The organism is Runella sp. (genome assembly GCF_965279615.1).
Lineage (GTDB): Bacteria > Bacteroidota > Bacteroidia > Cytophagales > Spirosomataceae > Runella.
In genome coordinates this window covers 6,779,357-6,892,736 of record NZ_OZ257252.1, presented here as the reverse complement: position 1 = coordinate 6,892,736, position 113,380 = coordinate 6,779,357, and the positions used below count along the sequence as shown (strand labels likewise).

128 protein-coding genes and 2 tRNA genes (2 of these 130 cut by a window edge) are annotated in these 113,380 nt (G+C 46.2%); 101 read left to right on the top strand and 29 right to left on the bottom strand.

The annotated features are described in order from the left end of the window. From ACQY73_RS29020 to ACQY73_RS29010, 3 genes are all read left to right on the top strand, one after another. Window positions 1-423, top strand: the 3' portion of a protein-coding gene (locus ACQY73_RS29020; RefSeq protein WP_428657680.1) for an Ig-like domain-containing protein. 8,142 nt of this gene lie to the left of the window's left edge; the window shows 423 of its 8,565 coding nt (coding positions 8,143-8,565); its start codon lies off the left edge, out of view; it ends in the stop codon at window positions 421-423. 84 nt (window positions 424-507) lie between these two features. Beyond that, window positions 508-8,046: a DUF7507 domain-containing protein gene (locus tag ACQY73_RS29015; RefSeq protein WP_428657679.1), complete on the top strand. Its 7,539-nt coding sequence runs from the start codon at window positions 508-510 to the stop codon at window positions 8,044-8,046. Between the two features lie 75 nt (window positions 8,047-8,121). After that, window positions 8,122-9,393, top strand: a complete 1,272-nt coding sequence (locus tag ACQY73_RS29010) for a DUF11 domain-containing protein (protein ID WP_428657678.1) — start codon at window positions 8,122-8,124, stop codon at window positions 9,391-9,393. Window positions 9,394-10,128: 735 nt separating this feature from the next. On the opposite strand, the gene ACQY73_RS29005 is transcribed toward ACQY73_RS29010, so the two are convergent. The 13 genes from ACQY73_RS29005 to ACQY73_RS28945 all read right to left on the bottom strand — a co-directional run bounded on the left by ACQY73_RS29005 (window position 10,129) and on the right by ACQY73_RS28945 (window position 16,526). After that, the gene (locus ACQY73_RS29005) at window positions 10,129-10,284 is read right to left on the bottom strand and encodes a hypothetical protein (protein ID WP_428657677.1); all 156 of its coding nucleotides are present in this window, start codon (window positions 10,282-10,284) and stop codon (window positions 10,129-10,131) included. Between the two features lie 56 nt (window positions 10,285-10,340). Continuing rightward, window positions 10,341-10,550, bottom strand: coding sequence for a hypothetical protein (locus ACQY73_RS29000; protein ID WP_428657676.1), 210 nt, complete (start codon window positions 10,548-10,550; stop codon window positions 10,341-10,343). Between the two features lie 5 nt (window positions 10,551-10,555). Then, window positions 10,556-10,999 carry a hypothetical protein gene (locus ACQY73_RS28995; RefSeq protein WP_428657675.1) on the bottom strand — a complete coding sequence of 148 codons (444 nt, stop codon included), beginning with the start codon at window positions 10,997-10,999 and terminating at the stop codon, window positions 10,556-10,558. A 167-nt stretch (window positions 11,000-11,166) separates the two neighbouring features. Beyond that, window positions 11,167-11,700: a hypothetical protein gene (locus ACQY73_RS28990; RefSeq protein ID WP_428657674.1), complete on the bottom strand. Its 534-nt coding sequence runs from the start codon at window positions 11,698-11,700 to the stop codon at window positions 11,167-11,169. Then, the gene (locus tag ACQY73_RS28985; RefSeq protein ID WP_428657673.1) at window positions 11,697-11,984 is read right to left on the bottom strand and encodes a hypothetical protein; all 288 of its coding nucleotides are present in this window, start codon (window positions 11,982-11,984) and stop codon (window positions 11,697-11,699) included. Before ACQY73_RS28985 ends, ACQY73_RS28990 begins: the two co-directional genes overlap by 4 nt. 134 nt (window positions 11,985-12,118) lie before the next feature. Further along, entirely contained in the window at window positions 12,119-12,373 is a 255-nt protein-coding gene (locus ACQY73_RS28980; RefSeq protein ID WP_428657672.1) for a helix-turn-helix domain-containing protein, read from the bottom strand. A 102-nt stretch (window positions 12,374-12,475) separates the two neighbouring features. Continuing rightward, window positions 12,476-13,048 (bottom strand): hypothetical protein, encoded by a 573-nt coding sequence (locus tag ACQY73_RS28975; RefSeq protein ID WP_428657671.1) that lies wholly within the window; start codon window positions 13,046-13,048, stop codon window positions 12,476-12,478. A gap of 481 nt (window positions 13,049-13,529) precedes the next feature. Then, window positions 13,530-14,045 (bottom strand): HipA domain-containing protein, encoded by a 516-nt coding sequence (locus tag ACQY73_RS28970; RefSeq protein WP_428657670.1) that lies wholly within the window; start codon window positions 14,043-14,045, stop codon window positions 13,530-13,532. Then, the gene (locus tag ACQY73_RS28965; RefSeq protein ID WP_428657669.1) at window positions 14,042-14,374 is read right to left on the bottom strand and encodes a HipA N-terminal domain-containing protein; all 333 of its coding nucleotides are present in this window, start codon (window positions 14,372-14,374) and stop codon (window positions 14,042-14,044) included. Before ACQY73_RS28965 ends, ACQY73_RS28970 begins: the two co-directional genes overlap by 4 nt. Beyond that, on the bottom strand, window positions 14,361-14,582 hold the full coding sequence (locus ACQY73_RS28960) for a helix-turn-helix transcriptional regulator (RefSeq protein WP_428657668.1): 222 nt from the start codon (window positions 14,580-14,582) through the stop codon (window positions 14,361-14,363). Before ACQY73_RS28960 ends, ACQY73_RS28965 begins: the two co-directional genes overlap by 14 nt. 170 nt (window positions 14,583-14,752) lie before the next feature. Continuing rightward, a complete protein-coding gene (locus tag ACQY73_RS28955) occupies window positions 14,753-15,529 on the bottom strand; it encodes a hypothetical protein (RefSeq protein WP_428657667.1) in 777 nt (258 codons plus the stop codon). 325 nt (window positions 15,530-15,854) lie between these two features. Next, window positions 15,855-16,307 (bottom strand): hypothetical protein, encoded by a 453-nt coding sequence (locus ACQY73_RS28950; protein WP_428657666.1) that lies wholly within the window; start codon window positions 16,305-16,307, stop codon window positions 15,855-15,857. A gap of 45 nt (window positions 16,308-16,352) precedes the next feature. Then, on the bottom strand, window positions 16,353-16,526 hold the full coding sequence (locus ACQY73_RS28945; protein WP_428657665.1) for a hypothetical protein: 174 nt from the start codon (window positions 16,524-16,526) through the stop codon (window positions 16,353-16,355). 199 nt (window positions 16,527-16,725) lie between these two features. On the opposite strand from ACQY73_RS28945, the gene ACQY73_RS28940 reads away from it, so the two are divergent. The 46 genes from ACQY73_RS28940 (at window position 16,726) to ACQY73_RS28715 (ending at window position 45,481) form a co-directional block, all read left to right on the top strand. Then, entirely contained in the window at window positions 16,726-16,965 is a 240-nt protein-coding gene (locus ACQY73_RS28940; RefSeq protein ID WP_428657664.1) for a hypothetical protein, read from the top strand. Window positions 16,966-17,071: 106 nt separating this feature from the next. Next, window positions 17,072-17,197 carry a hypothetical protein gene (locus ACQY73_RS28935; RefSeq protein WP_428657663.1) on the top strand — a complete coding sequence of 42 codons (126 nt, stop codon included), beginning with the start codon at window positions 17,072-17,074 and terminating at the stop codon, window positions 17,195-17,197. A 24-nt stretch (window positions 17,198-17,221) separates the two neighbouring features. After that, complete coding sequence (locus ACQY73_RS28930) at window positions 17,222-17,533, top strand: hypothetical protein (RefSeq protein WP_428657662.1); 312 nt, start codon at window positions 17,222-17,224, stop codon at window positions 17,531-17,533. Further along, window positions 17,530-17,793, top strand: a complete 264-nt coding sequence (locus tag ACQY73_RS28925) for a hypothetical protein (RefSeq protein ID WP_428657661.1) — start codon at window positions 17,530-17,532, stop codon at window positions 17,791-17,793. The genes ACQY73_RS28930 and ACQY73_RS28925 overlap by 4 nt, the downstream gene beginning before the upstream one ends. 19 nt (window positions 17,794-17,812) lie before the next feature. After that, a tRNA-Ala gene (locus ACQY73_RS28920) sits at window positions 17,813-17,880 on the top strand. Between the two features lie 105 nt (window positions 17,881-17,985). After that, on the top strand, window positions 17,986-19,491 hold the full coding sequence (locus ACQY73_RS28915; protein WP_428657660.1) for a hypothetical protein: 1,506 nt from the start codon (window positions 17,986-17,988) through the stop codon (window positions 19,489-19,491). A 25-nt stretch (window positions 19,492-19,516) separates the two neighbouring features. Next, on the top strand, window positions 19,517-19,909 hold the full coding sequence (locus tag ACQY73_RS28910) for a hypothetical protein (protein WP_428657659.1): 393 nt from the start codon (window positions 19,517-19,519) through the stop codon (window positions 19,907-19,909). Continuing rightward, entirely contained in the window at window positions 19,906-20,238 is a 333-nt protein-coding gene (locus ACQY73_RS28905) for a hypothetical protein (protein WP_428657658.1), read from the top strand. Before ACQY73_RS28910 ends, ACQY73_RS28905 begins: the two co-directional genes overlap by 4 nt. A gap of 82 nt (window positions 20,239-20,320) precedes the next feature. Next, window positions 20,321-20,788: a hypothetical protein gene (locus ACQY73_RS28900; protein ID WP_428657657.1), complete on the top strand. Its 468-nt coding sequence runs from the start codon at window positions 20,321-20,323 to the stop codon at window positions 20,786-20,788. A gap of 136 nt (window positions 20,789-20,924) precedes the next feature. Beyond that, complete coding sequence (locus tag ACQY73_RS28895) at window positions 20,925-21,488, top strand: hypothetical protein (RefSeq protein ID WP_428657656.1); 564 nt, start codon at window positions 20,925-20,927, stop codon at window positions 21,486-21,488. Between the two features lie 5 nt (window positions 21,489-21,493). Then, a complete protein-coding gene (locus ACQY73_RS28890; protein WP_428657655.1) occupies window positions 21,494-22,813 on the top strand; it encodes a hypothetical protein in 1,320 nt (439 codons plus the stop codon). A 1-nt stretch (window position 22,814) separates the two neighbouring features. Beyond that, window positions 22,815-23,258 (top strand): hypothetical protein, encoded by a 444-nt coding sequence (locus tag ACQY73_RS28885; RefSeq protein ID WP_428657654.1) that lies wholly within the window; start codon window positions 22,815-22,817, stop codon window positions 23,256-23,258. 16 nt (window positions 23,259-23,274) lie between these two features. Further along, a complete protein-coding gene (locus ACQY73_RS28880) occupies window positions 23,275-23,463 on the top strand; it encodes a hypothetical protein (RefSeq protein ID WP_428657653.1) in 189 nt (62 codons plus the stop codon). Beyond that, on the top strand, window positions 23,460-23,828 hold the full coding sequence (locus ACQY73_RS28875; protein WP_428657652.1) for a DUF1353 domain-containing protein: 369 nt from the start codon (window positions 23,460-23,462) through the stop codon (window positions 23,826-23,828). Before ACQY73_RS28880 ends, ACQY73_RS28875 begins: the two co-directional genes overlap by 4 nt. Window positions 23,829-23,944: 116 nt before the next feature. After that, entirely contained in the window at window positions 23,945-24,823 is an 879-nt protein-coding gene (locus ACQY73_RS28870; RefSeq protein ID WP_428657651.1) for a S49 family peptidase, read from the top strand. Between the two features lie 14 nt (window positions 24,824-24,837). After that, window positions 24,838-25,233, top strand: coding sequence for a hypothetical protein (locus ACQY73_RS28865; RefSeq protein WP_428657650.1), 396 nt, complete (start codon window positions 24,838-24,840; stop codon window positions 25,231-25,233). Between the two features lie 29 nt (window positions 25,234-25,262). Next, entirely contained in the window at window positions 25,263-26,264 is a 1,002-nt protein-coding gene (locus ACQY73_RS28860) for a hypothetical protein (RefSeq protein WP_428657649.1), read from the top strand. A gap of 62 nt (window positions 26,265-26,326) precedes the next feature. Beyond that, window positions 26,327-26,872 (top strand): hypothetical protein, encoded by a 546-nt coding sequence (locus ACQY73_RS28855; RefSeq protein WP_428657648.1) that lies wholly within the window; start codon window positions 26,327-26,329, stop codon window positions 26,870-26,872. A 61-nt stretch (window positions 26,873-26,933) separates the two neighbouring features. After that, the gene (locus tag ACQY73_RS28850; protein WP_428657647.1) at window positions 26,934-27,212 is read left to right on the top strand and encodes a hypothetical protein; all 279 of its coding nucleotides are present in this window, start codon (window positions 26,934-26,936) and stop codon (window positions 27,210-27,212) included. Window positions 27,213-27,219: 7 nt separating this feature from the next. Further along, window positions 27,220-27,363, top strand: coding sequence for a hypothetical protein (locus tag ACQY73_RS28845; protein ID WP_428657646.1), 144 nt, complete (start codon window positions 27,220-27,222; stop codon window positions 27,361-27,363). 191 nt (window positions 27,364-27,554) lie between these two features. Further along, window positions 27,555-27,800 (top strand): hypothetical protein, encoded by a 246-nt coding sequence (locus tag ACQY73_RS28840; RefSeq protein ID WP_428657645.1) that lies wholly within the window; start codon window positions 27,555-27,557, stop codon window positions 27,798-27,800. Window positions 27,801-27,829: 29 nt separating this feature from the next. Beyond that, entirely contained in the window at window positions 27,830-28,498 is a 669-nt protein-coding gene (locus ACQY73_RS28835) for a hypothetical protein (protein WP_428657644.1), read from the top strand. After that, window positions 28,498-28,800, top strand: a complete 303-nt coding sequence (locus tag ACQY73_RS28830) for a hypothetical protein (RefSeq protein WP_428657643.1) — start codon at window positions 28,498-28,500, stop codon at window positions 28,798-28,800. The genes ACQY73_RS28835 and ACQY73_RS28830 overlap by 1 nt, the downstream gene beginning before the upstream one ends. A gap of 18 nt (window positions 28,801-28,818) precedes the next feature. After that, window positions 28,819-29,433 carry a hypothetical protein gene (locus ACQY73_RS28825; RefSeq protein ID WP_428657642.1) on the top strand — a complete coding sequence of 205 codons (615 nt, stop codon included), beginning with the start codon at window positions 28,819-28,821 and terminating at the stop codon, window positions 29,431-29,433. After that, entirely contained in the window at window positions 29,424-30,206 is a 783-nt protein-coding gene (locus tag ACQY73_RS28820; protein ID WP_428657641.1) for a hypothetical protein, read from the top strand. Before ACQY73_RS28825 ends, ACQY73_RS28820 begins: the two co-directional genes overlap by 10 nt. A gap of 148 nt (window positions 30,207-30,354) precedes the next feature. Next, a complete protein-coding gene (locus ACQY73_RS28815) occupies window positions 30,355-30,534 on the top strand; it encodes a type II toxin-antitoxin system HicA family toxin (RefSeq protein ID WP_428657640.1) in 180 nt (59 codons plus the stop codon). 14 nt (window positions 30,535-30,548) lie between these two features. After that, on the top strand, window positions 30,549-30,974 hold the full coding sequence (locus ACQY73_RS28810) for a type II toxin-antitoxin system HicB family antitoxin (protein ID WP_428657639.1): 426 nt from the start codon (window positions 30,549-30,551) through the stop codon (window positions 30,972-30,974). A 191-nt stretch (window positions 30,975-31,165) separates the two neighbouring features. Beyond that, window positions 31,166-31,849: a hypothetical protein gene (locus ACQY73_RS28805; protein WP_428657638.1), complete on the top strand. Its 684-nt coding sequence runs from the start codon at window positions 31,166-31,168 to the stop codon at window positions 31,847-31,849. 64 nt (window positions 31,850-31,913) lie between these two features. Next, window positions 31,914-32,714 (top strand): N-6 DNA methylase, encoded by an 801-nt coding sequence (locus ACQY73_RS28800; protein WP_428657637.1) that lies wholly within the window; start codon window positions 31,914-31,916, stop codon window positions 32,712-32,714. Between the two features lie 141 nt (window positions 32,715-32,855). After that, window positions 32,856-33,128 (top strand): hypothetical protein, encoded by a 273-nt coding sequence (locus tag ACQY73_RS28795; RefSeq protein WP_428657636.1) that lies wholly within the window; start codon window positions 32,856-32,858, stop codon window positions 33,126-33,128. Then, the gene (locus tag ACQY73_RS28790; protein WP_428657635.1) at window positions 33,115-33,774 is read left to right on the top strand and encodes a hypothetical protein; all 660 of its coding nucleotides are present in this window, start codon (window positions 33,115-33,117) and stop codon (window positions 33,772-33,774) included. Before ACQY73_RS28795 ends, ACQY73_RS28790 begins: the two co-directional genes overlap by 14 nt. Window positions 33,775-34,545: 771 nt before the next feature. After that, on the top strand, window positions 34,546-35,277 hold the full coding sequence (locus ACQY73_RS28785; RefSeq protein ID WP_428657634.1) for a LuxR C-terminal-related transcriptional regulator: 732 nt from the start codon (window positions 34,546-34,548) through the stop codon (window positions 35,275-35,277). Between the two features lie 120 nt (window positions 35,278-35,397). Next, entirely contained in the window at window positions 35,398-36,381 is a 984-nt protein-coding gene (locus ACQY73_RS28780; RefSeq protein WP_428657633.1) for a hypothetical protein, read from the top strand. Window positions 36,382-36,458: 77 nt separating this feature from the next. Next, window positions 36,459-36,986, top strand: coding sequence for a hypothetical protein (locus ACQY73_RS28775; RefSeq protein ID WP_428657632.1), 528 nt, complete (start codon window positions 36,459-36,461; stop codon window positions 36,984-36,986). After that, window positions 36,979-38,583, top strand: coding sequence for a hypothetical protein (locus ACQY73_RS28770; protein WP_428657631.1), 1,605 nt, complete (start codon window positions 36,979-36,981; stop codon window positions 38,581-38,583). The genes ACQY73_RS28775 and ACQY73_RS28770 overlap by 8 nt, the downstream gene beginning before the upstream one ends. Before the next feature lie 225 nt (window positions 38,584-38,808). After that, window positions 38,809-39,075: a hypothetical protein gene (locus ACQY73_RS28765; protein ID WP_428657630.1), complete on the top strand. Its 267-nt coding sequence runs from the start codon at window positions 38,809-38,811 to the stop codon at window positions 39,073-39,075. Continuing rightward, a complete protein-coding gene (locus ACQY73_RS28760; protein WP_428657629.1) occupies window positions 39,075-40,406 on the top strand; it encodes a hypothetical protein in 1,332 nt (443 codons plus the stop codon). Before ACQY73_RS28765 ends, ACQY73_RS28760 begins: the two co-directional genes overlap by 1 nt. Next, the gene (locus tag ACQY73_RS28755; RefSeq protein WP_428657628.1) at window positions 40,403-40,600 is read left to right on the top strand and encodes a hypothetical protein; all 198 of its coding nucleotides are present in this window, start codon (window positions 40,403-40,405) and stop codon (window positions 40,598-40,600) included. Before ACQY73_RS28760 ends, ACQY73_RS28755 begins: the two co-directional genes overlap by 4 nt. Further along, complete coding sequence (locus ACQY73_RS28750) at window positions 40,597-41,574, top strand: DUF6712 family protein (protein ID WP_428657627.1); 978 nt, start codon at window positions 40,597-40,599, stop codon at window positions 41,572-41,574. Before ACQY73_RS28755 ends, ACQY73_RS28750 begins: the two co-directional genes overlap by 4 nt. Window positions 41,575-41,585: 11 nt before the next feature. Further along, complete coding sequence (locus tag ACQY73_RS28745; protein ID WP_428657626.1) at window positions 41,586-42,308, top strand: hypothetical protein; 723 nt, start codon at window positions 41,586-41,588, stop codon at window positions 42,306-42,308. Between the two features lie 56 nt (window positions 42,309-42,364). After that, entirely contained in the window at window positions 42,365-42,790 is a 426-nt protein-coding gene (locus ACQY73_RS28740; RefSeq protein ID WP_428657625.1) for a hypothetical protein, read from the top strand. Between the two features lie 118 nt (window positions 42,791-42,908). Next, window positions 42,909-43,178, top strand: coding sequence for a hypothetical protein (locus ACQY73_RS28735; RefSeq protein WP_428657624.1), 270 nt, complete (start codon window positions 42,909-42,911; stop codon window positions 43,176-43,178). Between the two features lie 5 nt (window positions 43,179-43,183). After that, the gene (locus ACQY73_RS28730) at window positions 43,184-43,561 is read left to right on the top strand and encodes a hypothetical protein (RefSeq protein WP_428657623.1); all 378 of its coding nucleotides are present in this window, start codon (window positions 43,184-43,186) and stop codon (window positions 43,559-43,561) included. Then, on the top strand, window positions 43,476-43,877 hold the full coding sequence (locus ACQY73_RS28725; RefSeq protein WP_428657622.1) for a hypothetical protein: 402 nt from the start codon (window positions 43,476-43,478) through the stop codon (window positions 43,875-43,877). The genes ACQY73_RS28730 and ACQY73_RS28725 overlap by 86 nt, the downstream gene beginning before the upstream one ends. Continuing rightward, a complete protein-coding gene (locus ACQY73_RS28720) occupies window positions 43,871-44,677 on the top strand; it encodes a hypothetical protein (RefSeq protein ID WP_428657621.1) in 807 nt (268 codons plus the stop codon). Before ACQY73_RS28725 ends, ACQY73_RS28720 begins: the two co-directional genes overlap by 7 nt. Before the next feature lie 258 nt (window positions 44,678-44,935). Next, entirely contained in the window at window positions 44,936-45,481 is a 546-nt protein-coding gene (locus tag ACQY73_RS28715) for a hypothetical protein (RefSeq protein WP_428657620.1), read from the top strand. 581 nt (window positions 45,482-46,062) lie between these two features. Here the strand turns inward: ACQY73_RS28715 and ACQY73_RS28710 are convergent. Both ACQY73_RS28710 and tcmP read right to left on the bottom strand, forming a co-directional pair. Beyond that, the gene (locus ACQY73_RS28710; RefSeq protein WP_428657619.1) at window positions 46,063-46,779 is read right to left on the bottom strand and encodes a DUF5131 family protein; all 717 of its coding nucleotides are present in this window, start codon (window positions 46,777-46,779) and stop codon (window positions 46,063-46,065) included. Continuing rightward, window positions 46,779-47,627 carry a three-Cys-motif partner protein TcmP gene (gene tcmP / locus ACQY73_RS28705; RefSeq protein ID WP_428657618.1) on the bottom strand — a complete coding sequence of 283 codons (849 nt, stop codon included), beginning with the start codon at window positions 47,625-47,627 and terminating at the stop codon, window positions 46,779-46,781. The genes ACQY73_RS28710 and tcmP overlap by 1 nt, the downstream gene beginning before the upstream one ends. A gap of 47 nt (window positions 47,628-47,674) precedes the next feature. Here tcmP and ACQY73_RS28700 point away from each other — a divergent pair, with 47 nt between their 5' ends. The 4 genes from ACQY73_RS28700 (at window position 47,675) to ACQY73_RS28685 (ending at window position 51,451) form a co-directional block, all read left to right on the top strand. Further along, window positions 47,675-48,238: a hypothetical protein gene (locus ACQY73_RS28700; protein WP_428657617.1), complete on the top strand. Its 564-nt coding sequence runs from the start codon at window positions 47,675-47,677 to the stop codon at window positions 48,236-48,238. Then, complete coding sequence (locus ACQY73_RS28695) at window positions 48,222-50,222, top strand: DUF5977 domain-containing protein (protein WP_428657616.1); 2,001 nt, start codon at window positions 48,222-48,224, stop codon at window positions 50,220-50,222. The genes ACQY73_RS28700 and ACQY73_RS28695 overlap by 17 nt, the downstream gene beginning before the upstream one ends. Continuing rightward, window positions 50,219-50,761 (top strand): hypothetical protein, encoded by a 543-nt coding sequence (locus tag ACQY73_RS28690; RefSeq protein ID WP_428657615.1) that lies wholly within the window; start codon window positions 50,219-50,221, stop codon window positions 50,759-50,761. The genes ACQY73_RS28695 and ACQY73_RS28690 overlap by 4 nt, the downstream gene beginning before the upstream one ends. 93 nt (window positions 50,762-50,854) lie before the next feature. Then, window positions 50,855-51,451, top strand: a complete 597-nt coding sequence (locus ACQY73_RS28685; RefSeq protein WP_428657614.1) for a sce7726 family protein — start codon at window positions 50,855-50,857, stop codon at window positions 51,449-51,451. Here ACQY73_RS28685 and ACQY73_RS28680 read toward each other — a convergent pair. Beyond that, entirely contained in the window at window positions 51,423-52,442 is a 1,020-nt protein-coding gene (locus tag ACQY73_RS28680; protein WP_428657613.1) for a beta family protein, read from the bottom strand. The two genes, ACQY73_RS28685 and ACQY73_RS28680, sit on opposite strands and share 29 nt — an antisense overlap. A 180-nt stretch (window positions 52,443-52,622) precedes the next feature. On the opposite strand from ACQY73_RS28680, the gene ACQY73_RS28675 reads away from it, so the two are divergent. The 3 genes from ACQY73_RS28675 to ACQY73_RS28665 are packed head-to-tail and all read left to right on the top strand — an operon-like array spanning window position 52,623 to window position 59,000. Then, window positions 52,623-56,447 (top strand): hypothetical protein, encoded by a 3,825-nt coding sequence (locus ACQY73_RS28675; RefSeq protein WP_428657612.1) that lies wholly within the window; start codon window positions 52,623-52,625, stop codon window positions 56,445-56,447. Between the two features lie 2 nt (window positions 56,448-56,449). Continuing rightward, window positions 56,450-57,865 (top strand): hypothetical protein, encoded by a 1,416-nt coding sequence (locus ACQY73_RS28670; RefSeq protein WP_428657611.1) that lies wholly within the window; start codon window positions 56,450-56,452, stop codon window positions 57,863-57,865. A 52-nt stretch (window positions 57,866-57,917) separates the two neighbouring features. Beyond that, window positions 57,918-59,000: a hypothetical protein gene (locus ACQY73_RS28665; RefSeq protein ID WP_428657610.1), complete on the top strand. Its 1,083-nt coding sequence runs from the start codon at window positions 57,918-57,920 to the stop codon at window positions 58,998-59,000. A gap of 98 nt (window positions 59,001-59,098) precedes the next feature. On the opposite strand, the gene ACQY73_RS28660 is transcribed toward ACQY73_RS28665, so the two are convergent. Together ACQY73_RS28660 and ACQY73_RS28655 are read right to left on the bottom strand one after the other, a co-directional pair. Continuing rightward, window positions 59,099-60,358 (bottom strand): hypothetical protein, encoded by a 1,260-nt coding sequence (locus ACQY73_RS28660; RefSeq protein WP_428657609.1) that lies wholly within the window; start codon window positions 60,356-60,358, stop codon window positions 59,099-59,101. A gap of 325 nt (window positions 60,359-60,683) precedes the next feature. Next, window positions 60,684-61,157, bottom strand: a complete 474-nt coding sequence (locus ACQY73_RS28655) for a helix-turn-helix domain-containing protein (protein ID WP_428657608.1) — start codon at window positions 61,155-61,157, stop codon at window positions 60,684-60,686. Between the two features lie 341 nt (window positions 61,158-61,498). On the opposite strand from ACQY73_RS28655, the gene ACQY73_RS28650 reads away from it, so the two are divergent. The 22 genes from ACQY73_RS28650 to ACQY73_RS28545 all read left to right on the top strand — a co-directional run bounded on the left by ACQY73_RS28650 (window position 61,499) and on the right by ACQY73_RS28545 (window position 76,138). Beyond that, window positions 61,499-61,753, top strand: coding sequence for a hypothetical protein (locus tag ACQY73_RS28650; protein ID WP_428657607.1), 255 nt, complete (start codon window positions 61,499-61,501; stop codon window positions 61,751-61,753). 165 nt (window positions 61,754-61,918) lie between these two features. Then, window positions 61,919-62,185 carry a hypothetical protein gene (locus ACQY73_RS28645; RefSeq protein ID WP_428657606.1) on the top strand — a complete coding sequence of 89 codons (267 nt, stop codon included), beginning with the start codon at window positions 61,919-61,921 and terminating at the stop codon, window positions 62,183-62,185. 13 nt (window positions 62,186-62,198) lie between these two features. After that, window positions 62,199-62,465, top strand: coding sequence for a hypothetical protein (locus tag ACQY73_RS28640; RefSeq protein ID WP_428657605.1), 267 nt, complete (start codon window positions 62,199-62,201; stop codon window positions 62,463-62,465). A 193-nt stretch (window positions 62,466-62,658) separates the two neighbouring features. Next, window positions 62,659-64,017: a hypothetical protein gene (locus ACQY73_RS28635; RefSeq protein ID WP_428657604.1), complete on the top strand. Its 1,359-nt coding sequence runs from the start codon at window positions 62,659-62,661 to the stop codon at window positions 64,015-64,017. A 20-nt stretch (window positions 64,018-64,037) separates the two neighbouring features. Continuing rightward, window positions 64,038-64,361: a hypothetical protein gene (locus ACQY73_RS28630; RefSeq protein WP_428657603.1), complete on the top strand. Its 324-nt coding sequence runs from the start codon at window positions 64,038-64,040 to the stop codon at window positions 64,359-64,361. Between the two features lie 5 nt (window positions 64,362-64,366). Next, complete coding sequence (locus ACQY73_RS28625; protein ID WP_428657602.1) at window positions 64,367-65,224, top strand: hypothetical protein; 858 nt, start codon at window positions 64,367-64,369, stop codon at window positions 65,222-65,224. A 120-nt stretch (window positions 65,225-65,344) separates the two neighbouring features. Beyond that, window positions 65,345-65,689, top strand: coding sequence for a hypothetical protein (locus tag ACQY73_RS28620; RefSeq protein WP_428657601.1), 345 nt, complete (start codon window positions 65,345-65,347; stop codon window positions 65,687-65,689). Between the two features lie 2 nt (window positions 65,690-65,691). After that, complete coding sequence (locus tag ACQY73_RS28615) at window positions 65,692-66,048, top strand: hypothetical protein (RefSeq protein ID WP_428657600.1); 357 nt, start codon at window positions 65,692-65,694, stop codon at window positions 66,046-66,048. A 4-nt stretch (window positions 66,049-66,052) separates the two neighbouring features. Next, window positions 66,053-66,307, top strand: a complete 255-nt coding sequence (locus tag ACQY73_RS28610; protein ID WP_428657599.1) for a hypothetical protein — start codon at window positions 66,053-66,055, stop codon at window positions 66,305-66,307. Between the two features lie 4 nt (window positions 66,308-66,311). Beyond that, window positions 66,312-66,647: a hypothetical protein gene (locus tag ACQY73_RS28605; RefSeq protein ID WP_428657598.1), complete on the top strand. Its 336-nt coding sequence runs from the start codon at window positions 66,312-66,314 to the stop codon at window positions 66,645-66,647. Next, window positions 66,644-67,150, top strand: coding sequence for an ASCH domain-containing protein (locus ACQY73_RS28600; protein ID WP_428657597.1), 507 nt, complete (start codon window positions 66,644-66,646; stop codon window positions 67,148-67,150). Before ACQY73_RS28605 ends, ACQY73_RS28600 begins: the two co-directional genes overlap by 4 nt. Next, complete coding sequence (locus tag ACQY73_RS28595; RefSeq protein ID WP_428657596.1) at window positions 67,143-67,427, top strand: hypothetical protein; 285 nt, start codon at window positions 67,143-67,145, stop codon at window positions 67,425-67,427. The genes ACQY73_RS28600 and ACQY73_RS28595 overlap by 8 nt, the downstream gene beginning before the upstream one ends. Beyond that, window positions 67,424-67,744: an HU family DNA-binding protein gene (locus tag ACQY73_RS28590; protein ID WP_428657595.1), complete on the top strand. Its 321-nt coding sequence runs from the start codon at window positions 67,424-67,426 to the stop codon at window positions 67,742-67,744. Before ACQY73_RS28595 ends, ACQY73_RS28590 begins: the two co-directional genes overlap by 4 nt. A gap of 511 nt (window positions 67,745-68,255) precedes the next feature. Further along, complete coding sequence (locus tag ACQY73_RS28585; protein ID WP_428657594.1) at window positions 68,256-68,663, top strand: hypothetical protein; 408 nt, start codon at window positions 68,256-68,258, stop codon at window positions 68,661-68,663. Next, a complete protein-coding gene (locus tag ACQY73_RS28580; protein ID WP_428657593.1) occupies window positions 68,657-69,436 on the top strand; it encodes a DNA cytosine methyltransferase in 780 nt (259 codons plus the stop codon). Before ACQY73_RS28585 ends, ACQY73_RS28580 begins: the two co-directional genes overlap by 7 nt. Before the next feature lie 173 nt (window positions 69,437-69,609). Beyond that, a complete protein-coding gene (locus ACQY73_RS28575; protein WP_428657592.1) occupies window positions 69,610-69,933 on the top strand; it encodes a hypothetical protein in 324 nt (107 codons plus the stop codon). 37 nt (window positions 69,934-69,970) lie between these two features. Then, window positions 69,971-70,792, top strand: a complete 822-nt coding sequence (locus ACQY73_RS28570; RefSeq protein ID WP_428657591.1) for a DUF1353 domain-containing protein — start codon at window positions 69,971-69,973, stop codon at window positions 70,790-70,792. 1 nt (window position 70,793) lies between these two features. Beyond that, the gene (locus ACQY73_RS28565) at window positions 70,794-71,096 is read left to right on the top strand and encodes a hypothetical protein (RefSeq protein ID WP_428657590.1); all 303 of its coding nucleotides are present in this window, start codon (window positions 70,794-70,796) and stop codon (window positions 71,094-71,096) included. After that, window positions 71,093-71,623, top strand: coding sequence for a hypothetical protein (locus tag ACQY73_RS28560; protein ID WP_428657589.1), 531 nt, complete (start codon window positions 71,093-71,095; stop codon window positions 71,621-71,623). Before ACQY73_RS28565 ends, ACQY73_RS28560 begins: the two co-directional genes overlap by 4 nt. Then, window positions 71,583-73,073, top strand: a complete 1,491-nt coding sequence (locus tag ACQY73_RS28555) for a hypothetical protein (protein ID WP_428657588.1) — start codon at window positions 71,583-71,585, stop codon at window positions 73,071-73,073. Before ACQY73_RS28560 ends, ACQY73_RS28555 begins: the two co-directional genes overlap by 41 nt. A gap of 68 nt (window positions 73,074-73,141) precedes the next feature. After that, the gene (locus ACQY73_RS28550; RefSeq protein WP_428657587.1) at window positions 73,142-75,274 is read left to right on the top strand and encodes a sialate O-acetylesterase; all 2,133 of its coding nucleotides are present in this window, start codon (window positions 73,142-73,144) and stop codon (window positions 75,272-75,274) included. 27 nt (window positions 75,275-75,301) lie between these two features. After that, window positions 75,302-76,138: a hypothetical protein gene (locus tag ACQY73_RS28545; RefSeq protein ID WP_428657586.1), complete on the top strand. Its 837-nt coding sequence runs from the start codon at window positions 75,302-75,304 to the stop codon at window positions 76,136-76,138. Window positions 76,139-76,364: 226 nt separating this feature from the next. Here the strand turns inward: ACQY73_RS28545 and ACQY73_RS28540 are convergent, their stop codons facing one another. Further along, complete coding sequence (locus ACQY73_RS28540; RefSeq protein WP_428657585.1) at window positions 76,365-76,712, bottom strand: hypothetical protein; 348 nt, start codon at window positions 76,710-76,712, stop codon at window positions 76,365-76,367. A gap of 89 nt (window positions 76,713-76,801) precedes the next feature. Between ACQY73_RS28540 and ACQY73_RS28535 the strand changes: the two genes are divergently transcribed. The 11 genes from ACQY73_RS28535 (at window position 76,802) to ACQY73_RS28485 (ending at window position 86,178) form a co-directional block, all read left to right on the top strand. Continuing rightward, complete coding sequence (locus ACQY73_RS28535) at window positions 76,802-77,194, top strand: hypothetical protein (RefSeq protein WP_428657584.1); 393 nt, start codon at window positions 76,802-76,804, stop codon at window positions 77,192-77,194. A 2-nt stretch (window positions 77,195-77,196) separates the two neighbouring features. Beyond that, window positions 77,197-78,489 carry a hypothetical protein gene (locus ACQY73_RS28530; RefSeq protein ID WP_428657583.1) on the top strand — a complete coding sequence of 431 codons (1,293 nt, stop codon included), beginning with the start codon at window positions 77,197-77,199 and terminating at the stop codon, window positions 78,487-78,489. Continuing rightward, window positions 78,489-79,454: a DUF6712 family protein gene (locus tag ACQY73_RS28525; RefSeq protein ID WP_428657582.1), complete on the top strand. Its 966-nt coding sequence runs from the start codon at window positions 78,489-78,491 to the stop codon at window positions 79,452-79,454. Before ACQY73_RS28530 ends, ACQY73_RS28525 begins: the two co-directional genes overlap by 1 nt. A 22-nt stretch (window positions 79,455-79,476) precedes the next feature. Beyond that, complete coding sequence (locus tag ACQY73_RS28520; protein WP_428657581.1) at window positions 79,477-80,286, top strand: hypothetical protein; 810 nt, start codon at window positions 79,477-79,479, stop codon at window positions 80,284-80,286. Beyond that, a complete protein-coding gene (locus tag ACQY73_RS28515; RefSeq protein ID WP_428657580.1) occupies window positions 80,205-80,843 on the top strand; it encodes a hypothetical protein in 639 nt (212 codons plus the stop codon). Before ACQY73_RS28520 ends, ACQY73_RS28515 begins: the two co-directional genes overlap by 82 nt. After that, window positions 80,821-81,018: a hypothetical protein gene (locus ACQY73_RS28510; protein WP_428657579.1), complete on the top strand. Its 198-nt coding sequence runs from the start codon at window positions 80,821-80,823 to the stop codon at window positions 81,016-81,018. Before ACQY73_RS28515 ends, ACQY73_RS28510 begins: the two co-directional genes overlap by 23 nt. After that, window positions 81,015-81,248, top strand: coding sequence for a hypothetical protein (locus ACQY73_RS28505; protein ID WP_428657578.1), 234 nt, complete (start codon window positions 81,015-81,017; stop codon window positions 81,246-81,248). The genes ACQY73_RS28510 and ACQY73_RS28505 overlap by 4 nt, the downstream gene beginning before the upstream one ends. A gap of 7 nt (window positions 81,249-81,255) precedes the next feature. Further along, window positions 81,256-82,110, top strand: a complete 855-nt coding sequence (locus tag ACQY73_RS28500) for a hypothetical protein (RefSeq protein ID WP_428657577.1) — start codon at window positions 81,256-81,258, stop codon at window positions 82,108-82,110. After that, window positions 82,097-82,582: a hypothetical protein gene (locus ACQY73_RS28495; protein WP_428657576.1), complete on the top strand. Its 486-nt coding sequence runs from the start codon at window positions 82,097-82,099 to the stop codon at window positions 82,580-82,582. Before ACQY73_RS28500 ends, ACQY73_RS28495 begins: the two co-directional genes overlap by 14 nt. Before the next feature lie 123 nt (window positions 82,583-82,705). Beyond that, window positions 82,706-84,760, top strand: coding sequence for a DUF5977 domain-containing protein (locus ACQY73_RS28490; protein ID WP_428657575.1), 2,055 nt, complete (start codon window positions 82,706-82,708; stop codon window positions 84,758-84,760). After that, window positions 84,757-86,178, top strand: a complete 1,422-nt coding sequence (locus ACQY73_RS28485) for a hypothetical protein (RefSeq protein WP_428657574.1) — start codon at window positions 84,757-84,759, stop codon at window positions 86,176-86,178. The genes ACQY73_RS28490 and ACQY73_RS28485 overlap by 4 nt, the downstream gene beginning before the upstream one ends. 247 nt (window positions 86,179-86,425) lie before the next feature. On the opposite strand, the gene ACQY73_RS28480 is transcribed toward ACQY73_RS28485, so the two are convergent. Then, window positions 86,426-87,379, bottom strand: a complete 954-nt coding sequence (locus ACQY73_RS28480; protein ID WP_428657573.1) for a hypothetical protein — start codon at window positions 87,377-87,379, stop codon at window positions 86,426-86,428. 185 nt (window positions 87,380-87,564) lie between these two features. Between ACQY73_RS28480 and ACQY73_RS28475 the strand changes: the two genes are divergently transcribed. The 10 genes from ACQY73_RS28475 (at window position 87,565) to ACQY73_RS28430 (ending at window position 97,045) form a co-directional block, all read left to right on the top strand. Then, a complete protein-coding gene (locus ACQY73_RS28475; protein WP_428657572.1) occupies window positions 87,565-88,077 on the top strand; it encodes a hypothetical protein in 513 nt (170 codons plus the stop codon). A gap of 6 nt (window positions 88,078-88,083) precedes the next feature. Continuing rightward, window positions 88,084-91,716 (top strand): hypothetical protein, encoded by a 3,633-nt coding sequence (locus ACQY73_RS28470; RefSeq protein ID WP_428657571.1) that lies wholly within the window; start codon window positions 88,084-88,086, stop codon window positions 91,714-91,716. A gap of 33 nt (window positions 91,717-91,749) precedes the next feature. After that, complete coding sequence (locus ACQY73_RS28465; RefSeq protein WP_428657570.1) at window positions 91,750-92,241, top strand: hypothetical protein; 492 nt, start codon at window positions 91,750-91,752, stop codon at window positions 92,239-92,241. A 148-nt stretch (window positions 92,242-92,389) separates the two neighbouring features. Further along, on the top strand, window positions 92,390-92,935 hold the full coding sequence (locus ACQY73_RS28460) for a hypothetical protein (RefSeq protein ID WP_428657569.1): 546 nt from the start codon (window positions 92,390-92,392) through the stop codon (window positions 92,933-92,935). 58 nt (window positions 92,936-92,993) lie between these two features. Next, a complete protein-coding gene (locus ACQY73_RS28455; RefSeq protein WP_428657568.1) occupies window positions 92,994-93,764 on the top strand; it encodes a S49 family peptidase in 771 nt (256 codons plus the stop codon). 9 nt (window positions 93,765-93,773) lie between these two features. Continuing rightward, a complete protein-coding gene (locus ACQY73_RS28450) occupies window positions 93,774-94,172 on the top strand; it encodes a hypothetical protein (protein ID WP_428657567.1) in 399 nt (132 codons plus the stop codon). A gap of 67 nt (window positions 94,173-94,239) precedes the next feature. After that, window positions 94,240-95,205 (top strand): hypothetical protein, encoded by a 966-nt coding sequence (locus ACQY73_RS28445; RefSeq protein ID WP_428657566.1) that lies wholly within the window; start codon window positions 94,240-94,242, stop codon window positions 95,203-95,205. A gap of 107 nt (window positions 95,206-95,312) precedes the next feature. Continuing rightward, window positions 95,313-96,176 (top strand): hypothetical protein, encoded by an 864-nt coding sequence (locus ACQY73_RS28440; protein ID WP_428657565.1) that lies wholly within the window; start codon window positions 95,313-95,315, stop codon window positions 96,174-96,176. Between the two features lie 72 nt (window positions 96,177-96,248). After that, entirely contained in the window at window positions 96,249-96,452 is a 204-nt protein-coding gene (locus ACQY73_RS28435; protein ID WP_428657564.1) for a hypothetical protein, read from the top strand. Between the two features lie 74 nt (window positions 96,453-96,526). Then, on the top strand, window positions 96,527-97,045 hold the full coding sequence (locus ACQY73_RS28430; protein ID WP_428657563.1) for a hypothetical protein: 519 nt from the start codon (window positions 96,527-96,529) through the stop codon (window positions 97,043-97,045). 324 nt (window positions 97,046-97,369) lie between these two features. On the opposite strand, the gene ACQY73_RS28425 is transcribed toward ACQY73_RS28430, so the two are convergent. After that, the gene (locus tag ACQY73_RS28425) at window positions 97,370-97,648 is read right to left on the bottom strand and encodes a hypothetical protein (RefSeq protein ID WP_428657562.1); all 279 of its coding nucleotides are present in this window, start codon (window positions 97,646-97,648) and stop codon (window positions 97,370-97,372) included. 385 nt (window positions 97,649-98,033) lie between these two features. Between ACQY73_RS28425 and ACQY73_RS28420 the strand changes: the two genes are divergently transcribed. Next, on the top strand, window positions 98,034-98,828 hold the full coding sequence (locus ACQY73_RS28420; protein ID WP_428657561.1) for a DNA adenine methylase: 795 nt from the start codon (window positions 98,034-98,036) through the stop codon (window positions 98,826-98,828). A gap of 149 nt (window positions 98,829-98,977) precedes the next feature. Here ACQY73_RS28420 and ACQY73_RS28415 read toward each other — a convergent pair whose 3' ends face one another. Together ACQY73_RS28415 and ACQY73_RS28410 are read right to left on the bottom strand one after the other, a co-directional pair. Next, entirely contained in the window at window positions 98,978-99,223 is a 246-nt protein-coding gene (locus ACQY73_RS28415; RefSeq protein WP_428657560.1) for a hypothetical protein, read from the bottom strand. Continuing rightward, a complete protein-coding gene (locus ACQY73_RS28410) occupies window positions 99,220-100,140 on the bottom strand; it encodes an amidoligase family protein (protein ID WP_428657559.1) in 921 nt (306 codons plus the stop codon). The genes ACQY73_RS28415 and ACQY73_RS28410 overlap by 4 nt, the downstream gene beginning before the upstream one ends. A gap of 142 nt (window positions 100,141-100,282) precedes the next feature. Here ACQY73_RS28410 and ACQY73_RS28405 point away from each other — a divergent pair, with 142 nt between their 5' ends. Continuing rightward, on the top strand, window positions 100,283-100,723 hold the full coding sequence (locus ACQY73_RS28405; RefSeq protein ID WP_428657558.1) for a hypothetical protein: 441 nt from the start codon (window positions 100,283-100,285) through the stop codon (window positions 100,721-100,723). 222 nt (window positions 100,724-100,945) lie between these two features. Here ACQY73_RS28405 and ACQY73_RS28400 read toward each other — a convergent pair whose 3' ends face one another. The 6 genes from ACQY73_RS28400 to ACQY73_RS28375 all read right to left on the bottom strand — a co-directional run. Continuing rightward, complete coding sequence (locus tag ACQY73_RS28400; protein WP_428657557.1) at window positions 100,946-102,208, bottom strand: hypothetical protein; 1,263 nt, start codon at window positions 102,206-102,208, stop codon at window positions 100,946-100,948. A gap of 237 nt (window positions 102,209-102,445) precedes the next feature. After that, window positions 102,446-102,532 (bottom strand) — tRNA-Ser (locus ACQY73_RS28395). 92 nt (window positions 102,533-102,624) lie between these two features. Then, entirely contained in the window at window positions 102,625-105,303 is a 2,679-nt protein-coding gene (locus ACQY73_RS28390; protein ID WP_428657556.1) for an ABC transporter permease, read from the bottom strand. A gap of 68 nt (window positions 105,304-105,371) precedes the next feature. Beyond that, window positions 105,372-108,035 carry an ABC transporter permease gene (locus ACQY73_RS28385; protein WP_428657555.1) on the bottom strand — a complete coding sequence of 888 codons (2,664 nt, stop codon included), beginning with the start codon at window positions 108,033-108,035 and terminating at the stop codon, window positions 105,372-105,374. 2 nt (window positions 108,036-108,037) lie between these two features. Continuing rightward, window positions 108,038-110,737, bottom strand: coding sequence for an ABC transporter permease (locus ACQY73_RS28380; RefSeq protein ID WP_428657554.1), 2,700 nt, complete (start codon window positions 110,735-110,737; stop codon window positions 108,038-108,040). A gap of 76 nt (window positions 110,738-110,813) precedes the next feature. Continuing rightward, window positions 110,814-113,380, bottom strand: partial view of an ABC transporter permease gene (locus tag ACQY73_RS28375; RefSeq protein WP_428657553.1) — the 3' portion only. Its footprint extends 52 nt past the window's final position; the window shows 2,567 of its 2,619 coding nt (coding positions 53-2,619); the start codon falls outside the window, past its right edge; its stop codon occupies window positions 110,814-110,816.

Below are 113,380 nucleotides of genomic sequence, written 5' to 3'. Positions count from 1 at the left end.
GTCATGACAAAAAATGCACTTCCATTAACCCTCATCGGTACAGTTGTCGATTTTAGATTAACAACGACGCCAACCTATGTTTTCTCCAACTCTCTGATTTTTCAGTCGCAGGTAAATGTTGTACAGGGGAAAGCCCTCTGGGCGGGCAATGCACTTTATGATGATCAGGTAATTAATCAGGGAACGGGCAACGATGTCAATGTCGTCTATCAGCAAGTCATTGGAGCGATGGGGAATGTGATTGGGCTGCCTTTCTTTATTCTCCAGGGCTATTATACAGGAGATATCAACATGGATGGTGAAGTAATTTTACAGGGAACGAACAATGACGTTGAGTACATCTATCAAAACGTCATCAACAACCATCCCGGTAACATCCTCAAACAAAACTTCTTTATCATACAGCAGCAATTGCCTAAGTAAAATGCAAAATCATCGTGGAGGAGACCTTAATCTCCTCCACATAACAACTAAATGAAAAATTAACCACCTGACAGGTAACTCACGATGAAAAACAAATTACTCACTTTTACTTGGATTTGGCTTGCATGGCTCATTGCAATACTTCCGGCAATTGCACAACAACTTTCGACAAATCAAGTCAATTATCAATTGACGTATAATTCCGCAACCCAAACTTACACCGTATGGGTGGTGCCCCAATACGCAACGCCCAACGCTAACAATCCGAATGCCAATGAATTTGGGGCCACAGCACAGGTATCTCTGAAAGTACCTAAAGACTTTGTCATTCAAAATATTACCGATATCAAGGGTACTTGGGACAAAAACCCGGTAAAGTTAGGGAATCAGTCGATATTTACCCCTGCCGGTTTAGACCCGAATTATCTCTATTATGTGATTGGAAAAACTTCAACAGAAGCTAATTATGGCGCTTTTAGCAGCGGCACTCCTGTTTCACTTTTCACGTTCCAAAGCAATGCCTGTTTTGGCGCAGTTGGAATTTTAGCAAAAACTGACCCCTTTGTGGCGGTGGCTAAAAACTTAGCTTCTCTCAATACGGCCGGTAGTTTTTATTCACGCTCCGGACAGTCTACAAGTGGAAACGTAATCCCCTTAGAGCAGTTTGTAGATAAACTAGGTCCTGATGTAGACTGTAGTGCCCCTTCGATTAAACTGATCAAGAGCATCGCCTCTATCACCGACAACGGACCGACAGGTCGCGGCGTAGGCGATGTCATCAACTATACTTTTACCGTCACCAACACCGGGAATGTCACCCTGACGGGCGTAACATTGACCGATGCCAAACTCAGTTTGAGCAACGCAGCTGTCAGCCCGGCCACCTTAGCTCCGGGTGCCACGGGTACCGCCACCGCTACTTATACCATCACCCAGACGGATGTCAACGCCGGCGGCGTTGAAAACACAGCCACCGTCACAGCCACGCCTTCAAGCGGCCCTGTTTCAACTGTTACCGACGTTTCGGACGCAGGGACCAACAACAATGCCGTGGCCATCGCCAACCCCGATGCGACCGAATCGCCCAGGTTGAACGGCACCACCGATGCCGATCCGACCAACGACCCGACTGTCTTGCTGATTACTCCCGCCCCTTCGATTAAACTGATCAAAAGCATCGCTTCCATCACCGACAACGGACCGACAGGTCGCGGCGTAGGCGATGTCATCAACTATACTTTCACCGTCACCAACACCGGTAATGTCACCCTGACGGGCGTAGCATTGACCGATGCCAAACTCAGTTTGAGCAACGCAGCCGTCAGCCCGGCCACCTTAGCCCCGGGTGCTACGGGTACCGCCACCGCCACGTACACCATCACCCAGGCGGATGTCAATGCAGGCGGGGTTGAAAACACCGCTACGGTGACGGGTACTCCGCCAAACTTACCCAACGGCAATCCCGCTACTCCCGTGACGGATATTTCGGATGCAGGGACCAACAACAATGCCGTGGCCATCGCCAACCCCGACGCGACCGAATCACCCAGGTTGAACGGCACCACCGATGCCGATCCCACCAACGACCCGACTGTCTTGCTGATTACTCCGGCACCGTCGATTAAGTTAATCAAAAGCATCGCTTCCATCACCGACAACGGACCGACAGGTCGCGGCGTAGGCGATGTCATCAACTATACTTTCACCGTCACCAACACCGGTAATGTCACCCTGACGGGCGTAGCATTGACCGATGCCAAACTCAGTTTGAGCAACGCAGCTGTCAGCCCGGCCACTTTAGCCCCGGGTGCCACGGGTACCGCCACCGCCACGTACACCATCACCCAGGCGGATGTCAATGCAGGCGGGGTTGAAAACACCGCTACGGTGACGGGTACTCCGCCAAACTTACCCAACGGCAATCCCGCTACTCCCGTGACGGACGTTTCGGATGCAGGGACGGACAACAACGCCGTGGCCATCGCTAACCCCGACGCGACCGAATCGCCCAGGTTGAACGGCACCACCGATGCCGACCCGACCAACGACCCGACTGTCTTGCTGATTACTCCCGCGCCATCCATTAAACTGATCAAAAGCATCGCCTCTATCACCGACAACGGACCGACAGGTCGCGGCGTAGGCGATGTCATCAACTATACTTTCACCGTCACCAACACCGGGAATGTCACCCTGACGGGCGTAGCATTAACCGATGCCAAACTCAGTTTGAGCAACGCAGCCGTCAGCCCGGCCACCTTAGCTCCGGGCGCTACGGGTACCGCCACCGCTACTTATACCATCACCCAGGCGGATGTCAACGCGGGTGGAATTGAAAACACCGCTACGGTGACGGGTACTCCGCCGAACTTACCCAACGGCAATCCCGCTACTCCCGTGACGGATATTTCGGATGCAGGGACGGACAACAACGCCGTGGCCATCGCTAACCCCGACGCGACCGAATCGCCCAGGTTGAACGGTACCACCGATGCCGATCCGACCAACGACCCGACTGTCTTGCTGATTACTCCCGCCCCTTCGATTAAACTGATCAAAAGCATCGCTTCCATCACCGACAACGGACCGACAGGTCGCGGCGTAGGCGATGTCATCAACTATACTTTCACCGTCACCAACACCGGTAATGTCACCCTGACGGGCGTAGCATTGACCGATGCCAAACTCAGTTTGAGCAACGCAGCCGTCAGCCCGGCCACTTTAGCTCCGGGTGCTACGGGTACCGCCACCGCTACTTACACCATCACCCAGGCGGATGTCAATGCAGGCGGGGTTGAAAACACCGCTACGGTGACGGGTACTCCGCCGAACTTACCTAACGGTAATCCCGCTACTCCCGTGACGGACGTTTCGGACGCAGGGACCAACAACAACGCCGTGGCCATCGCCAACCCCGACGCGACCGAATCACCCAGGTTGAACGGTACAACCGATGCCAATCCCACCAACGACCCGACCGTCTTGCTGATTACTCCCGCGCCATCTATTAAACTGATCAAAAGCATCGCCTCCATCACCGACAACGGACCGACAGGTCGCGGCGTAGGCGATGTCATCAACTATACTTTCACCGTCACCAACACCGGGAATGTCACCCTGACGGGCGTAGCATTGATCGATGTCAAACTCAGTTTGAACATGAGCAACGCAGCCGTCAGCCCGGCCACCTTAGCTCCGGGTGCCACAGGTACCGCCACCGCCACGTACACCATCACCCAGGCGGATGTCAATGCAGGCGGGGTTGAAAACACCGCTACGGTGACGGGTACTCCGCCAAACTTACCTAACGGCAATCCCGCTACTCCCGTGACGGACGTTTCGGATGCAGGGACCAACAACAACGCCGTGGCCATCGCCAACCCCGACGCGACCGAATCACCCAGGTTGAACGGCACCACCGATGCCGACCCGACCAATGACCCGACTGTCTTGCTGATTACTCCCGCGCCATCCATTAAACTGATCAAAAGCATCGCTTCCATCACCGACAACGGACCGACAGGTCGCGGCGTAGGCGATGTCATCAACTATACTTTTACCGTCACCAACACCGGGAATGTCACCCTGACGGGCGTAGCATTAACCGATGCCAAACTCAGTTTGAGCAACGCAGCCGTCAGCCCGGCCACCTTAGCCCCGGGTGCCACGGGTACCGCCACCGCCACGTACACCATCACCCAGGCGGATGTCAACGCGGGTGGAATTGAAAACACCGCTACGGTGACGGGTACTCCACCAAACTTACCCAACGGCAATCCCGCTACTCCCGTGACGGACATTTCGGACGCAGGGACCAACAACAACGCCGTGGCCATTGCCAACCCCGACGCGACCGAATCGCCCAGGTTGAACGGCACCACCGATGCCGACCCGACCAACGACCCGACTGTCTTGCTGATTACTCCCGCGCCATCCATTAAACTGATCAAAAGCATCGCTTCCATCACCGACAACGGACCGACAGGTCGCGGCGTAGGCGATGTCATCAACTATACTTTCACCGTCACCAACACCGGTAATGTGACCCTGACGGGCGTAGCATTGACCGATGCCAAACTCAGTTTGAGCAACGCAGCCGTCAGCCCGGCCACCTTAGCTCCGGGTACCACAGGTACCGCCACCGCTACTTATACCATCACCCAAGCGGATGTCAATGCAGGCGGGGTTGAAAACACCGCTACGGTGACGGGTACTCCGCCGAACTTACCCAACGGCAATCCGGCCACTGCGGTGACGGATATTTCGGATGCAGGAACGGACAACAACGCTGTAGTGATCGCTAACCCCGACGCGACCGAATCACCCAGGTTGAACGGAACCACCGATGCCAATCCCACCAACGACCCGACCGTCTTGCTGATTACTCCTGCACCGCAAGTACGATTAGTGAAACTTGCCGCGTTGGGTGGTACAGGTGCCGTCGGTGATGTGATCACTTACACCTTCACCGTCACCAACACGGGCAACGTCACGCTGACAAATCTCTCCGTTGATGATGTGAAATTAAGCCTGACCGACTTAGCCGTTTCACCGAGTACCCTTGCTCCTAACGCCTCAGGTACCGCCACGGCCACGTACACCATTACTCAGGCAGACCTCAACGCCGGCGAAGTTAAAAACACCGCCACCGTGACCGGTACGCCACCAACGGGCCCTGATGTAACGGACGTTTCCGACAGCGGCAATGAGCTGGTAGATACCCCCGCCGACCCTGATTCTGACCCCACCAACGACCCAACCGTCGTGCCGCTGACTCCTGCACCGCAAGTACGATTAGTGAAACTTGCCGCGTTGGGTGGTACAGGTGCCGTCGGTGATGTGATCACTTACACCTTCACCGTCACCAACACGGGCAACGTCACGCTGACAAATCTCTCCGTTGACGATGTGAAACTAAGCCTGACCGACTTGGCCGTTTCACCGAGTACCCTTGCTCCTAACGCCTCAGGTACTGCCACGGCCACGTACACCATTACTCAGGCAGACCTCAACGCCGGCGAAGTTAAAAACACCGCCACCGTGACCGGTACGCCACCAACGGGCCCTGATGTAACGGACGTTTCCGACAGCGGCAATGAGCTGGTAGATACCCCCGCCGACCCTGATTCTGACCCCACCAACGACCCAACCGTCGTGCCGCTGACTCCTGCACCGCAAGTACGATTAGTGAAACTTGCCGCGTTGGGTGGTACAGGTGCCGTCGGTGATGTGATCACTTACACCTTCACCGTCACCAACACGGGCAACGTCACGCTGACAAATCTCTCCGTTGACGATGTGAAACTAAGCCTGACCGACTTGGCCGTTTCACCGAGTACCCTTGCTCCTAACGCCTCAGGTACTGCCACGGCCACGTACACCATTACTCAGGCAGACCTCAACGCCGGCGAAGTTAAAAACACCGCCACCGTGACCGGTACGCCACCAACGGGCCCTGATGTAACGGACGTTTCCGACAGCGGCAATGAGCTGGTAGATACCCCCGCCGATCCTGATTCTGACCCCACCAACGACCCAACCGTCGTGCCGCTGACTCCTGCACCGCAAGTACGATTAGTGAAACTTGCCGCGTTGGGTGGTACAGGTGCCGTCGGTGATGTGATCACTTACACCTTCACCGTCACCAACACGGGCAACGTCACGCTGACAAATCTCTCCGTTGACGATGTGAAACTAAGCCTGACCGACTTGGCCGTTTCACCGAGTACCCTTGCTCCTAACGCCTCAGGTACTGCCACGGCCACGTACACCATTACTCAGGCAGACCTCAACGCCGGCGAAGTTAAAAACACCGCCACCGTGACCGGTACGCCACCAACGGGCCCTGATGTAACGGACGTTTCCGACAGCGGCAATGAGCTGGTAGATACCCCCGCCGACCCTGATTCTGACCCCACCAACGACCCAACCGTCGTGCCGCTGACTCCTGCACCGCAAGTACGATTAGTGAAACTTGCCGCGTTGGGTGGTACAGGTGCCGTCGGTGATGTGATCACTTACACCTTCACCGTCACCAACACGGGCAACGTCACGCTGACAAATCTCTCCGTTGACGATGTGAAACTAAGCCTGACCGACTTGGCCGTCACACCGAGTACCCTTGCTCCTAACGCCTCAGGTACTGCCACGGCCACGTACACCATTACTCAGGCAGACCTCAACGCCGGCGAAGTTAAAAACACCGCCACCGTGACCGGTACGCCACCAACGGGCCCTGATGTAACGGACGTTTCCGACAGCGGCAATGAGCTGGTAGATACCCCCGCCGACCCTGATTCTGACCCCACCAACGACCCAACCGTCGTGCCATTGACCCAGGGTCCCAAAATCGGTATCGCTAAAGAAGTCAGCTCCTTTGTGGATAACCTCAACTATACCTACGACATTACATTCAGTCTCAAAGTGAAAAACGCAGGTAATGTGCCTCTCAGTAACGTACAGGTATTTGATACACTGTCCAAAACCTTCCCAAGTCCCGCTACTGTTAATGTTCTTGGGATCAGCAGCGCTAAGTTCACCGTTAATCCCACCTACACGGGCACAACAAGCCAGACTCAACTGCTTTTGCCTGGCAATGCCTTGGCCATCGGTGACAGCGGAAGCATCAGTTTGACGGTGCGCGTCACTCCGAATGTATTCGTAGGGGGTACATACATCAATATTGCTTACACTACCGGTCAGAGTCCCTTGGGAGAAACCGTCAAAGATCAATCGCAGTTGGGAAATAACCCCGATCCGGACTTTGATGGAGATCCGCAAAACAACTTTGTTCCTACTCCCATAACAATTCAGACTCCCGGTAAACTCACGCTGTTACCTAAAGTCTATTTGCAGGGTTCATTGTTTGGGGTATTCTCAGGTAATTTGATGCGCGATGATTTGCGGGTGAAAAACCTGATTCCGAGAAAATCGCCTTACGTGGCATGGAATCCAATTACTCCTGCCGATACCATTACCTCAAACACGGTGTTGACTGTCGCCGGGCAAGATGCGATTGTAGATTGGGTTTTTGTTGAATTGCGTGATGCCAATGATTCAACTGTCGTGGTAAACAGCCGCTCGGCCTTGGTTCAGCGCGACGGTGACATTGTAGAAGTAGACGGCACTTCACCCATCACCTTTAACACGGTTGTTGCAGCCAACTATTTTGTATCGGTTCGTCACCGCAACCATTTGGGAGTCATGTCGCAAACGGCCCTGCCGTTAACGCAGGTCGTTTCCACGATTGATTTTCGTTCGGCAGCCACCCCAACGTATGTTTTGGCCAATTCACCGATTCATCAATCACAGGTGGATGTAGTTCAGGGCAAAGCCCTTTGGGCAGGCAATGCACTTGTTGATGATCAAGTGATTTATCAGGGTACGGACAACGACGTCAATGTCATCTATCAGCAAGTAATTGCAGCCACGGGCAATCCTTTTTTACTGCCTTTTTACATTCTTTCAGGCTATTACAAAGGAGATGTTAATATGGACGGAGAAGTGGTTTTTCAGGGAACGGCCAATGACGTTGAGTACATCTACCAAAACGTCATCAACAACCATCCCGGTAACGCCCTCAAACAAAACTTCTTTATCATTCAGGAACAATTACCTAAATAAACACAGACAGACTCAGGGGGGCGCAATGCCCCCCCTGTAAAAACCTGAAAATTAACGAAATAAACATACACTACAATGAAAAAGGGAATATCTACAATCGGTTGGATTGGGCTAATCTGGTTTCTTGGTTTTGTTACTGTAGCAGCGCAGCAACTCTCGACAAATCAAGTCAATTACCAATTGACCTACCAAGCCAATACGGGGCTTTACACGGTTTGGGTGGTACCCAAATATGCTACGCCAAACGCTAAAAATTCGAATGCCAATGAATTTGGAGCCACCGCTCAGGTATCGCTGAAAGTTCCCAAAGATTTTGTGATTCAGAATATCACCGATATAAGAGGCACTTGGGAGAAAACCCCCCTCAAATTGGGGAGCCAGTCCGTATTTGCCTCGGCGGGTTTAGATGCTGCTTACAACTATTACGTCATTGGAAAAACAGCCACCGAAACCGATTATGGCACATTTACAAACGGTACACCTGTTTCTCTTTTTACCTTCCAAGGCAATGCCTGCTACAGCCCCATCGGAATCTTAGCCAAAGCAGACCCTTTTGTGGCGGCGGCCAAAAGTGTGGCTTCACTCAATACGGCCTGTAGTTTTTATTCACGCTCCGGACAAACGCCCAGCGGGAATGTAATTCCTTTGGAGCAATTTGTCGAGAAACTAGGCCCTGATGCCACTTGTAATCCTCTGAATCCTCCGATTGACTTATCCCTTAACGTAGCTGTCAGCAATCAGCAGCCCGGCTTAAATGCAAACGTCACTTTGACTGTCAGCGTCAAAAATGAAGGGCAAAATCCGGCATCCGGCGTGGAAGTAAAGGATATTTTACCTGCCGGAATGGATTTCCAAACTTATGCCACTGCTACCGGTACTTATAACTCAGCTACCGGTGTATGGACCATAGGGAATGTCGCTGTTGGTCAAACCGTCACCTTGTCTATAGCTGTCCAAGTAACACAGGCCGGAGTACAGTATTTTACGGCCCAAATTTCTAAGGCAGATCAGACCGATACAGACTCTACTCCAAACAACAACATCGAAAGCGAAGACGATTTTGACCGAACTTGTATCACGGTTCCGGCACCGATTTGTGCAGGGCAGGTTTTTGAGCTTTCTATTCCGTCGGGATATACCAATATTCAATGGTTTAGAAATGACCAGCCCATCTCCGCTGCAACAACGTCCGTTCTCCAAATTACTGAAGCCGGTACCTACCGATTTACCGCTACCAATGTCGCCTGCCCAACAGCAGGTTGTTGTTCCTATATTTTCTACGAAGGCGACTGCTGCCCTACCAAAGCCATATGTGTGCCTTTTACGGTCAAAAAACTAAAGAAATAGCTTTTTGCCAGTCAATTTCAATTCACCATAACGAATATAGAAATGCACAACGACTTTTAATATAGATAGGATACAGAGTAGTACATCATAACAGGGCACGAATGATGCCCTGTTATATCTTAATCCCTACTGAAAATAAAATAAATTTTTACCCCTTATAAATTTTACTGATGTGGTTATTCCTTACTCTACACCGTTTTGGGGGCGGGGGTATCGGTCGCTTATGGCAAAATAAGTCTTCTGTATGCTCCCTCCCAAACGCCGGGCGTTTATCGACCGGCCTTCACTTCTTTTTTTGAGATCTTCGCCCTTTTTATTCACGCCTCACAGGTACCCACCCAACAAAGTACCTGTTGGATCAGCCCCACCAAACCCGACCATGTAAGTGAGAAGACGGAATGGGTTAACCAAGCAGCAGGTGTCGTCCGTCACCATTCGCACTACTTTTGCCAAAACGTTTGTGGATACTACCTACGGAACCAATGTCGTTGGGTGAGGAAGCAAAGGTCATAAATTTAAGGATTTGACAGGGCCGGATAAACTTCAACTTTCCTTAAAAGGCCACCCCGTTGAGCCTAAAGCAATTAAGACAGGGGGCCGAATCCGTGCATAGAGCAACCACTCTGCGGCCCATAGGAAACCCGCCCTGTTTACTTGTTGGCAAGCTATCTTTACCACATTACAAATCTAAAGGGCAGCCCCATCTATTTATCGGACAAATGGCTTTGTGTGTTTTCATAATGCTTTGCCGGTAGGGGCGCTTTGATTGAGAAAATCTGTCGCATCGTCGTGGCTAATGCTATTGTCCAATAGCCGCAAAAGACCCGTGGTACTGGTTTGGCCAAAAGAGCTCAATAAATAGTCAGTATATACGTCAAGACCTGTTTTCATGCACCAAAGATAATTTTGTATTTAACACTCTAACATAAAACAAGCGTAACATCGGTTCATAACTCATTTAGCTCTTTCTCCACCACCACCCCTGCTAAACCAATTAGCATTATAATCAGTAGAATCCACGAAAACCAACCGGAATCAGACTCCGGTTGATGTATGGGATTGTCTAAAGCAGGCGAAATACCTGAAATCAACGTGGGGGAAGAAATGGGAAAGGTGCTTACTTCCCCGCTAAATGGATAATAAGTTTGCTGAATCATGGCGATTAAAGTTTAAAACTGTGAATTAATACGGTAAATACATCAGCCGGTTGTGTAATCTCAATCAACTGCTTTCGGCCCTGTGCATCTGCATAGGGAATACTTTGGCCTTCATAAACCAAAAAAAGATGGTTGAGGATGGGATTGATTTCATAGAAATCCAACCGTTTTTGCAGAACCTCTGCCAGTTTTCGTGCGTTGCTGAGTTTACTCTCCCACTCACTGAACGTATACCGGCTTTTAGTACCGGGAGCGGAAGCTGCTTTTTGATGGCGTAATGAAATGACCGTTTCCACGTACTCACTCAAGGTCATTCCATTTTGATTGGCTTCGTGGGCCAATTGGATTTTTGTTCCCCCGTCATACTTGAATCCCAGGGTGACTTTGTTACGGGCGTTTTCCAGCCCTTCCAACTGTAATGCCCTGCCGTTGTTTTGATACTCAATCATCGTTTTTGTAGTTATATAGTTTACTTGAACGGCTCAAAAATAATTAACCCTGATTAGCCGCTTTGGGGTTAATCAGGGTTAATGCAGGTTAATCGGCGTTAATGATTATTAATCACGGTTCCCCCAAGTGCTCAATGATAGCTTCTACCTGTTTAGGGGTAAGTACCCTATCGGTAGAACTTAATGACAAATCGGGAATTTTCTCCAGCCATTTTTTCATTGTCAATAAGGCTAACAACATCGAAATTGGACGGCATGGCTGTTTTACCAAAACCCGCTTTTTCCTTAATGCGTTGAACAGCATAAGGAAATTGATCTTTTTGATTACGTTCAGAATCAATATAGGCCAAATGAAAGCGCATAAGCGGGGTAATCGTGAAGCCAAGGAATTTAAGCTGAGGATTCATACAAAGAAAAGCCGCTCCGACATTTTCCGTCAGACGTGATTTGTGGGAACCCTCTTGCCCCTGAATCACAGTGATGGTATTAGGATAGATAATGCCGGACTCACCCAAAGACAGTAAAGGACGGGCAAACTTAATATCCTGGCAGGCTCGAACTTCAATCATCTTTTGCACTTCCCGAAGGCGTGGGAGATAAGATAATTTAGCCGCTTTTGCAGGTGCGGTTAAAGGGAATTCAACTACCTGTTCTTCTTTATATCGCCCTAATTTTTTGAATTTATCCAATAGCTCTGTCATGAGAGGTAAACGCCTCCTGCCGCCATTAAATCCATGAGTTCTTTGGGATAATAATCCCGTTGCACAGTAAGTCGAATAAGTTGATCAGCTACTGAACCGGTAAATTCCAGATAAGTATTTCTCAGTTTTTCCAACGTGGCTACTAAACCCACAAATGCGGAAAGTTCGCTTTCCAAGAATTTAATGGTTCGGTAGTTGCTTTCAGACTGTTCTTCGAAGGGCAGACTTCGATGCGCAGATAAACGGCGTTGTTTCTTTTCAAGTAGAATTACGACTGCGTTCAATTCTTTATCAAGAACTGCTTCTCAAAACAGCATGATGCTGTTTTGAGAAGGGGTGAGAGATGGGCTCATTTTCTGCTCCTTTTCATTGGATAGATTGTTGCTTCTGCCTCGATTTCCTGACGGGTTTTCTTCTTTTAGGAAATTATCCATTCATCCAGTTGCTGAGCAAGAAAAACCAGCCCTTTACCCAGTTTTTGGTGAGGAATCTCACGGGTGGAGGTTAACTGATAAAGCGTATTTTTGGGTATACCCAAATACTTGGCAGCTTCATCAATGCTGAGTGGTTTGGAAGTGGAAGCTGAAGGGCGGTTTTGCTCGGCAAGCGCTTCACGGACATTGACTTTAATAATCTCGGCCAATTCGAGCGGTGAAATAACGATGATTTGCATTTGTTTTCAGGAGCCTTTTTTTGTTGATTTGGCGAGCTCGGTTACAAATGAACAGCAGTTATTTATGGTTGTTTATTTATTGGCAGGGGGCTGTAAATATTATTAGCCTCCCCAATTTTTTTCTAAGCACTTGATAATTAGGTTTTTAATATTTTCAACTATTTTCCTTGCCTCTTTTAAGTTTTTTGGTTTGATACCTTCATACAATAATGAATCTTCTATTTGTTTAGCCGAGAACCCTGTTAATCCCTGTATTGATTTTGACATATTATCTTTACTGGTTGCGTCATCGGTTAATATAAACCTTAGTTGCGCTAGATAACAGAATAACTTTCCGGCATCCTCTTTTTCACTTATGGTTTTTTTATCACCTTTACCTCTTTCTTTTGGCTTAACTATTTCAATTTTCTCTAACAGGGGCCGACCGGCCTTCTTAAATCGTACGGCTTGACTTACGGATAACTCGGTGTTTATATTCTGAGTGGTACTTATAAAATCGTTTGACAATTTTATAATATGCTCGCTGTTGATAATTTTCTCATACTTCATTATAAGCAAACTCACAAATTCTTTAAAACTATATGCATTGCCTCCAAACGTATTTCTCAAATGTTCTTCGCTGTTTAGTTTTTCCCGGTCACCTTTTTCCATCACTGCGATTTCTTCGTCACTCATTCCGAATAGTTTGGCAAATGGATTGGGGGAGATTACACGTTTGGGAACGACAATTTGAATTTTTTCATCATCGGTAAGTGATTCAAAAGATATTTCCCCGGTGAAACGGCTGTCCTGAAGGAAAAAAGCATGGTAAAAACAGTATTGTATTTTGCATCCCGCCAATCAACACCTTGTTCCTCTCGAAAGCGATCTCGAAAATGGCGCCATCTGATAGGGTGAAATTTTTCAGTTACCGCACGTTTGGAGAATAAAAATGATTCTAATCGCTGCCTGAATTCGATGACTGAATCACGATTTAATTTCGCTTCCTGATCTCTTACCTCAAAATAAATATCATTCGTCACAATTTCATTTTTATCATACGTTTCAAAAAGAACCGGCTCTTGTGCAGCTTAATTATTTAAGTTATCATTCTGTTTCTCGGGGGAGCTATTCATCGTTTTAAAAGCTTGTTTTGGTTCATTTACAGTCAGAGATCTTAAGCCAATCGGGAAAACCTTTCCTGAATCAGTTGTTTAATGGCTTCTTTAAAATATTGACACATATCTTCCATGGGCAATTTGTTTTTCTTTACCCGGTCTATTCGTTTGGTAATGTAGGCTAAGCTACCCGATTGCAGACGAATTAAGCTATGAGGGATGGTCCTAATTCCGGCAATTTTAGCCAAGTGCATGGTCAGATCTTCTACCTCAGGTAATTGCGGATAATGAGGTGTTGGGGGTTTAAGAATATACCCTCCCCAAAGCCCTACAATTGTAAATCGTTGAGCTTCCTTTTTCTTTTCTCCGGAAACAATCTCTAAAGACAGTTTTGGCTGGACTCCCGTGACGGTCATTTGGCTTCGGATGACCTGAGTGGCCAGTTCTTCCATTTGATTTTCGGTGTAGGGCAGTTCAGGGGGGGTAGATCGTCCGAAGATTTTTTTACTGCACGAAGCATGGAAATCGGTTTCATCGGCACCCAAAAATTGATAACAGTATAAACACCTTTTCATAACATTTCCTCCTCATCCACAGGGTAGATACTTACGGCTCCGATACAGTCTTTACAACAGGCCAGTAATAATCCCATGCGGTCACGGGGATTGAGTTTCCAGTTTCTTTGGGCAATGTCCAGCAACCATCCTTCGGGAATCAGGCCATCGAAGAAGGGCAACAGTACTTTATCAGTGAAAGGTGTCTGTTGTAAAGGCAGGGTAAGACTGATTGGCTCAGGTTTTTCTCTCTGCAAATATGTTTTATCATATTCAAAATTATAGCCGTTTTCATCCTGTATCAGCCACCCTGCGGTCAAAGTGTGCATTTTGACTTCAGCTTTTCTCATCGGTCAGTAGTTTACGGTTAATGGGCACGGCTCCTGTTTCATACCCAAATAGTTGTAATACTTGGTTTACCTTGTCCATACGTAAAGTTTGTTTGCCCTGTTCAAGTTCACGCACAAAGCGGAGTCCCACCCCGGCTTTCTCGGCTAATTCAGGCTGAGTTAGTTTGGCAGTATTGCGCTTTTCTTTCACGAATTCACTTAATGACATATTTATACCCTTTTGGGTGTAAATATAAGAAAGAATGCTTTACTTATACCCAATGGGGTATAGACTTTAATTTTTTTTCTTCAGCGCTTAGATATATTTCAGTTGAGAAGGATTCATTTTGTTATCTGCCCACTTTTCGAGAAAGGGAAGTTTTATAAATTGTCTGAAGTTTAGGGACACTTACATCCGCGTTTTGCCAGGTCAGAAAAATCAAAGCATGCCAACTTCGAGAGCTGCTCCACCGTCAGGTGGGTGGTATCAGGTTTTGTGTTATCAGTGCCTATTTCGCACCCTTCCAAAGGATTGAATTTGAGGCGTTTTTTCTTTAATGAATGTTTAAATAGAGTTTTTAACCAAACAATATGTTTATGTGTATGCGGCATCCCAAAACCCTCGGTTTCGTAAAGATATTTCCTGAATCCGGAAATGATCTTTTCATCGAAGGTGCGCGGTTGCCGCGATGTGAGTTTTTCTGATTCTAAATAGTTGGTAAAGTTTTTGGCATAATTTTTCTCAATATCAACCGTCGCTTTGACGATGATCTTTTCTGATACCTCCAACTCTCTGTCCTTGATATACTCCGTAATCAAATGGAGGGTAGAGAAGCGAAACAGGCGTTTTTCGGTCACAAATTCTTTGACCAGCATAGCCGTGACGTGTTCAAACTCGATCTGAAGCAGATCAAACGTTCGTTCAATTTTTACCTTAAACTCGTTCAGCCACTTATTATGCTTTTTATTATTATCGCCATTGCCCTTGAGTCGTTGGTTTTCAGCATCCCAAGCCGACTTTCGGCAGTCAATATGGACATAGCCTATCTCTGCATATTCTCCCTCAATTGTTACTCGGCAGCAGATACTGCCAAGCGTATCATGGCCAGGGTCTTGCTTTCTGAGCATTGCTTCCTTCTTGGCTTCCGATTTACAAAACCAAAATAAAACGTACATCTGTTTAATGTTGTACATAAGTAGTGAGCTTGCGCCACACTACCCATTGGTGAGAAGACTAACAAAAAGTATGCTAAATAATTTTCCGTCACGATTACGTCACTTTTTGACGTAATCGCAAACGTAATCGTAGCGCAAAGGATTGGACGTCATAGGCTAAAAAACAGAAAGCCACCGCTTTATACAAGCAGTGGCCTCACCATCAACAGGTCTCAGCAGAGAGGAAGAGATTCGAACTTCCTCTCGTAAATTCTTGTAAATGAGGTCTTTTCGCATAGCGAAAATGACGACGTAACTGCAAACGTAACCGTGAGTTGGCAAAAAATTAGGCAATCAGCCCAATTTCTTCTTTTTGCTCCCACATCGGTTTTACCTTTGCCTCTCCAGCTACGCCACTAGGCTTTCCCAGTTGCCCTTTCAGCATTTCTATCATAAACCTTTGATCGGCTATTACGCTGTTTTTTTGCTCAAGTATCTGGTCATACTTATTTGCAAAAAAATGTTCTATTTTCTCTATTAACTCTAAACTTGAAGAGGCTTTCTCAATATCCTTCTTTTTCTTAAACATTTCTCCCTCACCCGTCATTAACCAAGTTGGGTTAATATCAGGATATTTTGAAAAAATGGCATCGAATACATCATAGCTTGGTTTGCTCTTACCATCTACAATATATAAGATAGTGCTTGAATTTTTTGCAATTGAAATTGCGAAAGAATTGTTAGTTTTTCCGAGCTCTTTTATAAGAATTCGGAAACGTTCAGCTATTGTAGTTTCCATATGTCCGTTTGTTTGATTTCATTTTAGTTAACTCAACTTTAATTTTTACTGCCCTGCTTGCTGTTTTCGCTTAGCAAGAATGTCTATGAGCTTCTCTATTTGTTCGTCTTTCACTTTCATTTGCTCATTCATCATATTTATTTGTTGATCCTTCATATCAAGTGCTTGCTCAAGTATTCGTATTTGCAGCTTTAAAGCATTTTCATTTAACTCATTCATGATTTCTTTTAATACGTTAAAATTTTGGCTATCAGAGTTTTGTATAAAAATATTGTAAATTTTATCACATTTATTGTGAATTATTTGATATATATATTAAAAATTATCATATATTTGAGCATAATTCAACAACAAATAAACAACTTTTTAGAAAATAGTTGTAAAAGTTGTAATAATAATTTACTAAACGGTACAGGTCATGTTATTAGAAGATTTGCGTAAGCTCTACCATGACGGGGTGATTAAGAAGAAAGCCCGCTCAGAAATCAAAACTGATTTCGTCAAAACTTTTGGCTATTCAACCGATCAACAGTTCACAATGATGATGTCTGTCGGGAGTCTGGAAATTCCGACTCCAAATGAAATGGATTGGCTGTTGGAAAGAGTACAACGCTACCACCTACACTACACTGAAAATCAATTGGCACTCCAGTCATGACGGGGGCTTGGTTTTGGATTGAAGGTCTGATAATATGTGTCTTAGTTTTTGGATTCCCTATGCTGCTTTTTTGGCAGCTGTTACGACTTATCAAATTTATAATCAAATGACGATTTCTCTCGAAATGGTGGGTTTGGCTGTAACCGGGTTTCTCACTATCGTAGCCTTTTGGCTCGTGCGTGACATCCATAAAGACGCAAAGGACTTCTATAAGGCCAACCGAAAAAAGTAATTATCAAGACTAATTTCTAAGCATATGACACAACGGCAACAACGCATCGGAGCAATGGAGGCAGCATTGGCACGATGGCAACCCAACTCCCTCAGTGAGCAGGAGGAAAGGGAAATTATTGACAAAATAGTAAGGCATTGTGCCTGTATTGGTGAAGGACCGCTTACATGGCTGATGGGCCAATCTCGGCCCAACACAAGCACTGCTCTTCTTATTAAGACAGAAGAGAATAAGGAACTTTTAGCTTGCCCACGGTGTGGGGAACGGCGATTTAAAACGCCTAAAGCGGTAGATGGTCACATGAGAGTCTGCAAGAAAGGAGGTACGGAGAAATGAGAACATGGTATGAGTCATTGCTTGAGAAAAATACCCGTCTTTTCGTAGAGATCAGGCAAGTGCCCAGAGTTGACGGAATCCCTAAAAAAGAGATCATGATCTTGGGTTTTGTGCATAAAAATACGCTTGGATCGTGGGATGCATTCATGAATACGCAGGATGATATGTCGGAACTGGGCAGTAAACGTGAATTGTGGGAAGCCCAACGGCTCCTTCAGCTGACCATTAAACGAGCTGAGGAAAAGGACACAATTTCTTAGGTCATCAAGATTTTTGGAAGGTCGTGTGGTGTAATGGTAACACGCGGAAGTGCGCGCCGATTATGGGTTCGAACCCCATCACGATCTCAGGGTAGGGACAGAGTTTCTACAACTCCCAACCGCGCCGGGGTAACGCCCGGCGCGGGGAAGGGGAAGCTTTATCTAAAATTCAACGTATACACCTTATGGTTCATGCCGATTTTACAAAGAATTGACAGCAGTGAGGCATTTGGGCGCTTCCTGGCATTGTATCGAAAACACAATGACGGATGCCCGGCGCCATCTCACACCCGAAAGAAAAAGTGTTTGGACGGAACTGTAGTAGAAGTCACGATTCATCGTCGTACGGGTCTTATACCGGAGCAGGTCAAAACGACCTTTTATATGATGCTTCAAAAGTACGTTGATAATTACAACTATGTAGCGGAGAAACTTCCGGGCTTTATTTATGCAGAGAATGGCCGTTATCCTTCTCTCCTTACCAATAATGCGCGCATGGGAGAATGGTGCGATTGCACCGATAAAACCATCTATAATCACCGCAAACATTTAGAAGCTTTGGGCGTCATTTCCACCAAATTTCGCGGGCGCAGGAACGATTATGAACTGTGGATAACCCCCGAGATACTCTTCGGAAACGGCGAAGAAGAAAAACCCGAAAATGCTCTTAAAACGCCCAAAATCGACTTTTTAAACATCAACGAGAAAACTTTTCCGCCTAGTAATACTAACGGAGAGAGTATAGTAAAAGTAAATATCAATGCGGAATCGTTGAAAAGTGGATACAGAGAGAACAGTTACGGAGGGAGGGGTGGAACAGAGACCCTCGGGAGCCAAAAAGACGCGCTTTCGAAGTCCATAGCACAGAGTGAGGAGGCCGGGCCGGCGCGGCGGCCAAATCAGGAAATAATGGCTCAGTCTCAAGAGGAACGCGACAGGCAGGCTGATGCGCTGAAAAACAGAGTACTGCCGAAATTGCCGCCAAGGTTGGAAAAGCATTTTGGCGAGTTGCTGGTTAAGTTTTGGATGTATGCCTGGAAGGTATTATACCCAAACCGGGAATTCAGCAAAGAACAGCAGGAATTGGCGATAACGGCCATTTATTACGGTGTTTATAACCGATTTGATGACGCTCGCGATGGGAAAGGTTGGGCGGATTTTCAGGCACGGCAACTCGAAAAACTGGATAAAGCGGCAAAGTACTACGATAATCATCCTGATGCCTATTTGCCTGACCCTTATGCAGTTCAAATTCGTGGGAAGGGCTACTTTGACCAAGAAAATGAACGTGGGTTTGCCGGATTGGAGGCTTGGATGAAGCGGGATGAGGTACGTGCTGAAAACCGCCGCAACAAAAATGACGAAGAACGGGAACGCCGCCGAAAACGCGCCGAACAGCTGCTTCGTCAGGCGCGCCGAGACTTTGAACGCTTGGCTACCGGTAGTGACCAACGGCAGGAAGTACGCGGAAAAACGCAACTGCAGCTCTGGAATTATTACCGTATTATTTTCTCAGGCCTTGGCAAACAGTACGAACGCAAGTTTGCACAACAGTATCTTGACCAACAGGCGCGGGATTTTCAACCGCCAAAATACTACCAATCCAAACGGCAGCGCAAAATCTACTCTTCAGATACCACCGTAGTGGAAGTAGATGAGTGGATGACTGACGGCGATTGGTATTACTCTGAATTATAACTTTTAATCAATCAATTCTAAGCATATGTACACTAAAACAAAAGTGCTGAAGGCAAAAAAGGCACCGAAAAGACAAGCCGAGCGCAAGCCGCTCACCGATGAACAGCGCGCCGATCAACGGGCAAAGGCCAGTTGCTGTATTCTGGTCGAGTTTTATAATCCTATCGTCATGGGTGATGGTACCACTACGCTCAACATGAAAAAGTGGAGCAACGAATGGCAACAACCCCACAAAGGTAACCTCAACGATTGGGTCAATGAGTTGATGCGTATTTTTGATGTGTACTGGAAAGGCAAAGCCAAATCGGCCGCGATTTTTGATACCCGTTTTCAAAAAACGTGCATCGGTTCGGAACGGAACCCGGATTGTAATAAGTTGTACCAATTTGAGAACAGGGTCTGGAGGGCTGTCAAATGATACTTCACATAACCCTTCGACTGTATGAATCTGAGGCTGTTTCACTGAGAGGCTATCTTATTGGAAAACTTCAAGACATTGAAAAACTCAATGGGTATGCTCATGACGGTGATTTCGTACTTTGTGAATGGCTTACCGAGAAATATGGAGCTAAAGTGGCCGGTATAGAGAGACGTAAACCCAAGACTCCGCAAAAGGTGACAATGCCCGTTTCGGTGGCTCGAATCCTTTGGAAAAGTTGGCAGCAGGAAGTGATTCCGACAACACTCAATAATGTACTTGGCGGTATTGACGGACAATTGAAAAATGTAAACCTTTATCCCAGATAAATAAAAAGCCCCGTGTTGGAAGCACGGGGTTGCTTTAAAAGCTAAGCAATAAGACGCATGTAAATATAACGCTTAGCACTATATGTCTGCTCAAAAATCTGACAAAATTATTGCCATCCCGGTAAAGGCTCATGTAAAGACTTTTCTGGAACATAAGGACAACCTTGGTAAAGGACCTTATGAGATCAGGAAAGACCATTGGCTTGGTGAACTCATTACAGCTATCTTCTCATTTCATCCGCTCTCTGAAGTGGAAATTCCTGCGGAGTACTTTCCTGAAAAAACGGTTAAGCTGCCAACCATCGAAGTGATCCCGAAGTTTAAGGTGAACCGAGAGCTGCTTACCGATGAACATCTCAATAAAGTAGGCATGACATTGGAGGTGATGTTTAAACACGCATTGATCTTTTATTCCCGCGGGCGCATGACATTGCTCAGGAGTGAGCAGGGCGCAGTGAACCGATTTTATGAGGATTACCAAATCGACACAAGCCATTACGACACTGATGCAGCATTTAAAGTGGTGAACCGATCCAAGGCCGCAAAATAGTCGCAGCGGCGAACCGTTTTGTGTCCTGTTTCGGTGATTTTGTGTCCTATTTCGGCAAAAACGTGTCCCGAGTCGATTGGTAGACTATAAAACGTGTCCTTCCATTTTTGAATGGGCTTTTTGACCTTTGTTTGTTATGGTAACAGCAATTAAGATCGGCACTTTTGATCAGGGCAGCAATGCTGCCTATGTGCGTAGGTTGTACCTTCTGGACAGTGCAACATTGGATGGACTGCTTGACCCGATACGTTTTCCCAATGCTATCAATTCATTGACTATACCGGTCGATGGTCTTGCGGTATCGATTGGTACAGAATTGACGTATCTTGATTTTCAACCTAAGACCTGCGTCTTTAATGAAAACCGAAACTTGGACAGTAATGGCTATTTGTATGAAGTCGGGTTCAGTTTCGATTTCCCCCGCGATCGATTTGAGATCGTGAGTTGGGCGCAGTCCACTCGCTACAAAGAATACGTTGCCCTTTGGGAAGATTACACCGGAACTGCATACATCACCGGCACAAACGAGATCGGTCTGGAAGTAAACATCACGCGCTCGATCACGGCACTCAATAAGATGGCCGTTCAGGTTTCCGGTAAAATGGTCACCCCTACTTATTATTTAGAGTCGGTGGATCTCTCGTTATTTTTTCCTGCTGCCGACTTCAGTTTCAATTTCTCACTTGATTTCAATTCTTAACTGCCATGCCAACTTTCGCCAACCTTGCTCAGTATACAGCTACCGTCACCGCCCGATTTAACAAGCCTCGGCGCGGCGTTTTGGGTTCAGATGGGATTTTGGCCTCGGATGTGTTGGCGGCTCTGATCGATGCCGGCACCTACACCACCGAAAAGGTTGAATCAACTTTGAGTGCTACCGCGATCAAATCCCCGAAAACACCCTACGATACTGCCAAAGGGCTTGAAATTTGGGGCACTAACGGGGCTGTGTTTGGTCTTACCAATGATTATTTGGAAGCCTCCATAAAAAGTCAATACGGCGGCGGCGCTCCGGAAATGGAGTTCTGGGATGTATTCGCCAATACAAAATTCAGTTTTAAGGACGGTGCCGGCAAAACCGAACGGCTGCGACTGATGGGCGGCAGTGCGTGGCTCCCTGCCAATTTGCATGTGGGAGTAGGAACCGACCGAACGCAAAAAAACGCTTCGCTGTACGTTGGCAGTGAGATCCTGTTTGCCAATACCATTACCAACAAAAAAGTAATATTGTGGGATGCCGGCACCGGTAACCATGAATTTTATGGTTTTGGTGTAAATGCCGGTATGGTTCGCTATCAGGTACCATCAACTTCAGCAGATCATGTATTTTATGCCGGCAATTCAGGAGGAACCACTTCGGTAGAAGTATTCAGGGTGCGCGGCAATGGCAACGTTATTCTCGGAATGGCCGATAACGGTCTGGCTAAACTGCAAACCCCTACTATTTCATTAGGCACTGACATCTGGCAATACAGCGCTGAGGGTGAAGCAAGACTGAACTTTACTTCTCCGGGCTTTTCGTATTACCGAGTGCCTGATGCCGGTGGCCACTATTTCCGCCACGGCACCAAGGATACTCACCGCATGAGCAAAGATACTTTTGGACAATTTCAGGATGCTATCAGCGATTTCATACAAACGTCATTCTCAACACCTTACTCCGTGGCCACTCGCTCGTGGGTGCATCGAAAAGAGGCTTCCGGCACCGATTACCGATTCTTTGATTACGATGGTGCTACCGCCCGGGATTGGTGGAATGTGGCAGCTGCGGCAGGTACCTTGAGAATGACGTTGGCGCAGGTGATGTACCTGAATTACGGTTCTAATGTCGGGATCGGCACCAATACTCCCGATGGATGTGCCGTTCTGGATATTTCTTCCACCACAAAGGGCTTGTTGCTGCCGCGTATGACCACTACGCAGAGAGATGCCATTGCGAATCCTCAAAATGGGCTTGTTATCTATAATTCAACGCTTAACAAATTTCAGGGTCGCGAAAACGGCGCTTGGGTAAATCTTACATAGTATGAATATTTTTAAGATCCTGCCCTTTTCGGGCAAAGACACTTCGGGCGAGTACACGCTCACGGCGTTGTCGATCCGCTTCATTGGTTCGGTTACCATTGAGCCTTCGAGTGAGGGCATGTTTCAGGTGGATTATTACACCGACCGAAAGGTCATTCGGGAAGCCAATCGCGACATCATTACAAGCGCCACCATTCAGAGCCAGTTGGTTACGATGGGTTTGGATGAGACATCGGCATCGGTAAAAGCCCAAGAAATGATGAGCGCAGCCATTTTGCACCTGCTCGGTGGCGCAAGCAAAGAAGAACGTTATGCTACCTTGAGCCAGATCATCGGCAGTTTCGGCATGGAGCTGTTGCCCATTGGGGAGCAGGACGGCGCACTGTTTGACGAAGTAATGTATTCCGTTCCGGCCGAAACGCCGATGCAGGAAATTGTAAACTGATCTTATCTATTCGACTATGGAAACAATTGCTAAAAATGTAGAGAAAAATGCGCCGGAGCTTGTGCATCTGGTATTTACGCAGGAAGAAAAATCGCTCATCGGGGCGATCATGCAGGAAATGCCGGTAAGCCAGCAATACGCCCTGAGTACACTTTTGAAAACCGGAGAAAACCGCGCCGTAACGATCTCGACCGAGCAAAAATGACCTTATACCCTGACATACGGGTACGAAAGTACCAAGGCGGCAAGCCTGACTGGTGGGAGGTGACGGATCGGGTGAAGGTGCGGTGTGCGCTGCATCCCTACGGGCGTTTTTTTATCCCATACGGCTATACAAGTGACTTTGCGAGTGTGCCACAGGTTTTTTGGTGGTTGGTGCCACCGCACGGGCGAACGGCTCCGGCGTGTGTGGTCCATGACTATTTGTATGAGCATAACCCGGTGAAGGCTACGCGCAAAGAGGTAGACCGGTTTTGGCTGGAGTTACTGAAGCAATCCGGGGTACCGACGTGGCAGGTATGGACGATGTATCTATATGTAAGAGCCTTGGGATGGTACACATGGAAATGATATTATTTTAGTGGGTTATTTAGGTTTTAAAGCCCGGTTGCGATGCAGCCGGGCTTTTTTCGTCCTGTTTTCTGCCCTCTGATTCAGATAGGTTCGTATCGTGATTTTGTGTACCGATGACTACAACTATTGAATCTTTATTGGGAAGAACCTGGGCATTGGAGCCTCGCTTCCATAATGCGCAATCACTTGCGCTTGCGCGTCGAATGGCAAAAAGCGGCGACTCAACGATAGGTATTCCCGAACGGGCAGATCCTTCGGCAGTAGAACCAAAAGCATCGTGGGTAGATAGTCGCGGCCAAAAACACTACGGTTGGGATGTAGCCGGTACCAGAAGCGGAAAAGTGGCCCTCATTCCGATCATGGGAACAATGAGCCGTTATGGTGACTTATGCGCCTTCGGTACCGAGGATATTTCCAATTGGATATTGGAAGCCAATGCCTTGGATGAGATCACTTCGATCGTGCTGCAGATAGACAGTCCCGGTGGTGACGTAAACGGCACCGAACTGTTGGGCGATATCGTACGCACAAGTCAAAAGCCTGTGGTAGCCTACGTGCAGGGCATGGCGGCAAGCGCAGCTTATTGGGTAGCAAGTCAGGCTCGCGAGATCATCATGGAGTCGGAAACATCGACCGAGGTGGGCAGTATCGGCGTGTTGGCCGTGCATGTGGATGCTTCTGAGTATTACGCCAAAGAAGGCTTGAAGGTCACGATCATTCGCTCGGAAGGCAGTGATGATAAAGCGCTTTTCAACGATGTAGAGGGTCTGAGTGAAGAACTCAAGGCTGAGGTGAAAGCACAGTTGGCTCCCATCAAAGCCCAATTTATCAAAACGGTCAAGTCGGGTCGGCCCGGTATCGGTGATGTTTTTACCGGCAAGATGTACAATGGTAAAGACGCCTTGAAATTGAACATGGCCGATCGTATCGGATACCTGGGCGACGCCGTGTACAGAGCTGACCTGTTGGCTCGTAAGCAAACAAACAACTAATTTTTAATACAATTATGGTGAAGAACCTATCAAGTTTTTTTAAAAAGGATTCGGCGGGTCCTGTAGTGATCATGACTCAACCGGAGGCCGGATCAACTGCTGAAACTACCGCTCCCGAAGCTCCTGCCGAAACACCTGACGCATCTGCTGAAACCGCTACGACCGAGGTACCTGAGCCAACTGCCTCAGCCGCTACAGCTCCCGGCACTCAGGTGAGCATCAGTTCCGAGCGCCTTGCAGCTTTGGAAGGATTTGAACGCGAACTCACTGAGCTGAAGCCCAAATACGAGATCCTGAATACGTGGTACAACAACGTAAAAGGACAAGGCGCATCGGTGGGAAAAGATGCTTCGGAAACTTCCGGCAAGACCGAAGCCAAAAGTTGGGAAAAAGCTCCCTGGAACAATTGATTTTTTAATTCTTTAATACCTATACAGCCATGGCAGATGCTTTAGATTTGAGTTTATTGGCCACAACGGCAACGGATTATGCGCGGGAAAACAAAGCCCCCATATTTTCGAAGCTGATCGGGGCGGGCTTGGGTGGTACGCCAAATACCCCTATTAAGCCCATTGATGAGTTTATGATGATGATTCCCGGCAACGACGAGGTCGTATTGACGGAATTGTACCTGGAAAGTGTGTTGCAGTCCGGTGCCACCGGCACTTTTGCCCCTACCAATAACGTGTTCAAGATCAAACCGAAAAAGGCGAAAGTGAAGCCTTGTAAGGTGGATCTGCTCTTTACCGAGCAAAAGATTCTGTCGCTTTATAAATCCTGGTACGGTCAGATTCGGGGTGGCAAAATTGACCGAACAACGTACCCTTTTGAGCAATGGGTGATCGAGCACGTATTGAAACGGGTTAGTACCGACCTGCGCCAAAAAGCCTTGGTCAATGGCACCCGTAACGATGCCGGTACCACACCGGAGCAGGTTATGGACGGTTTGTTTGTGAAGTTGGCGGCGGCTCGGGCGAGTGGCGCTATTGGTGCTTCGCAGATCGCGACCATCAATGCCATCACAACTCTCAACGCAGTGGCCGAGTTTGAGAAAATGGTCGACAAGATCCCGACAGAGTATTTTTATTCTGATTTGGTGTGTATCAGTCCGCTCAGTTTCAAGAAAGCCTACGAGCGCAACTACCGTAAAGAATGGGGAACGCTTCCTTACAATGCCGGCTACAACAAGCAGGAAATTGAAGGGACGACGATCGAGTTTTTGGTTGAGCCGGGTATGCTTACCACAGGGCTGACCGCGTTTGAATCGCCGATCATTACCACTCGTGAAAATTTGGCGTGGCTTTACGATGACGAAAGCGCACAAACCCGTCTGGAGTTTGACTACGGAAAACGTGACCGTTCACTGGCATACGTGATGGACTTTCAGGTAGGTTTCGATTGGGCTTTGGATAGTTTGTTTTGGTTGGGCGACGTGGCCTAACCCTCCCCACTCAGGGAAGGGTGTTTATTTACTTCTTTAACAGCCTTAAAACTTTTTTACTAATGGCACTAGTCAATTTTGCGAATTTAAACGCTTCAAGCGAGCAAAAAGGAAACCCCGGAGGGATTCGGACATTGCTTGTTTGTCAGAAAAGCTTCATCGACGGTGTATGGCCTAAGGAGGCCGATACCCTGACCGGTGAAATTACGACCTTGCCGACCATGAAAGCGACGGCAAAGTTTGCCGCCTATGATTGTCCGGACGGAACGGTGGAAGTCAGCAGTGAAAAGCAGGGCGATCCCGGCTTCCAAAGTTTCAAACATGGAATTGAATTGATGCTTGCCGGTTTCTCCAAAACCATTCAGGCCGAATTGGCTAAAAACATGAATGCCGGCTCGGTCTATATTCTGGAAATGAACGGCGGTGAGTATGTGGTGGTAGGTTCCAGTGATAACCCGATCTTCTCAAAACAATCCTTTAAAGGAGGCAAGAAAGGAAGTGACAAGCGGGGCTTCACGCTCAAAGGCGAACAGGACGGATTCATGTGGGATATTTTGCCGCTGCAGCCGTCGTTGGTGGCGACCATCCCGATTCAGGCAGTTATTTAAACCTCCCCCCCCTGCCCCCCTCTCCTTGAATAAGGAGAGGGGGGGGTAATCCATTCTAATTATGGCTGAAAAATACACCGTAACCGTGCCTGAAGGTGGGGCACGTCATGCGTTGCCCGGCATGGGCCTCATTTCGATTCGTGAGGATATGCCCGATCACCTTATTGAGGTTTTTATCGAAAATGGGGTCACTCAGTATTTCGAGGAAAAAGCCGATACTGTTGAACCTGAAACCAATAAAGCCGATGAACAAATCCAAGACAGTGCCGCTGCCGTTGACACCAAAGAAGCAGGTGCCACAGCCACCCCTAACGGACAACCTCGACGCCGAAACTCCTGAAGAGGAAGTGGAGGAGTCTGAAGATGATCGCTTGAAACGTAAAGCACAAATGCAGCTGGATGCTTTGCTTGAGGCAAGAGCTGATAAGGCCGACGAAGAAACAGAGGAGACCGATGCCGTTGATACCGGTTTCCCGGTACGCGAGAGATAAAAGTCGAAACTTTTAAAGGCCCCAATCGTAATAGATTGGGGCTTTTTTGTTTCTTTGCGATGCGAACATTTGAATGATAAAGTACAGTAGTAAGGCAAGCTCAAGGGCTTGCCGGTTGGCGTGTGGTTGAAAGTACCATAATGCCTGCTGCTGTATAGCTCAGATGTTCGCAGCGACCAATCGGCTTCATTATGTACATACGTCCTGCAGAACTTCCACCCCTGTATCATTTCCTGCGCCGTCACGGCATAGAGATCAATTTGCTCATTGAAACATTGGCAGCTTATCAGGAAAAGCACCGCATCGGTGGACCGTCTGCCTCTTTGTTTGACCCCTACGAGAATCCTGAAAAGTACATTGATGCCACCACGTACATGGATAAAATTGGTGATTTTTTGGAAATGTTAAGCGTAGAAAGTGTCCCGTCGAGATCGTAGGCTAAGGGTTACCTTGGTAAGAAAAAAAGATGACCGAGGAACAGATCAAAGCCGAGCGGGTCAAACTTAAAAACAACCTCTCTTACCTGCGACTTCAACAACGTGCCGGCAAGGCTACCGCTGCCGAAGTGGAGCGTGCAGAGTTGGCGTGGAATACTTTCGCAGATGCGCCGTCTGAAACGCTCAAGCAAACGAACGTTCCTGCACCCGCTCCCCAAGGCCAAGCCTGGCAATCGGAAACCGTTGCCAATACATTGGCTCCGGAAGTGGCGCTGATCGTGGATGAGTTGCGCAGGCAACAGGGCGAATTGGACTTTCAAAAACGCTCGCTCTCGATGCAGCTGCAGGCGGTACCGAAAGACGTACCCTGCTCCGATATCACTAAGCAGATCCTGGAACTGCGCGAACAGTGGATGGCGCTGGGAGATGAAATACGATTTGTGATCGCAAATGGGCAACGCCCATCAGAGGAGCGTCCGAAGGAATTTGACGCTGAGGCTTACGAAAGTCAATTGCCCAACGATCGGTACCAACTCAGCAAATTGATCGAAAACACCAATATCAATGTAACATATCGTTGGCCACAGCGCATGGCTCAGGCCAAAACCGAAGCTAAGAAGGCCGAATATCGACTGAAAATAGCGAAGGGAGAACGGGAGCTTGAGATACTGCGTCAATACTTTAAGTCAATCCAATAATGAATGTAAAGCATTTGATCACCAAAAAAGTAAAGAGTGGCCAACGCCGCCTGTTTTTTGAGATCCATAATTCGCACGATGTGGCGAGAAGCGGGCCATTGAAAATTGAACTCAGGAACAGCGTTTTAAAAATTCATACGACAGAGGTGATGGTGAAGCCCATTGACCCCAAAAAATATGGGGTATTTTATGTGGATGTGTCGAGTGTGATCGATAGCGCCTGGAGAAAGTTTGATTGGTATTTTCAGAGCCGAAGCGGTCGGAATCCTAAATCAGAGAAGTTTGAAGATTTAACAGAATAAACACGTTTAAGTTAAGCCATGATTACTGAATTATTTAAAACCGAACGGGTCAGAGTATCCGCGTTGGTACCGCACGTAAAAAATCCGCGTAAGATCAAAGTTGAGGAGAAACGAAAGCTTTGGGAACGCCTCCAAAAATTCGGGATGATCGGTATCCCGGTCAGAGATGCTGACGGCACGCTGCTCAGTGGCCATCAGCGTTGTGAGCTGTTGGCTCAGAACAGCTTGGGTGACTATGAGATCGATGTACGCACGGCCGTACGAAAACTGACGGAAGAGGAACTTCATGAGGTGATGATCATCGAAAATCGCCATGCGGGTGAGTTTGATCTGGAAATGCTCAAGTCGGAATTTGAGCAATACATGGACCTCGGAGACTTTGGTTTTGACATGGCTGAGCTGGATAAGCAGCTTGCTGAGGTAACCAATGAGCAGGCTCCTGAAGCTGAGATGCCGATCGTAGCCACGATGAGCGAAAAGTATACGACGTTTGTGATCGTCTGCAGGAATGAGATCGACGAAAACCATATAGCTGAAAAACTCGGTATTGAGAGAGGGAGGTGCTATAAAAGTACGAAGGTTGGATTGATGCACGTGGTGGAATCTAAACAGGTGATAGAGCGATGGAAGTAAAAACCCCCAACCCTAGCCCTTCCCCCAGTGAGGGGAAGGGAATAGAAGTGAAAGTGGTGATACCGTCTCATAAACGTTGGGATCGGGTTTTGACCACGATGGCCGTGGACAATGCGATCTTGTGCGTGGCTGAAAGCCAACGTGAACTGTATGCCAAATGCAACAAAGGCGTTGAGATCGTGACGCATCCTGACAGTATTGTTGGACTGGCCCGAAAGCGCGATTGGATAGTGCAGCACTTCAAAAATGTAATGATGCTCGACGATGATATTGACCACCTGAAGCGAATCTATACCGGTAAGGGTGAAGTGATCGTGGTGGAACCGGATGAGGCCTATGATATCATTCAAATGACCGCTAACGCCGCTAAAGCGGCCGGTGCGTATGTGTTTGGGTTCAGCTCCTCGCCAACTCCCATCAGCTACGACAGCTTTAATCCTATCAAGCTAACCGGCTACGTGACAGGATGCGCGCATGGGGTATTGGAAGGGTCGAAACTTTGGTACAATCCTGATATTATTTGCAATGAGGATTATTGGATAAGTCTTTTGAATGCCTACCATCATCGTTTTATATGGAAAGATACCCGATACTATTGGTCGCAGAAAGATACGTTCGTGAACCGTGGAGGATTGGCAGAATTTCGTAATTTGGAGGCGGAAGAAAAGGATTTCAACTTACTGCGCCGCGTATTTGGTGAAGTGGTAGAACTCCGAAAGTCTCAACAAAATGCAAAACACCCTTTTCAGAAAACCCTTAAACTGCCTTTTTAAAGTTGTTATTCATATGATTGCCTCTCAGCCCCCGGCAGTTTGCTAAGGGGCTTTTTTTCTACTCAAATTGAAAAAATAGTAGTTGTGTCATTTGTATAATAGTAGTAAAAATACTACCTTTACAAAGTCAATTAAACAAAATAGTTCTATGAAATCCAGTGAATTTCACCGTCTGGTTCAAAAAAATGGATGGCAATTGTTAAGAGTATCAGGAAGCCATTACATCTATGAAAAAGACGGAAGAACGGAGCCGGTCCCTTACCATGGTTCGAAAGAAATGGGGGAAGGATTACGGAAATCGTTGACAAAGAAGATGGGGCTGAAATAGCCTCATCTTTTCCTATGAAAAACCTGTCGCACACATATATGTCGAAAATCACAATTGTTATCGAACGTGCCGGTGATGGCACTTACTCAGCCTATGCCGAAGATGGCATAAGTGCATGGGGTATGGGTGATACCCCCGAAGCTGCAAAAGCTGAAGCCTTAGAAGGGCTACGTCTCTTTGTTGAGAACAACAGTCCTGCAACTATCCCGACTGTACTGAAGGGAGAATATGAAATTGAGTACAAATTTGATACGGCGAGTTTGTTGGCCTATTATAAGGGCATTTTTACAAATGCCGGGCTTGAACGGATCACGGGTATCAATCAAAGACAAATTCAGCACTATTTTTCAGGTGCAAAAAAACCACGCCCTCAACAACGCGAAAAAATTGAAGCGGGTTTACATAGACTCGCAAAGGAATTGTTGGCAATAGAACTTTAGTTTAATTGACACTTTTCTTTAGTTCGTCAGCATGGGCCTCCTGAGCAATCAGGGGGCTTTTTTATGCAAAAAACTTCAAAAATAATTGGGAAAACGCTTTTAATATCCGTTCTGTCGGGAGATTTTTACATAAGCAGTAGGGCAAACTACTCGCTGAAAATCAACCAATTAACGATAATATTCTAAGCAAAATGGAACCCCAAATCATCCCCGCAGTACCTCCAAAACGTAACCTTGAGCGTTACATCGCTGCTACCGGCAAAACTGAAATTGAATACAATGCCTGGGCAACGGAGGTAGGCAAGAAAATGCACATCAACAACCTGGATAAAGTTGTTTGTGCAAAATTAGACATCTACACCGTAGCCCATCTATCCAACCTTTTGACAGAATTGCCGCTCGGCATCGCTGAAAATGACGTCAATGATTACCTGATCGAATTCAGCGTTAATCCGCTAGAGCTGGCCAAACTCTGGAACGAAATGCAGGCTGAAGCACAAAGTTGGATATGCAAAGAGAGCATTATCGCCAATAGCCTGGCATTTTTTCCGAAAACTGATTTTGAGCAATTTGGTGACAAAAACCACCTCCCTGATGTGAGTCGTGTATGGTTCAAAAAAGATGGATTGAACCTCGACACCCAAGGGCAGGAAATGAGTGAGAACTCAGGATTTGAAATCACGGTTCAGGACCTGATCGACTTCGTGATGAAATGGCGCCCCCGCACTTACAAAAATCCGGCTGAGTTGACCGTAAAGCGCATTGAAGAGCGATTTAAGGAGGTAACAACCTTTGGCATCAAAGACTATTATGCGCAGCACCTGATGAAAATGTGCCATTTTGAGAAGCCGGGTATAGACATTCTTCCTTTCTAATCTCCATTGTTTCACCGCAAAAAATTAACTGAGGGGCGTCAATGTCCCTCAGTATGCTACCACTATGCCTAAAACGACCGACGTACCTCACGAGCTTCGTGAGTTCAATAAAGTATTTGAAGATATAGCCTACCGCCACGGATGGGGAGATGTGTTTGTGGATTTTGTTGATTATAGCATTGCCTGCTTCCTGAATACAGGCGACCCAAAAACGGCCGACTATCTTGAGAAAAAATATGCAGATCGCTATTCACGTTTTCGACAGTTGTTTGCCGAATGGATCAAGGCGCAGGAGCGAATGATTTTCGGGGATAAAGCCTGGTACGATACCTTAGGAATTTTCTATGAACTTATCGCTTCTTCGAGCAAAGCAAGTCACCTTGGCCAATTCTTTACACCTCCTGCTTTGGTGGACATGTTGACGCTGATTACCGGCGGTGAGGAAGGCGCGGGCCGTCATATTTCTGACCCTTGCTCAGGCTCTGGCCGTATGCTGATATCCTTTCATGCACACTATCCCGGCAACTACTGTTTTGCGGGTGATATCGACCCCATCTGCACGAAAATGACTGCCCTGAACATGATGTTACATGACTGCGAAGGGCAGGCGGTCTGCATGAACAGCTTAGACCCCGACGATTGGCGGTTTGGCTACGCCATTAACCCATGGATAAGGCAAACGCGTGGCTTACCTCACATAGCACGCATTGAAAAGGAACAGTGCCGCCAATGGCGGGGATTTCAGCAGGATAAGGAAAAATATGCACAGCGGAAAGCTGAAGTGGCGGCCGCTCAAAAAGAAGCGTTGACAGCCGTAAAACCTGAGCCGGTGATGGGTAAGTTTGGGCAACTTTCTTTCCTGTAACTGCCTGAAAATTAGGCGTTTTTTCGATAAATATTTTCGGAAAAACGCTTTTTATATCTGTTCTGTCGGGAGATATTTACATAAGCAGTAGGGCAAACTACTCCTTGAAAATCAAACAATTAACTAAAAATTCTAAGCAAAATGAAAAATTTCGCAATCATCTATGGAATCGGTGATATGGTGCAAACCTATTACGTCAGAGCTATTAATCGTGGTGTAGCCAGGGCAAAGCTCAAGGCAGACTATCCGGAGTCAAAAGTAATGACTATCAGGGAAAATTTGACCGAAGAAAAAAAGGCAATAAAAGAAGCAGTCGCGCAAGGTGTTGTGAAAGTCGGAGTACAAAGAAGTATGCAATTGGGCTTCTCTGACTTGCCACTTTTTGCCAAAGACGACCAACTTGACCTCTTCTAAAAATGAAAAGCCCGGAGGCAAATCCGGGCTTTCTGAACATCAATCAATAAAGACTAACATTCTAAGCGTTGCAAAGATGGGTAAATACGAAATAACGACCAAGAAAGGATATGATTTTTTTGAATGCAGTTCCGCCCTGCAGAAGTGTATCCGGCGAGGAATGGAGGATGAAGCGCTTTATTGGGCAGTGGAGCTTTATGACAGCAATTTTAGTGAATACGTTTGGAAACGATTACGTATAATGAGTAGCGAAGATGTGGGGTTGGCAGAGCCGAATATCTCTTCTGAGATATGGGCGCTGTACTGTATGTTTAAGGAACAGGCCAAAAAGAAGGAGGATAGTAACGAGCCCCAACGCCTATTTTTGACTCACGCGGTTCTGCTCCTGTGCAGGTCTAAGAAAAGCCGCCTCATTGATTGGGCATTGCTCTTTGCCTGGCTAACACATCCCTTCAAAAAAATCCCCGTGCCTGACTTTGCTCTTGACAAACACAATGACCGAGGCAAACGGCTGAAACGCGGTTGGGCGCATTTCTTTAATGAAGGTACTATTCTAGCCAATCGTGCGGAAGTAGCTAGGGAAGAGGAATTTCGAGAGGCGGCCAAGCGGGCTATTGGCGACCCTACGGGGACGAGTCTGTTTTAAAATGTAGAAAAACCAAGGCACATTAAAAATGATATGATTGAATATATATGCCTATATTATCATCAATCTAATAACAACACAATTTTTTTGCACAAAAAATATACATTTTGTTTTTTTTATGCAAAAAAAATTGTAACTATGCAAAAGCATAGTTACAAAAGGCAGCATCTATTTAAATTTAGTTACCTAAAATTAAATTAAAGATGAATGCTGAAAGTCCAAAAAATGAGCCGCAAGGGGGAGGGAGTTCCCCTTCAAAGTTCAAAAACTTCACAAGAAAGTTTTGGCACTTCTGTGAAGCTGTCATAATTGATGTTATTGCTATTTGGATTGCTACCGAAATGCTCCAAATACATCACTAAAAATTGTTGCCTAAGTATGCCAAGTATTATTTAAATTCCTCGCTTTTTAAGCGAGGTTTTTTTTTCTCTGATTTCACTCAGAAAAACAAGTTTATGTAAATCAAAAGAGAAAGTTATGATACCACTTTAGTTTCACTTCTTTTTAACTCTTTTAATAACATTTACAAATTTCTACTTTATATCTGATAAAAACAACGGGAGAAAGCCCGTTTTTTCTATCAAATATAATATTTTTTTCTATTATTTATATGGGAAAACATGTTATAAATAACAATTTTTCCCATATATTTGCTAAATATGTACATGAATGATACCAAATATTCAGAATAAGGAAGATAGGGTTACATAGGTTATATCAGATTTAAGACTTAGGAAACTCATCCAAGTCCTACTAAATTTAGAAGAAGGAATGAGAATATTTATTATTGAGAGCGTGCCTATTTTAGCAAGCGCTTTGCCATCATTGTTAAGTAATATAGCTGACTTTGAAGTAATAGGTGTCTGTGATAATGTTTCAAATGCTGTTTTGGCTCTTCAAAATGACGAACCTGATATACTACTTTTAGACTTGTTAATTAAGGAGTTTCCAAACTCGGAAGCTTCTGATTTGAAAGAAAATGAAGAAATAATCTCTGATCTATTCCATGGGCCATTAAGCATAATTCTAAAACTACTATCTCGTAATACAAAGATAGTAGTTCTTACTAAATATAAAGAACATAGTATAATAGCTGCATGTATGCAATTAGGAGTCTTGGGATATGTAAATAAGGATGCTTCACTTGATGAGCTAGTATTTGCATTTAAAAAAGTGTTTAGAGGCAGAAAATATATTAGTACAGATTTTTTTTTCAACGAAAATGGCGAATACTTAGTTGGCATGCTAGATACTTTAGTAGAAGCAAAAAAACTAAAAAGAATGGGGAGATATAAAGAAAATAAAGCTTTGGAAACAATCTCTCCTCGTGATAAAGAAATTCTCAAATTATTATCTCAAGGTTATACTTCAAATGAGATTGGTGATACTCTTGCAATGAGCAAAAGCTCTGTTGAAGAGCGTAGACAAGATCTTTTGAGAAAATTTAATGTTAAGAATACCACTCATCTAATTAAATTTATGGTTGATTGTGGAATAATATAAGGATCTTGAAGTATATAGGACAAGCCCCTCATTAAAGGAGGGAATTACTTCAAAATATTAAATAGTCTATTGTTTTATAGGGATATTTGGTATGTTTGATAATTATAAACCTATACCCCAATGTCTGCTAAAAATAATGAAGCTAAAAAAGCTGATGAACCTGCAAAGGAAGAGATTGCAGAAGCTCCCAAACCTATACGATGTTTTGTAATCATGCCCTTTAGCTCTCCTGAAGGATACGAAAGCGGGCATTTTGACCGGGTTTACCGTCATATTATAAAACCTGCCTGTGAGTTGGCAGGAGTACTACCTGAACGAACTGATGATGGCTTGGAATCAGGGTATATTTTGGCTAAAATGCTCAAAATGTTAACTGAATATGAGTTGGCTATTTGCGATATGAGCGCTGTCAATGCCAATGTATTCTACGAATTGGGGGTAAGGCAATCTTTCGGCAAACCCGTTACTCTGATAAAGGATGAAAAAAGTAGAAGGATATTTGATGTTCAGGGATTTTCAAGTATTGAATATGATTCGAATTTGAGGATTGATAAAGTACAGGATGCAGTAACAAATATAGCTCAAGCCTTGAAAGAAACTCTTGAAAAAAATGATAATAGTGTAAACTCTATTTTACCATTTTTAGAAATGAAAGTTGCTAAAAAGCCCGATCAAATAGAGATATCAAATGAGACCGCGATTATTCTTAATAAAATTACAGAGATGGAGAAGTACGTCTTATATCAAGATAAAAATATTAACAATAGTATTGCATCATATAATGACGCCCTTTTCAGAGATATCTATGCTATTAAAAAACGAGCTGATAAAATAATGAAAAACTTTGTTGATGCTAACGGGCGTATAGTGTCGAATATTGACTTTTTTATCGTCAGTAATCTTATAAAAAATGTGCTAAATTATAGAAATAAATACAACTTATTATTTAACAATATGCCTAAAAACGATTTTGAACAATTTTATTATATTATAGACACTTTGGATAAGAATGATTTAATCGTGGATAATATTACTGACGTCTCCTTTTTAGATATACTTGAATTACTAAGTTATATAAGGAATAATTATATTCATAAAGTTTAGAAGCTTCTTAGCTTTAAATATTTGTCCTATTCTATCTAAAAATCACTCTTCAACTTGAGGCGTGATTTTTATTTGATATGGCTAAAAAGTTAGGAATTGGCAAGTTGAAGCGGGTTTTGCGGATAGACGAAGATACGCTGGACGTCTACCTGCGCTACTACGCTCAGGAAATTGAATACGAGCAGCTCACCGAAACCCAGTGTGATATGCTGGAGCGATACCGCAAAGCCTGGGCGCTCTACTGCATGGGCCGGACCGATGAAATGGTGAGGAGCCAGCTGATGCGGGATTATGGCATTCAGGAACGGCAGGCCCGGTACATCTTCGAAGAATCAAAGTTCATTCATGGTAAATTGGATCAGGTTGATAAAGACGGTCGCCGGGCGGCGTCGATGGCCTTCTATGATCTCATGGCTAACTTGGCTATGAAAGATAAACAATACGAAACGGCTGTCATTGCTCGTGATAAAGCCGATAAACTCGCCAAACTTCACGACTCGGAAGAAATGGGCTTTGACCCTGAGGACTTCATGAAGGCTTCCAAATTTGTATTTATCAATAATATAAACGTGCTGAAAAAACAGCAGATGGACTTGGATGAGTGAGAAAACCGTTCAGATACACGCCAACGAAAAACAGATAAAAGTGCTCAGTTCAAGAGCCAATCGCAAGTCGTTTATAGGTGGACGTGCTTCCGGCAAGTCTACTGTTTTGGGTTTTGTGGTTGGGTACCTGTTTGAGCATTTTGCCAGGGCCAAATGGGTATTAGCAGGCTTAACATATGTGCAACTTGATCTAGTGGTGCTGCCGGCCATTCGTGAAGCTTTGGCGTTCATGAAATACAGTGAATACCATCCCAAGGAAAACCCGCTTGGAGTGTATGTCGTTGGTATTCGTCCTCCCGATCACTGGGTTGCTCCGTATAAAAAAGTAGGGCGGCTAGGGTATCAATATTGTGTTACATTCATTAACGGTTTTACAATTCACTTTGTCAGTCAAGACCGGAAAGAAAGTCACCGGGGTCTTAGCATAGATGGGATTTTAATTGATGAGTCGGCCACTATCAGCAGTGATTTTGTACGTAAAGTGCTGTTGCCCGCACGGCGCGGTAACAAATATGCCAAATGGCGTGACCATCCCTGGAACAAAGGCTTTTTCGATTTTTCATCGGCAAGTTGGACGCAGGAGGGAATGTGGATCTATGAAACCGAGGAACATTACAATGAAATGATGGAGCAGCGGGCTAAGCTGACTCAGGATGAATTGAAAGCTATTCCGCCAAAATTTCTTTTTCTGGAATCTACCTTCCGTGATAATCAGGATGTACTACCTGATGATTATGAACAACAGTTGCGTGACCAACTTGATCCACTTGAATTTGCGGTTGAAGTGGACAACGAACGCATGGGCAAACTACCCAATGGATTTTACTATGGCTTCAATCCTGACAGGCATTGCTACACCAAGGCCCATGACTACATACCCGATGAAAAAACGGGTATCCTGTTATATCGATCTAACGATTATGAAAATGACAAACCCCTTGATTACAGCCTTGATTTTAACACCGATATCGTATGGGGCGTAGTAGGTCAGGATACCGGCAAAACAATGAAGGTCATTAATTCACACTATGAAAAGGTCTTACCTTCAGAAAAGAAAAATGTAACCAATCAAAAAAACAGCCTTATTGAAAAACAGGCCAATTGGTTCTGTGATACCTACGAAAACCACACCAAAAAAGAGGTCTTTATCTACGGTGATCCCGGTGGTAACAGTACCACCGCCGCCACTAAAATAGATAATCGTCCCTTCTTTGACCAGGTCTCTGAGATACTCATTAAACGTGGGTGGACAGTATACCGCAGGGAATTAACCAGCTACCCCACTCATAAGGACAAATACCACCTTATCAATATGCTCTTTGAAGAGAGCAACCCACGTGCCCCTCATATACTCATCAATAAGCTTAATAATAAGGTACTCATCATCAACATCACCCAGACCCCCGTCACTACGGACAAGACCTATAAGAAGGCAAGGCGCATCGGCAAGGACAAGAGTTCAGAGCTAAGTACTAAAAACCGAGAGTATGCAACCGACGGTACTGACGCTTTGGATTATTGGCTCTGGGCTAAATGTAAAATGTATTTATCGAACCACGCTCCACGCAAAAATCATATTTACGTTTACGGTGGCTAGGGTATATTCCTTAAATGCGTAACCGGCAATTGCCGCTCCCGATAAAGTGCGGGCCACCTTAGAGTGTGTAACACACCTTTTAAAAGGGCTTTTTTTGCGTAACGCTTTCAAAATCAGGAAGCACCGAAAAAAACGAGTGCAAAACCCATGCAAAAGCGATAAAAAAAACGTGTCCTGCCCGAAGCGAAATAGGAATAGTAGTATTGCCGGTCAAAGAAAATGCACATGACCAAGATCAATTTGAGCGCAGTACTCTCTGAAGTCAACCGACCGAATGCCGTTTTTCATATCACTTACCGAAAAGAAGATGGGCAGTGGGGTGAGAAAAAGAATTGCCTGTTGAGGCGACTTGGTGATAATGCGCTCAACGAACGAAAGAAAATGAATCGAAGCGGCAAGCTGAAATTGGCTCTGCGTGACGGATATCAGTTTGAAGTTTTCATTGATTTTTTGCTCACGTTCAACGGTCAATCCATCAATCATTTCAATTAATGGCCCCCATCAAAAAAATAGCGAGTAACGTCTATTTGGTTTCCTACAAACCACAGTCGGCCGTTACCGTCACATTTGGCAAGGATGCTTCGCAGACGGTGGATGCGGCCTACGGTGAAAAACCCGGCAGCGGCAAAAGCTCCGGCTCGAAAGGCGGCTACGTATCGCGCGGCAAAGACGATGACAAGTTGGTGCAGCTGCATAAGTTGCTGACTGAATCGCCCAACAAGTGGCAATTTGTCAATACCCGCCGCAATTTCATCGGCGGCGTAGGTATCGGGCCACACAAAGAAGAAGTGGTCAAAGGCGAGCTGAAGTATACACCCATTCCCCGAACACCGCAGTACCGCGAGTGGCACGAACGCCTTGACTTAGACACGTATTTGGGTGAGGCAAGCTACCAAGTAGCCTTCGGTGGCGACCTGTTTGTAAAACTCACGTTAGGAATTGGTGCCAAAACCGAATCCCTGCAGGTGGTGGATACCTTCGAAATACGTGCGCGAAAGCCAAAAGAGAAGGAAACCAAGATCCTGGAATATTGGCTCAGTTCCAAGTTTGGTTATATCAAAGGAGTAAAAGAAGAGGATGTTGTCAAAATTCCTGCCTTCGACCCATTGGAACCAACCAAATACCCCGTCAGTATCATTCACATCAGGCCCGCAATTCCCGGTCAGAAGATATACGGCTTCGAGCCTTGGTGGGGTACTGAGCGTGTGACCAAGATCACCAACCGCGTTCCCGATTACTACGAAGCGGCTTTTGACAACGGCTTTTTTGTCACCCACCACGTGGACATTCCCGACAATTATTTCAAAAAGGAAGGCTTGAATGACGAGGAAGAAGAGGCGTTGAAAAAGCAGGTATTGGATCAAATTGCCGACACCCTGATGGGACTGGAGAAAGCCAACAAGATCCTGTTCACATTCTCTAAACTGTCAGTCGATGGAAAAACCATTGAAGGTGTCAAGATCACACCGTTGAAAAATCCCATCAACGATGAAGCTTTCCTGAAGATGTTTGAAAGCATCAACCTCATCCAAGCGAGTGGCCACGGTGTGCGCGCTGACCTCGCCAGTGTAGCGTTTAATAATGGATTGGGTACCTCCGGAAAAGAACTGGCCACGTCGGCCAACTACATGCAGGACTTCATGACCCACTTTGATAAGATGACGATTTTGAAACCTGTGCGCATTGCGCAGAAGATTGATGGGATAGAGCCGGAAAACTATTTGTGTATCTACCGGATAAGCAGCTATACCTATGACGTGACTCCGGAAGCTTCGTCACAAAATCCAAATAATAATTCATCTCCAACCACCCCGGAACCATGATGCAGTTTGCTCCTCATTTAATTGTACTTGCCTTCACGATCGTACGCATTACAATTGCCTGTATAACGATCCGGTACGACCGGCAAAAGGATACCTCGGAAAAGGTCGGCCATATGATCGGTACATTCCTGTACTACTTCGTCGCCCATTTCATCCTTTGGGCAGGTGGATTTTATACCGTTTTCGGGCAATGATCATCAGCACTATTGCACAGCTAAAGGCTGCTTTGGGCGGTATTCAGCAGGAAATGAATTGGTCCGCTTTTGAGCCGTTCATTCGTCAGGCCGAAAAGGTCTACATCATCCCTGCCATTGGCGAGGAATTCTACGACGAGTTGGCCGAACTGACCACGCCTAACGCCAAACAGACCAAACTGTTGGAATGGCTCCGCATCGCCGTAGCTGAATACGCCGACCTGCTCGGTGGGATGCGCCTTTTTATGCATACCTCCAATGCCGGTAAGCAGGTGCCGCAAATGCCCAACATGGGTCCACCCGCGAAGTGGATGACCGTAACGGCCATCAAGCAGGCCATTGCCAAAGCGGACTTGGCGCTTGAGAGCGCCCTGCAGTATTTGGAGAAACACAAAGCCGATTTCCCCACATGGAGCGAGTCAGAAGCGTATACCATTGACCATTCCCTATTTCTGGCCTCGGCCACCGAACTCACCAAGTACTTCCCGGCCGCCAAGGATTCACGTCGGTTGTATCTGTCACTCCGAAATTACATTGCCACCGCGCAGGAATTCTTTTTGGCTCCCTTGGTCGGTGATGCGCAGTTTGCGGTTTGGATCAATCGAATGGCCGATGACAACATCACACCAACAGCTCAGGAAGCGCAGGCGTGGAAACTGGCCCGCTACGCGCTGGCGCATCAGGCCTTTGCCGAAAGCATCCCGTACCTCAACATCAATGAGGACTGGCGGTTGGTCAGTGAAACCGACGGTATTGTCAACGAAGGGATTTTGGATGCTGCGCGTCGGCAGGAAATGCTGACCAACTGCCAAGCCAAAGCTGAGGAATACAAAAATCGTCTGCTCAATTACATCAACAGCGTCGCCTCCGCCACGGTGTTTCCCGAATATTTCACCAACATATACGTTGCCCCGAAAGCACCGCGGGCTACGTCCATTCCAAACGATCCTTCGAATCCTTATTTCGCTTTTTAACCATGACAGTCATGAATCCAACCCCCAACATCGAAACTGCCGATGACCTTGAAAAGAAGATAGAGCAGTTAAAACAACAGGCCGCCCTCCAACGGAAGAACGAAGAAACCGACCGTAAAAACCGCTTGGAAGTCGAGCGCGGCCAAGACATGGAAACGCTCAAAAACCTCAAAACTGAGATCAAAAAACTAGATTCGGCAGCAGCGTTATCCTCCAAGTTATCGCTGAATGATGCACTGGCCCTTTCTGAAAAGAAAGCCAAGTATCAGTCTGACATCGACGAGATCGAAGAAAAATACAGCATTGGCGCTTATGATCCCGTGGTTGATTCTCCCAAGCCTGAGCCGCGTCCGGCAATGAGTATCAGCACGTCCCGCGCCATTTATGTGCTGATCGCCTTGTTCGTCGGCTGTTGTGCGCTCACCTCGTGGGTAGGCATGAATGCCATCAACGACCCCTACAACCCCGTTGGACAAAGCATGATGAAGAACGCCCCGCTCCGCGCACTCGTGGCCTTCGATATGACCTTCCTTACCTTTTTGGTAGGAGTATTTTTTGTATGGTTATTTTTTAACGATCTCTTTCAATTATGGCACAATCGAATCAATTCCGAACGAAATTTGTCCACCCTTCTCAGCGAAGCACCTTCCTGGGCCGTATTGTTTTTCTTGTTGGGTGTCTTTGCCTTGGTCATGTGGGTGTTTGCCAATTACTACCTGACCGCCTACGCTTAGACAGCCTCAATCGATTACGGGATTGCGTCCTGAAAACCGCCGAAAGTCAATCCTTTGTGAAGGAAAAGAACAATCGAAACGAGCACCCGCAGATCAATGAGTACATGAAGGCCTGCGGTTTTAAGACTCCCGAAAAAATGCTGCCACAGCACAAAGCCTGGTGCGCCGCTTTTGTTACGTGGGTATACAAACAGTGCAACATTTCGGTACCTGTCAAATCCGGAGCCGCCGCCGTCATGACCTGGAACGCGATGAGCGCCCAGCGCATTCGCCCCGGAGAGGCCGTATTACCAGGCGATGCCGTGACGTACAAGCAATGGTCACACATTGAGTTGGTCAGGCATTGGCCGCTCGACCCGCGCATCACGTACTTTTTTTCGACCGGTGGCAACACCACCGCCGGAGCCAAACAACACGGTGTGTACGTCAACATTCAGCGATCAAAGAGTTTTGTCCGTAATACCATCCGTCTTATCCGATGAAAAAAGTACTTGATTTTCTCGAAGAATGGGCGTGGCTCATCATCGGGTCCATCCTGATGATCCTGTTTTTCGGATCCGTTTTACTGGAAGCATTTCAAACCTTACATCCATAACAGCCATGGAAATTTTCAAAACCCTCTTGGATCGTTGGCAAAGCCCAATGCCCAAGTTTTTCAAAGTCCTCTTCTTTCTTGCCGCCACCATCGTGGCGTTGAGTGCCGGTGCCAATATGTTCATTGACCGGCTCACTGCTTTTGGCTTGGTGCCGCCCCCATTCCTGACCGATGTAGCCGGTTGGGCTGCCGGAGCCGCCGCCGTCGTGACCAAGTTCACGGTCGATTGGAACGAAAAGCGTCGCCTCGAACGCCTTAAAAGTTTCAAACCGTGATAGGATTGACAAAACTTTTGAACTTGATTCGGAGCGTTGGGCAGAAGTTCAACGCTCCGATCAACCAAAGGCCCTTGCGCCTGTGGCAATTTTGGCTTCTCCTGTTTATAGGTTTTTCGATAGGTATGCCTTTGGGGTGTATTTTAAATCCATCCCGCTCATTCTCCACGTCTCGGAGTACCCTTAAAGATTCCACACAATTCTACAAAACGCTGTACTTGGCCGAGAAAAGCAATGTAGCGTTACGTTCCCGAATCTCAACGCTGGAACGCCGACAGGAACGCCTTAAAAATGACTATGAAAAAGCGATTGATCGGATTGATTCTTTGCGCGGAATTGCTCTTCAGCGTGAGATCGACCGCGTGTTCGGACACGCTAAGTAAACTCGAAGCTAAGCCCATACGCCTGAGCGAAGCAGGAGCGCGGATGGCCCTCAAAGCCATTGAAGAGGCCAAAATGCTGAACGGCGTAGTGGCGCTCAAAGATTCCATCATCCGTAATTATCAACTGGATGGCGAGCGAAAAACCAAAACCATTTTGAATAGCGCCCACGAATTACAGGCTGCTCAAAACAAAACAGCGACCTTGGCCACCTCTCTCGAATCTGCCAAACGCAAGCTGCTTTGGTCCCGTCTCGAAAATTGGGCATGGCGTGGCGCAGTGCTCCTGATTGCTGCTAAGAAAATCGGTTTATGGTAAAAATTCCCTCTTCCTGGAAAGACTGTTCCACCGCTCAGATCATCGAAGGGCTAGAGCTGCAAATGCTGCTACAATCCTATGGCAGCTATCCTGAGGTAGTGTTGGAGTTGCTGGGTGATTTGGTCTGCCTGCTCACACAACTCGACCGCAACAGCTACGAGCTGCTGTCCAACGATGAAAAGTTTGAATTAATTGAGCAACTTCGCTGGGCCACCGTCGATAAAGTCACCGAGTTGCCATTTACTTCCTTTCATCACCGAGGTCGCCGGTATTTCCTACCCAAACCGCACTACGCCGATACCTCAAGCATTGAGTTGGCAATGGCCAATATGCACTACCTCGCCTTTGTCAATGGTACTAAGGCTGCCTCTCCGCGATTGTTTGATTTACTGGCCACGATTTGCCGACCCCGAAAATGGAATTGGAGGCTAAGGCGTTTATTGCCTGGTTACGACGGCGAAGACCGCCAAATCTACAACTCGCTGCGAGCAGAACAACGAGCTGTCAATTTCCAAAACCTGCGCCTTGGCGTATGCATAGCTATTCTCCAGTATTGGGAAGCCCAAAACAACGAGTTTTACGAAATTCACAAAGCTCTCTATGACGGTGCCGGTGGTCGGAGCCTTTTTCAGAATGGTGAAGGATGGCTGGCCACATTGGAAGATGTAGCCTCAGCGGGCGTCCATGGTAATTTCGATAAAGTGTGCGACACTAACGCTCATACGATCTGGATGTACCTTAAGCATCGGAAGATTCAGATCGCTGAGCAGCAAAGTTTAGCTGAAGAAGAGAAGAAATAATGTACTATATAATGATATTAAATATGTTGAGCTAAAAATAATTATGTAATTGGCTGACATACAATATGATAAAGGGTTTTTCGTTTGGCTTAGGCCAGTATGGGGATTAGTAGTATTATTAATCCTTTATTAAAAATATTATTAACCATATATTAAAAATATTCTAAATTTTATAGCAATATTTGGCCGAAATTTTGTTGTAAGCTTATATACTAATATACTTTAACAGATTAATCAGAACTCTAATACTACTAAAAAATGATAGCTGTACATCGGTTAGATATTGACAATGACAGCCAAAATGCTATAAAAATTGCTTCGGCGGTCTACTATGGTTACTTAAGGCTTCAGGCCTTTGTGAGCAAGTTAAGTAAAGCGTTTATTCTTATGATAATAGGCATACCTATTCTTATATTACTCATATCGCTTTCTGTTCCGTTTTTATTTATTTCCCTATTATTACTGAAATTCCTTAACAATCGGATTAAGAAAAGTTTGAGATGTGACGATATTGTCCTTACAAAGGACAATATTGATGAAGTAAGGGAGTTACGTGATATGGTTAAACAGAAAATCGAAAAACTTGATAAAGTGCTTAATTCAATAGACAACAGCTTAATGTTTTCATTAATAATTACAAATGAATTTAAGGTAACTCGGGATATATTTCATAATTTATACTGCCAAGCTGATGCTAAGTTGTCTCAATTGGATAATGTAAATCAAAAAGGCCAGTTTTTTAAACTGTCTACTCATGATGAATTGTGGAAAAATAGAGCTCAAGTATATAATTATTTGATTTGATGTTTGAGAGCTCCTACAAATTCAGATATGTAAATCACAATTTAAAAGAAGTAGAAGGTCAGCTTGTTAAAGAACACAAGTTGACTTTTTGTTGTAAAAATAAGCAGAGGTACATAGTAAATGTAGAGCAATATAATCATTACGTATACTCAATAAAATTCTTCTCTAAGGCTCATAGATTTTCAGAAAATAAATATCGGCTGCTTACAAAGTATTATGACGCACCTGCAGTTATAATGACTTGCATTAGGATAATGATCTTTTTTTATAAGGCCAACCCTTACTCCTCCTTCATTTTTGTTGGCGAAAATGGCTTAAATGAAAAAGATAAAAATAATACTAAGCGCTTCAAAGTTTATAAAAGGATAATGGAAACTTTCTTTGCACCAGTAACATTCGCTCATTATACATATGTGGAGAAAAGTGCATATTTAATGCTAAATAAGGATAATACTGAAAGTAATTTGCTGACCAAGATAGAAAGTGTAATGCACGATTTGCTCTAAGATTTAGCACGATTTACTACGTAAAAAAAGGCTTGTTAAACAACAAGCCTTTTTTTACGTAGTAAATTATAAAGATCAAATTGAGAAATGAAAATTTGGCATCTCATCGTAAGTACGACCATCCAACATTCTTCCAGCCATTTTTTTGTTTTTTCCTCCCCATTGTTTAAAGAAGAAGGGAACATTAGAATTTTGGCATTGATTTCTAATATCTAACACCCATTCTGGCTTCATAGGCCTTGGTTTAAAACCGGATTCGCCACCAACTATTACCCAATCAATAGAATTAAGATTGAGATTTGGAAGATTTTGCAAAAGTGGTTCGCAAGAGAGAAACTTTATAAATGCCCCCGTTTTCTGTAAATGCCCAATCCGAAACATAGTTTCTTGGTTTTCAACAGAAACTCCGGCCCAAATATTTTCTGTCCAATTTAATAAAGAAGAAAGTTCTTCTAATCGTTCGGCACGCTTCGTTAATACCTGAAATTGGTGTTGTGGACACTCGTTCATAACCTTGAATACTTCTTGAATGTATTTCAAAGGCACATCTTCATGAAAGAGATCACTCATTGAGTTCACAAAAATAATAGAGGCTTTCCACTTACGTGGCTCATTGAGTACGGTTGGGTGCAGTGTTAATTTAAAGCCATTTCTATATTTATCGACACCCATTGAGTGTAGTCGCTTAGCGAACGAATCAGCATAGCAAAACTTACAGCCCTGTGAAATCTTGGTACAGCCGGTAGTCGGATTCCAAGTTTTTTCAGTCCATTCTATGCTTGAATTTGCCATTATTCAAAAAGGTTAAGTTGTTGATTTTGACCATATTTCTGCACTTTTTTCCAAAATTCATTTCCAAGCTTATGCTTGGAATAAAATGCTAGATGGTATAGTGGCAAGTTTTTATTATCAGACCGTATTTGATGTTTATCAGTCGGTTTTACATATCCCAAATCTACCATATTTTTATCGTAATTCAAAGATAAAAATTGCATAACATTCTGTTTGTCAGGATTTTTCTCAAGTTCTTTTCTCCAATCTTTATTGTCTAAAAACTTTACTATTTTTTCATTTTCGTCATCAAGATACAGGTTAAGGTTTCGATTGAAATCCATACCAATTGCTAACAAAATCAGAAAATCCATCCTGAATTTACTCAACGCTCTTATAGTTGAGAAATGCAAATTTAAGGAGAATGGATCTACAAAGGCAAAGCATAAGGTTGACCCTGTCATTGATATACTGTGAATAATTGCTTGAATTTCGCTTACATTCTGATTAGTATCTCCCTCAATAAATGATATATCTAACTCTGGAAAATGTTGAAGTGCCCGAAATTTTAAGGCATCCATCTTTTTTTTATCCATCTCACAAAGAATGTATTTATTAAACTTAAAAGGTGTTGACATTGCTATTAACGCAGATGTCATAATAATTTTATTTGTATCTTTTATTTTGGCATAGCCAGCACCTGAGAATAGGTCTATGTATACCAGATTCTTCCAATTATTCTTCATACTATTTGTAAATATATCACAGTAAGTCCCGACTAGCTTATACTTACGTTCTGCCCAGGAACCAATTTCTGGTAGTGCTAAGCCATCATTATTGGCCCTGATAATTGGAGAGAATTTGCTCATAGTTAGTTGTTTTCGTTAAAAAGCATAATTTAATTCAATATAAGCAGTTGTCATCAAAAAGTTATCAAACGGCTTATGCACATTTAATTGCAAAAATCCTGTCCTGTTGGGTTACGGCAGTTTTTTTCTGTTTTGGCAAAAAACCAACAATGCTTATCACCGCTGATTTTCAAAACTATCTTGATTACTTCAAAGCCTGGGCAGAAGCTCAGGAACTCTTCTTCCTCTACGGAGGGGTAGAGCTGGGCATACAGTATGCCACCTCCAAGCCCGATTTCTCTTATCCCTTCATCTGGCTGGAGCAGCCCGAAATTATCTCGGAAGACAACGGTGCCGGGCAACTCATCGAAGCCTATTACGGTGGTATCAGCGTGATCAACTCCGCACCCCTCGATGATCGCGCCGCTCAGGTGCAAGCAGAGGTCGATGCTATGCGGCTCCTGCAGGGCCTCCAAAAAAAGATGCGATTGGACAACCGCCACAAAGGTACGCTCGATTGCACCATCAGCGGCATGAAAAAAACGGCCGTAGATCGAGGTTGGGCCGGCAGTCATTGGGGTTGGAGATTGGAATTTGAACTTAGATTTACCGCCAATGGATTACTTAGCTAATATCACCCATCAGGATCTGCAGTTGTCCAAACTGCCCATCGTCGTCAACATCGATGCCGCCAGTCCCGTCACCTATCCCGCACGTCACGACCTTCGGTACTATCTGGAGGTCTTTGTCCCTGAGTTTTACCAGGGCGGTTTTATTTCATTGACAACGTTAGAGGGAAGCGAAGAACCGTCCCAAACGTTGGCCGGCATTACGGCCTATCCCGGTGCCAACTTCGAAATTCAGGACCTGTTGCACGGCTTGGTAGAGAGCTGTGTACCCGCGTTTGGGTTGAGTCAAATAACTATCTGCGAAACTATGGTTAGGCCTTACTACACCAAAGCCATTCGTAAAAACGGCACAGTATTGATCGATCAAACCTTACTACCATCCTCCTACGTATTCCGGGGAGGGTTTTCCGAAAACGACTACGCTTCCTACAAAAGTCGCTTCTTTACGAGCTACATCGGAGCCAATCGGCGCTTTCTGACGTGGAAACCTGACTTTGCCACCGTTCGTCCCAACCAACCCGAATACCTTTCGTTCCTGACCAATTTCAGTCCCACGCCTGCCGAACTGCGCCTGCGCGTAGAGATCACCTACGAAGACTGGAGTGTCGAAACCATCACCGCCAAGACCCTCACCAACGTTTCATCAATGGCGGTATATGTGGTACCCGTCGGCCCGACGGTTCTCAATCTCCAAGCTCGCATGAATGCCAACGGGAAGTTTGTGAGCCGTTACAAAGTGTGGCTTTCCAACGAAAACAACGAGCGCCTTTCCGAAGAACGCACCTACCTCATCGACAATCAACCCTACCGCAAGGTGCGTTTTATTCTGTTTCAAAACTCATTGGGCTGCTTCGATACGCTTGATTGTTACGGCGACGGTACCGCCAATCTGAAAGTACAGCGCGAAACCGCCGAACAGTTTCGTGGTTATGAGTACCTGCCCGGTGTTTCAGAGCGGGTCATTAACCGGATCACCGGCGAACGTGAGCTGACCGTATCGGTAGGTTACGGCCGGTATAACATCAAAGACCTGCGCGACTATTGGCAGGAACTGTTCTTTGCCGAACAAGTATATTTGATCACCGATCGCGAACATATCCCCCTCACACTCGTCACCGACAGTTATTTGACCGACGATGATCGGGAAAAACTAGTAGGCCGCACACTCACTTTTCGATACACTAACCCCGAAACTTCCTATAGTCGTTTACCCGTCATGGCGGCGGCTCCTGTCCGCCCTACCGGTTGGCGCGGCGACGCGCAGGCCTGTGAACTCAACCAATCTACCGGGCTGCGAAACGGTAAAAAGCGTTATGGCCTGTTGGTAAAGTATTTCATCGACAGCGGCGAAGACGTAAAACCCCGCACTCAAAAATCAAATATTGTAGGTACCGAAGGCTATATTCCGTCGTGGGACAGTGCCGATTGCGCCGCCGCAACCACGCCTTTTAAAAACCTGCTCCTTACCCAAACCTCTATCTACAAACGCAACAACTGTAACATCGGCCAAGTGGGCGGTAATTGGTCCATTTCCATTCCTGCCAATACCTACGGCTCAGAAATAAGTCAGGGCGACGCCGATGGCAAAGCACAGGCGGCGGCAAACGCTCAGGATACGCAGGAAAATGCCAACCTCAACGGCACCTGTATCATCCCAACTCCCATTCCGATCGGCATCACCAATGCTTGCCCAACTGCATCGACCCAGCCCATTTTTGCCGTCATTGTGGGCAGTGATGAGATCGTCACCAACACAAGCTACAACACCCCAACAGTACGTTACGCAGCTGCAGGCCTCAATGCCGGCACCTATAATATTGATATCCGGGTCGCGTATGCCGCCTCACCGTTTGTCAACTTTCGTTTGCGGATTCCTTCTAAGGGATTTGACAGTGGCGTGTTATCCGGCAACCAAACCTATCGGATCGCCAACATTACCGTCAATTGGGGAGATAGCGACTTAATCATCATCGGCGAACCGGCATGATCCTGAGCGAAGAACTACAACGTGAAGCCACGGAGCTGGCCGAAGAAATCACCCGCGATGCCGTAAATTATTTCGAAAAAGCCATTGAGCGGGCGGGTATTGTACTAACGGGAGAGTTGAAAAATACCATTGAATATCAGATCATTCAGCAAGCCGCTAAGCTATCAGTGGCGGGAGTGATATCGTTCAAGGGGTATGGGCGTATGAAAGATATGCGGACTTTAACTTACTCAATGATGCCGCCCATTGAGGCAATGGAATATTTTGCAGAAAAAGTCAACATCGAAAACTTTGCTTACGTTCCCGGCTATAAGACATACGGCAGCGGAATGTGGTACGCTACAGACCGCATCGCCTTTAAACGTATTGCCTGGGCAGTAGCCATGTCCCGTAAAAAAGTCCCTACCGTGCGACACAATGCAAAGAACAGATGGTACAACAAAACCAAAGCTGATTTTATGAACGTGATGCGCCGACGAATGCTCGACCGCGCACAGGGCATTGTGCTCAAGGCTATGAAAGATGCTGTTGACTTGTAAGTAATTACACAAAAATTAGGTAGAAAGTATAATAATAATACTTATAATTAGTATAACAACCTCTACTTTTGCGGCAGTAAAACATGAGAAAAAATGCGCGATATTGACATCAGGTCTGCCCTCCACAATCAATTTTTAATGGACTATCGCTTAGATGGTATCTCCAGAATTGTGGATGAACTTCACATTTGTGGTGGAAATACAATTGCTGACCTTGCTGTAATAAATGGTAGTTTACACGCATTTGAAATCAAAAGTTCTGTTGATACTCTGCAACGATTACGCTTACAATCGGATTCTTACATTAAAGTTTTTGACTACATTACTATTGTGGTTAACGGGAATCACCTTAATAAGGTAATGGATACAATGCCTGACTGGTTTGGGATTTGGCTTATAGAGGATGAAGGGGATGAAGTTCGAAGAACTATAATTCGTCCTGCTCGAAAAAATGGTTCAATTGATGCTTTTTCAGTTGCGCAACTTTTGTGGAAGGACGAAGCTATTGAAATATTACTTCAGGAAGGGCATTCGAAAAAGATAAAAACAATGAGAAAATGGCTGCTGTGGGAATATATGGCTCAAAATATTCCCACAGACAGGTTGTCTGAATTAGTAAGACTAAAACTGAAACAACGTCAGAACTGGAAAGAATCTGGTTTTAGTAAGGGAATTGAGCCATCAAAGTGATGTGATGGTTTACGGTATAAGTTACCCATTTTTGAGCATTTCCCGGCCCAATCGCAACGGAAGCGCAATCAGATATACATTTATCACCATAACTGAACGCCGGGCCTTTGTAATAACTCTCTTTCATCAACTCCTTGCATTTTTGAACATACTGCTGATTGCCCTGAGGATGTTTACTAGCCTGTTTACCTCTAAAAACAATGAATGCATTATCAGTTGTATATTTGACAGAACAAGTACCTTCAAACTTTTCAGTTGAATTGTCATAAATAGGATGCAAGTTGCAATAATCGGCAAAAGCTAAATCCGGTATATTGGCAGTGGATTTTATACGATTAAAAAGTGCTAAATCTGTCCTTTCAATCGCTCCTATGTCACCATCTTTAAACTTGGAAAGATCTTGTGGAAAACTGCCTGCTCCAACAAGAATCCGACTAATATCCTGTATATTTTCAATACCTTGATATAGGGTTAAGAAAGAGTTTATGAGATGAATAAGGCTGACAGCGATGTATTCAAAGTCAATTAACAGTAGTGTCTGTTCTTTAGTAAGATTGTAATGGTTAAAAAGCAAACCATAAAAGCGATTAATTACATCCGATGTCGCATAATCAGATGTAATTCTCAGGCAGACATTGTCATCTAAAAAGTTTTCCTCTTTCAAAAAATCCAACAGGTCTTTAGGAGCTAATGTTTGAATGGTCGGTCTAACATTAATCCCATTCTTTTTAAGTTCTAAAAAAATCAGCTGACACAGAGCCTGATCTTTCCAGATATCTTTTGGATCAATATACACAATTGGAAACTCTTTTAGTTTGTCCGATAAATCCTTAATGAGTTTGACTATCGGGTCTTTTTTTCTGCCAACTGCCGGAGGAAGAATTTGAATAATTGGGGCAATAGAGGATTTGATATCGGGCGCTAAAAGTTTAAGTGCTTCTAACTCTCCGGCTTTTGAGCGCATAAGTGGATAATACCGAATATTCGTCATAAAATAATGTAAAGGTTTAGTGAATTATTGCAAGTTTTAAAAAAGAAAACACAATTAAAAGAAAAGTTATCAAGCGGTTAGCAGAGTTAATTAAGCATAAAAACTAACCTCATTTCCTGTCCTGTGCTACCCAAAAGGTACGGTGCAAATTGGCACTGTACCTTTTTTGCGTATACAGCCATGACATTAGAAGAAGTAGCCCGGCTCAGGCTCGAAATCCTGGGTGATGAGTCGGCCGATACCATTGACGGCCTCCAAAAGGGGTTGAAAGAGATCAACTCCGAAATGCGCCTCTTGGAGCTGAACGGGGAGAAAGGAAGTGAGACGTGGAAGGAAATGAAACGCCTTCAGAAAGACGTCAACGAGGAGATCAAAGAGATGACGCGCAACATCGACCTCAATGATGCGTCGATGAATGAACTCACTGCCCGCAGCCGTCAACTCAACCGCGAACTCGGCAACCTCACCGTTGGCAGTGAAGAATGGATCGACAAACTGAAGCAGATCAGTGAGGTCGATGAAAAAATCGACGGTACCCGCGAAGCCATGAAGCGCATCAAGGGCGAAGGCGAAGAACAGACCGACTTTTGGACGAGTTTCAAAGCCAACTTTTCCGCCGCCTTCACCGTTGATGCCATCACCGGTGCCATTGGGAGCGTCATTGATTTCGGCAGAGAGATCTTCGAAACAGCCGGTAAATTTGAACGTTACGAAGCTGTTCTGAAAAATGCTCTGGGCACGCAGGAAGCCGCCACCAAGGTGATGGATAACATAAAACAATTGGCCGCCTCCACGCCCTTTACCGTTGATGAACTGACAGAGTCTTACGTCAAATACGTCAATCGCGGCCTGCAGCCCACGATGGCCGAAATGACAAAGATGGGTGATATTGCCGCCTCACAAGGCAAATCCTTTGACCAACTCACCGAAGCCATTCTTGATGCCACCACCGGTGAATTTGAACGTCTCAAAGAATTCGGTATACAGGCCTCCAAGAACGGTGAAGAAGTAGAACTCTCGTTCAAAGGTGTGCAGAAAACCATTGCCAATACCCCCGAAGCCATCAAAGAAACCCTGCTCAGTTTTGGCGAATTGGAGGGGGTAATGGGAGGGATGGTTGCTATCTCCGGCACGCTGGAAGGAAAGGCCTCCAATCTCGGCGATAATTTTGATGCCCTTAAGATCATTTTGGGCGATGTACTCAAACCCGTATTCCTGGGCGTGATGGATGCCATGAACGCCGGCATTGAGATCGTCAAACAGGTAGTCGAAAATTCCGAACCGGTCGTTACGGTCTTTGACAACATCAGTAAAATAGCCGGCTCCTTGTGGCAAAGCATCAGATCATTGATCGGTCAATTTATCGACCTCAATTCAACCTCCTTTACCGTACGCGATGTCATGTCAGCGATCGGTTTGGCCTTTAATGGCCTTACTACCCCCATGCGCGCGGCCATCGCCACGGTCCAAATGATCATCGACGCCTATGGGGCATTAATGACCAAAGGCAAAGAGCTGCTCAACTTCTTCGGGGCAGATTTCAAGATAGATCCCAAGGCGACCTTCGACAACATGCTTTCGAATGCCGATAAGAACTTCAAAGCGATCGGTACCAGTTGGACCAAAAATGTCGCTGACGTCCAGATCAATAAGATAAAGGATGTTCAGGACAAAGCCATTGCCTCGGAAAATGCCAAATACGCCGCCGAAAAAGCCCGCATTGATAAGACCTTCAAAGATGCCTCAGCCAAAGCCGCCGAGTTTGCCAAGCTCGAAACCAATCATACCGCTGCCGTCAACAAAGCCAAAGCCGATGCCCTTAAAGCGGAGGCCTTAGCCCGTCAGAATTACATCAAAGAAACGGTCAAAGATGAAACTGAGCGCGATAAACAACTGAAAGCAAATGCCCTGCAGTTACGTACCGAATTGCGTGACCTGGATAAGAAATCAAACGATGAGGTAGTAAAACATAAGTCCACTAACCAAACTAAAGTATCGGCAGAAGCACAAAAAGCCGCCAAAAAAGATGCTGAAGAGCGCGAGAAATCAGAAGCTGCTGCCAATAAAGCCATTGAGGACGGGCGTGTTTCCCTTATCAAAAATGACCTGGAGCGGGCGTTGGCCGCCGAGGAGCTGAAGTACAAACGCGAGGTACAGCGCATCAACGAGACCAAGATCGCCGAAACCCTTAAGAAACAACAGCTTGAAGTATTGGAAGAAACCCATCAGGCCAAAATTGACAAACTGAAGGACGATGCCGCCAAAAAAGAAGAGGCGGCAGCCAGGAAAAAAGAAACCGACGAAGCCGCTGCCCGTGACAAAAAGCGTAAAGAAGATCAACTGCTGTTGGATGCCGGTTTTAAAGCCGAAATTGAAAATGCCAAACTTACGCTTTCACTCACCACCAACAACGCACAGGCACAATACGACGCCAAACTGAAGCTGTTGGAGGCAGAAGCGCGGTACAGAGAGCAAAAGTTGAAAAACGAGGCCGAAGCCGAAAAGAAACGCATTGCCGAAAGCATCAAAGATACCGACGACCGAGCCACGGCCATCAAAGCCATTGATGCCACCCTGACCGCACAGCTCCAACAAAACGAAACCAAACTGCAGGCCGACAAAGTAAAGCTGCAGGAAGAAGCCACGGCCAAGCGCAAAAAAGACAATGAAGAATTCTTGAGCTGGATGAAAAAAGCACAGGACGGCGATTTTGCGGGCTTTCAAAAATACCTGAGCGAAAAGGTCAAAGAAGAGCAGACCGCCAACAAAGATCGTGAAAAAGACAGTGTTCGACTTTCTGATGCGGTGCGAGCCATCATGAAAGGTGATTTCACGCTTTTTACGCAATACTTGGCGCAAAAGACCAAAAATGATACAGTCTTCAATTCGGAACGTTTTCAGGATTTTTCAAAAACCACCCAATCCATCGGGCAGGTCGCTCAGGCGGGTGTAGCCGCATTGCAAAAGCTGAATCAGGCCTATCTTGAGAAGCAGCAAAGCAATATCAAAAAGGAAAAGGATACACAACTGGCAGCGTGGGAAGAGAAATACAAAAAAGGGCTGATCTCAAAAGATGAATACGAAAAAGGCGTCACCAACATCAATAAGAATGCCGACGATAAGCTGAAGGCGGCGCAGAAAGAGGCTTTCGAACGGGATAAAAAATTGCAGATCGCCATGGCGCTCATTGCGGGTGGGATGGCTTTCGTCAAAGCCTTGGCCTCGGGTTTCTTTCCGGTCAACCTTGTCTTTGCCGCCGCAACGGCTGTGGCCACCGGGCTACAGGTAGCCGCCATCAAACGGCAACAGTTCTCCGGCGAAAACGGTGGGGTATTTCAGGCAGCTAACGGCTACGTACGCAATGCCGGTGTACCTCAAGGCCCGAGACACGGATTGAAATACGGCGATTCCGGTATTTCGCTGATCGACCGAAGTTCCGGCAATGAGATCGGGGAAATGGAAGGCGGGGAGCCGTTCATGATCCTCTCGCGCAACACCTACAAAAACAACCGCCCGGTCATTGACCGACTGCTGCACAGTTCACTGCACAAAAACGGCGCTCCCATCACCCTACGCGATGGAGGTATTATTTCCGTGGCTCAAACCCCGTTCATGTTTCGCAACGGCGGTCGCATGTTTATGGATGGCGGCATGGATGATGGAAGCGGAGGTAGCGGCGAGTATCAGGAAAGCAATTCCGACTCCGGGAGCGGAGGGTATGACAGCGGCAGCAGTGGCGACGTGGAAGGAGTGCCGGATCAGAATGATACCAAGGCCATGATCGCCGAAAATACCCAAATGCAAAAGGACATGCTGGAAGAATTACGAAAAACCAACGGTAAGTTATCTATGCTTTTGGTAGCCACCGGCCAAAACGGCAGCGAACTCCGTAATCATTCCGGCTTATTAAATGACATCAAAAACAAACCAACCGGGCCAAGCCTGCACGAGATCCAAGGCGCGTTTTCGTCGGCAGCAGCGGCCATTGCCAAATCCAACTTATAACTATGGGAAGTTTTCAAATCCGTCTTGAAGGACAGGCCATTGACCTGCTGCCCGGTAAAACCGTCACCCTCAATCGCTTCAATCCACTCCTTGATTTTGATGTGGTGCAGGGAGCCAGGGTGCTGGATTTTGTAGTGCCGTTTTCACCCAAAAACAACAAATTTTTTAACTGGTATTACAAGCCGCAGGCCTCCTTTCCGACCGAGGATCTCTACTGTGAACAGTACGCCGACGGTGAGCTCATTGAGCGCGGTTACATTACCCTGCGGGAAGTGGCCGCCGATGGCTATAAAGTAATGTATACCCAAAACTTGGGTGAGATCTTCGGGGACTTTCAAAAAGTGCTTTTATCCGACATCGATTTCGGCAGCGAAGCCAAACCGATTGCTTTTACGGCAGCCTCCAACTACCTGACCGATGCCTACTGCTTACCAAAAATTCAGAACGCCGCCTTTTACGGTACCGCTTCGCCCATAGGTTTTGGCGGTTACATGAATGATTATGACGCAGGAGCATATACGGCAGCCTCGCCACTCGTGCCGATGATGTACCTGCGTTGGTTATTCGGCAAGATCGAACAGCTGTGCAATTTTACTATCAAAGGGGAATTTGTCGATGACGTTATCATGCAGCGGCTGATCATCTACAACACCTTTGCCGTAGAGCCTGCCGATACAGTCATCCACTACCGCAACCACCTGCCCAATATCACCATTCCGGAACTGTTAAAAGAACTGCGAAAACTCTTTAACTTAGGCTTGTTCTTCGATGTGCGTTCACGTACGCTCACCATGCGTTACGCCGATGAATTACTGCAGCAACCGACCGTATTGAATTGGTCTAAAAAATTCGGGGTTATTGCGGCTCGCTCCCCGGAAATGGCCACGCGGTTGGAGTTGGATTGGGAAGTGGATACGACCGATGGCCGTATGAAGGTTCGGCCCAACGATTATGAAAAATACAATACACCCGGTAATGAACTGCTTTTCCCGGTCAAAACCCGTTTCAGCACCACCGATGTTACGGAAACAGGCCTGCCCATTGTAGAGCAACCCGGTATCACTACCGTCAATAACCAACGTAACAATACATTTGCTCCCCGCCTCCTGCTGTGGCACGGCATGGTGGGAGGTATTCCGTTTGCTTCCAACTATTACTCCACCACACGTCTCGCTTGGCACGGAACCAACAATTTAGCAGATGCCCGATGGAAACAGTTTGAAACCTTCAGAGGCCGAACCTCAAGGCGCGTATTGCCCGGCAATCTAACAGCCACGGATATCGCCCTGATCGATATGCATCAACGCGCCGGTGAAACCATGACCATCCACGTGCAGGGCCGTGATTACCTCATCGGCAATCAGCGCATCAATTTACCACTGCAGGGACCAACGGAGTTGGAAATGTGGATGAGGTAGAGTTATAAAAGATATGTCGTTTTTGTATCTTTGAATAATAAATAACTGTACGATGAAATTCATTCCAGACTTTGTTTTAACTTCTAAAAAGTATTTCAACCTTATCTCTCAAAAGCTTAAACAAGGACTTAAAACTACATGGAAATACCTAAAAAACAGGAAGTGGAATTGGGAAGCTTTGATAGCCTTGGCGGCCTTTCTTTATAGTATTTCAGACAACAATAGTAAAGATGCCGACAATAAGAAAGAAACAAAAAGAATCAGTGAGCGTGATTCAACGCAGATTGCCCTACTGACTCAAACTTTTTTAGATTCAAGAGTTAAAGATTCTCTAAATAGACTAGAATTAAAACGTATAAGGACCCATGATTCCATTCAGCTGGCTATTCAAATTGAAAGAAATAATTTCGATAGACAAGAATTCTATAGGGTTAGACAAAGGGACTCGGCACAATTAGCTGCCATAAATAATCAGATAAAGGCAACTAAATTAACCGGTGGCCCGGAACTCCGAGCATCATTTCCAAGTGTTTTTCCTTTCTATCTAACCAGACCAAGACCTGCAAAAGATACTTTAGATTTCGGTTATCGTTTTATTATAATAAATGCCGGCAAGACCGATCTGAAAAATTTAAGAGTAAGGTCTTTTATGACTTTTGGCATATCTCAAAAACCTATAATTTTTAAGGCTTTCTCCCTGGTTTCAAAGCATTCTTCAGGAGAGATAAACGATTTGCTTCCCAGTAATGAAACGGCAGAGTTCGTTTTAGGGCTTGAGAAAAATACTAAAATAGTTGTTGACAGGCTTCGAGATATATTGACTATTCACCAAACTAAGCAAACCTATCTTGTACCCAAAAAAGATGTATTTATATTATTAGAGTTCATTTATGACGATATATATGGAGATGAGCGCAAATACTATAGGATTATATCTTATAATCAGAATTTTAGGTATAGTAGTGATGAAAAAGGAGCAGTCCAAATCTTTGAGTTTATAAGCCCAAAGAGAAAGTTAACGGATGAAATTAAAGGTTTAAAGGACATTATTCAGGAGCATGGATTTGATTATAAAATTTTTGAACAAATCATTCGACGAGAAAATACAATCTATGATTCTTTTTTTAAGGTATAGTATAAGTCAAAATACTAAATCATAATTTTCAAAGTGTGGTAACGTATACAATAACGGGTAGTGTGGCAGATGATTAATTGTTTTTTGTTAGTGTTAGTTTAAGCGGATTTCAGAATGTCATTCCATGACATCATTTTAGCCGCGATCCGCTTTTCTCTGATTCGGCCATAATGTTTTAAGTATCGGTCATTTTTCAATCCCAAACAGGACGCTACGTCACTGACCTCCATCATCAATTCATTCAGGGCGATATCGGTAAAGGTCTTTCGGGCGATCTTCGTAGAAAGCACCACCGGGATACCTACTAAAACAGCTATCTGTTTCAGCGTATCGTTTCGCTTCTGATTCGATTTGCTGGGCAGGTTTTGAATGCTGCCTCCATACTTACTTAAAATAGCCAAGGCCGGCTCCAGTAATTTAACCATAAAATCTTCCTCTGTTTTCTGGCGTGAACCTTTCAAAAATACCCCTTCTTTGCAATGTTCGATTCGAAACAATTTGTTAGTGTACTCAATGTGGTGCATACCGCTAAAACAATTAAAGACAAAGGCATCCCGCTCCAACTCACATTTGTGAGCGGTTTGGGGGGCAATAAATCCGCGTTTTGCCAAGTCAGAAAAATCAAATTTCGCCAATTTGGAAAGTTGCTCGACAGTCAGGTGGGTGGTATCAGGTTTTGTGTTATCAGTGCCTATTTCGCACCCTTCCAAAGGATTGAATTTGAGGCGTTTTTTCTTTAATGAATGTTTAAATAGAGTTTTTAACCAAACAATATGTTTATGTGTATGCGGCATCCCAAAACCCTCGGTTTCGTAAAGATATTTCCTGAATCCGGAAATGATCTTTTCATCGAAGGTGCGCGGTTGCCGCGATGTGAGTTTTTCTGATTCTAAATAGTTGGTAAAGTTTTTGGCATAATTTTTCTCAATATCAACCGTCGCTTTGACGATGATCTTTTCTGATACCTCCAACTCTCTGTCCTTGATATACTCCGTAATCAAATGGAGGGTAGAGAAGCGAAACAGGCGTTTTTCGGTCACAAATTCTTTGACCAGCATAGCCGTGACGTGTTCAAACTCGATCTGAAGCAGATCAAACGTTCGTTCAATTTTTACCTTAAACTCGTTCAGCCACTTATTATGCTTTTTATTATTATCGCCATTGCCCTTGAGTCGTTGGTTTTCAGCATCCCAAGCCGACTTTCGGCAGTCAATATGGACATAGCCTATCTCTGCATATTCTCCCTCAATTGTTACTCGGCAGCAGATACTGCCAAGCGTATCATGGCCAGGGTCTTGCTTTCTGAGCATTGCTTCCTTCTTGGCTTCCGATTTACAAAACCAAAATAAAACGTACATCTGTTTAATGTTGTACATAAGTAGTGAGCTTGCGCCACACTACCCATTGGTGAGAAGACTAACAAAAAGTATGCTAAATAATTTTCCGTCACGATTACGTCACTTTTTGACGTAATCGCAAACGTAATCGTAGCGCAAAGGATTGGACGTCATAGGCTAAAAAACAGAAAGCCACCGCTTTATACAAGCAGTGGCCTCACCATCAACAGGTCTCAGCAGAGAGGAAGAGATTCGAACTATCTTTTATAAGTAATTGTAAGTGAGGACTTTTCGCATAGCGAAAATGACGACGTAACCGCAAACGTAACCGCGAATAGGCAAAAAATTAGGCAATCAGCCCAATTTCTTCTTTTTTCACCCATAACGCCATCACCTTCGCCTCACCAGTTACGCCACTAGGCTTTCCCAGTAAATCCATTAGTTTCTCAATCTGTCGATTTTTAAATTCAAGTTCAGATTGGAATACTAACCGCATTTCCTTAAGCTCTTTTCTGAATTCGCTTTCCAATTCATTTAGATGTTTTTGCAAATATCCATCTCCCCTTTCAGATTGAACTGGTGTGTTTGAAAACATTTCCCCCTTTCCTTCTAAAAGCCAATCACGATTTACTTGTGGATAAACCTGTAGTATTGATTCAAGGAGCGTGTACCGTGGGGTCTTAGTCACGCCTGTTATAGTGTTAAAAATAGCATTTTGCGATACTCCAACTGCCTTGGCAAAAGAACTCTGATTTAATTCCAATTTAAAGATCAGTTCTCTTATCCTTGAGCCTATTTCTTTACTAGCGGTCTCTTTCATGTTTATTTATATGTTGGTGTAAATAAAGTGACTTCCTTCAATTTAGTTGCTTTTTGTCTTAGCAACTGCTGTTCAAGCAGCAATTTCTTATCTGCCATTTTTTTGTTTTCCATGATATTTATAGTTTACAGTGTAATAGTGGTGATTATTTATGGGCAAAATAACATGCAATCCGATAATTTTTATTTTTTATTAACTATCTAATTATTAAGTATTTATATAAATAAATAAAATTATTCTATATGAAATCATATAATTTATATGATTTCATATTATCATTGCACATCGTTTGATACAAAGATTGTTACAAAAGTTGTAAAAATCAATACCGTTAACTCAAAATGGCAACACTCAAGGAACACGTAAAACAGCTTGCTCAAACTGACCCTGATCAGTTTGCAGCCTTTGAAGCTGAATTAGGACGTGCGGGATTGTACAGTCACTTCTACCGAAGCGTCCTTGCTCACGACAATTACAACCTCAAAAAGATGCGCGCCCAGCTCGTGCCCATTCTGAAGAAATTCTTCCCTTTTGAGGATCATCATTTTGCCACAAATACCATCCCGGCAATTGCTCAACCCTCCCTCCAATCATGAATCCCGAAACAAAATTTTGGCTGCAAGCCATCGTCATTTTCGTGCTCCTTTTTGACGGCCCCATTTTGGGAGTATGGTACTTACTCCGTCGTAAAAAACCGTAACCATAAACACTGACGGTTCGCCGTTGCGATAGACATGATGCTCATTTACCGAATTCAAAAAATGGACGCCGCCCTTCAACGCGGCCTCCAAGCACCGGGCGACGATTTCATTCAACGTCAGGCCTTGGAAGAAATCATCAAAGACGCCTACTATGCCGGCAAGCCCGTACTTGACTACCTCCTCGAAAAACTGCAACCTGCTCCCGCAGTTACTCAAGCTCAAGTCGAAGCTTTCAAATGCACTCACCCCGACTGCAAAGACAAACCTGCCTTCAGTACTCAAATGGCCTTGAATGGCCACATGAAAAAACACGCTTCCAACCCCTAAACCTGCTATACTTATGGAATGGCTTCATTGCAATAATCCCGAACGCGGATTCCTGATCACCGAAATTGAAGAACCACGTGTAGATGGTGTCCCAAAATTGACAGCCCGAATAGTGGGTAGTTACCGAGTTGTCGACGAAACCACCGTTCATGCCCGATTATTCGATTCCTCCGAAAAATCCATTATGCACGATGTCTTTCCTGATGTTGTCGCCGCCCAATACTTCATCCTAAAATTCGTCCTTTCGTTGGCAAAGACTCCGGCACAAATTGCCACGTAATTAATTCAACTGCTCTCGCTAAGCGGTAGAACCATAGCTGATGCTATGGTGAGGTTCGACCCCTCTTGGAGCAGCCACCGACATTGCATAAGCCGCCTTGTCATCCCACAGACTTCGACCCCCTGTGGGTAAAAAATTCAACCTCATGTAACTCCTCTTGCAGGGGTCAGGGGTGAATTATAACCAAAACTTTATGAAATACCCGCGTACCATTGACCAAAGTGCTGCCCTTCGTCGGTTGCACCAAAACGTTAACAAGCTCAACGAGGCCATGCCTGTCAAAACCTTTCAGCGTACTCAAAAAAGCGGTAGCGTCAAAACCATCGTCTACCGCCCCAAAAGAATCAACGCCAGTACCAAGGCTACGGCCGAGCATCTCGTCAAAGCCTACGTCCGTCAATTCTACAAAACCATCAATGCCATTGGCGACGCTGCTTTTACCGATGGCCTTCCGTCACTCGAAACCAACGGCGTCCAAATTGCCGCGTGGCGTTCGTTTTCCGACCGCACAAGCCGCAATCATCTCGCCACCTTACGTGATGCCAATATTGTCTCAGAATACAAATTTCACGGCTCAGAAGCCGATTTTGAGGTGTGGATAAACCCCGAAATCCTGTTCGATTTCGCCCAATTGGAGGTCGAAAAATCGCAAATTTCCGCCATCACAGGCACGGTTTTAGACCATCTGGACAAAAATTTTCCGCATAAAGTCACCGTGACTCATAGCAACTTAGATATAGAAATAGATAAGGCCAGTAAACAGCACGGCGACATTCAAAAAACGGAAGGTCTGTTAGTTGAACAGGGAAACAATCATGGCAACACCGAACAGCAACAGCCGGATGAAGGCAAAACCGACACTTTAGGAGCCCTCCCTTGTCACAGTGACAATCAGCCGGGGGGTGCGCCGGCTGGCCGAAAACGACAGCGCTACGAACGCACGGATGCCCAAAAACAGGCCATTTTCGACGGTTTCCTAAACAGCTTTTGGCTCTATGCCAAACAAATCCTCTACCCGTCGCGCAACTACCAACCGTGGCAGGACGAACAGGCCCTTCGCACCATTCGCCGCTCAGTGTATAACCATTTTGAGACCGAATTGACTGAAAAAGAATGGGATAACTACCAAAAGGAGCTGTATCAACGCCTCGAAATGGTCTCCCGGTATTACGCCAAGCATCCCGATAAGTACATTCCAGAGCCCTATGCGTGGGGAAAAGAAGGAGCAGGGTATTTTGATTGGGAAAACGAGCGTGGTTTTCGAGCCACCGAGCAATGGTTGCGCAACAGTCAGCAAATGTACCGCATCCATTACACCCGCCAAGTTGTAAGCCGAGCTATACGATCCCTGCAAAAACACCGAGCCGGTACCGCTCCCGTCAAACTCCAAAAACTCAGCTACCTCGAAGCCTACCGTACCATTGAGCGCAGCCTCGAACGCTATGGCGAAACCGTCCTCGACCGCTTCAAAACCCTTGCCATCACCGTTGGACAAGACAAACCGGTCGTATTTCAACGCGGCTTCACCAAGGTCATCAAAAGAACGAATTAAACGTAAACACTGATAGATAAATGACAACTCAAAACAACGCCCAACCACGTCAGCAAAACAACGCTGATCCGCTCAAACTGGAAGCCTCAGTTCAGGCCATCGTCCGCTTCGTCGACGGAAACACTCGCGTATTTTATTCCGGAGATATCCGATATCGCGGCAAATGGCAATACGGTCACCTTGGTTATTGGGTCCAGTACTGGAAGCATCGTATCGAACATGAAACCCCTGATGGTTGGACCGGCAGAGTGGCAGAAGGAGCCATCTACCGAAATTTCGATGGCTTACGTGGCGATAAAATCGCCCAATTCGTAAAAGGAACCGGTTGGACTTCACAAGCCTGATTTGCATGAATAATCATTACTTCGGTGGTAAGTCCGCAGATGGGCATTTCCACCAAATCATCAATTTTATTACGCCTCACATCACCTACGTTGAACCTTTTGGAGGAAAATTGGGGATTTTCAGGCAAAAAAGAGAGGCAAAAAGAACCTTCGTTATTGAGCGAAATCATGACCTGATACCATTTTATAAGCAGCATGGTTTTACCGTTTACGACGGAAGTATACCATTCCAAGGAGACTACGACAATGACACCGAATGCTTCTACCGTCATATTATGAAAAACTCTCTCGGTCGTTTTTGCCTGATCGGAGATGCCCTGAGAGTTCTTGAGGACATGCGTGAAGAATTCGACAGTTACGGTGTATTTCTGTACGTTGACCCACCATACCCATTAGATAGTCGGCGGGATTCCAGACCAAATTATAAGTTTGAAATGAGTGATCATGAGCACGATTTGCTTCTTGAAACCCTGTATTCATTCGATAAGGCTCACATTGCAATAAGTACTTATGAAAATGAAATATACAATGATTGGTTAGCAGGGAAAGGGATAGAATGGAATATGGAAGAAATCTCCGCTCAAACCCGACACGGCCGTGTCACCGAGCAACTCTGGATGAACTACCCCGCACCCGCGGAGCTCCACGATTACCGCTACCTCGGTGCCGACTTTCGCGAGCGTGAAGATATCATCCGCAAGCAAAAGCGATGGGCGGCCAACTTTGCCGAGCTCTCGATCCTTGAGCAAAAAGCCATGCTCGAAATCCTCACCAGTCGCCTCGCTATATCTGCCGAGTCTGGCCAAGGAAAAAAAAGAAAAAAAGCCAAAGATGTTTCACTTATCCAAATCTTATCCCAATGAAACTTTTCTCCATTATCGCCGCCGTCGTTTTTGCAATCATCGCCGCCGCTTCCTATATCCTTGCTTACCTTTTTCTGATTTTGATCATCATTTTCCTGCCATCCAAATCTAATTAAGCCAATGCCAACCGATAAGGTCATTATCAAACTCTATTCGGTAGAGTATGCTGCTCTTTTTGGTCATCTCCATAAAATCAGCACCCATACCGGTCAATTGGGTCTGAACAGTACCGTCAGTCACATGGTGCTTTATGATTTGTTTTGGCGCAAGGGTCATACTATAGAATGCAATGCAAAGAGTAAAAAGTCGAAACCTCGAAGCATCACCCTGAAGCCCGTCGAAGCCAAAGCGCTCTATGATGAATTACGCCCCCACAGTTACACCGATGTGCTCCTGTGCCAAATCTTCGGTCACCTCGACCGAGCCTTATTAAACCTCGGATTCAATAACACTTTAATGTATTAGCTATGGTAAAACTATCATTCATAACGGAAGATAATTGCGCCTCTCTGGGCCTCAATGGAGTGCAATCTTTTATAAAGGCCACTGGCACTACGGAATGGGAACCGGTCCAACACATAGATCCTGAATTCCTCTCAACCATCGGAAAGATGCAGACCTTTCCCTTTGGCTTTACGCAGGAATTTAAAGCCAAGGTTCTTGAAATGATGCAAAGCAACCGCGGTCGAAAATGCCTCATTTCCACTCAATGGATCGCCGGGCTTCAATCCCCCAACGCCAAGTACTTAATGGGAGTCGTCAAAACCCTCAATGAAGGCCTCACCATTACCGAAACCGTAACAACTAAATTTAAACTTAAATAAGAACATGGCACAGATTACTGAAGCACAACTCATGCGCGCTCAAGAAGCTTTTCATGCAAAAATGAAGGCAGAACACGCCCAAAAAGGCACTATGACATGTAGTTGCCACGTCTGCAATTGCCCCCAACGTAAGGAACTTTTAGTCAACAAAATGCACGTTTTTTTTCATCCTGACGGAAGTAAAATAGATGCCGTTTGTGACGAAGGCCTTCGTACACTTTGCATAGTTTATAATATTGATTTAAACCAAAAACGTTGATCCAATGACCTACGCTACTAAAATCGTTTTAGTAACAATTTTCACCGGGCATACCCTAGACCTCACCAATATTGAGGTCATTAGCCCGATCCAAACTGCTTCTGGGCCGTTTGGCACCGATGGGAGTTACCGCTCCCTTTTCATCGAAATTCACCTCAAAAGCGGCAATTGTCTCAAGTACAATTTCTTTACAAAAAAGTACCCCAGCAAACCTAACGAGAACGATTTGAAAGAATACCGCGAAGCCATTGCCAATTTCAAAACGCAACGTTTCGCACTACTGGAACAATGGGCCATTGCCGTAGCCGGCACATTAGCCAAGGAAGGAGTCGAATCATGAAAGCCATTTCATTACTCCAACCGTGGGCTTCGCTTGTTGTTGAAGGTGTAAAAGGATATGAGACCAGAGGTTTCAATACGAACCACCGAGGTAAAATTCTGATCCATGCCTCCCTTGGTCAAGAATTAAAGACAAAGGGAATGCCTAAAATAAAGACAAAGGAAATGGTCCTAAACTGGCCATTCAATATCTTCATTACCGATTTCAGTGCTTTGCCATTCGGTGCCATCATTGGCTGTGTTGATTTGATAGAAACCTATAAAACGGAAGAGGTCATCGAAAAAAATCTGCTTTCTGAATTTTGCCCCGCTAAGGATTCTATCGAATATCACCTCGGTGACTATTCAGCCAACCGTTTTGCTTGGAAGCTGGAAAACCCCATCATTTTCAAGCACCAAATTCCGATCAAAGGCAACTTGTCCATTTGGAACGTACCGCCCGAAGAATCATGGATCGCAGAATTAATGATCGAATCTTCAAGAGAGGAGGTCAAGAATGATTAGACAAAAGAAATCAACCGCCCTTTGGGTGATCATTCCAATTGTTATTTTAATACTTCTCATTTTTAACAGTTGCCGACTCAGTACTCAAGTCGGCAGCCCTACCGATGCTTCAGTTGATTGTCAGCTGAAGCAATTCGGCGGCATGACCTATCTGATCGTTTACAGTTCGTCAGGTATTCAAATCGCCAACATCACCCGCGATAGCCTCGAAGTAACGACCCGCCGCCGTGCTGAGCTTTACATTCAACTTGCCAACCGTCAACTCCAAAAAAAATGACAAAAGCCGACATAGTTACCCAAATCTATTATAAGTCCAAAGACCTTCCAAAACCCGAAATTGCAACTATTGTTGACGCACTTTTTGAGGTGATCAAAGAAAAGGTAGCTGCTCGCCAAACTATCTATTTGCGCGGCTTTGGAAACTTTTTTTCCAAATATCGTTCCTTACGCAAAGCTCGAAATGTCAAAAAAAATGTAGAGATCATCGTCGATCCCTACCATAGTCCTGCCTTCAAACCATCACAGGAAATGATAAAAAAAGTAAAAAATGAAACTGCAAAAATCAGCCAAAAATCAACTCGCAAAGCACGATAGATTTATCAGGTTCATTGATAACCATGGCCAAGCCTACATTTACATATCTGATATTGATCTACTGACCGCTGAGTATAAACGCCGTACGGGAAATATACTCCGGTGGTCTCCCGCTCCTGTGTTGTATTTCTACAATGTTTGGGTAGAAAAGGAAGCAATCCAATTAAACTGACACAACTATGATCCAAATAGAAATACTTATTGAACCCATAAGTCATCGGGATGCCAAGATATTAAGGCAGGTTTTTGATAGTGACCTTTCTACTGTCGGTAGTATTACCTTCGAGTTTCAATCAATGTACCCATTCAAAATCCTTTGGTATAAACTGCGGGAGAAAACCCAACTATCAAAAGACGCTTCATTACTTCTTTTGATTGAGTTCAGGCATGAAATTGACAAACATCTGTGATCATGCGCGACTGAATCACGGGCGCCACGTCACGAATGTGAAGTGCCTGACTTTAATTGCCCAGGAATAATCACACCGAAAACTTAACCGCAAAATTCACTATGCTACAAGAAATCATAGACGCTTTTAAACAAGAATCTTTAGGCAAGGTTCACAAAGAAGCAATCACCGAAATCACAAAGGATGACTTTTGCCGAGCCATTGCATTAGCAATCATCGGCGGCACTTCTCATAGTTCCCAATATGCTGAATCAGGAAGTACAATCTTCATTCACGGCACAAGTCGTGTTGAACAGGTATCAATTCGTAACTACAATGGAGACCCAGAATTGCTGATCACCGATACGCAAGGCAAGTTTCTTTTTTATGGCCGCTTTGCCCGTTCCATCGGGATAGAATTACTTACCGAGCAATATTTCAACATATTTCTATTGCTTCGAGACCAAATCAAAGACTCTTCTGATGTGACAGATCACCCACTTTCAAGTATCGAGAAATCACAATGTTAATTCTAAGCACCTTTCCCGGTATAGATTTACTCGGCGAAGGCTTCAGGGAAAACGGCTTTTGCGTTGTTCAATCGGGCGATATCATTTTAGGAAAAGACATCAGAAACTTCAAAAGCATAAAAGGTAAATTCGATGGCATCATCGGCGGCTCTCCGTGTCAGGACTTCTCATTGGCTCGGCGAACTCCTCCCAGCGGCTACGGAATCCAAATGCTCAAGGAGTTCAAACGCATTGTCATCGAATCCGACGTCGATTGGTTCCTGCTCGAAAACGTCCCCAACGTTCCAAGGATCAGCATCGACGGTTATCAGATGCAACGTTTTTTCCTGAATGCCAACGAATGCGGAAGCACTCAAAACCGCCACCGCTATTTTCAATTTGGCTCAAAAGCCGGTATCGTGTTAGATATCCCACGGCTCCCTAAACCTACCCGCTCCGAAAAGTGTGTCATGGCTACTGAAGGTAACAAAACCGACCGTCGCACTTGGGAAGAATTTTGCGCCCTTCAGGGAATCACCGAACCATTCGACCTTCCCGACCTCACCAAAGCCGGAGCCTACAAAGTCGTAGGCAATGCCGTGAATCTCCACGTGAGTCGTACCATTGCCGCCGCGATCAGACGCGCACTCGCCTCCCCCACCTACCTTTCCGACGTCCGAACCTGTGCCTGTGGGTGCGGTCGAATCATACCCGAAAACAGAATCACTGCCACCGATGCCTGTCGAAAACGAGTCAGTGTGAGCCGACGTATAATACCATGCGTCATTCAGTAACACTAACAGGGCTAAAATTTTTTGTATCTTTACGGCTCAATAGATGTTCACATCTATCAGTGTAATTGATCACCAATCCCGACTTCCCTGACGTCGGGATTTTTGCTTTCAGAAAATCCCGTCCTTTCGTCAATTCTTACAGGCTTCTACTTTCGTTCAAAAAAACGAAAGTCATGCCAACTCGTTCTCAACTCCTTAATTACATTACCGGAATTCGTAATGCGACCCCGCAAGACCCTGTTCAAACTACCGAAATTGCCGATTTTCTTGAAGGTATTTTAAATTTTATTACTGCCGATAGCGCTATTGAAATAAATACAGCTTCAGCAATAATGGAATTAAATTCAACAAATAAGGCATTGCGGCTTACAAGAGTAAATGCTGAACAAATGGATAATTATCCTAATCCTGTTTCCGGACTCCTTTTGTTCAATACAACCACATCTGAATTATATGTTTATACAGGTACGGCATGGGAATCATTATTGTCAGTTTAATTCTATTCCATATCACCAATACTTATTGTAAATCGCTATGAACTACCTCACCATCTATCCGAAAATTTCTGTGGAGAAGTGCTTAGATGGAAAACCCGATTGGTGGAAAGTGACCACCCGCGTCAAGGTACGGTGTAATTTGCACCCCTACGGGCGCATTTTCATCCCTGCGGGTTTTATCAGTGATTTCGCCAGTGTACCGCGCCTGTTTTGGGGCATCATCCCCCCGCATGGCCGCACTTCTTCCGCCTGTGTCGTGCACGATTATCTGTACGAAGCCAAACCGCTCAAAGCCACCCGTACCGAGGTCGACCGCTTTTGGTTAACCCTGCTGAAGCAATCCAAGATTCCTCGGTGGCAGGTCAATATGATGTATTACTATGTTAAATTATTAGGTTGGTATAATTGGTACAACGTCAACTCCAAGATCATGAATTTCTTCCTACCCATCATCACATTTTTTAAATCGCTTTTCAGCGGTCTAACCAAGGTTCAGAATGCCGAAAAATCGCTGAACAGTATCTTAGAAGTCAAGGCCGAAATTCAATCCAAAAAATGGATTCTGCCCGCGTTCACTTACTTTCTCACCCTCTGTACCGGTTTGATGCTCGGTGCCTTGATTTCAAAAATGCAGATACGGAAAGCCCAACAACTCGCCGTAGCCGCCGCCCTGCGGGAGCAAAGCCTTCTCGATTCCCTCAATTACAGTATCCAATTAGCCCAACATGCCAACACCATTTCCCAAAAAGATGAAACCATTCTCACTCTTCGTCAGCAGATTCGTTCTGACAGCATTGCTCATCTTAGTGAGCTTCAGGCCGTTCGCGCAATCAACTCCTACCTCAAATCCAAGCGATAGTTTGAGTGAGGTCAAATTGTTCGTCCAAAATTCACGCGCCATTTATGATAGTTTGATGCGGTTTCAGGACGCAAAAATTAACCTATCGCTTAAAAATAATCAGATATCCAACTATCAAACGCAGGTCACCGGCTGTCAGATTCAGAACTCAAAGCTCCGCTCCGACGCCAACGACATGGCCGTTCGATTGTTCGATGCCAACGAAGCCAATCAGATCCTGCATCGCCGTTTTCGCCGTGCCGATATCGAGCGGTGGGCATGGCGAATAGGAGCCGCCGCCATTCTCTACCTAAAATTCAAATGACCAACATCATACGCCTCAAGCCCGACGAAGATAAGCTTCAAAAGTACCGCGACTACTACGCCGGAGCCGCTGAGCTCGACGCAGAAGAGAAAACCTACCTCGACCGATACGAGCGCGTCATGCTGCTTTTCGAGCAAAACGAAGCCGACGAGGAACAGCCCGTCTGGACCCGTGCCGCCATCGTTAAGTTCGTTAGGGAGAAATACAAGGTCAGCGTTCAAATGTCCAACCGAATCGTGAACGAGTCGCTGGAGTTATTTGGCGATATGCAACAGCTTTCACTACGTGCCCGTAAAGCCTTCCGTCTTCAGCACTTGGAGCGCCGCGAAAAAGACGCCGTCCGCGAAGGTGACCACATGGCCGCTGCAAAAATCAACGACCAAATCAATAAAATTCTCGGCACTTACTCCGAAGAGCCACAGGAAAAAGACGACACCGATTATTCTGTTCCACTCTCCGTCGTTTTCCAACCTATAGACGTCCCCTATGAACTCGTCACCGATACTCCTAAACCCGTGGCAGATTAGTTTTCTGGAAGCCAACCAGCGCATCAAAGGTGCCGTCTGCGGTCGTGGAGCGGCCAAGACCAACACCCTCAACCACGTCATCGGTCTCTCTGCCCGAAGCCTTCCCCGTGCCAAGGCATCCCTCAATTGCAATACTTTTACCCAAGGCTTGGAAATCATACTGGAGCAAAGTGAGGATGTTTGGAAGCAGTACGGCTGGCATCCCTACGACCCCAAAACAGGTCGTGGAAACTACGTCCTGTTTCGCCGTCCACCCGATGATTGGGTCAAGCCCATCTATGCTCCCAAAAAGTGGGAAAATGTCGTTTCTTTTAAATCAGGCTATGCTTTGCAAATGCGTAGCTACGACCGCCCAAACTCCAACCGTGGCGGGAACGATTCTCAAAATTTCATTGACGAAGCGGGATGGTTCAAAGAAGACTGGATCAATAAAATCGTTCTTCCTCGGAACCGCGCCCCGCTTGACATTGATTCTCACCTTAATCTCGCCTTCTATTTTTTTACGTCCGTACCCACCCATGCCGAAGGTCAATGGATATGGAAGTACGAACAATTGGCCAAGGATCAGCCCAAGAAGTACCGCTTCAACGAAGCCACCGCCAAAGACAATTATGCTTTGTTGGCCAAGGTTCCAGACTACATCGAAACCCAACGCGAGATTCTAGACCCCATCACCTTCGCCATCGAAATGATGAACGAACGGATGACTGCCCTCGCCAATGGCTTCTATCCGAGCTTTAACCAGGAGCGTCACGTGCATCATGGCTACAACTATGATTTTGATGATGAGTTGGGCATTTGGCACAAGGAACATAAGGATTATGACCCTGAAGCAGCGCTTGAAATTTCGATGGATGCCAACGCCGCTTTTACCTGCGCGTCGGTCTGGCAGGAAAGCAAAGACCACACCACCGAGCATTGCATCAATGCCCTTTTTGTCAAACCCAATGCCGAAAAAAGCAACCTTGTTCAGCGCCTCGCCTTCAAGTTTCACGAAACCTACGCTCAGCACCGTAAAAAAGTAGTGTACTTGTGGGGAGATCGCAACCTGACGTCAAAAGTTGCCCAATCAAAACTCACACAGCAGGATGTATTCACCGAAACCCTCCGTGCCCTTGGCTGGACAGTCGTTTCTCGCGTCAATGGTTTCAACTGGCTCCATAAAGACAAACACTTCTTTATTGATGAAATTCTAAACGAGAAAAACCCACGTTTACCCAAAGTGCGGATCAACGCCAAATTAGGTACACCCTTAATCCACTCTATTCAACAAGCACCCATCAATGATGATTTTACCAAGGATAAAAAGTCTGAAACTCGTTCTATGCCCCAAGAATTAGCCACCCACCTTTCCGACACCTTAGACTATTACGTCTGTGGTAAATACGGAAGCCGTACCGGGCGTTTCGGAGCTTCTACATCCGTTATTCCTGCGGTTGGTTGGATGTAAAAATCCGTCCTTTCTGCGATTAAATATTGATTTTAGTTTTGTATGAAATTGTAAAAATTATAAATAAAATGAGCAATCTAGATGAAAAAATACGGCTAAAAACTGGCGGACTTGGTCTTTCTGAAGAAAACTATACAATAGTTGAGAAGAATAGTATTTTGTCAGCAAAGGAAGATACCCTTGCCTACAAAAACGCAGTAATTGAGGCGTATAATAACCTTACGACGCAGGGCAACTTTCGAGGAGGTTGGAACGCGTCTACCAACAGCCCGGCACTTACTGCAACTCCAAGCGCCGCAAACGATTACTACGAAGTTACTGTGGCAGGAACGCAAAGCATTACAGGAAGCAGCACCGCTTTCGTATTGGGAGACCGGGTAAAAAGCAACGGCACCGCATGGGTAAAAGTGGCTTTTTCGTTGGGTGATGGCAGTGTTGCACAAACAAAACTGGAAACGTTGTTGAATGTTTTTCTAAACTACCTGAAGGACTCTTTTGACTGGAGCACAACAGATAATAGGATTGTTATTCAGGATGCCTCCGGCAATATCTCGTTTGATCTTGGCGAAGATGGAATTTTAAAGCTATTTGCCCTTACAGCAGGTGCAATCAGTGCAAAAACTGTCAACGGCATCGAACTTACCCCTGAGGATGATTATTATCAAATTCTGACTGATAGTTTAGGTAACGTAGCTAGCTTGGAAACGTGGGATGGCAAATTAAAAAATGCAGAGGTAGACACAAAAATTCTTAAAGTTGCTTCTAAGATTGGGCTGGAGGCTGATGTAGATGGGGGATTGATTATTAGGAATTTGCTGACCAACAGCATAATTTTTTCAATTTCGGCAACCGGTGAAATTGCATTAAGCAATCTTACCATTAATGTTGATTCACAGGAGCAATACCCGCTTTCACTTCAGGACGCAGATGGCAATATTAATTTTGCGCTCGACAGAAATAGCAATGTTATCACGAAAAAATCCATTGCTACAAATGCAAAAAAGGGTTTTCGTAGAAACCTGAATCACATTATTGGTTATGGGCAGTCGCTTAGTGTGTTAAGTGCCACCGGTGCAATTACCACATCACAGCGTTCAGGGTACAATTCTCTTATGTTTTCCGGAGGTGTCGGCCCGGTTACCTGGGCGGGAAACCAATCGGCCAATGAAGTCGATGTCTATGCAGCCCTTACTTCCCTTCAGGAGGTGACTGCTGAATCCCCTTATTCGGGAGTATCGGAGATGATTCAGGAACGAATCCAAAGCGAAAATGGATTTGCGCCTGATACGGGTTATCGTCTGCTTTTGAGCGCTCCGGGCAATGGGGGCATGTCTTTAGCGCAACTCAGTAAAGGCACAATGCACTACAATCACCTTTTGAAAGATGTCAGCTATGGATTGCTACGGGCAAACGCTTCAGGTTTGACGTACGGTGTTGATGGCATTATTTGGATTCAGGGAGAATCAAATCTTTCCGATGCAAATTACAAAGCTCCCTTAATCCAGCTTTGGAAAGATTTGGATGCAGACATTAAGGCCATTACCGGACAAACAACCCCGGTGAAATTAATCATGTATCAGACAAACGGCTTCAACGCTGTTTCGGTAACTGCCGGTACGATCACCGTAGCAGCTCAACAGTTGGAACTCGCCATAGACGACAATTACCCTCATATCATAATGGCCGGGCCTACGTATCCATATCCATGTCAATCGGATAACACCCACTTAACCCCAATGTCCAGTAAGCGGATGGGGGCAATGCTTGGGCTTGTCTGGAAACGCATTTTTGTAGATGGCGTAGACTGGAAGCCTATTTATGTGGTTGATAGCCTTCGCCAAGGCAATATCGTAGAGTTGGAGTTTTATGCCTATACCATGCCACTTCAGTTTGACACAACAAACGTCAGCAATCCGGGCAACTTTGGTTTTAGATTATTTGCTGCCAACGGTACAGAAATTACGATTACTTCTGTAACACTTACCAGAAAAGGAACAGCCGTAAAGATCGTGGCGGCTTCTACGGTTTATGCCGGTAGTTATATGACTTATGGTTATGATACAGGAACCTATCCGGGATCAGGGCCAACTACCGGAACGCGAGGCAATTTGCGTGATTCTCAGGCTATCACTTTCGACGCGTCCGGAATTAATACAGTTGTTTACAATTGGTGCCCTTTGTTCAAATATACTTTACAATAATTTTTTCAACTTAAAAAACTTAAAACTATGGCCGGCATTAGAATAATCAACAAAGACGCCAACTATTCGGCATTGGGTCTTGGAAATGTCAACAAGTCTGAAATATATATTTCGACAATCAACCTGACAAATACGACGCAAAGAACTGCAATCAGGGCTTTGTACAATTCCCTTAAAACAACAGGACTGGACAAGAAATTTAAGGTTTTCAGGCTATTCTATGCAGGTACTTCACTTGCGGATTCAATAAATTTAATGAATCCGGTAACGGGTGTAGCAGCAAATCAGGCAACGTATGTAAGTGACAATGCCTCTTACCACACTGCCTCGGGATGGACACCAAATGGCGCGGCGGGCCACTACGCAATCAGCAATTATTTACTCAATGAGGATATTAATAAGGTACACTTCCATGCGTGGAATTCGACTACTCCAAGTAATTCGAATAGTTTTCTCCTCGCTCAACAGGCTAACGCAACCGGAAACGCTTTTTATATTGCTTTGCAAAGAAAGGGTTCAGGTCCTTTTGCAAAAGGGGCGATAACGCCTTACAGCAGTGTTTTTAATCTAAATGCGCCCTCCGGCTATGACACACACACCGGCCTTCTTTCGGTAGCTCGTCAGGCGGGCGGAATTATGAAGCTCTATGACGATGCGGTTGAGGTTATTTCCGCAACCCGGGCCGATACATGGAGTATGAATAATACTTCAATGCTGCTTGAAGGAACGATAGGGTCGAGCGCAACCACCAATTATGCAGACTGTACACTTCGCTTTTTGGGTTGGGGCAGCTCAGAATGGACGACTACTGATGAGGTAAATTTGAACACGATTTTAAAGGCCTTCTATTTGGCGATAGCATAACTCATTGTTGTGTTCAAAGGTATACGGCGCGTGTATAGATGTCAAGAAAGAGTACATAAAAAGGGATTTTGTGTTTAGTTACTAACAATGAAGCCCGCTCCGTCACCGGAGCGGGCTTTTCCGCTTTTACACCTCAGACGTCATCAAGGCCGTGGGTCAGTTGCCTCTCTATCTATTTTCCGTTCGCCAATTTGGTTGAAAAACTGACCTAAAAATTGGTAAAAAGTTATTTTTTCGTTGGCCTAAGAGCCTCAATTTGCTTGATCGTTGCGCCAAATGCCCTACCGTTAGCATTCCAAATCTCAGCCGCTTCCTGAATTGACACCGGATATTGTTGCGATAACCAAACCAATGAATCAAGATCTTCCTCAGAAATATCCCGAAGTTCACGGTTAAGCCGTGGCCTGATCACAAATTTTTTATAGACCGAATCATACACCAATTTAGTGCGTATCCAAGCGCCCTGAATCCCACCGGTCCGGATGGCGCTCATTATACCGGCAATAGGCGATAATAGAACCCATACAATATGAAATAATACCGTTCGCCAAATGTACCCCCATTCCAATTTCATGCTTTTGTTTTTTGAGATTTCGCGTCCTTTCGTCTCTCCGTTTCACCCGCCAATTTAGCAAAAAAAACGCGGTTCGCAGCAAAACGAAAATGCAATCCCTCAAGCGAGAATCAGTACTATTCGATTTTTTCAACGGACTGGAAGCCGATGGCTCTCCACGGGTGGCTGATTTTCGATACTACAAAACAGATGGCACCTGTGGAGAAAAACTCAAATGCACCCGCTCCTTTGAGGACGTAACGCAGATTATTGCTCAACCCATACCAGAATTCCCAAAAGGAGGAACGGAAAAGGCAGAAGCCAAAAAGCGTGACACCGTGCGACGGCCCGGACCCAACCTCAAGTCCAACTTCATGATCAGGATTCGATTTACCGCTGAAGGGGGGGAGACCGATTTCCGCAACCTCAAAATCAAGCTACTTACTCACTACCGACCCAAAGGTTCATCCGATTGGTTCGCCATTATCCATCCCTCACGATAGTCATGCTTCAAACCATTTCCAATAATCTGTCAGTGGCCACCAACGGCAAAACGGGTGCTTTCCTGAGCTTCGTTGGCCATGACCAAGCCCATACCCCCGTCGTGGGTTGGTACGATACTTCTGAGGCATTGTACCCCGACCACTACCCGTGGGGCCTTCGCGATGATAAGCCTAATCAGATGCACAAGCTCATGTCGGCCAATGACAAAGCCTTGCAGCTGCTTCGCACCCAGACCAAGTACATCGTCGGTGGTGGCGTAGGTGCCTTTCGTAAAATCGTGGAAAACCGTAAAACCATCTATGAGCCGTACGAAACCCACGAACTTCAGGATTGGATGGAAGCCGCCGAGGTGCAGGATTTTTTCAAGGCGCTGGCATGGCAGTGGTCATTTTCGTGGAATAGTTTTGCCAATATCAGCCTGAGCTATCAAGCCGGGCGTTTCTTCGCGCGGCCAACCGTACGCGATTTATTCACGATCCGTGCGGGTAGAATTTTAGCGGGAGAAAGCCGCATTCAACGGTTTTTTCTCTCCGATAAATTTGCCACGCCCTACTACAATGCCGCTCCCAAAATAGCCGTTCCTGCCTTCGATCCTGCCTTTCCGACTGCATTTGCCGAGAGCATCATGCACGTCAAAGAGCCTATCCCCGGTCAACCTTTCTACGCGTTTGCGGGGTGGTGGGGTGGAGAAAAGTGGCTTGAAGTATCCAATCTCATCCCTCAGTTCCACATTTCAGGATTAAAGAACGGCTACAATATCAAGTACATGATCAAGATTCCCGTGGATTATTTCATTCAGCAGGGAATCATTGAGGAAGATGCCCAACGCGCTGCTTTTGCCACACTTCAGTCCAATTTCGACAAATGGCTGTCGGGTGTCAATAATGTTAACAAAGCGTTGATTACACGCTACTTCATGGACAGCACCGGCAAGCAGGTATCGGGTATCATCATTGAGCCGTTGAACAATCCGCTCTCCGATGAAGCCTACACCCGAGTGAGCACCACCGCCGACGTCGCTCATGCATCGTCGCACGGTATCCTTCCGAGTTTGGCAGGAATCGACACCGGCAGTAAACTCGGCGGTTCAGGATCAGAGTTACGGCTTGCTTACGATTACGCCAAAATGATGACCGCCACTGACCGCCAAGCCCAGATAAAACCAATTTTAGCTGCGGCCCGCATCTCCGGTGTTCTTCCACGTGACGTCACATTTCAAGTCATCGACGCACAAATGACCACCTTAGACGCAAACCCCACCGGCACTCAAAACGTCATTACCCCCAACCAATAATGCCTACCCTCATCACCTCCACCGCCCAACTCAAGACCCATTTGGGCGGCATACAGAAATCATTGGATTTCAACACCATTGAGCCATTCATTCCGGTGGCCGAGCGTCGCTTTATTGCCACGGCCATCGGCAAAGACTTTCACGCATTTTTGTGCGGGACCGACGATGCCGCTTTTGCCACCGTCAAAGCCCTTGCCACCAAAGCTGCTGCTTGGTATGGTTACTTTTTGGCTTTGCCACACCTGCGGGTAGTAAGCGGAGACTTGGGCACCATGATGAATCAGCCCTCCCGCACCACGATGGCTCCCAAGTGGGCACACGTTGATTTAGTCTCGAGCACCTCCGAAAATGCCGATGCCGCTTTGGAAGATTTGCTCGAGGAACTCGAAACCTGTGAAGCTCCCGAATGGACAGCATCCCAAGGTTTCAAAACCAACCGTACCCTTATCGTACGCAATGCCGCCAAGCTCACCGAGCATTTGCCCTTGGTGCAAAACCGCCGCCGGACCTTCATGGCCCTGCGTTTTTACCTCAAGCGTGCCGAGGATACTATCGCCGCCGAGGTCTGCACTGATGAGGTTTTTGATGCGCTGAAGGTGAAATACATCAATGCACCCGATACCCTCACGGCCTTGGAAAAGAAGCTGCTGTACCTTATCGGTGAGGTCATTTCGCCTTATGCTCTGTATCGAGCCATTCCCGGTATGCGTCTGCGGGTTGATGGAGATGGTCTGTATGTGCAGACCATCGACGATGCCATGAAGAACCAAACGCCCTCCACGTACCCCGCCATCGACGCCCTTTCCAAAGACCTGATGAATACCTACAAAGAGGCCGAAACCGCCTTGGCCGAGTGGCTGGATGCCAACGCCACCGACACCGTATTTCCCGCTTATTATACCAAAAAACAGGGACGCACCCGCGAAATCGTAACCCTTTCAGACAGTTCACTCGGATTTTTTTAACAATCAAATACTCCCCAAAAAAATGTCTACCAATCAACGCTCATTAAGAAACAACATCATTCCTACCCCGGCTGTAACAGTGCCGCTAAACGGCTCCATCATCACGCCCGAGCAGCTGGAAGAGCTCAAAGCCCAAGCTATCAAAGCCAACGAAATAGCCCAAAAAGCTGCTTCGGAGCTGGAGGAAGCCGAAAAAGCCAAGCAGGAAAGCAAAAAAGCCCAGTTGCGTCGAGAGTATGACGGCTTCATGGGCGATGCCGAAAACTACCGTCAGGCGTCCCGCAATGCCGACCTTGTTGATGGTGAAAAAGAAAAATACCTCCGCTGGGCTGCTGCTGCTGAGGCCAACGCCCGCGAACTCGGTCTACAGTTAGGAATTGTTCTCCCCGATCCTGACGAAGACGAAAAAGCCGCTACCGCCCGCCGCAATCGGCTCCACCGCATTCTTACCATCGCCCAGGTAGTTGGATTGCTCGGCTTACTGTGGATGACCCTCGACGCCTTCTTCTTCGTCGGTGAGCTCATCAATATGCACAATGTGAATGTCCCTGAAGGAGGACAATCCATCCGACCCGCCTACGACCTGACCAGTATTCAGAAGTACATCTTTGAGTCCTTCACGATGTTCGCTGACCTGCCGCGTGCCGCTATTATCTGTCTGTTGGTATTCCCAACCATCGTGCTGTATGTAGTCCCCATCATCAAATCCAAAAAGGACTTTTGGACCGAATTTTTCCACGAACTCACCCCATGGCAAAGAGCAATTATTTCCGTCATCACTGTACTTGGATTCTTATTGTTGTCAGTATTGGCGCACATGGCCAAGCCCTAAAAAAGCAGCCGTTCCCCGGCTTTCCCGAAAAGCCCGTTACCAACAATGAATCCCAACTGCGTCGTGCCATTTTGGACACCGCCCAAACCCAACTCAAGCTGCGTGAAAAACCCGGAGCCGCCAACAACAACCGTGACCCACAGATCACTGTCTACAACCGAGCCTCGGGCGTGCCCGACAACGCCTTCTACTGTGCAAGTGCAGGATTCTGGTGTCATCTTAAAAATGGTGTGCGTCTCGCCATTCCCTCACCTGCTGCCGTGCGCTCGTGGTTTGCCGACCCCAAAAAGCACGTCAAATGGCAACAAGGGCAAAAGGTGCAGGTGATGGATGCCGTCAGTCTTTTTCGCAGCCATGTGGAGTTTGTGGCCGATCCTGCGGGCTTCAATGATGAAGACGAAGAGTTGGTGCAGCTTATCGGTTTCAACACCACCGGCGGTGGCAAAACGCTTCAGGGATGCCACCTGAACTGGCGCTCCAAATCGTGGGTCAAAGCCGTCACCAATCACATCACCCCATTTCTCAAAAACCAAAATGGAACAGCCGCCAAAAATTGACCAAGCCCGCATTGACTACCTCTTTGCGGCCCTGCTCCAAAACGTGCACGGTCAGGAAACGCCCGACCCCACCGTGTTTTTTGAGGGTGTTCCGATGACCGCCCACGAAGCCTTTCTTTTAGGGGCCATGTTTACAGAATCTATTTATGAAGACCTTTTAAGCCTACAAAAATGAAATTCGGAATCACCCAATTATGGGCCAAAACGCCCGCCATACTTCTTCAGGGCATTCAATTCATGGTCGCTTTGGGAGCCGCATTGGTAGCCTTCTTTGCCAAGGCAGAGTATCCCGCCGAGCTCGAAAATATCATCCTGAAGATATACCTTGATTTGGCGGCAGGAATTGCCATCCTCGCTCAATTTTTCGGTGTAGAAACCACCGATACCTATCCTGTCAAAAAGTAGTGATTTTATGAAAATCTGGGCTGACGAAAAAGAATATACCCTTGCCGATGACTGGTCAGCCGTACCCTCTGACCGGGTCATGGGCTTACTCAGGATCGCTCACGAGCAGCCCGCCAACGAGCGCTCCAAGCTGGATGCCCTCCAACTCATCAATCCCATCCCGCCCAAGATATTCCGAAAGCTCGTGTCATGGCAGGTCAATGAACTGGCCCAGACGCTGGAGTGGGTATGGGAAAAGAAACTCGAAGGCCGTCCGTTCGAAAGTTTTGAGCACGGTGGCATTATCTACCATACCCCGCCGCCCAAGCTAAGAGCCACCAACTTTGCCGAATATTTGACCGGTGTGGTGTACCTTTTCCAAGCCTACTACGATACCGATACCCCGCGTGAAGTATCCGGTGCGCACCTGGTTGCATCGCTGTGTCGACCGATGCAATCAGGAACGGATCCACTCAGTCCCAATTGGTCAGGCGATTACCGTGAACCGTTCAATGAGTACGTCGTGGAAGCCCGCGCCAAGCTGTTTCTCGACCTGCCCGTGGGCATCCTTGTCGCCATCGTACAGTATTTTGTGGAGGAACTGAAGTGGTTATATGACCATTACGACGTATTTGATGACCCCACCCCCGCCGCCAAAGCCAAGGCTAAAGAGGAGGAATTCGACTGGCAGGCACGATTGATGGATATGAAAAACCTGCGCTATGTCGTAGCCGAAGAGCGCATTTTCGGTACCGTGGCCGAGGTCATGAAAGCCCCCGTCAACGATGTGTTTGATGCGCTGGAGCGTCTAAAAAACAAAGAGTCCGGCGGTCGACCGGTCACACCAACCACCCCAACCCCCGAACCCGATGAAACTGATTGATGAACATTTCGAGACCTACAAAGCGTATTTTGAGCAATTCGTTACGCCCGAAATCGGCCTGAAAGCCTACTACTGCGATTTCATTGAGACCGTCATGGCGGCTTCCCGTTCCGAGGAAAGTTTCGGATATCCGTTACTTCACCTCGAATATCCACAAATACGTTTTGAGGAAAAGTCCGAGATGCTGATGGTACATTTTGACAGCGTTGGTGTGGTGTTGGTTCATGCCGATGAAGATTCGCCAACCGCCAAAGCCGCCGCCATCAAAATTGCCCGTCAAATTTGGGATAAGATATTCTCGGAGATGAAAAAGGCCAGCGTGTTCAAAGACATCCTAATTGAATTCAGCCTCAACAACGTTCGTGGCGAAGTGGTACTTCCCACCTTCGTCGACCGTACGTATGGATACGAGTTTCGCTTTGTGCTCACCTTCTGGGCGCAGGGTCATTTGTGCGATGACGACGAAGATTGAGACTGTACAAAAAAAATGTACGGTTACATCGCGTTTTTTGTGAACCGTACTTCTCAAAATCAACGCGTTAGTTTCCGAAATACAAAAAAAATGTACGATTACATCACGTTTTTGTGAACTCCTATGTTAGACTTTCTTGCCGATTACCTCGTTTTTCAGGCGCTGTACCTGACCCGAAACCGCCTTTCACACAATATCGTTGCCGCCGATCCTGACGACTACCCCGACCGTGATAAGCTGAAATACCTGCTCACGCTCAAGGTGCCCGACTTCCCCGGCAGTACAGATTTCGTGGACCTGCTCACCATACCCAACCGCGAAAAACCGCCCGTAGTGGAAGGTTTGGTGAGTCGTTACGACGGTGCCAACTTCACCTTTGAGGGCATTTTGGACGGTCTTCTTCAGCGGCAAAAGCCCACGTTTCGTCAGTCGGGCATCACCACATTGACCGAGCTCACCACGCCCTACTGCCTCGTCGAAACCATTCAGTACGAAGGCGTCGATGTCGTTACCAATGCCCTCGCTCCGCGTTGGGCAGTAAAGGCAGGGTTGACCGAGTCAGACTTCGACCAGTGGGGAAGCCGCTTCTTTTCCACCTATCAGTCGGGCGAGCGCAAGTTCCTCACGTGGCAAAATGATCACAAACGCGTTGCTCCCAATCAGGAAGAATACCTGTACTTCATGCTCAATTTCACACCGCTCCCGAGCATCATCAAGCTGCGTGTCACCGCCATATTCACCGATGGCAGTCGTGAGTATTACACCCCGCTCCAAATCCGCGCCGCTCAATTCGGGCAGGTGGTGTGTGTGCCGGTCGGTGCTCACATCATCGGTACCAATCCCGCCAAAACGCTTCAGTCCTATCAGGTGCATATTTCCAATGAGTTCAACGAGCGGCTTTCGGAGTACAGAACCTACCATCTTGACCACCGCCATCACGCCCAGGAGCGTGCCATTCTTTTCAGCAACTCCTTTCATACCTACGATACGCTGAGGCTGACCGGCACCTCGTTGGAAACCCTCAAGGTGCAGCGCTACACCGCCGACCGCGAACGTCCGCTCAATGCGCCCGCTGATTTCAGTGAGTTTTACATCATCGACCGCATTGGTGACCGTGAGCTCGCAATCAGTACCGGTTTTTTTGAGCGAAACGTTGCCGCCAATCTGCGTTATTTGGATGAGTTGCTGTTATCTGAAGAGTGGTTTTTGATCACGGATCGCAATCATGAGCCGCTGGAACTCGTCACTTCGCAGTTGACGGATCATGACGATATTCCAGACCTTGTGTCACGCACCTTTCAGTTTCGTTTCGTTCGTCAGCAGAATTCCTTCAGTCGGCTCCCCATTGCACCACTTGCTCCCGAGCGCCCTACGTACTGGAAGCCTGAAGGCCTTCGCTATTTGCTGGATGCGTTCGGCAAGCGTACGGGTATGATCCGCCCTCTAAAACTTGTCAAATACTATGTCGACGAAGATATCGCCGTCAGTCCGCTGACCCAAAAGCCCAATGCTGCCGGTGATCCTGACTACGTAGCCGAATACATCGACGATGCCATTGAGATAGGCTCCACGCCCTATCCTTCAGCCGCCATCACCCGCCAAACCACCTACATTCGTGATTCGGCCACCTGCGCTTCAGGATTAGAGGGAGGCGCAGCCACCATCGTGATTGCCGCCGCCAAATACGGTGGCGAACAGCCCGGTGATGCCAATGCCTTGGCTGAAGCAGAGTACAATTCATTAAACACTCAAGCCTACTCTAACGCCAATGGTACCTGTACGCTCAATGCCGACTATACCGCCACAGTACCCGCAGGTCATTTCCAGTATCGTTCCAATGCTCCCGCTAAAATTGGCCTCTACCGATTAACGGTTCCGTTCCCCGGTGACCAAGGCAACACGCCCGAACTTCAGTCGGTAGTTGGGTCATATATCTTTCTCGTGGGCAGCAATGCGCTCAACTTCCCTGTGAGCTCTGCCTTTTACTTCAGAGTCTATGGCACTCCCGGAGCCGCTTACAACGTGAAGGTGTATCAAAATGGTGTTTTGAAGAAAAACGTATCCGGCAACTTCAACGGAAGCGGGTACGATAACCATTATATGTTTGATGATGCGGGCGTTGGTGGAGGTTTATATTCGCCCGTCAGCCTCGACAAATTTTACATTCAAATCGTATGATAGCCACTTTTGAGACCCGGATCAACGGCTACGTAGTTGACCAAAGCCGCTCACAGAAAGGAACCTTTGAGCGGCTCAATCCTTACCTTACGTACGAAGCCAAGGATTTCCTGACCGATACCGCCAAGATTCCCGCCCTGCCGTTCACCCCCACCAATCGGCGTATTTTCGGCTACATTGATATTCCGAGCCTCGGCTCCGATGTTCCTCGCTTTTTGTTCGAGCAATACATCAACGGGAGTTTAGTGCAGGAAGGCATTGCTTTACTGACTGATTTTTCGGAAGAAAAAGGCTATCAGCTTACGGTCGTGCAGCCCGTGGGTGAGTTTTTCGGCGATATCCAAAACATGCTTTTGTCGGAGATTGATTTCGGCAGCGTACCGCTGATCCTGCCGATACCTGCGGTCATTCAGGAAAGCGGCAAGGATGCCATTTGTTTCCCTTCAGTCGTAAACACTGACTACTATGGCACCAACGGCGCATCCGTAAGCTATTCAGGCCGTGTCAACGATTATGTGGCGGGAGCGTATACCGCCACCGGACCCAAAGTGCCGATGGTTTTTGTTCGTTATCTGCTTCAACGGATCGCGGCCATTGCGGGCGTGACCATCGACGGTGATTTCATGATCGATGCCGACCTTGGCAAACTGGTGCTCTACAATATCCGTGCCTTGGATGGTGCCACCGAGGTCACCTTCAGCAAGCATTTGCCTGATATGACCGTCGTGGATTTCATTGTGGAGCTCCGCAAATACCTCAACTTGAGTCTGAAGTTCAACACCGTCCAAAAACGCCTCACCATTGGCTTCACGGATGATATTTTCAGTATTCCATGCACCAAAGATTGGACTTCAAAACTCGTAAAAAATCCAAGTAAAATTCTCGAAAGATCGCGGCGTCTGCAACTGACGATGGACTTGGACTCCAACGATACCTTGCAAAAAGACCGCCCTGCAGCAATAGTCGATTACCTCACGCCCGCTTTCAGCAATGACCTCGCTATTGCCAAAGTGCCCACCAAATTCAGCACCCTGCTCGTGGATGGCACGGGACTTCCCACCGCCAAGCAACAGGGAGCCACCACGGAATTCGCCCAGCTGGAGAAGAAATCAACCCCGCGTTTGCTCTTTTGGAACGGCATTGTGGGAGGCTATCCCCAAGCCCTGCCCACCCGTGCGGGCAAAAGTCTGTACTGGAACGGACCCGATGGCCTTGTCAATTGGGCATGGGCAAAAACCGAAGCCTTCCGCCGCCAAATCCACTACCTCAACTGCGAAATGTTGCTCACTGAAGCTGACCTTGCCTTGTTGGATTTCAAAGAAAAAGTCCACATCAACGGCGTCAATTACCTGCCCGTTCGCCTCACCAACAGCTACCCGCTCACTCAGCCGACTTCGGTGTTGCTCGTTTCAGCATAAAGCTGGATCCTATCGGCCGATTTGCCGTGGCGGTCCGTGATTTATCGATCGTTAGTGCTCAAAGCTTTTTCACGATGCCAGAATTTTACACATCATGCGTAAAATTCTGGCATCGTGATTATTCCTGGCACATTGCTTAGTGATCCTTCACAAAGTGCTGTGACACCGCAGCCGTGAACATGCTGCGCACAATCACGGTCGACACTTCACATTTGTGAAGTGCCTGGCTATAGCAATTGAGGGCCCGTCACGAGTTATTGACCGTCGTATACTTTTCAATAGCTTTTCGAATATCCTCTATTATGTCGGTTCTTATTCTAATTGTAGGGGTTTCAATTATGTACCTCCCGTTTACATGTTTAACAACTTGGGGATTACCAATAAAAACACTGTTCCCTAAATTACTGCATTCATTATATAGCCTCATTAAGATATTGGAGCTTTCTATTAAATCATTTTTAATAATGTTAAATAAAAACTGATTCAATTTTTCAAGAACTGGAATTATATCAATCAGATATGGTTCTACGTCAAATAAATCTTTGAGATTTTGAAGGTCAGCACCAAGCTTTTCTCGAATGTCCTTGTCTTCCAAAAGCTTATTTTTATCAAAGTAAATGGGTATTTCTCCTACATAATCATCGCTCTTCTCATCAAAATAAACTGATGGATTGATATAATTTATTGGATAGTGGAAATGAGCTGTATAATTCCTTAACTCCCCAAAAAAACGGTATACAAAGTGCTTTTCTTTAGAGGTAGCTATAAAATTTATAAATTTTTGATACTCTGAAGATTTCTTTGTGTATCTATTTATGACTCTTTTTTTAAATATATCGTGGAAGTTTGCAAAGGATAGTATAAAGTTGGTGAACTTTCTATTTACTTCAATAAAGGCGTCCTCAATTTCATCTTCAGGCATTACTAAAGGGTTATTCTTGATAGCCCAGAAATTTTTCAACTGAAATATTTTTGTTAAAGCTTCATTATGGTTTCTATCAAGCTCCTTAATTTTTCTGAATAAAAATAAAAATTCAAACAAATCTTCATTAGCCTTTCTGACTTTTTTAACCTCCTCTGTTGATACCTTTCTAATCGTAAAGGAATCTGGATTTCCTTGAATTTCTTCAAAAAGGTAGTAATCTTCGCCAGATTCGTCAATAATAAGCTTTGGATGATTTCTCCAGTGTTTATTTTTCATTGCTATACATGTTTTTCTGTACAAAGATAAATGTCTACTGTGCAGTCTTTTTGCGCAGTTAAATCTTTTTATGACTTCTTATTCTGAGGTCACTTAAGTAGGTCTTTCCCGTCCTTTCAGCTTCCCAAGTGGACGATTTCTTTGCATCATCCCTCACTCTCAGAGGGGATAATGCCATCTACACCATGTTTTCCACCGAACAGCAACGAGTTCTTCTCGAAAAATACGTCCAAGAGGCCGTCGACGAAATGCAGCGCCGTATTCGCTCGGCGGGCCTCATCATGACGGGCGAAATGCTCGACTCATTTAAGGTTTCAGCCACCGAAAGCGGAAGCGATTTTGTGTCCAAAAAGGTCAGCATGGCTGATTACGTCCGGCTCAAAGACTTACGCTCCATGCATTATGTGCGTACTCCGCCGCTTGAGGCTATGAAGTACTTCATCGAATCGCACGGAGTTCACCGCTTCAGCTACGTGCCCGGCTATCAGGACGGCTGGCCCGCTTCCGAAGAAATCGCCGTTCGTCGCTTGGCATGGGCGTTCAAAATGTCCATGAAACGCAACCCCGATGTCCGTCGCGGCTACCGTGGCATTTACTCCTCCTCCGTCTCCAAGGCCATGTCCGGACTCAAGTCGTCAGCAGGTCAGGAAGGTGCCCGCTTCGCTATGAGATTCGTCAAAAACATCCTTACCCAATAACCCGCAATGGATTTAAGAGAACAGGCCGTCATTGATTTGCGGCTCGAAACCAAGCAAGCCAACGTCGAAATGACGGCGCTGGAAACCAAGGCCAAAAACCTCCAGAAGGAACTCAAGACCGTGGCCAAAACCGTGGGCGAAGGGAGCGAGGAATGGAAGAAAGTGAAAAAGCAGGTCGACGAAGCCGACAAAGCCGTCAAAACGCACCGCGCCAACGTGGACGTGACCAAGCTTACGTGGGGGCAACTCAACAACCACGTCAAGCAACTTACCACCGACCTCAAAGGACTCGTGCCCGGTACTACTGCCTTCAACAACGCCGTCAAAAAACTTTCGGAAGCGGAAACCCAGCTGAAGAAAGTCAATGAGCAGGTCAAAGGCACCAATACGGCACTTCAGGCCACTGCCAAACCCACCCTCTGGAGCAATTTCGCGGGCGGTGTAAAAACCGTATCGGCGGCGTTCAATGCCATGATTGCCCTTCAGGTCATTCAGTTTATCATCAGTACAGGCAAGGCCATTTTCGATATCACGGCCAAGTTCGAAAAGTACGAAAAGGTGTTGACTACGGCCTTGGGCAGCGAAAAGCAAGCCAAAGCCAGTATGGAGGCCATCAAAATCATGGCCGCGAATACCGCCTTCAGCGTCGATGAGCTCACCGAAGGATATGTAAAAATGGTCAACCGAGGGCTTCGACCGAGTCAGAAGGAGATGGTCGCACTCGCTGACCTTGCCGCAAGCCAAGGCAAAACCTTTGACCAACTAGTGGAAGCGGTATTGGATGCCCAAACGGGTGAGTTTGAACGATTGAAAGAGTTTGGAATCAAGGCAAAAAAGGAGGGAGATAATATTTCGCTCGTTTTTAAAGGCCAAACCAAAGTTGTTAAAAACAACGAGGAGGCCATCTACGATGCCATGATTGCCATGGGCGCTATGACAGGCGTAGCGGGTCAAAATGCCAAAATGATGGAAACGCTCGGCGGTAAAACCTCCAACTTGGGCGATTCATTCGATGCCATGATGGTCACGCTGGGCAACGGCCTTCGTCCTGTTTTTATTGCGATCCTTGACCTGCTCGTTGCCTCCATTCCCGTGCTCACTTTAGTCGGGAAAGCGATAGGCTCGGTGCTCATCATTGCCAAAAGCATGGTGGTAGGCTTGGTGGATACGGTCAAAAATGCAGGGATGGCCATCTATTCGCTTGGCGATGCCGCTGTAAAACTCACACAGGGAAACCTCACCGGAGCTAAAAAGTCTCTCGACGATTCCGTTAGTTATGGGGCCAAAAGTGTCATGGCCATGAAGGATAATACAGAGAAAGGAGTGCAGGATGTAGCCAATATGTGGAAGAACCCTGCGGCGGGTGTAGCCGCTGAGTTTGCCGGTGGTGAGCAGGGGAAAAAGTACGCCAAGGCCAAAAACGAGGAGGATAAAAAAGGCAAGGCAGAAGCAAAAAAGCAGGAAGAAAAGCACCTTGCCGAAGTGACCAAAGCCAACGATGAAGCTATCAAAAAAATAGCGGAACTGGAGGCCGAAACCCACCTGCGCACCATCAAAGATGAGTTGGCCCGCGAGCGTACCGCCATTGCCCAAAAATACGACCTGAAGAAAGAGGAAGTGATGGCGTCGGTGGCCACGGATGCCAACAAGAATGCCCAACTGAAGCTGCTTCACGGCCAAATGGTAGCTGAAATAGCGGCTAAAGAAGCCGAGTTCCGGGATAAAAAAACCAAAGCCGACAAAGAAGCTGCCGAAAAGCGTGCCGAAGCCGATAAGTTCATCCGTGAGCAGGAAAAGCAAGCGGAGATGGCTCTCCTGGACTTCAAGGAAGTAGCCGCCAAAGGCAATGCCACCAAGCTTTCAGCCATCAAAAAGGAACGTCTCGAAACCGAGCTCCGCTTCCATTTGGAGAAAATTGCCGCCGAAGAAGCCGCTGATAAAGCCGAAGCCGCCCGCAAAATCACCGATAGCGGTCAGTTGGCCACGGCTGTAAAAGCCATCGAAGACCGCTCCCGCGATGAGCGTCTGACCGCCGAAGCCAAAACCGCCGCCGATATTAAGGCGGTTGAAGAGGATTTAAAACAGGCCCGAACCGCTAAGTGGACTGAAGGCTCCAATGCCATCACCGCTTTATTGAAAGGTGACCTGAACGGTTTTGTGCAGCACGCTTCCAATATCGTGCAGGGAGAAAAACAGGCATGGCAAACTCGCCTCGCCGAGAATACCGAAAAGTACGAGGCCGTGGGTCAGTTGGCTCAAGCATCGGTATCATTTCTCAAGCAGCTTTCCGAAGAACGGCTGAACAAAGAGTTGGCCAATATTGAGAAGGAAAAAAGCAGCAAAATAGCCGCTTCACAAGCTGAAACAGACAAGATACTTGCCGATATCGAAGCACAGGAAGCTGCCGAATTGGACCGCGTTGAGCAGGAACTGTTGGCCAATAATCTGGAAAAGCGAGAGCTCACCCAACTCAACAATGACTTCACCAACGCCAAGCAGAAATTGGAGTTGGAATATCAGGCCAAAATCAAAGATGCCCGCGACAAAGGCAATCAGGAAGAAGCCGACCGATTGAAGGCCGAGCGCGACGATAAAGTCGCCACCGTCAAGGCCAACATCATGCAGGAAACCTTGGGAGCCACCAAAGCCAAGGCCATCGAAGAGCAGCTCACCACCCAGAAAAAAAGCATCAACGATAAGTACAATGCCTCCATCCTGAGTGCCAAAAAGAAGCAGGAACAAAGCATTGATTCAATCAATAAAGACTCTGCCAATAAGGAGAAAGAAGCCAAGCTGAAGAACTTCCGAAACCAGAAGAAAGCCGATATCGCATCGGCATTGATATCGGGGGCGTTAGCCACTATCAAAGCGCTCGCGTCGGGAATGTTTCCGCTAAACTTGGTCTTTGCAGCATTGACGGCGGTGGCCACCGGCTTGCAGGTCGTCAAGATTAAGAATCAACCCGAGCCGCAATTTGCCCGTGGGGGTACCTTCCGCAATGCAGGTGTTTTGCGCGGATCAACCCACAAAGAAGGAGGCATCAACATGATTGACAGCCAAACCGGGGAAAAGGTAGCCGAGGTTGAAAACAAAGAAGCGTACATTGTCTCCAGTCCCGTCACCGACTACCACCGCGACACGCTGGATGAAATTATCAACCAGTCGATGAGCGGACGTCCCGAGCCGCTCAAACGCAAAAAGAAGTATGAATCAGGCGGTGTATTCAAAGCCGAAGGTGACCGTCCGTTTTGGGAAAAGAACTTCTTTGGCAAGGGTAAAAAAGCCAAAAAAGCGGCTGCGGCTGCCGAAGCGGAAGCCAACGCCGCCGCTTCGAGTGGCGGTGGTGAATTTGATGTCGACACAAGCAGCTATACCGGTGGCTCCGGTGGGGTAGAAGGAGTCGATGATGCCGCCGCTCAGGGTGCCGCTGCAAGGGAGCAGGGTGAAAAACAGTTGAAATTGTTGGAAGAAATTGCCAAGAATACCAAAGAAAATGTCAGTGCCACCAAGTTTGTGATCGCAGGAGTTGGTCAGACCGTCGATGCCACCAAAGCGGTCGAAGGAGCCGTCAGAGATACGAACCAAAGCGGTCGTTTAGATGGCATAATCGGTGCAATTTCAAGTTTAGGAAGAAAATAGTGGTATTATTCATATTTTAGAGAAAAATTACCAATGAATCGGAAAATAGAAGTAAAAATTCCTGTTCCCCGCTACGTTAAGAAGTTTCTGGAGAAGAATTATCGGTATGAAAAGGGTAGTATTTACGTCAGGAGAGACGAAACCCTTGGCATTCTGATAGAATCGTTTTTGGAGAAAAACTTTACCTCGCATCCCATCGCTGACCCTGAAGGCTGCGTAATTTGCGTAAAGATTTATCAGGACGCGAAGCTTTTGCACATCCCTCCCCATCGCCTTCATTACCTGACCAAGATCCTAAGTGATGAGTTTGATGAAGCCATCCGTTATTACTGCCTGAACGGTCACCGCATCACGCGCAACTACCAACCGCACGTCATTGCTTTTTTGGAAATGTACAACATCGACGATGACGACCTCACCGTCAATGCCGCCCTGAGAAAGCTGCGTTTGTACGAAGAAAAAACGGCCCTGAAACAGGAAAAATTTTGCGACGTTTCCGCTACAAAAACGGCGATGTGTGTGTAAATGCGACGTTTCGTGTATAAATGCGACGTTTCGTGTATTGCTGCCAAAAAGAGCCATGTTTTCTAACTCAATGCAAATCAACGCCTAAAGTTTTTTATAAAAATATTTTCAGTACCTCCATACCTCAAAAACCCGTCCCCTAAAAATCATGGAAACCATTAAAATCGGGAGTTGGAAAGGTTGCCCCAATGCGGGCTTCGTTCGTCGGCTGATCCTGATACCGAGTCAGGATGTCATCGACCTCCCTGATCCTGCCTTACTGTTTGACCACGATGACACCCAAACGCTCCCCATCGAATCCGTGGCGTTCAATCCTTATGCCCAAACCATCATTTTTGATTTTGAATACAAAACCTGTACCTACAGCCTGAATCAGAATCAAAGTACTGATGGCCCCCTATACGCTATAAGTATACAGGGGACGGTTCCGCTTCTTTTGGCAGGAATCAACAAAGAGTTGGAAAAGCGTCGCGGATATCGTTGGATTGCGTTCTTTCAGGATCACAACCATAACGTTTACATTGCCGGCACTCCCGATTATCCGCTCACGCTTTCCTACGTCCAATCCATCACCGATAAGACTTCCAGCACCGTATTTCTTTCGGGACGTACACCCCAACCGCCATACAATACCAACGCACTCCCAAGCCCTCTCCGGTACTTCTCATCCGCTTTTGAAAGGACGTTCTCTTAAAAAAACGTCCTTTCCTTTACCGTTAGTACCTCCGAAACTTGTACCGTCAATCAATCTCATGATGGTGCACGTTATTCCCTCCGGTCTCTACGCAATCAAAGACGAAACGCACATCAGCGTTCCGCAAGCCTCGTCGTATCCTTCCCTCTCACGAGAGGATATGCAGCGGCTCAATTACCTTCGGAATCCCGAAAATCCATCCATATTGGAAGTGTCCATTGATGGCTATATCAGTCCCTACGCCATCAACTATTATACACGGGTGCTTGAACTGGCCACCCGTGCGCAGGATGTCAAAGGGATTTTGATGGAGATCAAAACGGCGGGAGGAATGGTGGATCAGTTGGTAGCCTTTGCCGACTTCCTCTATAAGTACCCCAAACCCATCGTCACCCACACGTCGTACTGTTGCTCGGCAGGTTACTGGATCGCTTCCCAGACCAACGAGATCCATGCCGAGCCGCAGAGTTCCACCGAGATCGGCAGCATCGGCACGATCTACATCCACTACGACCAAAGCGGTATGTACGAAAAGCAGGGAACCAAAGTCCACGTTTTTCGTTCCGAAGGTTCGACCCGTAAGGCCGTGCCCAATTCCTTCGAACCGCTCGACAAAGAATCAGCCGACCGATTCCAAGCCCGGGTCAACGCCGCCAACGTCGAATTCAAATCCTACGTGCGTCGCGGTCGCGGGATGCGCATCAAATCCGACGCCGTCTGGAACGGCGACACCTTCGACTCCGACGCTTCCGTGGCCGTGGGACTGGCCGACCGCAAAGGCACCTACGCCCAAGCCCTTGAACGAGTAATCAAACTTTCCGACAAATAATCCACACTTATGAACCGTTCCGAATCCTCCGTTTTTTCCCGCTTTTTTGGTTCCGCCTTTGCCTACATATCGGGAAATGCTTCCCAAGAAGTCATGAATGCCGCCGAAGCTGAAGCGGCTCAGGTACAGGCCACTATTGAAGGCCTTAACGGCCAAATTACCACCCTCGCCGCCGAGCGTGACGGCTTCCAAACAAAGGTCACTTCCCTGACTTCCGAACGTGACACGCTGAAAACCGAAGCGGAGCAGCTGCGCACGTGGAAAGCCAACCACTCCAAAACAACTCAGGCGATCATTCCGGGTCAGGATCAGAACCAAACAGGCGATGACATCCTCTCCAAATTCCCTGAAGGAAGCCTGATGCGCACCGCTCTGGAGGCAATTACCTCGAAGGGTACTAAAAAGTAACCACTGAGGGGCATTTGTGTCCCTCAGTTTTTAATCATCGAACCAACTTTTAATTTTTTTAATATCCATGCCTCTAACTCAATCCCTTGACTACACTGCGATTCCCGCCGATTTGCAGCGCTATGTCGAAGCCAACCCCGAAATCATTACTGATTTAATTCAGGACGGCTTTCAGCAAATCAATAACGACTTCGACGTTCGCTATGCTGACGATGAGGAAGTTATCACCAACATGCGCGTGATGGACATCCTGCGTGTTGCTTCCGACGATTACACGCCCGTAAAAGCTGCCGAATTTGGCTACCGGAAGTGGAAAATGCAGGAGGTAGACGCTGATATTTTTATCCCGCGTTCGCAGCTTATTTCGATGGCCAAGTCTTGGTTGCGCAATGTCAAACGTGTCGGAAGTGTTCAGGAGACCCTTGATAATCCGTTCGAGACGTTCTTTTTGCGTGAAATTATCCAAGGCCAAGGCTTATTCCTTCGCGAAAACTCCTCTTGGAAAGGCGATGCCGATACTGCACAAACAGGATCACTGTACGCCTTGGACGGTCTGCTCTACAAAATGATTGCCGGTGTTGCCGACAGCAGCATTCCCGCCGCCAATACGCTCACGGTAACCACCTTTGCCGACGATGCAGCAGTCTATGACCACATTCAGGCATTGTGTGACAAATACGCTGACGTACTTCCCCGCCTTGCTGAAAGCCGCGCCGAAATCCGTCTTTCACGCCGCATGAAGCAGCGCTACGACCGTGGCCGTCGCACCAAATTCCCTGACTCAGTAGGTCCAAAAGACGTAGCTGTTTCGGCTGACGACTACGAAAACTTGGTGTTTACCATCGACGTAGGTTTGGCAGGAAAAGAGACCGTGGTCATCACGCCTCCAAGCAACCTGTTCTTCGGTACGGATGGTGGCCAAAACCGTCTCACTATCATTCAGGACGTCAAAGGCTGGAAGGTCAACCTGTTCTTCCGCGCCGCGTTTGATTTTGCCTACGGTAAGTTCATCGTTCGCAACAACAAGGTCTAAAAATAGGGCCTATGATTGCCCTCAGGGGGGTTGTCGGGAATGACAACCCCCACATTTTCCCACTGATAGATAAACCAGAAAATCACACCAAAACTTTCAAAATCACAATGAAAAAACTGCTTTCAGCCTACGCCATCCTACTGATTGGTTCAGGCATCGCCCACGCTCAAGCTCAGGAAGCCATTCGTGCTCAGGCCGAACGCCAACAGGTTTCGATTATCATCGTTCAGGACGAACATGACCTCAAGTTTGATTTCACGCACACGCTTGCCAATGTTCAGAATGAGATTGCCCTGGTAAGAGAAGCCGTAAATCTCACCGACATTGCCCGTGAGGTCGTTGATTTCGTCAAAGCCCACAGTCCGCTCACGGATACGCCCTTCTCTGAAGTTCCGGTGGCTCCTCCTGCTGCGGTGTATTCCTGCCTTGCACTAACCGGGTTACGACGAAAGTGCGGCCCCAAACCGGGTGGGATGAAACGCCTCTACATTGCACCGGTTGAATATTTTCAGGACTTGGAGTACCCAACCTACGACGATGCAGTCACTGGAGAAATAACCGACCCGATACCGCTCATCGCTACACCAACGCCTAAGAAATTTATTGAAATTCAGGCGGCTTATGATACAACTAAGTGGGGATTTGCTTCCAAAGGAAAGTCAGGCAACCAAAGTTTCGAGCAAAATATTACGTTCGATTACTACGGAATTGACAAAGATTCGGTATCACTGGTAGCGCGTTTGTTGAACACACCATGCGTAATTATTGCCCGTGGTAACAACAACATCAACTACTTTATCGGGTCGCTGGATGTGCCGTTGGAGTTTGAAATTAATGCCGACTCCGGTGCGAAAGGTTCTGATCCGCAGAAAATCACCTTCATGGCGAAGAACGACGGTTTCATGTTCCCGGTGATTCCTCTCAACGCCACGGCCACCTTCGCCGTTGAGCCGCTTCCTGCCGCAGCCTAAAGTGCCATCGTTTTGAAAGTTGGGAGATTGCCTCCCAACTTTTTTAATAACCTTTTTTAACAAACCAAAAAAATGAAGCTCACCAAGTACAGAATCACCGACATGGAAGCCGCGAAAAAAGAAACGTGGTTTCACCCTATCAAAGGTCGCACGGTTTGCATCGCCGATATCGCCGAAACCATGACCGATACTGAAGCCGAAATCTTCCATCGAGGAGGCTGCACCGTCATTGAAAAACTCCCTGAAGCTGCCCTAACAGTAGCGAAGGTTAAATAAAAGGTCAAATAATCAGTTCAAACCAAAACAAATGGCCGGTATACCCGGCCATTTGTTTATATCCCCTCCCCAAAATGAAAGCAATTGAAACCCTTGAAGCCGAACTCTGGCTCGCCAAGCGTGCCCATCGGCGCAATCCAAGCGAAGAAAATGCCGCCGCCGTTGCCGCCGTCGAAGCCGAAATCGCCGCGCTGAATCCATCGACACCCGCTGAATCTGCTGATGCTCCAGATGGTGGTGTCGTCAAAACTGTATATGTATCGGTAAAAGATATTGTGGATGAGGCTCCCACTAAACCTGCCGATGCTCCAGTCGAAACCAAAATCGTCACGCTGAATCCATCGACACCCGCTGAATCTACCGAGGCTGGCCAAGGTGAAAAGTCCACAGCTGGCAACGCCAAACCTGCCGATGCTCAGGTCGAAACTAAGCCAACGGATCAGGCTCAAACAAAAGTTGAACAACTTGGCACCCCCGCTAAACCTGCCGATGCTTCAGCCGCTAAACCTCCTGTAGAAAAGGCAAAAGAAGCGCCAAAAAAGGAAGAAAAGCCAAAGGCTCCCGCTAAAAAAAAAGAGGAACCAACGAAGTAAGTGAGTCTGACCGGCTGAGGGAGCAAATCAGAAATGTAGTTCTCGAAGCCGGTCAGCTTTCCAACCAACTCGTGGCGTCATATCCTTCTCCCAATCCCGAGGTGGTCAGGAAAATTATAAAATTGGATAAGACGCACACAGAATTGTTGCTAACTTATCAAAATACCCTCCAAAAAAATTAAACTGAGGCGCTCAGACAACCGGCAGATGTACAGATGGTTGTCCGATTTTGAGAATATACAGAATAAACCACACACACGTCGAACTGCGCGCCCTTTAACGTTGGCGGCGGTAAAAAGTAAAATTTGACGAATATCTGAAAGGCTATTTCCGGACCCAATTTGCAAGCATCCAAAATTTCAACCGCTTTTTTATTACTTCAATTCTTGTGAATTCATTTGAAGTAAAGTAATTCAAAATGTGAACGATAACTTGTTCATTCACAACAACACATTCATTATCATTCACAAATTGATGAAGTTCTTCGGCGTTGTTGAAGCTTATGATTCGACCTATGAATGCAGGCTCTTTGGTATGAACAATAAAAGCCGCTCCTGGTTGGGCGGCTTCGTTGTGTGCTAATAAAAATGTCGGTGGTTTCATGATGGCCCTTCTGGTATAGTACCCCGGGCTAAGGGGAGGAACTCTACCCTCCCTCCTTCTATGGGGTACTGGATTACGTATAGCACCTGCTCACCGCCCACCTCTGTGAGGTAGTAGGGCACCATAAGATGCTCCCTTACGTAAGCAGGAATAAAACGGCTTTTCCAACGCGAACTCATCGCGTTGATTTTAGCAAAGTGCTTTCTGCCAAGCTCTTTGCATTGGTTAAATTGTTCACTCATATTATTGTCCGTTTTGTTCAGCTGGTGCCGCTGTTTTTAGTGTCAAAAAAATGACGCTATTCCGTCCTAAAGTTGACAAATTCCGTCCTTTCATGCAAGCGATACCCCAATAGTTTTGCGGCCCAATATAAAAACAGCATACTATGACAGCCGTGAAACCACTCTTAAAAACTCCCATTACGTACTATGGGGGTAAGCAAATGATGCTCCCCCAGATTCTGCCGAAAATCCCCATCCACCGAATTTATGTTGAGCCCTTTTTCGGGGGAGGTGCGGTTTTCTGGGGTAAGCCTCCTTCCGAGGCCGAAATCGTCAATGACCTCAATAACAACCTCATCACTTTTTACAAAGTGTTGAAGTATGATTTTGACGCTTTGAAGGAAAAAATTGATGAAACTTTTCACTCACGTGCTCAGCACAAACTCGCCGACCTGATTTACGAAGGCACCCCAAGCGATGACCTAAAAACCGCATGGGCGGTATGGGTACAAACCAATATGAGTTTTGGGAGCATGATAGGAGCCGGCTTCGGCTATGACCGAAACGGCAAATGTCCGTTGAAGCTGTTCAACAAAAAAGAGGCTATTACTTCAGCTTACCGTGACCGACTCAAAAAGACCACCATCGAATCCAACGATGTTTTCAAGGTCATAAAAGCCTACGATTCTCCCGACTCGTTTTTCTACTTTGATCCGCCGTATGTTTCAGCGAACCAAGGCCACTATTCAGGCTACTCAGAAGAAGACTTTCGACAGCTGCTCGAGGCCTGCGCATCGATGGAGGGGAAATTCCTACTATCGAGTTATCCTGAAAAAATTCTCACCGACTACCGTAAAGAGTATGGCTGGAAACACGAAACCCACGAAAAGTCCCTCGCCGTCGATGGCCGTCGAAAGGAAAACAAAAAGAAGATTGAATGCCTGACGTGGAATTATTGAAAAACACCCCCGGAGTCGCCTAAGTACTCTTCCTGATTCCATCGGTATTTATACCGTGGGATGATCATTTGTTTTCAAATGTTTTCAAAAAAATACCTCGCTGACAACCGTCAGCGAGGTATTCCAAACAAAAACAACAATAATATTCTTTATTCTTCGGCTTCAATCAGGAAGCCGTGTTCAATCAATCTCAAAAGAACGTATTTATCCATTGATGCTTGCTCCGGCTTTATTACTCCTTTTCCTTCCCACTCATCCAATCTTTGCCAAACGTCATTTAGAAAATCAAGGTAGGATTTTTCGGCGTCAAATTTTGACGTCTGCTGATAGCCTTTCAATATCTCGGGGGAAGTACTGCCTTGCAGTACCTCCCCGGTGGTCGTTTTGTATGTCATGCGCTTAAATCGTTTCTGCGGTTATAAAGGTAAGTGTAAATCTCCTCTTGGTTAAATTTTTGTAGGCTTTCAAAGTTTGCTTCCTGATCCGTTACCCGATGCTTTTTTGAGTAGTCTACCAGATTGTGTAAAAAAACCACCCAGTTCTTAATTTTTTCAAATTCGGTGGTTCCGCTGTGTTGGCGAAACTCAATGCTTCCGTGGCGGATGAAGCTTTGCAGGTTAATTTTCCGATAGCGTGTGCCGATGGCCGTGGCCAGTCCGCTGATGCTATTGGCGGCTTCGATTTTCGCTCTGTCATTCCGAAGGCTTTTGCAGTAGTCGTTGTTATTTCCTCTGCGGCTGTTTGGTAGAAAGCTGTCGATTTGGTTTTCGTAGGTAGCATAATTAAGCATCAAATTTTTGATATCGCCGATGGTCATTCCTGCGGCATCAAAATGAACGTGCGTTCCGCAGCTTTTATTGATTTTTGCTCTTACCGATGTCAAAGCCTCACAAACCTTTCTCAATTGCTCCAGTCCCGCTTCGCCTTCCAATATTGGGCTTACGATTTCAAAGCCGGTATCGCCGCTGATGCTTGAGTCGCTTACTATTTTCCACCATCCGCGAGTCGTATGATTGTAGCTTTCATCTTCGATGTTGATTCCCGCTGCTCTGATGGCGGCAAGAACCTTTGAGCGTGCCACCCCGTGGGCTTCAATCTCAATCCCGAATTTTTTGTTGAAAATGGATGGGCGAAAAATCCCTTTTGATTGAACTTGGTTTGGCCAGTATTTTGCAAAAACATTCTGAACAAATCCGTAATTACCTCCGGTCAAATCCGCTACCTCTCTTCTGGTTAATCCTAAAGCTAAAAGCTGGCGAATTTTCTCGGTTTTTGTAAGGCTTGCGTTGTTTAAAATTACTTGCGTATTCATCTATCTATCAGTGTTTTACCGTTGTTTTTGATAGGACAAACAACGCACTAACTATCGCGCCAAGCAAGTTGTTGGCCAACTCTTTTCTCTTTATTTCGCTGATTTTCTGTTAGTTTCGGGCTCACCAAAAATCTACAAACAAATGAGTAAACTACTTGCCTTATTAAGCATGATTATGATTCTAAGTTGTGGCGATAGCCAAACCACCACCTCCCAGCCGCCGCTATTGGAGATTAAAAATATTGCCGGGCATTCCGTAAAAGAAGTAGCTGCTGCCCTCGGCGAAGCTACCGAGATGGAGCCCATTAAAATCGAAGGCAAAAAAAACCCGAAGTACAGTTACAAAGCCGGAGCAGTCGAAATCGTATTCATCAATGGCAAGGCCGATTGGATAACCGTCACCCTCAACAATGGCACATTCGATAAGACCGCCCTCGGAATCATCGGCCTCCCCGCGGCTGATCCTGCATTCAGCAACCCAAATGTAATGCGTTGGAAAGATTATGAAGAAATTCAAAGCATTTCCCTATTTCCAAAAGAAGGCGGCATTGACTATTTCTACATCAAAACCTTAACTGAATAGTGTGATTTATCGATCACTGTTATTCGGCGCCTGTTCCCGCCGTGATTATTCCTGGGCAATTAAAGCCAGGCACTTCACATTGTGAAGCCGCAGCGGAAATACACCGACGTCAAATCACAAAGAAGCGAAGCGGGAATTCACCTGCTTCGCTTTTCATTTTCAAATTTTGGTAAAGGTGTAGCCACGGGTAGTGTGGCAGATGATTAATTGATTTTTGGAGTGTTAAGCTGATTTCATAATGTCATTCCATGACATACTCATTTTCACCGCAAGTCTTTTCTCTCGGATTCTGCCATAGTGTTCCAGATATCGGTCGTTTTTCAACCCCAGACACGCCACTACGTCTTTGATTTCCATCATCAACTCATTGAGGGCAATGTCCGTGAAGGTTTTGCGGGCAATCTTGGTCGAAATGACCACCGGGATGCCCACTAACACCGCGATCTGTTTTAAGGTATCGTTCCTTTTTTGATTTGACTTGACGGGAAGATTCTTAATCTCACCACCATATTTTGATAAAACGTGTAATGCGGGTTCGAGCAGTTTAACCATGAATTCTTTCTCGGTTTTCTGCCGGCTCCCCTTTAAGAAAGTGTCAACCCTGTACTTTTCAATCCTGAAGGCTTTATTGGTATAGTCACAATGGTGCATTCCACTAAAGCAATTGAACACAAACGCATCCCGTTCGAGATCGCATTTTTTAGCCGTTTGCTCCGTGATAAAGCCGCGTTTGGCAAGGTCATAAAAATCAAAGCATGCCAACTTGGAGAGTTGCTCCACCGTCAGATGTGTCGTATCGGGTTTGGTATTATCGCTCCCGATTCCACATTCTTCCACTGGATTGACCTTGATTCTTTTTTTATCCAATGAGTGCTTAAACAAAGATTTAAACCAGACCAAGTGCTTGTAGGTGTGTGGGTAGCTAAAGTTGTTGGTGTCTAGTAGATAAGTTTTAAATCCGCTGAGAATTGTTTCGTCAAATGATCTTGGAGGTCTTTTCAAGAGTTTTTCCTGCTCCAAGTAGTTCAAAAAGTTCCGGGAATAATTCTCCTGAACATCCACGGTGGCCTGAACAATCAATTTATTTTTTACATCCAATTGTCGATCTTTAAAATACTCTGTACACAGCTGGGTGATCGTGTAACGAAACATCTTCTTTTCCGTCACATAGTCCTTCACCATATCTGCTGATACATACTCAAATTCGATTTGGAGTAAGCTGAAAATTCGCTCAATTTTTATTCTTACTTCATCTAAACGTTTATTATGATTCCTGATCTTGGCATCACTGCCAATAATTCTTTGTTGTTCAGCATCCCAAACGGACTTTCTGCATTCTATGTGAACGTAGCCCATTTGGACACTTTCGCCCTCAAGAGTCACTTTGCAGCAAATATTGCCAAGTGTGTCATAGTCAGGGTATTGTTTTCTAAGCATTACTTCTTCTTTGGCTTCCGATTTACGAAACCAAAACAAAATATACATCTGTTGGATATTAAACATAAGTAGTGAGCTTGCGCCACACTACCCATGGGTGAGAAGATTATCAAAAAGTATGCTAAATTTTTTATCGGTCACGATTACGTCAAAAAGTGACGTAACCGCCAAATTCTGACGTAACCGCAAACGTAACCGTAGCGCAGGGGATTAGAAGTCAATAGCTAAGAAACAGAAAACCACCGCTTTAAATATAGCGGTGGCCTCACTTACAATACCTTACAGCAGAGAGGAAGAGATTCGAACTCTCGATACGGTTACCCGTATACACACTTTCCAGGCGTGCTCCTTCAACCACTCGGACACCTCTCTGTTTATTTCAGGGTGCAAAACTAACCGAAAGTCCGTTGGCACACAACTATTGTGAACATAATTTAAGAGCGTTCGCGAAAAGAGTCATACCCTTACTCCGCACGCAGGGATTTTACGGGATCGGTCAGCGCCGCTTTGATGGCCTGAAAACTGACCGTCAAAAGCGCAATGCCCACCGCAAGAATACCGGCGAGGGCAAAGATCCACCATTCAATGTCGATGCGGTAAGCAAAATCATTGAGCCAACGCTGCATGGCGTACCAACCGATAGGAGAAGCTACCACGATGGCTACAAGGACGGGTTTGAGAAAATCGTTGGAAAGCAGGCGCACAATGCCCGTCACGGATGAGCCCAACACTTTGCGGATACCGATCTCTTTGGTGCGTTGTTCGGCAGCAAAGGCGCTCAGTCCAAAAAGCCCCAGACAGGCAATGAGGATGGCGACCAACGCAAACGAAGTAAATAACTGCTCGCTGCGCTGCTCGGTACGGTACATGGCCTCAAAGTCATCACTCAGGAACGAATAATCAAACGGCTGCCCGGGAGCGATTTGTTTCCAAGTTTTCTCCATTATCCCCAGAGCCGACGGAATGTCGTTGGTAGTAAGGCGGAAGGAAACGGCCTCCAAAAATGCTTTTTCGATGCTGCTGCCGAGCATCGCTCCGTTGACAACCATCACGACAGGTTCAATGTTAGTGCGCAGGGATTCGTAATGAAAATCTTCTACCATTCCAACGATGGTCAGTTGTTCGCCGCCCGTTTTATGGATGGTTTTGCCGATGGGATTTTGATATCCCAATCGTTTGGCCGCACTTTCGTTGATAATGACGGCGCTGCTGTCGGTTCGGCGGCCTTTAATGAAATTTCGGCCCTGCACCAACTTCATCTCCAGGGTCGGAATGTAATCCGGGTCAACCTGCCATTCCTGTATGTTGACGGAACGTTTTTCGTCGGTAGTACCTACCGGATACCACATATCATTCCCACGGTTGGAGGCCACAGGCAGAAAACCGCTCACTGCTCCCATTTTGACGGACGGACTCCGCAATACCTCATTTTTGAACGTCATCACATCCGAAGCCGTAGATTGGGCAGTTTTCACGATGACTACCTGCTCTTTATTAAATCCGAGTTTTTTAGTTTGTATATAGTGCAGTTGTTGGTGAATAAGCAAGGTGCCGATGATGAGTAAAACGGACAAAGCAAATTGAAAAACCACCAAATACCCGCGAAGGCTTTGCCGTTTGGGAACGGCCCATAACTTCCCTTTCAGGGCCTTGATGGGCGAAAAAGAAGAAAGGTAAAAGGCAGGATATACTCCTGCAAGGATACCTACCAATCCCGTGCCTATCACTAAATATAGCACCGACGAAGTAGTCAACAATCGTGTAAAAACAAGGGTTTTATCAGCCAATTCGTTGAAAGACGGCAATAACAAATATACCAAACCAATACCAACCAATAACGCAAAAAAGCTGGTCAGCAGCGATTCGGACAAAAACTGAAAGACCAGATCAAAGCGGGCGGAACCCATCACTTTCCGGACGCCCACTTCCCGGGCGCGTTTGGCCGAGCGGGCCGTGGCGAGATTGACAAAATTAAAGATGGCAATCAACAGAATGAACAACGCAATGAGCAGAAAGAAATAAACGTACTCAATGGGAGTGTTAGCGGAAAGTTCCCCCTGACGGTCGGAATGCAAGTGAATATCTCGCAACGGCATCAGCGAATAGCTGTAATTATTGCCTTTTTTGCGGACTTCAGCAAGCGTGGTTTGGAAGAATTGTCGCAATGCCGGGTCCAGATACGTTTGAAGCACCCGCTCAAATTTGGCGTCCACCGCTTTAGGGTCAGTGCCCGGTTTGAGCAAAAGATAGGTATTGAAAATGTGGTTACCCCATTTGCTGACTTTGGCATCTTTGGTTTCGTGCAAAGGCAGCAAAAAGTCTGCCTGAAAGTGTGATTGCGCAGGAATGTCAGCAATGATTCCCGTGACGTGCCGCGCTTCTTCGTTGTCAAATTGCAGTAGGTTGTTAAGGGCGTTGATGGTGCCGAAATACTTCTTGGCTGTGCTTTCCGTGATTACCACCGATTGCGGCTCTGTCAGTGCTTTTTGCGGATTGCCGGCCAGCATCGGCAGCGTAAATACGTCAAAAATCGTCGAGTCGGCATACAATACGCGGGACTCACGGATGATATTTCCGTTGCTTTTTACCAGATGGCTTCCGTATTTTCCAAGCCTTACAGCCTGCTCTACTTCCGGAAAATCGTTTTTCAGGGTTTGCCCCATGGGCGTGGGGGCTATTGCGCCTTTCATTTCTTTTTGCGAAAACGTGATATCGCTGTTGATGCGGTAAATACGCTCGGATTTATGGTTAAAACGATCATAACTCAACTCGTCCACCACATACAAAATGCTGAGCAAACTTACCGCGAGGCCAAGGGCCAATCCAAAAATGGTGATGGTTGAATAGCCTTTCTGCTGAATCAGGTTTCGAAAGGCAATTTTGAAATAGTTACGTATCATGGTTGGCGTTAGAAAAAGATGGATTGGAAATTCAGCTTTGCGGCGTTTAAAAAAGTAAGGTGTCAAATAATGCAGCACCGCCCAGCTGTATTCCCGTTTGGCGCGGGCAAGGCCGACCTGCTCCGCTCGCTTTTGGAAGATTTCATACAAGTCGCCCTGAAGGTCTTCTCTCAAATGAGGCGCCACAAACCATTCCAGTAAACGATCGGCCCAATGGGGCGGTTTGACGATTCGGGATTTCATATTTTTTAGGAAGAAAGTGGAAAAAGTATTTTACTTTACACTTTCTCCTTTACACCTTACACACTTTCTTATTCTGTTTTCAAACTCTTTATAGGGTTCATCAATGCCGCTTTAACAGCCTGAAAACTAACCGTCAGCAGCGCAATGCCGACAGCAAGAATACCGGCGAGGGCAAACATCCACCATTCAACGTTGATTCGGTACGCGAAATTTTCGAGCCAATGGGTCATGGCATACCAACCAATGGGCGAAGCGATCACGATAGCAATGATGATCAGTTTCAGGAAATCTTTAGAAAGCAACGCTACGATCCCGACCACCGACGCGCCCAGCACTTTACGAATGCCGATCTCTTTGGTGCGTTGCTCGATCACAAAGGCTGAAAGGGCAAACAAGCCAAGTCCGGCGATGATTATCGCCAACATCGAAAACACCGTGAACAGTTGTTGCGTGCGTTGCTCGGCAACATACAGGGCCGCGTATTTCTCATCCAAAAAATGATATTGCAGCGGTGCGTCGGGATTAAATACCTGCCATTGCTTTTTCAGGTCGGCCAGAAAAGGTTGGACGTCGTCGGTTTTGACCTTCAATACCAAACCACCGCCGTTGTTTCCAAGCATCATTATCAGCGGCGCGATCTTTTGTTTCACGGAAGCATAATTAAAATCCTTTATAACCCCTATCACCTTGAATTCCTTCTGACCCGAACGAACAATGGATTTGCCAATCGGGTTGGTGCCATTCCACCCCAGTTCCCGCACGGCAGATTCGTTGATAATCACCCCCGAAGAATCCGTGGAGAATTCCTTTGAAAAATCCCTCCCCAGCAAAACCTGAAGGCCCAAAGTGCGTATGTAATCGTAATCTACGTGAAAAATATCGGTGTGAATTTCGGTGCCGTTGCCTGTTTCATTTTTGGGAAATATCTGTGTGCCGTCTATTATATTGCCTATCGGTACATTCCTTGAAATACTTGCCGAAACCACATTTTTATTCTGTAACAGTTGTTGCTGAAAAGCGACCTGATTTTTAGCCAACGCTCTTGTGTCAGACAAAAACAGGATCTGGTCTTTGTCGTATCCCAGTTTTTTATTTTGCATATAATGCAGTTGCCGGTTAACAACAATGGTAGAGATGATCAATACCGTAGAAATAAAGAACTGAAACACGATCAACCCGCCGTGTAATGATTTTTTCTGCGTTTTTGGCGCAGCTAAAGAGCCTTTCAGGTTCTTTAAAATATCGAATGATGACAGAAAAAAAGCAGGATAGATTCCGGCAATGATACCGGCCAAAAAGCTTACTGAAAACAAAACCAGCAACACCCGATAATCCAGAAAAAAACTGAAAGTGGTATGCTTATCGGCAATCTGGTTGAAGAAAGGCAACAAAAGAAAGATCAAAAGGTAGGCAACCAACATCGCAAAAAACGTAAGCAGAACCGATTCTATTAAAAACTGAAAAACAAGGTGTTTTTTGATAGACCCCATCACTTTTCGAATACCGACTTCCCGGGAGCGTCTTGCGGCATAGGCGGTGGAAAGATTGGTAAAATTGGCGCAGGCCAACAGCAATATAAAAAACGCCAATATTGAAAAAGTATACACGTATTGGATGTCACCATTGGGCTCCAGTTCGTATTTTGTGTTGGAGTACAAATGAATATCGGTAAGCGGTTGCAGGGAAAACCGAAACGTGTTGACCGATTTTTGCGCTTCTGCCAGGCTTATTCCCATATCACGCTGCACTTCCGGCACCACATATTTTGCCACAAGCTGCGGAAATTTCGCTTCCAGTTTTTTAACGTCTGCATTGCCAGTCAGCTCCAAATAGGTGTAATAACCAACATTGCTCCAAGTGGGATTGGTAAGGTGAAACGTGGAAAGACTCAAAAAAGCATCAAAATGAAAATGGGAATTGTCGGGTAATTTATTAATGATTCCCGTCACTTTATAGGCTGTTTTTTGGGTGCCTATGGCCAACGATTTACCCAACGGGTTTTCATTTCCAAAGTATTTTTTTGCAAGATCGTTGGTAATAACGATGCTGTTGGGTGCTTCCAACGCATCTGCGGCATTCCCTTCAACGAGTGGAATCGAAAACAGTTGCAAAAAATTCAGGTCGGCAAAGGCAAGGTGATCCTCTTTGAATTGTTTGTCGTCGTATTTGACAAAATCACTCACCGACAGAAGCCGAGCAGATGATTTTACTTCGGGAAATGCATTTTTAATGCCTTCCCCGACGGCAGCATCAACATTCGGATAAACAGCTACGTCGCCATTGCCGGTCACTGAAATATTGACGCGATAGATATGTTCCGCATTGGCTGCATACCGATCATAATTCAATTCATCATATACAAACACGGCGATCAGCATAAAACAGGCAAGCCCAATGGACAACCCCAAAATGTTAATACCGGCAAATGCTTTGTTGGCGGCTAAATTCCGCCGGGCGATCTTAAAATAGTTACGTATCATATCAGGACTGAGTAAAAAACGTTTAGGATATTCTGCCTTACGGCGTTTAAAAAAATAAGGTGTCAAATAATGCAACACCGCCCACGTGTACTCGCGTTTGGCGCGGGCAAGACCGACCTGCTCCGCCCGCTTTTGAAAGATTTCGTACAGGTCACCCTGTAAGTCTTCCCGTAAGTGAGGCGCAACGAACCATTCTAAAAGCCGGTCAGCCCAGCGCGGTCCGACGTTTCGGGGCGGTAAGTTGGGAGTCATATTTATTCGCTTCGAAGGCTTTTTACAGGATTTATCAACGCGGCTTTGATGGCCTGAAAACTCACGGTCAACAGCGCGATGCCCACCGCCAATAAACCGGCCACCACAAACATCCACCATTCAATGTCGATCTTATAGGCAAATCCCTGCAACCATTGTGTCATGGCGTACCAGGCAATGGGCGAAGCAATGACGATGGCAATGATGACCAATACCAAAAAATCTTTAGACAATAAGCCTACAATACTGCCAACCGACGCGCCCAGCACTTTGCGCACACCGATCTCTTTGGTACGCTGTTGCGCTGCAAAAGCCGCCAATCCAAACAGACCAAGACAGGAAATCAAGATCGCAAAGAAGGTGAAGTAGCTCACAATGCGCGAAGTGCGAACATCCGCCTGATAGTTTCGTTGGAAGTCTTCGTCCATAAAACTGTACTCAAAAGGCTCATCGGGAAGCAGTTTTTTCCACTTTTGTTCCATAAAAGGGATAAGATTGGCAACCTGCGCAGTATTGGCATGCACGATCAGGTAATTGAACGAATCGGTGTTATTCAGCAAAAACGCATACGGCTGAATGGGTTGATGCAGGTCTTCAAAATGAAAATCTTTGACCACGCCTACGATTTCCAACGCTGAACGATCGGCTTGCTGACCAAAGCTGAGTTTATAACCAACGGCTTTTTCCAACGGCACATTTAGCTTTCGCAATGTCGTTTCATTGACCACGATGCGTAGGTTGGTATCGGCCATGAAAGCCCGCGAAAACATCCTTCCTTTAATGGGTTGAAAACCCATTAATTGCATAAAATCAGCGTCTACAAAGTTGGTTTTAACGTATTGCGCTTGGTCGGCGTTTTGGTCGGGGCGGTAGAGTCCAATATCACTTGGGCTTCCAATACCGGGATAATACTTCGTTCCTGCCGCGCCAAGTACCTGATTGTTTTGCCGAATTTCATTGCTTAATGCAGTATATGCTTTGTGCGATTCGTCACTGCGGAGCGGAATCACCAACTGTTGCTCTTTGGTAAAACCTAACGGCTGATTGCGAAGAAAACGCATTTGCCGCTCAATGACCAACGTAGCCAACACCAATGCGATGGAAATAACAAACTGAAACACCACCAATCCACGACGAAGGGCGATAGCGGAGACAGAATTGGTAAATCGGCCTTTCAGCACCTGCACCGGATTAAAGACAGACAAATAAAAAGCGGGATAACTGCCCGCCAAAACGCCAGTCACTAACGCCATTGCCACAAAAGCGGCCAAAATAGTAGGATCAATTAATTCCCTAAAGGCTATTTGCTTGCCTGTCAATCCATTAAAAACAGGCAAAAACAACGCTACCAACCCAATTGCCACCACCAACGACAACAGACAAAGAATCATCGACTCACCCAAAAATTGCCGAATTAACAGCCCACGCCCCGCGCCCATTACTTTGCGAACGCCCACTTCAGCAGCCCGCTTGGCGGAGCGCGCCGTGGCCAGATTCATGAAATTGATGCAGGCGATCACCAAAGTGAACAACGCAATGGAGGCCAAAATATAGAGATACGTACTGCTGCTTGTGGGGGTTACGATGTCGCGAATTTCTCCATTCAAGTGCAGATCAGGTACCGCAATCAATGAAATGCGCTTATCAAATCCGGCGGTGCGAAGGCCCTGTCGTGCGTATTTTTCAATGAACGCCGGCAATTTTCGATTTAACTGCTCCGCATTGGTGCCCGGGCGGAGGCGCACATACGTGCAAAACATGTTATTATAATAGAAATTTTGCGGCTGTTCCCGAAGAAAACCTCCTACCCAGCCCGCCGCCATGGGCACGAAAAAACGGGCATCAATGTGCGAACGCGCGCGTTCGTCACGGTAAACGCCCGTGACCTTGAAGTTTTCTCCGTTACCCGTTGAACCATTGATCTTTATCAGCCGGTTGAGCGCGGGTGCAGTTCCAAACATCTTATGGGCTACATCTTCCGACAAAACAACGGAGTGCGCATCCTGTAAAGCATTTTTTGGACTTCCTTCCGTGAAATGATAGGTAAATAGGTCAAAGAAAGTGGAATCGACCTGATAGCCGTTGGTTTCATAAAAAGATTGCACCGACTTTCCGGCTTCACGTACCTGAAGCAAAATTTTGTTTTCACCAAAGTTTTGCTTCAAACGGGTAGTCTGCTCTATTTCGGGAAACTCGGCTTTCAACGCAGCAGCATAAGGAGAAGATTGTCGTGGATTGTCTTCCTGCGTTCCCGTTGAATAAATCACGGTGCTTTTTACCAAATACAGCTCGTTGGCGTGTTGGTGATGCTTGTCGTACGAAAGTTCGCTCCGGATATAGAGCAGCAGCAACATACAGCAGGTCATTCCCACAGACAACCCCAAAATATTAATGGAAGAATAAGATTTGCTGCGTACCAAATTACGCCAAGCGACTGTTAAATAATTGCGTATCATATCAATGCTGTTGGGTTGAGAATATACATTTTGGCGGTGAGCCGTTTGTTTTCGTTTAAAAAAGAAAGGTGTCAAATAATGCAGCACCGCCCACGTGTACTCGCGTTTGGCGCGGGCAGGGCCGACCTGCTCCACTCGCTTTCGGAAGATCTCGTACAGGTCGCCCTGTAAATCTTCCCGTAAGTGAGGGGCAACAAACCATTCCAGTAAGCGGTCTGCCCAGCGCGGCGGTTGATTTTGATTCATAGTTTATGAGGCTAAAGTGTAGAGTTGAAAGTAAAATGGTACTTTGCACTCTACACTTTCAACTTTACACTTCTTTCTATTCGCTGCGAAGGCTTTTTACAGGATTTAATAAAGCCGCTTTAATACTTTGGAAGCTTACTGTCAATAGCGTAATCAGCAATGCTCCTGCGCCCGCTGCGGCAAAAATCCACCACGACATTTCGGTGCGGTAGGTATATTTTTGGAGCCAATTGTTAAGATAATAATAGGCAATGGGCGATGCAATAAAAAAGGCAATGACCACCAACACCACAAACTCTTTGGAAAGCAAGCCCCATACATTGAGTACCGAAGCGCCCAGCACTTTTCGGACACCGATTTCTTTGGTGCGCTGCTCGGCTACAAAGGAGGAAAGCCCAAATAAGCCTAAGCAGGAGATAAGAACCGCAAGCACGGCAAAGAAGGACGCCAACTTACCTACACGCTTCTCCTGACCGAATTTAGCGGCATATTCTTCATCGGCAAATTTGTAGGAAAACGGCACCGAAGGAGCGTATCTCTTACAAACCACCTGAATTTCAGCCAATGCCGCAGGAGTGCTTGTGGTAGGATTAATCTTTATGTTCATATAGTCAAAGCCTCTGTTTCTCATGTAAAAAACGGTTTGTTTGATCGGTTGATAAGGCGATGCCATCAGCATGTCTTTGATTACACCCACCACTACATGATCTCTGTTTCCAAATCGTACGGTTTCCCCAATCGGGTTTTTAAGCCCCATGTACTTAACAGCCGTCTCATTCAAAATAACTGCGGAAGAATCCGTACCGAACTCGCGCGAAAAATCTCTTCCTTCTTTCAGTTGCCAGCCCACCGTTTTGCCATATTCATGCGTTACCCGAATGTTGGCAAAATCATCTTTCAGCGTCGGATCTTTTCCTTTCCATTGCAGGCCGCTCATGTTATTGTTTACCCCGGTAACAGGGCTGGAAGATTCTGATACTTCGGTGACCGTTCCTGATTTAAGCAGGTCGGCTCTTACCGCCGCAAAATGAGAATGAAGGTCATTGGTGGACATTTCAATCGTAATAAGGCCGTTTTGCTCGTATCCTATCGGGCGATTTCCGGCAAATTGGATCTGTTTGAAGATCAGAATAGTACCGATAATCAAGGTAACGGATACTGTAAATTGAACAACGACTAAAGCCTTTCTTGGAATGGACGCAAAACGACCTACCCGAAAAGTTCCTTTAAGGACGTTGATGGGCTGAAAAGAGGAGAGATAAAACGCCGGATAAAAACCGGCAATGGCCCCGGTAAAGATACTGAAACCAATTCCCAACGACCAAAAAACGGGATTTGACCATAGTATAGTCATTTTCTTGTCGGCCACTTCGTTGAATATCGGCAAAATAAGCGTCACCAATAACAGGGATATGATAAAAGAAAAAAAGACAACCAACGACGATTCAGAAAAAAATTGACTTATCAATTGCCCGCGCACCGAGCCGATTGCCTTGCGTATCCCCACTTCTTTGGCTCGTTTTTCGGATCGTGCCGTCGCTAAATTTATAAAATTGATACACGCCAACAGCAGCACAAACACCCCGATAATGCCAAAAAGCCACACAAATTCAATGCTTCCTCCGGCATTTATCCCGTTCTTAAATTCTGAATATAAATGCCATTGACGCATCGGTTGCAGAAAGATTTCAGGTTTATAGGTGGCGTCCTCTTTGTTTATTTTATTCAGTTTGATATTCCTGATCTTTGCCGAAACTTTTTCCATGTTAGCATTATCCGCTATTTGAGCATAAGCCAATGTAAAATCGTCATTCCATTCACCCTGTTCTTTGACCCATGGATTCTGAATTTTGTAAAGTTCCCAAGGCAAAAAGAACGACACATTTCGGAACGTTGAATTGTGCGGCAAATCTTCATAGACGCCTGTCACTTTTACTTCCACTTTATTATCCACTTTTATGACTTTATCCAAAGGATCAGCCTCCCCAAAATAGGCTTTTGCCAACGACTCAGCGATCAAAATTGAATAAGGCTCCTGCAATCCCGCCCGTGTACCTCGGAGCATTTTCAACGATAACATGTCAGATACCTGCGCATCGCAATAATTACCTGCTTTGGCAAACGTCTTTTCATTGACCGCCAAAATATGATTATCAGTCCAAGAAGATTGTACCACATACTTAAAATCAGTGCCATAAACGTCACGAAGTTCTTGGGCGATCAGCGGCGGAACAGTAGTACCTGATATTTTTTCTCCATCATAGGTTTTATGCTGCATGATCTGCGCAATGCGGTCATAGTTTTGGTGGTATTTGTCATACGACAGTTCATCGTATATCCAAAGACCAATGAGGGTAGCCACCGACATACCTGCCGCCAAACCAAAAATATTGATGAAGGAATATGTCTTATTGCTGATAAGGTTTCGTAAAGCGATTTTTAAATAATTACGTATCATAGCCGGAGTTAGAAAAAAAGGTTGAGGATATTCCGTTTGCTTTCGTTTAAAGAAAAAAGGTGTCAAATAATGCAGCACCGCCCACGTGTACTCGCGTTTGGCGCGGGCAGGGCCGACCTGTTCCGCCCGCTTTTGAAAGATTTCATACAGATCACCCTGTAAATCTTCCCGTAAGTGAGGGGCAA

Excerpts from the sequence above, each read along its gene's own strand:
- ACQY73_RS28505 (WP_428657578.1), top strand. The coding sequence starts at position 81,015 with ATGAAATTCGGAATCACCCAATTATGGGCCAAAACGCCCGCCATACTT.
- ACQY73_RS28640 (WP_428657605.1), top strand. The coding sequence starts at position 62,199 with ATGGAATGGCTTCATTGCAATAATCCCGAACGCGGATTCCTGATCACC.
- ACQY73_RS28440 (WP_428657565.1), top strand. The coding sequence starts at position 95,313 with ATGAAAAAACTGCTTTCAGCCTACGCCATCCTACTGATTGGTTCAGGC.
- ACQY73_RS28610 (WP_428657599.1), top strand. The coding sequence starts at position 66,053 with ATGGCACAGATTACTGAAGCACAACTCATGCGCGCTCAAGAAGCTTTT.
- ACQY73_RS28910 (WP_428657659.1), top strand. The coding sequence starts at position 19,517 with ATGTACACTAAAACAAAAGTGCTGAAGGCAAAAAAGGCACCGAAAAGA.
- ACQY73_RS29010 (WP_428657678.1), top strand. The coding sequence starts at position 8,122 with ATGAAAAAGGGAATATCTACAATCGGTTGGATTGGGCTAATCTGGTTT.
- ACQY73_RS28820 (WP_428657641.1), top strand. The coding sequence starts at position 29,424 with ATGGAAGTAAAAACCCCCAACCCTAGCCCTTCCCCCAGTGAGGGGAAG.
- ACQY73_RS28460 (WP_428657569.1), top strand. The coding sequence starts at position 92,390 with ATGGAAACCATTAAAATCGGGAGTTGGAAAGGTTGCCCCAATGCGGGC.
- ACQY73_RS28925 (WP_428657661.1), top strand. The coding sequence starts at position 17,530 with ATGAGAACATGGTATGAGTCATTGCTTGAGAAAAATACCCGTCTTTTC.
- tcmP (WP_428657618.1), bottom strand. The coding sequence starts at position 47,627 with ATGAGCAAATTCTCTCCAATTATCAGGGCCAATAATGATGGCTTAGCA.
- ACQY73_RS28535 (WP_428657584.1), top strand. The coding sequence starts at position 76,802 with ATGCAATCCCTCAAGCGAGAATCAGTACTATTCGATTTTTTCAACGGA.
- ACQY73_RS28555 (WP_428657588.1), top strand. The coding sequence starts at position 71,583 with ATGAACTCGTCACCGATACTCCTAAACCCGTGGCAGATTAGTTTTCTG.
- ACQY73_RS28625 (WP_428657602.1), top strand. The coding sequence starts at position 64,367 with ATGAATAATCATTACTTCGGTGGTAAGTCCGCAGATGGGCATTTCCAC.
- ACQY73_RS28965 (WP_428657669.1), bottom strand. The coding sequence starts at position 14,374 with ATGAGAAAAGCTGAAGTCAAAATGCACACTTTGACCGCAGGGTGGCTG.
- ACQY73_RS28590 (WP_428657595.1), top strand. The coding sequence starts at position 67,424 with ATGACAAAAGCCGACATAGTTACCCAAATCTATTATAAGTCCAAAGAC.
- ACQY73_RS28835 (WP_428657644.1), top strand. The coding sequence starts at position 27,830 with ATGACCGAGGAACAGATCAAAGCCGAGCGGGTCAAACTTAAAAACAAC.
- ACQY73_RS28500 (WP_428657577.1), top strand. The coding sequence starts at position 81,256 with ATGAAAATCTGGGCTGACGAAAAAGAATATACCCTTGCCGATGACTGG.
- ACQY73_RS28970 (WP_428657670.1), bottom strand. The coding sequence starts at position 14,045 with ATGAAAAGGTGTTTATACTGTTATCAATTTTTGGGTGCCGATGAAACC.
- ACQY73_RS28685 (WP_428657614.1), top strand. The coding sequence starts at position 50,855 with ATGCGCGATATTGACATCAGGTCTGCCCTCCACAATCAATTTTTAATG.
- ACQY73_RS28480 (WP_428657573.1), bottom strand. The coding sequence starts at position 87,379 with ATGAAAAATAAACACTGGAGAAATCATCCAAAGCTTATTATTGACGAA.
- ACQY73_RS28780 (WP_428657633.1), top strand. The coding sequence starts at position 35,398 with ATGTCTGCTAAAAATAATGAAGCTAAAAAAGCTGATGAACCTGCAAAG.
- ACQY73_RS28890 (WP_428657655.1), top strand. The coding sequence starts at position 21,494 with ATGCCAACTTTCGCCAACCTTGCTCAGTATACAGCTACCGTCACCGCC.
- ACQY73_RS28825 (WP_428657642.1), top strand. The coding sequence starts at position 28,819 with ATGATTACTGAATTATTTAAAACCGAACGGGTCAGAGTATCCGCGTTG.
- ACQY73_RS28510 (WP_428657579.1), top strand. The coding sequence starts at position 80,821 with ATGGAACAGCCGCCAAAAATTGACCAAGCCCGCATTGACTACCTCTTT.
- ACQY73_RS28425 (WP_428657562.1), bottom strand. The coding sequence starts at position 97,648 with ATGAAACCACCGACATTTTTATTAGCACACAACGAAGCCGCCCAACCA.
- ACQY73_RS29000 (WP_428657676.1), bottom strand. The coding sequence starts at position 10,550 with ATGATTCAGCAAACTTATTATCCATTTAGCGGGGAAGTAAGCACCTTT.
- ACQY73_RS28450 (WP_428657567.1), top strand. The coding sequence starts at position 93,774 with ATGAACCGTTCCGAATCCTCCGTTTTTTCCCGCTTTTTTGGTTCCGCC.
- ACQY73_RS28420 (WP_428657561.1), top strand. The coding sequence starts at position 98,034 with ATGACAGCCGTGAAACCACTCTTAAAAACTCCCATTACGTACTATGGG.
- ACQY73_RS28630 (WP_428657603.1), top strand. The coding sequence starts at position 64,038 with ATGACAACTCAAAACAACGCCCAACCACGTCAGCAAAACAACGCTGAT.
- ACQY73_RS28550 (WP_428657587.1), top strand. The coding sequence starts at position 73,142 with ATGAGCAATCTAGATGAAAAAATACGGCTAAAAACTGGCGGACTTGGT.
- ACQY73_RS28950 (WP_428657666.1), bottom strand. The coding sequence starts at position 16,307 with ATGGAAACTACAATAGCTGAACGTTTCCGAATTCTTATAAAAGAGCTC.
- ACQY73_RS28585 (WP_428657594.1), top strand. The coding sequence starts at position 68,256 with ATGCTACAAGAAATCATAGACGCTTTTAAACAAGAATCTTTAGGCAAG.
- ACQY73_RS28775 (WP_428657632.1), top strand. The coding sequence starts at position 36,459 with ATGGCTAAAAAGTTAGGAATTGGCAAGTTGAAGCGGGTTTTGCGGATA.
- ACQY73_RS28995 (WP_428657675.1), bottom strand. The coding sequence starts at position 10,999 with ATGATTGAGTATCAAAACAACGGCAGGGCATTACAGTTGGAAGGGCTG.
- ACQY73_RS28380 (WP_428657554.1), bottom strand. The coding sequence starts at position 110,737 with ATGAATCAAAATCAACCGCCGCGCTGGGCAGACCGCTTACTGGAATGG.
- ACQY73_RS28840 (WP_428657645.1), top strand. The coding sequence starts at position 27,555 with ATGTACATACGTCCTGCAGAACTTCCACCCCTGTATCATTTCCTGCGC.
- ACQY73_RS28960 (WP_428657668.1), bottom strand. The coding sequence starts at position 14,582 with ATGTCATTAAGTGAATTCGTGAAAGAAAAGCGCAATACTGCCAAACTA.
- ACQY73_RS28410 (WP_428657559.1), bottom strand. The coding sequence starts at position 100,140 with ATGAATACGCAAGTAATTTTAAACAACGCAAGCCTTACAAAAACCGAG.
- ACQY73_RS28415 (WP_428657560.1), bottom strand. The coding sequence starts at position 99,223 with ATGACATACAAAACGACCACCGGGGAGGTACTGCAAGGCAGTACTTCC.
- ACQY73_RS28805 (WP_428657638.1), top strand. The coding sequence starts at position 31,166 with ATGGAACCCCAAATCATCCCCGCAGTACCTCCAAAACGTAACCTTGAG.
- ACQY73_RS28855 (WP_428657648.1), top strand. The coding sequence starts at position 26,327 with ATGGCACTAGTCAATTTTGCGAATTTAAACGCTTCAAGCGAGCAAAAA.
- ACQY73_RS28815 (WP_428657640.1), top strand. The coding sequence starts at position 30,355 with ATGAAATCCAGTGAATTTCACCGTCTGGTTCAAAAAAATGGATGGCAA.
- ACQY73_RS28695 (WP_428657616.1), top strand. The coding sequence starts at position 48,222 with ATGGATTACTTAGCTAATATCACCCATCAGGATCTGCAGTTGTCCAAA.
- ACQY73_RS28615 (WP_428657600.1), top strand. The coding sequence starts at position 65,692 with ATGGTAAAACTATCATTCATAACGGAAGATAATTGCGCCTCTCTGGGC.
- ACQY73_RS28600 (WP_428657597.1), top strand. The coding sequence starts at position 66,644 with ATGAAAGCCATTTCATTACTCCAACCGTGGGCTTCGCTTGTTGTTGAA.
- ACQY73_RS28980 (WP_428657672.1), bottom strand. The coding sequence starts at position 12,373 with ATGCAAATCATCGTTATTTCACCGCTCGAATTGGCCGAGATTATTAAA.
- ACQY73_RS28670 (WP_428657611.1), top strand. The coding sequence starts at position 56,450 with ATGGGAAGTTTTCAAATCCGTCTTGAAGGACAGGCCATTGACCTGCTG.
- ACQY73_RS28455 (WP_428657568.1), top strand. The coding sequence starts at position 92,994 with ATGATGGTGCACGTTATTCCCTCCGGTCTCTACGCAATCAAAGACGAA.
- ACQY73_RS28470 (WP_428657571.1), top strand. The coding sequence starts at position 88,084 with ATGGATTTAAGAGAACAGGCCGTCATTGATTTGCGGCTCGAAACCAAG.
- ACQY73_RS28650 (WP_428657607.1), top strand. The coding sequence starts at position 61,499 with ATGGCAACACTCAAGGAACACGTAAAACAGCTTGCTCAAACTGACCCT.
- ACQY73_RS28760 (WP_428657629.1), top strand. The coding sequence starts at position 39,075 with ATGGCCCCCATCAAAAAAATAGCGAGTAACGTCTATTTGGTTTCCTAC.
- ACQY73_RS28900 (WP_428657657.1), top strand. The coding sequence starts at position 20,321 with ATGTCTGCTCAAAAATCTGACAAAATTATTGCCATCCCGGTAAAGGCT.
- ACQY73_RS28515 (WP_428657580.1), top strand. The coding sequence starts at position 80,205 with ATGGCAAAGAGCAATTATTTCCGTCATCACTGTACTTGGATTCTTATT.
- ACQY73_RS28850 (WP_428657647.1), top strand. The coding sequence starts at position 26,934 with ATGGCTGAAAAATACACCGTAACCGTGCCTGAAGGTGGGGCACGTCAT.
- ACQY73_RS28430 (WP_428657563.1), top strand. The coding sequence starts at position 96,527 with ATGAAAGCAATTGAAACCCTTGAAGCCGAACTCTGGCTCGCCAAGCGT.
- ACQY73_RS29015 (WP_428657679.1), top strand. The coding sequence starts at position 508 with ATGAAAAACAAATTACTCACTTTTACTTGGATTTGGCTTGCATGGCTC.
- ACQY73_RS28580 (WP_428657593.1), top strand. The coding sequence starts at position 68,657 with ATGTTAATTCTAAGCACCTTTCCCGGTATAGATTTACTCGGCGAAGGC.
- ACQY73_RS28930 (WP_428657662.1), top strand. The coding sequence starts at position 17,222 with ATGACACAACGGCAACAACGCATCGGAGCAATGGAGGCAGCATTGGCA.
- ACQY73_RS28385 (WP_428657555.1), bottom strand. The coding sequence starts at position 108,035 with ATGACTCCCAACTTACCGCCCCGAAACGTCGGACCGCGCTGGGCTGAC.
- ACQY73_RS28880 (WP_428657653.1), top strand. The coding sequence starts at position 23,275 with ATGGAAACAATTGCTAAAAATGTAGAGAAAAATGCGCCGGAGCTTGTG.
- ACQY73_RS28530 (WP_428657583.1), top strand. The coding sequence starts at position 77,197 with ATGCTTCAAACCATTTCCAATAATCTGTCAGTGGCCACCAACGGCAAA.
- ACQY73_RS28560 (WP_428657589.1), top strand. The coding sequence starts at position 71,093 with ATGACCAACATCATACGCCTCAAGCCCGACGAAGATAAGCTTCAAAAG.
- ACQY73_RS28645 (WP_428657606.1), top strand. The coding sequence starts at position 61,919 with ATGGACGCCGCCCTTCAACGCGGCCTCCAAGCACCGGGCGACGATTTC.
- ACQY73_RS28575 (WP_428657592.1), top strand. The coding sequence starts at position 69,610 with ATGCCAACTCGTTCTCAACTCCTTAATTACATTACCGGAATTCGTAAT.
- ACQY73_RS28955 (WP_428657667.1), bottom strand. The coding sequence starts at position 15,529 with ATGTACGTTTTATTTTGGTTTTGTAAATCGGAAGCCAAGAAGGAAGCA.
- ACQY73_RS28690 (WP_428657615.1), top strand. The coding sequence starts at position 50,219 with ATGATCCTGAGCGAAGAACTACAACGTGAAGCCACGGAGCTGGCCGAA.
- ACQY73_RS28485 (WP_428657574.1), top strand. The coding sequence starts at position 84,757 with ATGATAGCCACTTTTGAGACCCGGATCAACGGCTACGTAGTTGACCAA.
- ACQY73_RS28885 (WP_428657654.1), top strand. The coding sequence starts at position 22,815 with ATGAATATTTTTAAGATCCTGCCCTTTTCGGGCAAAGACACTTCGGGC.
- ACQY73_RS28465 (WP_428657570.1), top strand. The coding sequence starts at position 91,750 with ATGAATCGGAAAATAGAAGTAAAAATTCCTGTTCCCCGCTACGTTAAG.
- ACQY73_RS28870 (WP_428657651.1), top strand. The coding sequence starts at position 23,945 with ATGACTACAACTATTGAATCTTTATTGGGAAGAACCTGGGCATTGGAG.
- ACQY73_RS28915 (WP_428657660.1), top strand. The coding sequence starts at position 17,986 with ATGCCGATTTTACAAAGAATTGACAGCAGTGAGGCATTTGGGCGCTTC.
- ACQY73_RS28620 (WP_428657601.1), top strand. The coding sequence starts at position 65,345 with ATGCCAACCGATAAGGTCATTATCAAACTCTATTCGGTAGAGTATGCT.
- ACQY73_RS28990 (WP_428657674.1), bottom strand. The coding sequence starts at position 11,700 with ATGACAGAGCTATTGGATAAATTCAAAAAATTAGGGCGATATAAAGAA.
- ACQY73_RS28475 (WP_428657572.1), top strand. The coding sequence starts at position 87,565 with ATGTTTTCCACCGAACAGCAACGAGTTCTTCTCGAAAAATACGTCCAA.
- ACQY73_RS28520 (WP_428657581.1), top strand. The coding sequence starts at position 79,477 with ATGTCTACCAATCAACGCTCATTAAGAAACAACATCATTCCTACCCCG.
- ACQY73_RS28710 (WP_428657619.1), bottom strand. The coding sequence starts at position 46,779 with ATGGCAAATTCAAGCATAGAATGGACTGAAAAAACTTGGAATCCGACT.
- ACQY73_RS28570 (WP_428657591.1), top strand. The coding sequence starts at position 69,971 with ATGAACTACCTCACCATCTATCCGAAAATTTCTGTGGAGAAGTGCTTA.
- ACQY73_RS28735 (WP_428657624.1), top strand. The coding sequence starts at position 42,909 with ATGGAAATTTTCAAAACCCTCTTGGATCGTTGGCAAAGCCCAATGCCC.
- ACQY73_RS28725 (WP_428657622.1), top strand. The coding sequence starts at position 43,476 with ATGAAAAAGCGATTGATCGGATTGATTCTTTGCGCGGAATTGCTCTTC.
- ACQY73_RS28595 (WP_428657596.1), top strand. The coding sequence starts at position 67,143 with ATGATTAGACAAAAGAAATCAACCGCCCTTTGGGTGATCATTCCAATT.
- ACQY73_RS28785 (WP_428657634.1), top strand. The coding sequence starts at position 34,546 with ATGAGAATATTTATTATTGAGAGCGTGCCTATTTTAGCAAGCGCTTTG.
- ACQY73_RS28540 (WP_428657585.1), bottom strand. The coding sequence starts at position 76,712 with ATGAAATTGGAATGGGGGTACATTTGGCGAACGGTATTATTTCATATT.
- ACQY73_RS28865 (WP_428657650.1), top strand. The coding sequence starts at position 24,838 with ATGGTGAAGAACCTATCAAGTTTTTTTAAAAAGGATTCGGCGGGTCCT.
- ACQY73_RS28750 (WP_428657627.1), top strand. The coding sequence starts at position 40,597 with ATGATCATCAGCACTATTGCACAGCTAAAGGCTGCTTTGGGCGGTATT.
- ACQY73_RS28795 (WP_428657636.1), top strand. The coding sequence starts at position 32,856 with ATGAAAAATTTCGCAATCATCTATGGAATCGGTGATATGGTGCAAACC.
- ACQY73_RS28765 (WP_428657630.1), top strand. The coding sequence starts at position 38,809 with ATGACCAAGATCAATTTGAGCGCAGTACTCTCTGAAGTCAACCGACCG.
- ACQY73_RS28940 (WP_428657664.1), top strand. The coding sequence starts at position 16,726 with ATGTTATTAGAAGATTTGCGTAAGCTCTACCATGACGGGGTGATTAAG.
- ACQY73_RS28605 (WP_428657598.1), top strand. The coding sequence starts at position 66,312 with ATGACCTACGCTACTAAAATCGTTTTAGTAACAATTTTCACCGGGCAT.
- ACQY73_RS28945 (WP_428657665.1), bottom strand. The coding sequence starts at position 16,526 with ATGAATGAGTTAAATGAAAATGCTTTAAAGCTGCAAATACGAATACTT.
- ACQY73_RS28635 (WP_428657604.1), top strand. The coding sequence starts at position 62,659 with ATGAAATACCCGCGTACCATTGACCAAAGTGCTGCCCTTCGTCGGTTG.
- ACQY73_RS28770 (WP_428657631.1), top strand. The coding sequence starts at position 36,979 with ATGAGTGAGAAAACCGTTCAGATACACGCCAACGAAAAACAGATAAAA.
- ACQY73_RS28905 (WP_428657658.1), top strand. The coding sequence starts at position 19,906 with ATGATACTTCACATAACCCTTCGACTGTATGAATCTGAGGCTGTTTCA.
- ACQY73_RS29005 (WP_428657677.1), bottom strand. The coding sequence starts at position 10,284 with ATGAAAACAGGTCTTGACGTATATACTGACTATTTATTGAGCTCTTTT.
- ACQY73_RS28405 (WP_428657558.1), top strand. The coding sequence starts at position 100,283 with ATGAGTAAACTACTTGCCTTATTAAGCATGATTATGATTCTAAGTTGT.
- ACQY73_RS28875 (WP_428657652.1), top strand. The coding sequence starts at position 23,460 with ATGACCTTATACCCTGACATACGGGTACGAAAGTACCAAGGCGGCAAG.
- ACQY73_RS28800 (WP_428657637.1), top strand. The coding sequence starts at position 31,914 with ATGCCTAAAACGACCGACGTACCTCACGAGCTTCGTGAGTTCAATAAA.
- ACQY73_RS28495 (WP_428657576.1), top strand. The coding sequence starts at position 82,097 with ATGAAACTGATTGATGAACATTTCGAGACCTACAAAGCGTATTTTGAG.
- ACQY73_RS28680 (WP_428657613.1), bottom strand. The coding sequence starts at position 52,442 with ATGACGAATATTCGGTATTATCCACTTATGCGCTCAAAAGCCGGAGAG.
- ACQY73_RS28830 (WP_428657643.1), top strand. The coding sequence starts at position 28,498 with ATGAATGTAAAGCATTTGATCACCAAAAAAGTAAAGAGTGGCCAACGC.
- ACQY73_RS28810 (WP_428657639.1), top strand. The coding sequence starts at position 30,549 with ATGAAAAACCTGTCGCACACATATATGTCGAAAATCACAATTGTTATC.
- ACQY73_RS28665 (WP_428657610.1), top strand. The coding sequence starts at position 57,918 with ATGAAATTCATTCCAGACTTTGTTTTAACTTCTAAAAAGTATTTCAAC.
- ACQY73_RS28720 (WP_428657621.1), top strand. The coding sequence starts at position 43,871 with ATGGTAAAAATTCCCTCTTCCTGGAAAGACTGTTCCACCGCTCAGATC.
- ACQY73_RS28435 (WP_428657564.1), top strand. The coding sequence starts at position 96,249 with ATGAAGCTCACCAAGTACAGAATCACCGACATGGAAGCCGCGAAAAAA.
- ACQY73_RS28715 (WP_428657620.1), top strand. The coding sequence starts at position 44,936 with ATGATAGCTGTACATCGGTTAGATATTGACAATGACAGCCAAAATGCT.
- ACQY73_RS28675 (WP_428657612.1), top strand. The coding sequence starts at position 52,623 with ATGACATTAGAAGAAGTAGCCCGGCTCAGGCTCGAAATCCTGGGTGAT.
- ACQY73_RS28935 (WP_428657663.1), top strand. The coding sequence starts at position 17,072 with ATGACGATTTCTCTCGAAATGGTGGGTTTGGCTGTAACCGGGTTTCTC.
- ACQY73_RS28390 (WP_428657556.1), bottom strand. The coding sequence starts at position 105,303 with ATGAAATCCCGAATCGTCAAACCGCCCCATTGGGCCGATCGTTTACTG.
- ACQY73_RS28975 (WP_428657671.1), bottom strand. The coding sequence starts at position 13,048 with ATGAGTGACGAAGAAATCGCAGTGATGGAAAAAGGTGACCGGGAAAAA.
- ACQY73_RS28745 (WP_428657626.1), top strand. The coding sequence starts at position 41,586 with ATGAATCCAACCCCCAACATCGAAACTGCCGATGACCTTGAAAAGAAG.
- ACQY73_RS28655 (WP_428657608.1), bottom strand. The coding sequence starts at position 61,157 with ATGAAAGAGACCGCTAGTAAAGAAATAGGCTCAAGGATAAGAGAACTG.
- ACQY73_RS28490 (WP_428657575.1), top strand. The coding sequence starts at position 82,706 with ATGTTAGACTTTCTTGCCGATTACCTCGTTTTTCAGGCGCTGTACCTG.
- ACQY73_RS28400 (WP_428657557.1), bottom strand. The coding sequence starts at position 102,208 with ATGTATATTTTGTTTTGGTTTCGTAAATCGGAAGCCAAAGAAGAAGTA.
- ACQY73_RS28755 (WP_428657628.1), top strand. The coding sequence starts at position 40,403 with ATGATGCAGTTTGCTCCTCATTTAATTGTACTTGCCTTCACGATCGTA.
- ACQY73_RS28860 (WP_428657649.1), top strand. The coding sequence starts at position 25,263 with ATGGCAGATGCTTTAGATTTGAGTTTATTGGCCACAACGGCAACGGAT.
- ACQY73_RS28525 (WP_428657582.1), top strand. The coding sequence starts at position 78,489 with ATGCCTACCCTCATCACCTCCACCGCCCAACTCAAGACCCATTTGGGC.
- ACQY73_RS28545 (WP_428657586.1), top strand. The coding sequence starts at position 75,302 with ATGGCCGGCATTAGAATAATCAACAAAGACGCCAACTATTCGGCATTG.
- ACQY73_RS28895 (WP_428657656.1), top strand. The coding sequence starts at position 20,925 with ATGGTAACAGCAATTAAGATCGGCACTTTTGATCAGGGCAGCAATGCT.
- ACQY73_RS28660 (WP_428657609.1), bottom strand. The coding sequence starts at position 60,358 with ATGTACGTTTTATTTTGGTTTTGTAAATCGGAAGCCAAGAAGGAAGCA.
- ACQY73_RS28445 (WP_428657566.1), top strand. The coding sequence starts at position 94,240 with ATGCCTCTAACTCAATCCCTTGACTACACTGCGATTCCCGCCGATTTG.